Source organism: Alloalcanivorax balearicus MACL04, from assembly GCF_025532145.1.
Classification (GTDB): domain Bacteria; phylum Pseudomonadota; class Gammaproteobacteria; order Pseudomonadales; family Alcanivoracaceae; genus Alloalcanivorax; species Alloalcanivorax balearicus.
On the sequence record NZ_ARXS01000004.1, the window covers coordinates 113,964 to 228,454 of the forward strand.

Sequence of the window (114,491 nt, forward strand, 5' to 3'; positions counted from 1 at the left end):
GGAAATCGTGCAGGTGGTGGAGGAGATCACCGATATCCCCACGCATCCTCGTCATCCGTACGCCGGCGACCTGGTGTTCACCGCCTTTTCCGGCAGCCACCAGGACGCCATCCGTAAGTGTCTCGGCCTGTACAAGCCCGGTGACATCTGGCGTGTGGCTTATCTGCCCATCGATCCGGCGGATCTGGGCCGGCGCTACGAGGAAGTGGTGCGGATCAACTCCCAGTCCGGCAAAGGCGGGGTGACGCATGTGCTGGAAAGGGACTATGGCATCAGCCTGCCACGCTGGTTACAGCAGGAAATGGCGAAACGGGTACAGACCGATGCCGAGCAAGACGGTGGCGAGATCGATAGCCACCGGGTACATCAGCGCTTCAACAGTGACTATCTGGAAGTGCCGAATGGCTGGACGCTGCGTTCCTATGACCTGCATCGTGGCGAAGAAGGTGTGCAGGCGCAGATCAGCATTGGCGATGAGCGTTCACCGGTGACGGTGCTGTCCGGCCGTGGCGAAGGCGCTGTCGGCGCTCTGGTGGAGTCGCTCAACCGTCGGCACGGCTGGCAGTTGCAAGTGGAAGCGTTCGATGAGTATTCCCTCGGCGACAACACAGAAGCCAATGCCATGGCCTGTGTCCGGGTGCAAGTCGGCGGTCACACGCAAAGCGCCGTGGCGCTGGCCGCGGACACCACCGCCGCCGCCCTGCAGGCGATCCTCTCCGCCGCCGGCCGCATGGCCGAAGCTCAGGCGCGCAAGAGCGCCTGAGCGGCGCGCCTACACGCTGATTCGCTGCCAAGGCAGCTCCCACAGCGGCTTCGTAGCATGAGCTGTGGGAGCCAGCCTGCTGGCGAATCCCGGTTTGGCGTTGGCACATTCGCTTGCAGGCAAGTTTCCCACGGAGGGACGTCGAAGCCACTGTCCTATCCGAGGATCCGCGGCGGTTACTCCACCGGCATTCCGAAGAAACGCCCCAGCAACACCGACAACAAACGCTGATTGGCGGTGAAGATCTGCGGCATGCTGAGGATTTCCGTGATGCTCTGGGTCCAGGGGCCGGGGCTGAGGTCGGCGGCGCATTCCTGGCACAAGGTGCGGACGTTGTCCTCGCCCATCTCCAGGTGGAATTGCAGGGCCAGGACGTTGTCGCCGTAACTGAATGCCTGGTGCTCACATCCCCAGCTGTGGGCCAGATGCAGGGCGCCGTTGGGGATTTCGAAGGTGTCACCGTGCCAGTGAAAGACCGCCGGTGCGTCGTTGAACAGACTGCCCAGCGGGTGTTGGCGGCCCAGCTCGGTGCTCTGCACCGGGAAAAAACCGATCTCCTTATCTGGATTCTTGTGCACCCGGGCCCCGAGCGCGCGAGCGATCAATTGGGCACCCAGGCAGATACCAAGTACTTTGTGGCCGCCGTCGATACAGGCGCGGATAAAACGCTTTTCGTCCGCCAGCCAAGGGTAGCGGTGCTCATCGTCCGCGCTCATGGGCCCGCCCATGACGATCAGCGCGTCCAGGTCATCCGGGTCGGGCAGCTCTTCACCGTGATAAAGGCGGGTGGCGGTGATGCGCGCGCCATTGGCGGCCAGCCAGGGCTCTATGGCCCCCAGTTTCTCGAAGGGCACATGGGTCAGATAATGGATGCGCATGACCAGCCTCTCAGGTTTCGGTTACAGATACTCCGCGGTGAACACCGCCAGTAGATGGCTCTCCTGGTCGTAGAGACTAAGCCGCTCGCCATCGATTCGGAAGCCCCGGGTTTGCTCCAGACTGGCCAGAAAAGCGGCGGAGACGTTATCTCCGGTGCAGGCGCGCCGGGTAGTGGCCAGTTCACCGAAACGGAGAAGCTCCCCGTCCAGGGTGAAGCCGCCGGTGAGCCGGTTACAACCAGTGTCGCCTTTGACGGTCTTGTCACTGGCGAGGATCAAATGGACCTGGTTCTGGCCTTCACCGGGGGACGGGGCGGATTGGCCGTTCACGTCAATCAGCTTCCAGTAAGTGTTGGTGAGCTGAGCGGAGGGTTGCTCGCACTGCTCGGGCTCTCTCACATTGCGGTAATCGCGTACCACCAGCGCGTCCACCTGTGTGCCGGCTTCCTGGCCGCGCCGTTTTTCCAGGGTTCCGTCCAGTTCCATGAACATGGGGGCCATGGGTTCCAGCCCGGCCTGCTGGTAAGCTTTGGCCAGGGCGTCGGCCATGGCGCCGGCCACCGTCAATCGCCGGTCGCTGTCACAGGGCATGAAGATGGCCTGCTCGTCGTGATAGAGGTAGCGGCCGACGAAGCTGACCGGTGCCGGGCCGCTGTCATGAGCGGTCAGGGTCAAGGTGTCGAGATTCCCTTCGCCGTCCCGCCGCAAAGGCGCGTCTCCGGTGTTCATGACGACGCCGCCATCGACAATGACCCGGGCATTAACCGCATAGTCGGTGCCGGCCTTGAGGCGTCCCTTGGCCAGGTACAAATGGAACGGTTGCGGGGTGTCCCGCAGATGGACCAGGCGTTGCAGCAAAGGTGTCCGGTTAGCGTCCATCAAGGTCACGGCCAGTATCGCTTGCGGGGGCAGCTTGCTATCGCCTGCGAACGTGATTTCGCCGGTTACCTCTTCCACCGCTTCGTTGTCCCGTTGGTAAACGCCGGAGTAAGGGGCGTTTTCATCCTGTTCCCCGTCCTGACCTTCCAGGGCCAGTGTGTCCTGCTCCAGGACCGCGCTCAGGGCGGCCTCGTTGACGTTATCCTGCCCATTCAGGTAGCGCAGGATCAGTTGATCGTCGCGGCGTTCCCAGCTCAACCCCTGATGCTTGGTGTCGCCAACCAGAAATAATTCACCGTCCTCGGCCAGTACCAGGATGCGCGCCGCTTTGTCACCGTCGGGGCGCCAGGCGCCGCTGATGCTGTCCCGTTCCACGGCGGCCGGCTCGGGGGCTGGGCTGGCTTGCTCACTCTGCGGTTGTGGCGCAGCGGGGGCATCGGGGGAGGAGCTGTCGTCACAGGCAGCCAATAGCGCTACCAGGGGCAGCACGAGCCCGATTGCTTTCATAGGAAGCTCTCCAAATTCTGTCTTGAATCTCTAGTCGAATCGAACGCCGGGTTCGAACCCGTGGGTACGTGATGGTGAGATACCATCCGCCCCGTTTTGTTCAGCCCCGGTCTGGTAAGGCCACCAGTGGGAGCTGATTTTGTATCCACTGGGTGCGTTGGTGAACGTAATCGGTGACACCACGCACGTCGTAGTAGCTGGGGCGCGGCAGCATCGCCGCCAGTTGCGCCGCCTGCGCCGGCCCCAAGGACGCGGCGCTGATGCCGAAGTAATGCCGGGCAGCGGCTTCGGCACCGAAAATCCGGTTGCCCCATTGGGCGGTATTCAAATACAACTCCAGAATCCGCTGTTTGGACATGGTGGCTTCCAGCATCAACGCGATCATTGCCTCCTGCCCTTTGCGCCAGTAGCTGCGGTCGCTGTTCAGGAACAGGTTCTTGGCCAACTGCTGGGTGATGGTGGAGCCCCCGGCCACCGGGCGTCCCGCCTTGCGGTTGCGCTCGATGGCGTGGCGGATCCCGCGCCAGTCAAAGCCGATATGCTCAACGAAGCGGGCATCCTCGGAGACCAGTACCGCCCGTTTCAGGTCCGTGGCGATCTGATCGTAATCACGCCACAGATACTGCACCGTGCCGTGCTGGCGGGACCGTTCCATGAAGGCGGTATTTTGCGGGTTGTAGGCACGTAAATACAGTACCTGGCCGAGGAACCACAGTTGTGTTCCCAGCACCACGATGACGGCCAAACCCAGCAGCGAAAGAAAAAAGCGTTTCATGGCGTACCCGTTCCGTCCGGCGATGCCGGCGGCGTCCCTTCTCATGATCCCGGTCTATGTTGTCCAAAAGCGGCGGGTTTGTCAGGTTGAAAACGCCGGGAACGTGACCGGAGCCTGCTCCTGGTCAGCGTCCCGGCACCGGCAGATCGAGCTTGGGCGGCTCATGCCGCTTCGGTGAGGAAAACGGCTTGGCGGTATTTCGTGGCGGACTCTGGCCCTCCGTACCGGTCATATCCTTGATTTCCAGCTTGTGTTTTTCCATGGGGTTCTTCTCAAGAGAGCCGGAATCATTGTTTTGCAGGCGGGAACGCGGGGTACTGCTCAGGCCTTCGTAGTCGAGGCCGTAGTTGTAGTCTTCCTCGTAGACATCATCACCGCGGATGTAGTCGTAGCCGTCGGCATGAACCGTGCTGGTGGCCAGCAGGCCGGCCGCCAGGAGGGCGATAAGCAGGCGCATGAGGCTTCTCCCTGTGGCTCCACGGAAGATTGGACGCCAGCGGGCCGGAGGGGTTCCCGGCCCGGGTCAGTCTTGCTCGGGCGCCTTTGCCTTCAGAGCCACGATCGCCTCGCGATTGTTGACGAACAGATTGTCGTCACCGAGCCGTTGCAGCAAGCCGATGTGGGCCAGGCGATCGCGCACCTGCTTTTTCACCCCGGACAGAGCCAGCCGGATGCCGCGCCGCTGCAGGTCCTGATGCAATTGGGACAGGGTGTCGGCACCGGTGGCGTCCATGTCATTGACCGCAGAGGCGCAAATCAAGATAACCCGGAGATCGGTTTCTTTTTGCAGGCGTTCGCGGATGAAGCGGTCCATTAACGGTGCGGTGATGTAGGTCAGGGAGGCGTCCAGCCGCAGAGACAATACCCCCGGCGCGATCGGTGGCAGGCCGTTGAGGGTGCGGTCGCGCAAGGTGCCGGCGGGATCCAGTCCCAGTTCAATCAGGCGCGGGTGGGCGCGCCGGTAAAGAAAGAACACCATCGCTAGCAGAAAGCCAGTGAGGACGCCCCAATGCAGGTACGGCACCGCGATCAGTGTGGCGATGAAGGTGGCCACGGCCACCACGCCGTCGTCCCGCGAGGTACGGAACAGATGCAGAAAGGCCTTCGGCTGGATCAGATTGAGCACCGGCACAATGATGATCGCCGCCAGCACCGCGCGGGGCAGATGTTGCAGATAGCCGGTAAAAAACAGCAGACAGACCAGCGTACACAGGGCGGCGAACAGCGCCGACCAGCCACTGGTGGCTCCAACGTAGAGATTCAGGGCGCTGCGGGAGAAGGAGCCGCTTACCGGAAAGGCGCCGCTCAGGCCGCTGGTGATCTTGGCCAGGCCCTGGCCCACCAGTTCCTGATTCTGATTCCAAAGTCGGCCGTCCGGATTGGGCAGGGTGCGGGCACTGGCCATGGCTTCGGTAAAGCTGATCAGGGCGATGATCACCGCCGCCGGCAGCAAGGCGCGGTGTTGTTCAAGGGTCAGCGAGGGCGGCCATTGGGGGGCGGGCAGGCCGGCGGGAATCAGTCCCACCACATTCCCTCCCAGTGCCTGATAGCTAAACAGGGCACTGACCGCGATGCCCACCACACACACCACCAGAACACCGGGCAGGCGTGGCGCGAAGCGTTTTTGCAGCCACAGCAGTGCGATCGACCCCAGGCCGAAAGCCAGGGTCCATAGCCAGGCGGCGTCGGCATCGGCCAGATGACGCTGGAGGCCGGCCAGGGCAGCGCTGAAGTTCTGACCCTCCAGGCCGATCAGGGCCGGCACTTGAGACAGTAAAATGATCAGTGCCGCCGCGTTGATGAATCCCGTTATCACGGCGTTGGAGATGAAGTTAGCGATCACTCCAAGGCGAAAGGCGCCAAGCAGGAACTGGATCAGACCGGCATACAACGCCAGCCAGATGGCCAGCACCACCCATTGCCCACTTTCCGGTTCGGCCAGAGGGTGCAGCGCGGCGTAGGTCAGCAGGCTGGTTAGGGCCACCGGGCCCACCGCGAGCAGCGCCGAGGAGCCCCACAGAATCCCCACGACACTGGGCAGCAGCGCGGCATAGAGCCCGGTGACCGGCGGCATGCCCGCCAGGGTGGCGTAGGCGATGGCTTGAGGAATCAGTACCAGTCCCACGGTAATGCCGGCAAAGGCGTCCTTGCGCAGTGACTGGGCGCGGGGACGGGGCCACTGCGTGAACGGCAGCAGGCGGCGGATCCAGGACTTCATTGAAACTCCATGAGCGACACTACGGCGCGGCTCACGGTAAGGCCGGAGCGCCGGTGCAAGCTTATTTGAGGTAATGTGAGGCAATTATAAATGAGGAGAGGTGGGTATTGAAATTGGTTCTCCAGCCTATTTTTTGATGGCTGGTTATTAACAGGGGTGATTTCGGCAAGGGCTGAAAGCGGCCGATGGCCGCTTTCGCCGGGACGGGTCACTCCACGCTGATGAAAATAGGGTTGGAGTAGAACCACAGATCGTTGTAATTACGAGCGTTGATGGCATCAAAGCGGGCGGCGTCATTGACCACCTCTACTTTGGCGTCCGGCAGCGGCTCGCCGTCTTCCATTTGACCGGGCACATTGACCGCCAGATTGGTGCCGCGTAAGCGCAGGTACTGATCGCCGGTCACGGTGAGAGTGTGGGTGATGACAGTGTAGCCGTCTTCGTCCACGGTCCAGTCGTTGGCGGTGAAGCGCGCCAGAACCCGGGTGCTCGGATTGCTGGCGGACTGGTAATCGGCGGAATCGGGTTGCGCGGGCGCCTGCACATCGCCGACGATCAGGTCCACATGATCCACCGTCGGTTTCATGTAGGCGGACTGGCCGCTTTCCAGCGGATACTCGTAGTGATTGGTTTGCGGGCTGCGGAAGCGGATGGTCACCGTCACTTGCTCGCCCTGGGCCGCCGTCAGAGTACCCCCCATCGGCGTGCTGGTCTCAGTGCCCTCGGCCTGAAACTCCAGAGCGTCGATCAGATCACCGAAAACGCCGAACAGACGGCCGCCGCGCAGACCGTCCAGCAGGGCGGAAGCATCCTCGCCATCCTTCCAGACATAGGTTTTGGCGTACTCGCCAGGGGCGTAGCCGCTGCTGTATCGGCCTTGCGCCGTGGTGAAATGGTAGTCGGAGTTGGCCACGTTCCAGATCCGCCGGCCTTCACCCAGCAGCGCGTCCCAGGTGCCACCCAGTTTCGCCACCAGATAGTCGACACCGCCATAGGTACGCGAGCTCAGGTTCTCTTCGGTATAGGCCTCGGCATAGCCGCCACGATCCGGCTCCATCTGATTGCCGACCATGCCTTCGATGGTGAAGAACTGATCGGGCGCCAGATCGTGCATCTGGCGGATCTGGGCAATGGTGTATTTGCCCCTGTAGCGGGAAGGGTGGTTCAACAGCATATAGCTGTCGGGGTGATTATCGCGCAGCCAGCCTAACGCGCTGAGGGCGTCCTCGTGGGTAGCGTTGGCACGCGGCTGGTCGCCCAGACTTTCCACCAGGGCAGGATCGAAAAGGCTGGCATCGCGGGTGGTGAACAGATACTCGAATTCCGCCACCGCCTGCAGATTGGCCTCGGACATCGGGTCGTCCATGCCGATGCCGACATTGACGTGATCGTGGGTCGGCATGTCCCACTCGAAAGAGGAATAGATCAAGGCGCCGGGATAGCGATCCTGCTCCAGGGCCTGCTTCAGATAAGGCACTTCGTAGTCGATGAGCGCCTGATAAAAGGGTATGGATTCTCCCAGCTCGGCGCCGTCATGATCCCGATAGGACGTGCGCAGATGATTGGAAATGGTGAGCCAGTCCAGGTCGTAGCGGGTGAAGGCGTCGTCCAGCACGCTTTCCAGGGACACCTGGGCATCGTCGGATTGATAGGTATGCACATGCAGATCGCCGGCGCTCCAGGCCCCGCTGGGTTGCGGTTCCGGAGTCGGCTCCGGGGTGGGTTCAGGGGTGGGTTCCGGAGAGGGTGAGGAACTGCCCCCTGAGCCGCCGCAGGCGCTCAGGAAAGTGGCGAGGGTGATGGCCGACAATAAAGAAATGCGAGAGTTGTGGGAAAAAAGAAATGACATTAAAAGTACTCTCCAGATCAGGGCACCAGGTTTGGTGCCGTGAAAAAGAAGAGCACTGTGGACCAGTCAGGTGACGATATAATGACGCGGAGATACATACTGGTCAGTCTTTCTTTTCTTTCCAAAAGCGCAGGTGAAGAGCGGCGGCTTCCTGTTCCAGTAGTGGTCCGATCACCTGAACGGAGCGCTGCCCGGCGGCGAAAACGGTCCGGCAGGGCAGGTCCAGGGTTGGATTCTCGGGGTGGTTGCCGGTAATCACTTTGAGTTGCTTTTCGGAAAGACCGTAGACCACACGTCCGACGCCGGCCCAATAGGCCGCCCCGGCGCACATGACACAGGGCTCGGCGGAGGTATAGAGCGTGCATCGGGAAAGAAAGTCTGGCGAGTAGGTCCGGGAAGCACGCGTAAGGATCACCCGTTCGGCGTGGCCGGTCATGTCATGATCAGGCAGGAAGGCGTTCTCCTGTTCCATCAGAATTTCTCCATCGGCGCTGACAAGTAGCGCACCGAACGGATGGCAACCGCCTTTCAGCGCCCGTTCGGCGACCAGGAAGCTTTGCCGTATATAGTGCTCGTGATCCAGTTTCGGCAGTGCTTTATCGGCGTTCATGGTTGACTTGTTCATCTCTTAATCGCTGTGACTGTATTCGGGGAGCGGGCCTGGAACGAGGAACAAAGTGCGCTCAGGATTTCGGCAGGCTCCAGGGAAACCACCATTTTTGGATCATCGCCACCAGCCGGAACAGGATCAGGCTGATGGTGACCAGAATGGCCAGTGCGGCAAACGCCTGGGGCACTTTGAAAAAAGAGGTGGAGAAGGCGATGAAGAATCCCAACCCGTTCTCGGCGGCGACAAATTCCGCGACCACCGCGCCGATAATGGCCAGCGTGATGGAAATGCGCAGTGCGGAAAAAATATGCGGCACCGCGAAAGGCAGTTGAATGTTGCGAATCTCGCGCCAACGGCTGGCTCCGAGGGAGCGGGAAAGCTCCAGCAGTTCAGGCGGCGTCGACATCAGCCCGGTGACGGTGGACACAACAATGGGGAAAAAGGTGATCAGAAACGTAATGACGATGCGCGGCGCGTCGCCGGCACCCAGCACCACCACGATAATCGGCGCCACGGCGACGACGGGTGTGGACTGTACCACCACCAGCATTGGGTAGAGTGTTCGGGATAGCAGCCGGCTGTTGGCCAGCGCCACCGCCAACGGAATGCCGATAATTACCGCCAGCGCGTAGCCCAGCAGGCTGACCCGGAGCGTTGCCCAGATATGGCCACCCCAACTGCTCGGGCTCACCGCCAGTGCGCCTTCAACGATGGCGCTGGGAGGCGGTAGCAGATACACCGGCACGTCCAGCAGGCGACAGCCAAGCTCCCAGATCAGCAGCAACAGCAGCGCGGCAAGGACCGGTGCTCCGCGGTCCAGCAGTCTCAGAAGCACGCGCCCGGCGGATTCAGGCGAGGACCGCATGGCTGAAGACCTGGCCGCGGATATGGTTGGCGATTTCATGGAAGCGGGGCTCCGACAGGGTTTTCAGAGTGCGCGGGCGTGGCAGGCCCACGTCGATGATTTCGCGAATGCGTCCGGGGCGGGCGGACATCACCAGGATGCGGTCCGCCAGCAGCAGGGCTTCGGGAATGGAGTGGGTGATGAACAGCACTGTTTTGGGGCGCTCGGTCCAGATGCGTAGCAGCTCGAAACTCATCTCGTCACGGGTCAGGGCGTCGAGGGCGGAAAACGGCTCGTCCATCAACAGGATATCCGGATCGTGCAGCAGGGCACGGGCGATACCCACCCGCTGTTGCATGCCGCCGGACAGTTCGGAGGGGCGTTTATGGGCGAAGTCCCGCAGCCCCACGGTGTCCAATAATTCCTGTGCCCGCTGTTTTTCCTCAAGGGTGACGCGGCCATACTTGTGCTTCATCGGAAAGGTTATGTTGTCCACCACATTGAGCCAGGGCAGCAGGGTGGGCTGTTGGAACACGATGCCGATTTCCTCGCGGGGCTCGGTTACCGGCAAACCATAGATTTGCGCTTGCCCGGAAGTGGGCTGCACCAGCCCGGCGATCACTCGAAGCAGCGTGGATTTGCCGCAGCCGGAAGGGCCGATAACGGCAATGAACTCGTGCTTATGAATGTCGAAGCTGACGCCGTCCAGCGCGTTGATGACGCTGCCATCGGAGGAAGTGAACACCTGGCCCACATTATTGAAGCGAATGCTTGGTCGCGGGCTGTCGTTATCGTCGTGGGGCACCATGAAAACCTCGAATCGGGTTTGAATCTTCGAAGCCACCTGAAATGGCCGTCATAGTGCGAGCGTTGCAACATGCGCGCCAAAAGCAGAGATTTCCGCGCGAGCCGTTGCCGGACGGTCGCTGGCACGGAAGGGGCTACGAAGCTACTGTAGGAGCTTGCCTGCAAGCGAATGAGTTTCCTGGCCCAAGATTCGCCTGCAGGCAAGCTCCCACAGCGGCTCCAATGGAGATGCGTGCCTTCTCTCAACCCCGATAGATCCAAAAAAACGCGGGCCGGAAAACCCGGACCCGCGTGCAATGAAAACGTTTTCTTGATGTGGTGCTCGCCTACTTGCTGATGAAATCAGCACTGACGGCGTCGGCGGGATTCAGAGTGTCCTCCGGCAGATCCTGTGCCTTGGCGACCCACTTCCAGGTGGTGGCCAGGAGAATGGGATTGAAAACGCCGGCGCCATCGCGCTCGCTGATTTCGTTTTGCATCAGGGGAATGGAGGCGGAAAATTCCTCGGCGACCACCTCCGCGTCCACTTCCGCCACCTTCGCTTTCAGCGCTGCTCCCGCTTGTTGGGGATCTTCAATGGCCATTTTTTGCGCCTGGCGATAAATGGCCAGTACCTTTCTGACCAGCTCCGGCTTTTCCTTGATCAGACGGTCGGATGCGAACACCGAGAGGCCATAGCCATCAAATCCATAATCAGACCAGGGTAAAACCCGGATCTCCTTGCCGGCCTGTTCCATCAAGGCGTTGAAGGCCGGCAGCTTGGTGATCCAGTTGATGGTGCCGTCCACCCGGCCGGTACTCATCATCGGGCCCATGGCACCGGGGTCCACTTTGGTGACACGCACATCGTTCGGCGACATGCCGTTGGCCTCCAGGACCAGCGGCCATGTGACATTGGAGGCGGAGAAGGTGGCGGTGGCGAGATTCTTTCCTTTCAGATCGTCCAGGGTTTCGATGCCGGAATCGGCACTGACGAAAACCGCATCCGGCTGTTTGGTATAAACGGAAAGCACGGCGGTCACTGGCACGGTGGCCCCTGCCTTCGCTTGCAGTAGCGCGGACAGGCCACCGGTGCCCATGTCGGCAGCGCCGGTGGCCAGTTTGGTGACCACATCGCTGGAGCCGCGCCCGGACATGATTTCCACGTCGATGTCCTCGGCCGCGAACAAGCCTTTTTCCACGGCGAGGTAAATGATTGCCTTGTCACCAGCGGGCAACCAGTCGTTGAGCCAGCGGATTTTATCCGCCGCCTGGGCGCTCGCCGCCATACTGACAAGTGAGGCCGTCAAAAGGTAACGTCTGAAACGCTTGATCATGGGTAACTCCTTTTTAGTCCGGGGTCGCGTGCGGCGACACGCCGTTGTCTCGCTATAGTGGTCCATGCAAGGGGCATGCCTTGTCATGTGTGCTAACGCGGCGAAAGAAACTCCCCAGTATCTCTCCAAGCTCGGCGGGAGAAGCCAATTGCGGGGCATGCCCTGTATCGAGAGTGGCGACTTCGGCCCCGGGAACCTGTTGTTGCATCCAGCGCTGCGCCGCTAGGATCACCGAGCGGTCATGCAACGCTTCCACGTAGAGGCGTGGTAGTGTGCCAAAGCGTTCTGCTGTCCAGTGTGCGACGCCGGCGCGAACACCTTCCGGTTGCGGCGTGAGCTGCCGGGCGGCGGCCCAGGCGGGCGCATCGTCGACGTCCTGAAAGAAGATGTCGCGGGCCGAGGCGGGTGGCACTTCGCTGTAGCGGCGTGCTTCGTCCCAGATCAAGTGTGGGCCTATGCCGGCGGCGGCGGGATTCCGCTGGACCAGATGCCGGGTCAGGTCGGCGAACCCGGTGCCCGTGGGCAACATCATTCCGGCCACGTAGGCGACGCCGGCAATGCGGTCAGGGCGATTCTCCGCCGCCTGGGTGGCGATCACGCCACCGCCCGAGTGCGCCACCAGAAAGGTCGGGCCGTCGAGTTGATCGAGGGCCGTTTCCACACAAGCGACACAGTCCGCGAAATCGGCCTGCTCCGCGGTGCCGGTACCGTGGCCATTGCCGGGCAGATTCAGCGCGTGGGGGCGGAATCCTTGCCGGCGCAACAGTGGTGCCAGGGCGTCCCAAACCCAGGCACCGGCCCAGGCGCCGTGAATCAGAATGACATCGTTCATCGAGTTACTTGAGTTACTTATAGGTGCGTTGATACATGTCGATCATGTGTTGCTCGACAGTGACCGGCGGATACTTCGGCGAGGCGCCGGGGGCCAGACAGCTGGGCAGGCACCGCACCTGATGATCCGGATTTCCGGAATGGAAGAACGGCACGGAGAAACGTTCCCGGCCGGACAGGTTGACCACGCGATGCAGGGTCGAGCGATAACGGTCATTGGTCCAGCGGGCGATCATGTCGCCCAGGTTCACCACATAGGTGCCGGGAACGGGATCGGCGTGAATCCAGCCCTGACTGGCCTGGTCCCAGACCTGCAGACCGGGATTGTCATCCTGCAGCAGCAAGGTGATGCCGCCAAAATCGGTGTGGGCGCCGCAGCCTTTTTCGCCGGGCTCGGGATTGCCCGGTTGCGGCGGGTAGTGCAACAAACGCAGGACCGCCATCGGCTCACGGCAAAAATCAGCGAAATAGTCTTCCGGCAAGGACAGTGATAGCGCCAACCCTTGCATGATTCGCGCACTCAGCACGTTCATAGCTTCGAAGTAGGCTTCCATTGCTTCACGAAAGCCGGCCTGTGGTGGCCACTGGTTGGCGCCGTGGTTGAACTTACCGGCGCGTACCGCCGGATGGTCGTCCGGCAGGTCACGGCCAATGTAGTAGCCTTCCTTAAGATCGGGTGGGGCATCCGCTTCCAGGGTCTGGCCGCGCAGTGGTTCATAACCCCGGTTAGCGGGCGACAGCGCTTTGTCGACTTGCTTTTTCATCTCCAGTGGCTGTTCGAAGAACGCCTTGGCGGCAGCAAACACCCGGGCCTGCAGGCGCGCTTCGATACCGTGGTTGCGAATGTAGAAGAAGCCCTTGTCGCGGCAGGCGGCGCTGAGTTGTTCGGCAACCGCCCGGCGTTGTTTCTCGTCGCCGTCGATCAAGGCCCCGATATCGATGATCGGCAGCGACTGTTGATTGACCTTTTGCGCTTGCAGGGTGCTCGTCATGGAACCTCTCTCGCTGGCGGACGATCCTCACCAACCAGTGTGCGCGGAGCCGCGGCGGTGCCAAAGAAGAGAATATCGACCGTGCCGATGCCGATCCGGCAGCGGTGCCGGTGATCAATCGGTCAATGGCTCGCCGATGTCGTTGGCCTCGCGGCGTTCCCGTTCCGCCAGTTCATCGGCCAGCAATCTTGCCACCGCGTCGGCCGCCACCGGCAGGGAGCGGCCGGTACGGGTGTAGATGCCGAGGTCGCTGAAAACCGGGCCGTTGTCGTTGAGAGGGATATGCCTGAGTGTGCCAGCACTTAATTCCGCTTCCAGACCGATACGGGTCTGAAAGGTGACGCCAACACCGCGTCGTGCCAGCTCCTTGCCCAGCTCCACCGAGTTGGATTGCACCACGCCCTTGTCGCCGACGCCGGCGCGTTCGATGGCCGGTTTGAGCAGGTGGTATACCGATAGATCGGCCTTCGCCAGGATCAGAGGGTATTCGGCACAGGTGGCGAAGCTGACTTCGTGCCGTTGCGCCAGGGGGTGCTCCGCCGGCACCAGAGCACCGAGCCGGAACCGCCCCACCATGATCTGTCGCAGGCCGGTGCTGCGTTGCAGGGCGAAGGCCATGCCCAGGTCGGCGGCGCCGCTGGTTACCGCTTCGGGAATGTCGCGGGAGCCGAGGGTGACCACGCCCAGGGTCACTTTCGGAAAGTGCTCCCGGGCCCGTTCAATGATGGTGGGCATGAAGTCCGAGGTGACCCCTTCCACGGTGGCGATTTCCACGTGACCGGTGCGCAGCCCTTTGAGCGCGTCCAGCTCCGAGCGGGCCCGTTCCGCGTCCTGCAATACCACCAGGGCATGCCGGGCGAAGATCTCACCGGCGGTGGTCAGTCTGAGTCCACCGGGCAGCCGCTCGAACAGCGGCGTACCCACTTCGTCCTCGAGTTTCAGGATCTGCCGGTTGACCGCGGAGGACGCCACGAACAGGCGTCGTGCCGCTTCCCGTATGGAGCCGGCGCGGCGTACCGCGTCGAAGTACACCACCGCCGGAGAATGAACGCGCAACCGTGTGCTCATCGGGAGCCTCTCTAACCGTGGATCAATCACCGTCGATCAATATCCGCGACAATTGATTGTGCCGTTCCACCAGACGTGGCAGTTCCACGGTGGTGAGTTGTCCGTCGCGCACCACCGTCTTGCCATTGACGATACTCAGCGAAACTCGTCGGGGCGCACAGAACAACAGGGCCGCCAGCGGATCGGACAAGCCGCCGGCGAAGGCGATGTCGTCCAGTTTCCAGGCCACCAGATCAGCGCAGTAGCCAGCCTGAATACGCCCCAGATGATCACCGCGCCCCAGTACTTCGGCGCCGCCGCGGGTAGCCAGCCGCAGGGCTTCGCGGGCCGAAAGGGCTGCTGGATCTTCGTCACGGACCCGCGCCACCAGCATGGCCTGGCGGGCCTCTCCCAACAGATCGTTGCCGTCGTTGGAAGCGGAGCCGTCCACGCCCAGGCCGACACGGACACCGTTATCCAGCATGCGACGGATCGGGGCGTGGCCCGATGCCAGGCGCATATTGGAACAGGGGCAGTGGGCCACGCCGGTGCCGGTGCGGCCGAACAGCTGAATGCCGTGATCGTCCAGGTGCACACAGTGAGCGTGCCAGACGTCATCGCCGACCCAGTTCATTTCCTCAGCGAACTGTGCCGGTGTCATGCCATACCGCTGCTGGCTGAACGCCAGATCCTTGCCGTTTTCGGCGGTATGGGTATGCAGTCGCACGCCGAGATTGCGCGCCAGAACCGCGCTCTGGCGCATCAGATCCGGTGTTACCGTGAACGGCGACGATGGTCCCAGCGCTACCTGCAGCATGGCGTCGCTACTGGCGTCGTGGTGCGCTTCCACCACTCGCTGCATTTCCTTGAGCACCGCGTCCTCGTCCTTCTCCACCACCAGATCCGGCGGCAGCCCGCCCTGGCTTTTGCCCAGCGTAATGGCGCCACGGACACCGTGATACCGCAGGCCCATGATCGAAGCCGCCTCGATGTTGTCCTCCAGGCGGCCGCCATTGACATAGAAGTAAGCGTGGTCGGCGGCGGTGGTGCACCCGGAAAGCATCAATTCCGCCATGGCGGTTTGCGCCGACACCGTCATCATTTCCGGAGTGATATTGGCCCAGACCGGAAACAGGGCATCGAGCCAGTCGAACAGCTCGGCGTTCTGCGCCGCCGGTAAGGCCCGGGTCAGGCTCTGGAACATATGGTGATGGGTGTTGACCAGACCGGGTATCAGCACATGGCCACTGAGGTCGATGGTTTCGTCCGCCTCCCGGGACAGGGTGTGGCTCGGGCCCACCGCGCGAATGCGGTTGCCTTCGATCAGAACGGCGCCGTCACGGATCTCGGTACCGTGATCGTCCATGGTCGCCACTACAGTGGCGTTTTTCAGTAGCAAAGTGCGGCTCATCACCCGGGCTCCCTTTTTTTAAAAAGCAGAAAAGCAAAAACGCGAATCAGCGCGACCCGAGGACCGCGCGGAAGAACGTACACTGACCTGTATACCGCCACCGGTGGCGCACACTCAAACCCGGCCGAGAGGGCCGTCGCCAGGACCAGCGGTCCGTTTTACCTCAGGTGTAACGCAAGATGCTTGCCAGATCGATGTCGCCGGAGGGCTCATCCAGATCCAACAGGCCTTCAAGGGTGTCCAGGTGTTCCCGCGCCAGTTGCGCGGCCTGGTCCGCCTCGCCCTTGATAATCAGGTCGGCCAGGCGACCGTGATCATTACCAAGAAAGCAGGCGGTGATGCCCGGGGCTTTGTATAGCGCGATGACAATGGAGGTGCGCAATACCAGTTCCAGCATCATCTTGCCGAGCACCTGATTGGGGCACTGGCGAGCCAGATATTGGTGAATTGCCATGGAGCAGTGCACGCGGTGTTGGTCCTGGCCGCGCTCGTGGGCGCTCTTTTCTTCCTTGATCAGTTTGCGCAGGGCTTGTGCCTCGGATTTGCCCAGGGTGCCGGCCACCAGGCGGGTGACCTCCCCTTCCACCAGGCGGCGGGCGGCGAAAATTTGTCGGGTTTCCTCAATGCCGGGTCTGGCCACCACCGCCATTTGATTGGGGCTTTGTTCGGTGACGTGATCGGATGCCAGCCGGGTCAGTGCCTTGCGCACGATGGACCGGCTCACTCCGAACAGTTCGCTTAACGCCACTTCCGGCAGTTTCGAGCCGGGAGGCAGCCGCTGGGTGAGCACCGCCTGATAGATGGAATCGTAGATGGTCTGGTCGCTGGCCTTGCGCGAGCCCCGGCCACCAGTGGTGTGCATGGCGCCTAGCGACGCGGCGGCCTGTTTGTCCGTACGGGGATCGACAGCCATGGGTACCGTTGTTCCTTCTTTTTTGGACTAGCGGAATGTATACAGACCTTTATACGGGTGCAACCGGAAGGCGGATACCCTCCAGAAGATGTTCCTCGCAGTTGTGGCCCGGGCCTTCCCGGTCCACTACCAGGAAGTCGCCGTCAGGCGAAAGGGCCAGCAGGGGATGATGCCAGGTGCCCGCGTGATAGTTGACGCCGGTGCCGTCGGTGATCAAAAAAGCGCGCAGGTCCGCCACCGCCGGCGGTGGTCCGGGAGGGGCGACCACCACTATGTAAGGCTGGCCGGCCAGCGGCACGAACGCCTGGCTGCCGAGGGGGTGGCGTTCCATCAGCACCAAAGTGTGCGGTAGTGAGATCGGTTGTGGCCGGAACAGACTGAGAATGGCGCTGCCGTCCGTGCCGGTTTCCACTTTGGCCAGCCGGTGGTAACGCCGGCATTGGCCATCGTTGATCAGGAAGTAGTCCCGCTCATGGCTGTGGATGAGGTCGCCGAAGGGGGTGAACGCCTCCGCCGTCAACGGCTCCAGTGTCAGCTCTTGAGTGGTCATTGTATTTGGCCGAACACGCGGAAGCGGCTGATGCCGCCGTCCGGATGCATATTGAGACGAACATGGGTCACCGCATCCAGGGTCTCCAACTGGTCCTGGAAGTGGTGTATGGCATCCGGGCCCAACGGTTGCGGTGTCAGCAGCGTTGGCCAGAACATACTGGAGGCACGCAGCAGGGCGGTGTCCGCATGGTCTTCCAGACTGGCCGCTTGCACCGATACCTGAGCTGGAAAGTTGCCTTTGAAAAAGGCGGTGTCCACTTCCAGCCCGGTGACACGGCCACGGTGGCCCAGACCGATCACGCACCAGTCGAAACCCGGTTCGCGGCGGCGCCGGGTTTCCCAGCCGTCCCCCATGTTCAGGCCCCGGCCCGGATAGAGCAGGGCGTGCGGCCAGCCGTAGTGGGCGTCGCTCAGAGCCAGGACCTGGCCGCCAAGCCGGGCCGCCGACAGTTCCACTTCCTGGTCCGCGTCAACGCCGGCCCAGTCCACTCGTGGGCAGCCCAGCACACGAAAGCGCGCGACGCCGCCGTCGGGATAGAGGTTCAGACGAACGTGGGTGGCATGGCGTGGGGCAGGCAAGGTGAAGCGGTGCGGATGGTCGCCTTGCAGAGCGGTCATGGTCAGCAGGGGCTGCCAGCGAGCGGAAGCCGGATCCTCGCCATCGTCGAGGACGCAGGCGTCCACGGAGGCGGCCATGGGGTAGTTGCCGGTGAAGTGAGCGGTATCGATTTCCAGCTGGTGGACGTCACCGGGGGCGCCCAGACGCACGATTGCACTGTCGTGTCCGGGGCCGCGGCGGCGGCGGGTTTCCCAGCCATCCATCCATTTGCCGTGATCATCGAATTTGTCGGCGATGAATCGGGGGGGTGTCTCCGCCAACATGCGTTCGGCGCTGGCGAAGAACTGGTCGGTAACCGATACGATCTCGGTGCCCAGCCGGGCGGCGGCGAGATTAGGGTAGGCGATGATGGTGTCCGTCATTGGAGGCTCCATGGTTCCGGTCACTGCCGGTTTATTCCGTCTGACTGTTTTCCGAATTGTGTTCCGCGCCTTGTTGCAACCAGCGGGCCAGCAACGCGCGTTCGTCGTCGGTGATGCGGGTGATGTTGCCTGGCGGCATCACCGAAGTGGTCACGGCCAACTGGCCGATCTGGGTTTTGTGGGCGCGGATTTGCGCCGGCGTATCCAGCCGCACGCCCTTGGGTGGCGTGGCGAAGCCGGCGAAATCAGGGCGCGCCGCATGGCAGCCGGCACAGCGTTCCTGCACGATGCTTTGCACCTGGGAGAAGGGCACCGGTGGCAGGTTCGCTTCCACCGGTGCTGGTCCGGATGGTTTGGTCAGTACGATCAACACGACCAGTCCGGCCGCGCCGGCCAACGGTAATGCGATCTTGGCGGGCCGGGGCAGATGACGGATGTTGAAGTAGTGACGGATCACCATGCTGGCCGCCATCAGGGTGGCCAGAATCAACCAGTTCCAGTGGCTGCCGTAGGTACCGGGGAAATGGTTGCTGATCATGATGAACAGCACCGGCAGAGTCAGATAATTGTTGTGCCGGGAGCGTTGCGCTCCGGCCAGGCCCCTGGCGGCATCCGGTTCGCGACCGGCGGTCATGGCGTCCACCATGGCGCGCTGGCCGGGAATGATCACGAAAAAGACGTTGGCGACCATGCAGGTGCCAATGGCGGCGCCGACATGAATATAGGCGCCACGGCCGCTGAAAATCTGGCTCAGTCCCCAGGCCAGAGCCACCAGCAAGATAAAGCCCACTGCCGCCAGCAGCGCTGGACGCCGGCCCAGTGGTGAGCGGCACAATCCGTCGTACACCAGCCAGGAGAGAATCAGAACGCTAATGCCGATCAGACTGGCGGCAAGCGGGGATAACTCCGCCACCGAGGGATCGATCAGATTGGTTCCGGCATTCAGGTAATAGACCACGAACAACAGCAAGAAGCCGCTCATCCAGGTGTAATAGGCTTCCCATTTGAACCAGTGCAGACGTTCGGGCAGTTGTTCCGGCGCCACCTGATATTTCTGCAGGTAGTAAAAGCCGCCACCGTGGATGGCCCAGAGAGTACCAGCGACGCCCGGTGGCTTTTGGCCCTCTCGCTGCAGATGGTTCTCCAGCCAATTGAAATAGAAAGAAGCCCCTATCCAGGCTATGCCGACGGTGATGTGCAGCCAGCGGATCAGCAGGTTGGCCCATTCGTACAGATGCGCTTCCATCGTTTCTCCCCTGTTAACTGCCGCGGTAGGTGCTGTAACCGTAGGGAGAGACCAGCAGTGGAACGTGGTAATGCTGGTCGGGGGAGCTGATGCCGAACTGGACCACTACGTCATCTAGAAACGCCGGGGTTGATGAGGAAATGCCTTGGGCAAGGAAGTAGTCCCCCACCGCGAAGTTTAGTTGGTATACCCCGCTTATCATCGTGACGCCTTCAAGCAGCGGCGCGTCGCAACGTCCATCGGCATTGGTTTTGCATTCGGTCAACAGACGGGCCTGGTTTCCCTCCATTCGCCACAACTGGAGATCGAGGCCGGCGGCGGGACAGCCACTGCTGGTGTCCAGAACGTGGGTGGTCAATCGGCCCATGTGCGCTCCTGTGTTCATATTTAATGTCGACAATATTTATCAGTAAATGTATACATGCATGATTGATGCCAGAGTGGAGGCAAGCATGAGCAACCCGTCTTATCCCCGTGACCTGATCGGCTATGGGGCCAGTCCGCCGAATCCACGCTGGCCTGATGGTGCCCGTGTGGCGGTGCAGTTCGTGCTTAATTACGAAGAAGGAGGGGAGAATTGCATCCTGCACGGTGATCCGGCTTCGGAGTCCTTCTTATCTGAAATGGTCGGGGCCGACGCGCGCGAAGGCGTACGTCACATGAGCATGGAATCGCTCTATGAATACGGCAGCCGGGTCGGGGTGTGGCGCCTGTTGAAGCTGTTTCAACGCTATCGGATTCCGCTCACCGTGTTTGCCGTGGGCATGGCGGCGGAGCGGCATCCGGAAGTCATTCGCACCATGGTGGAGCAGGGCCACGAAATCTGCAGTCACGGCTATCGCTGGATTGACTATCAATATGTGCCGGAGTCGCTGGAGGCGGAACATATCGGTCGCGCGGTGGAGGCGCTGACACGCGCCGCCGGCACGCCGCCGCTGGGCTGGTACACCGGCCGCACCAGTCCGAATACCCGGCGGCTGGTGGTGGAGCACGGCGGCTTTCTCTATGACGCCGACGACTACAGTGATGAGCTGCCGTTCTGGACGACCGTGTCCGGGCGAAAACATTTGGTGGTGCCCTACACGCTGGATGCCAACGACATGCGTTTCGCCAGCCCTGGTGGTTTCAACAGCGGCGATCAGTTTTTCACATACCTGCGTGATGCTTTCGACACGCTGTATCAGGAGGGGGCGGAGCAGCCGCGCATGTTGTCGGTGGGTTTGCATTGCCGGCTGGCGGGGCGTCCGGGCCGGGCCGCGGCACTGGAACGGTTCCTTAAATACCTGTGCGCCCATAACGGGGTGTGGTTCGCCCGGCGTATCGATATTGCCCGACACTGGATGGAGCACCATGGCTGAAACCATCGTCCGTCTGACACCACGCCCGAGCCGGCTCAGCGAGGCCGATTTCGTCGACCGGTTCGGCGATGTTTATGAACATTCTCCATGGATTGCCAGAGAGACTTACCAGCTGGGGCTCGGCGAGCCGCAGGACACGCCGCAAGGGTTGGCGGAGGTGATGGGGCGGGTATTCCGCACGGCGGATCCGGAGCGCCAACGGGACGTGTTACGAGCGCATCCGGATCTGGCCGGCAAGGCCGCGCTGGCCGGTGAACTGACTCGGGACTCCAGCGCGGAGCAGGCTTCCGCCGGTCTTGACCAATGCACCCCGGAAGAATTCGCCCGGTTTCAAACGTTTAACGACGCTTATCAAAAGCGTTTCGGTTTCCCTTTCATTATCGCGGTAAAAGGGTTGCATCGTGGAGACATTCTGGAGGCCTTTGCCGCCCGTTTGGAGCACGACCTGGAACAGGAACGGAGGATCGCGGTGGAGCAAGTGAATCGTATCGCGTTACTGCGTTTATGTGACCGGGTCGGGTGAGACCGGAGTGCCGCCGAGCCAGGTTTGTAATGGGCGCCGCTCCAGATCGGCGGTATTTCCGCGCAGTAATTCCTCGAACCAGTCCTCGATACCGGCTTTGCCGGCCGGGCGTGGCAGCAGAACGAAGTCCGCCCTTTTCCCGGCGGTCAAACTGCCGGCTTCGCCGCCTCTCCCAAGGCAATCCGCGCCGGCCTGGGTGGCCCGGTAGAGCGCTTCTTCTGGTGTTACCGGCACACCGGCGGCACGATGCTGGTCCACAAAGCGCTGCATGACGTGCAGCATGCTGTGGCTAGGCCCTGCTCCCACATCCGAAGCCAGAGCAAACCTCAGCCGGTGCCGCCGTACCGCTTCCAGATCCATCCGGCCGCTGTCCAGGGCTTCGTTGCTTGACGGGCAATGGGCGATCCAGCTGTGCCGCTGGGCGAGGGTGTGGTACTCGCGCTGGGAAAGATGAATGCAGTGGCCAAGCACGGTGCGTGGGGTCAACAACCCGGCCCGATCATAAACGTCGGTGTAGTCCAGCGCTTCGGGGAAGGCCTCCCGGACTTCCCGGATCTCCTGCGGGGACTCAGACAAATGCGTCTGTACAAAGGCACCGGTGCGTTGTGCCAGCTCTCCCAGCTCCTTCATCAGCCGGGCGCTGCAATTGAGAGCAAAGCGTGGAGTAATGGCGTAGTGCGCGGTGCCCAGTTCCTCCAATAACGGCGCCACGGCCTCGGCGTTATCCGGACTGGCTCTGCGCAGCGGCTCCGGGGCGGATTTTTCCATGATGGCGTTGCCCAGGATCCAGTCGCCTCTGGCGTGTCCGGCGGCGATGCGCAGGGCGCCATCGTGCGGGCTGGAATAGGCCATGCCCAGGGTGGTACCGGCGCGGAGCGTATCGCTGAAGAAAGCACGGGCATGACCATGGGCCAGCCCGGCGTGCTCGAAGCCGGCTTCTTCCGGCCAGATGTGTTCGCGCAACCATTCCATCAGATCGGTCTGGAAGCGCCCGCGAACATGATGTTGCACCCAATGAATATGAACATCCGCGAAACCGGGTACCAGCAAGCCGTCCAGCTCCAGGGTGTTGCGGTCCCGGCCGTCGGCGAATTGTTCAATCCGGTCCACGTCGACGATGCGGCCGGCCTTGATCAAAAGGCCGCCGTCACTGATGTACTGCCAGCGGTTCGTGTCCAGTGGTGTCAGCAGGCTGGCTCGGATCAGCAAAGTCTTGGACATGGTCGGGCATCCCTAATGTATACATCAGGAGAGAACCATATCGCTTGATGCGAAGCGAGGGAAGCGCTTCCGTGAAGTGGACGAAAAGACTTAAAACAGTGATCAAAAAAGGGGCGAGCGCACAAATATAACGCATAAATTCGGCAAGGCTGTATCAGTATTCGGGGTGTTATCACCATGGCACGGGAGTTGCCTGTATACATTTTTTATTCAGGAATGTGCCATGACATCGATTGATTCGGACGGCGCCACTGTGTGTGTGATCTGCGACTCCCGCTACGGCAGTACCCTGGCTCTGGCGCGGGAAATCGCCGAGGGAGCGGACAGCGGCGGTGCCCGGGTCCGGCTCTGCCGGGTGGAATTGAGTGAGCCGGAATTCAGTGTCGATAGTGAGCGAGCCGACTACCGGGAGGCACAACGAATCTATCGTGAACTGCCCCGGGCCACGGCGGACGATCTGCGCTGGGCCAAGGGGATCGTCTGGGGATCGCCTACCCGCTACGGCCTGATGAGTACACCGTTACGCGCCTTTATCGACGAAGTGGCCCCGTTGTGGCGGGAAGGGGCGCTGATCGGCAAGGTTGGCGCCGCCTTTACTTCCACCGGTGGCATGCATTCCGGTAACGAGATGACATTGTTGTCTCTGCTGCTCCCATTCATGCAGCACGGGATGATCATTGCCGGTGTACCGCACAGTGTTCCCGCGCTGGTGCGCACCCGTAAGGGCGGCTCTCCCTATGGCGCCTCGGCGGTCACCGGGTTCGATGGCACCTTGTCCGTGGACGATAACGAGAAGGCGATTGCCCGCGCGCTGGGGGCGCGGGTGGCGCGACTGGCCGCGCAGGTACGACCAGAACCGGCATCGGTGGAACTGGCCGCCGCTAACCGGGAGCCCTGAAACGGGGCATGCCTCATGCTCTTTTTTATTGCAGCAAAAGGCGGCACGAAGGTTGCTTGCATACAAAACCGAGGGCCGACCAACACTTTTTTGTGGAGTCTGAAATCATGTCATTCGGTTTTTTAAAGCATCTGTTCGGATATCGTCGCACTGGCCTGGGGGTGGTCATGGCGGCGATTGTGGGGAGCGTCGCGGGTGGTGTTCAAGCCGACGACAAGGTGACCATAGGCACCAGCTGGTACGCGCAGGCGGAGCACGGCGGATTTTATCAGGCCAAGGCCGCGGGGATTTACAAGAAGTACGGTCTCGACGTGAACATCAAAATGGGTGGGCCCCAAGTGAACGGCCTGCAATTGCTGGTGGCTGGGCAGTACGACTTCACCATGGGGTATCCGATCCGCAATATCAATGCGGTGAAGGAGGGGCTCCCGGTGGTGACCGTGGCGGCGACCTTCCAAAAAGACCCCCAGGGGCTGATCGCCCATCCGCAGGTGATATCGCTGGAAGACGTCAAGGGGCGCACCGTGCTGATATCCACTTCGGCGCGCACCACCTACTGGCCCTGGCTGAAAGCCGAATACGGTTTCACCGACGATCAGGCCAAGCCCTATACCTTCAGTCTGGGTCCCTTCCTGGCCGACAAAGAGCTGGTGCAGCAGGCGTATATCAGTTCCGAGCCTTTCGCCGCGGAAAAGGGCGGCGTCAAGCCGAACATCTTCCTGTTCGCGGACCATGGTTATCCGCCCTACGCGGCGACACTGGAAACGCGTAGGGATCTGGTCGAGGGAAAACCGGATGTGGTGCGCCGATTTGTCCAGGCCACTCTGGAAGGGTGGAAGAGTTACCTGCAAGACCCGCAACGCGGTAATGCCCTGATCAAGAAAGACAATCCGCAAATGACCGATGAACAGCTGGCTTTCGGTATCGAGAAGCTGAAGGAATTCGGCATCGTCACCGGCGGGGACGCAGGGGAAAAGGGCATTGGCTACATGAGCGATGAACGCTGGGAGAAGACGTTCGACTTCATGGTGGCAGCGGGTCTGGTCGATGCCGACGTGGATTACCACAAGGCTTACACCCTGGAATTCCTGCCGCAAACGCCAGTGCTTCCCTAGGACGCCGGCCCCAGTTGGTGAAAAGGAGAACGATGATGAGATTTTCTCTTAAGGCCTGGACGGGTTTTCCGGGTGAACGTTTGCGCGGGTTGCTGCTGTGTTGTGCTTTATCGATCCCTGCTCTGGCGACGGCGCAGCAGCCACTGACCAAGATCACTTTTGGCACTAACTGGTTCGCCCAGGCGGAACATGGTGGTTTCTACCAGGCGAAGGCCACCGGTATCTATGAGAAGTACGGACTCGATGTGACCATCACAATGGGTGGGCCGCAGGTGAACAATCTGCAGCTTCTTCTTGCCGGGCGGCAGGATTTCACCATGGGTTATCCGATCCGCAACCTCAATTCGGTGAATCAGAACATGCCCGTGGTGACCGTGGCGGCGCCATTCCAAAGCGATCCACAGGCTTTGTTGGCGCACCCTCACGTCAAGTCGCTGGAGGAGATAAAAGGGCAGCCGGTGTACGTCTTTTCCGGCGCGCAACAGACATTCTGGCCCTGGTTGAAGCAACGTTTCGGATTTTCCGACGATATGATTCGCCCCTATACCTTCAGTGTCGCGCCGTTCCTGGCGGATAAGAGCGTGGTGCAACAGGGCTATGTCACCTCCGAGCCATTCGCCATGGAGCAGGGTGGCGTCAAGCCATCCATCTTCCTGTTCGCCGACTACGGCTATCCCCCCTACGCTCAGACCATCGAAACCACTCGGGAAATGATCGAGGACAACCCGGAAGTGGTGCGTAAGTTCGTGCAGGCGTCCATGGAGGGGTGGAAAAGTTACTTTGAAAATCCGGCGCCGGCCAATGCCCTGATCAAGAAGGATAACCCGGAGATGACCGATGCCCAGATCGCCTTTGGCATCGGCAAGATCAAGGAGTATGGCCTGGTGGCCGGTGGTGATGCCGCCACCAACGGGCTGGGAGTGATGACGGATGACCGCTGGAAAGCCACCTTCGACTTCATGGCGAAGGCCGGGCTGGTGCCGGAGGATATGGACTATAAGCAGGCTTATAGCCTGGAATTCCTGCCCAGCCCGCCGGTGATGCCATAACCGATTATTCTGATGGCACGGTAACTGCATACATTCTGCTCAATAATGGTATACCGCTTTGTGTCCATGGTGGCGAGGCGCAAAGCGGTGCACGACTCTCGCCACCCTGATCTGAGGACAAGCCGGCCCTAGGGTAACGACCCAAAGGCGGGGGCTGCCTCGCCTGGGCCCGCTGCCGTTACGGCAGTGCTACCGGACGTGGAGCGGGCCCCAACTGGAGAGACTGGCCATGCTTGCAACTCAACAACCTGTACTGCGTCGTTTCTGGTATCCGGTGATGCCACTGGAACAACTTGATGATGGTCCCAAGCCCTTCCGGCTGATGAACGAAGAGCTGGTGCTGTGGCTTGATTCCGAAGGCAAGCCGCACGCTGCCGAGGACCGCTGTGCTCACCGTACCGCGCGTTTGTCCCTGGGCTGGGTGGAGGGCGACAATATTGTTTGCCCCTATCACGGTTGGACCTATGACGGCGGTGGCGGCTGTGTCCGTATCCCGCAGACGCCTGATCGCCCGGCGGGCCGTGCCAAGGTCCGTGCCTTCAATGCCGAGGCTCGTTACGGCTACGTGTGGGTGTGCCTCGGTGATCCTCTAACCGATATTCCTCACATGCCGGAGGCGGACGAACCCGGTTACCGGGTGATCCATCAGTTTTATGAAGTCTGGCGCACGGCCGGCCTGCGTCTGATGGAGAATTCCTTCGACAATGCTCACTTCAGCTTCGTGCATCGGGAGAGCTTCGGCCAGTTCGACAAGCCGATCCCGGCCAAGCTCAACATCGTCGAGGAGGACTTTGGTTTTCGCTTTGAAACCGTGGCGCCGGTGAACAACCCTCCGTTGCAGAAAAAGCTGTTGAAGATGGACAGCGATACCACCGAGCGGCACATGACCAGCAACTGGTTCATGCCGTTCGGTCGCAAGCTCAACATCCGTTACCCCAATGGGCTGGTACACGCGATCATCACTTACGCCACACCGATCGACGATGAGCACTCCATGATTTGTCAGTGGGCTTATCGCAGCGACTCCGAGGAGGACGCACCGGCGGAGCAGATCATCGCTTTCGATCGTCAGGTGACCGAAGAGGACAAAAGGGTTCTGGAAAGCACCGATTACGATGCGCCTCTGGATACCGCCAGCGGCGAGGAACGTCATATGCCCTCCGATCAGCCGGGCATGGTGATGCGCAAGATGCTGTTGGCGTTGCTGGCCCGCTTTGGCGAGGAAGAAGCGCGCGTCTCCGGCGCCCGCATTCCGATGAAGGAAAAGGCCTCATGAGCGACTTGCTGATTCGTGGCGCCGAAGCGGTGATGACTGGTCTGCCCGGGGCCCAGGCCCGGGCCGGAGCGGTGGATCTGCGTATCCGTGACGGCGTGATTCACGAGATGGCGGCGGGGTTGATCCCCGCCGCTGATGAACGGGTCATCGAAGCGCGCGGCTGCGTGGTTTACCCCGGTTGGGTCAACACCCATCACCACCTGTTCCAGAGTCTGCTGAAAGCGGTGCCGGAAGGTATCAACGAACCGCTGTTCGGCTGGCTCGGCGCGGTGCCTTACCCGCGCCTCACCCGCATCCGTGACCGTCATCTGGAAACCGCGGCGATGGTGGGGTTGGCCGAACTGTTGCTCTCCGGCACCTCCACCTGTGCCGACCATCATTACATCTACTACGCCGGCCTCGACAGTGAGATGGGGGACGTGCTGTTCGAGGTGGCGGACCGTTTGGGGTTGCGATTCGTATTGTGCCGTGGCGGCGCCACGGAGAAAGGACGGCACCCGGGCTATCCCAATAATCTGGAATCGGAGAGTGTCGACGACATCATCAACGATGTGCAGCGGCTGCGCGAACGCTATCACCAGGTAGGGACCAACCCCATGCGGCAGGTGGTGATGGCACCGACCACGCCGACCTTTTCGGTGAATCCCGCGGTGCTCAGGGAGTTGGCCCGGGCCGCCCGATCCATGGGGGTTCGGCTGCACAGTCATCTGTCGGAGACCCGGGACTACGTTACCTACTGCCGGGAAGTGCACGGCATGACGCCGGTGCAATTCTGCGCCGAGAACGAATGGCTCGGGGACGACGTCTGGTTTGCCCACATGGTTCATGTGGCGGACGAGGAACTGCCTTTGCTGCTGCAAACCGGCACCGGGATCGCCCATTGTCCGCAAAGCAACTGCCGGCTGGGCAGCGGGATTGCCCGTGCTCCGGAGATGTCGCGCCTGGGCATTCCGGTATCGCTGGCGGTGGATGGCGCCGCCTCCAATGAGGCCGCCGACATGATCCAGGAAGCGCATCTGGCCTGGATGGTGCACCGTGCCCATGGCGGCGCCGACGCTGTCACCGCCGAAGAAGTGATCGAATGGGGCACGCGAGGCGGGGCCCGGGTGCTGGGGCTGGACGGCATCGGCACTTTGAGTGTCGGCAGTGCCGCGGATCTGGCGATTTACGATCTGGACCAGCCCCGCTACTTCGGCGCGCACGATGTGGCGGTGGCTCCGGTGTGCGCCGGGGGAACCGCATCGTTGCGCTACCTGTTGGTGAACGGCAAACCGGTGGTGGAGAACGGGGCCATTCCGGGCCTGGATATGGAAGCGTTGCGAGAGCAGGCCGCCAGGGCCACGGCGGAGTTGCATTGATGAAGCGGACGCCGGACGCGCCCTTGGTCGAGGCCCCGGCGCTGTGGTGGCTGGTGCTGATGGTGCTGCTGGCGGGCCTCAATTTGCGCCCGTTGCTGACCACGCTCGGTACCAATCTGGAATTGATCCGCGTGGACCTGGGACTGTCCAGCACTCTGGTAGGTGCCCTGGCGGCGATCCCCACCCTTTGCATGGGAATGGTCTCCCTGGCCGGTGGCTGGGTGATCGCCCGGCTCGGTGTCGGCGCCGGTATGCGCTTGGCGTTGTTGTTGATCGCGGTGGGCTGTGCCCTGCGCTGGGCCGGTGACTGGTTGCCGATGATGGCTTTGGCGACGGCACTGGCCGGATTGGGGATTGCCTGTGGTCAGGTACTGATTCCGGTGGTGATCAAGCGGTATTTTCCTTCCCGGGCGGCGCTGATGATGGGGGGCTATACCACCGCCATGAATCTGGGTGCGGCTCTCGGGGCCGTCGCCGCGCCACTGGCAATCAGCGCCCTGGGGTCCTGGCAGGCGTCGCTGGCGATCTGGGCATTGCCTGCCTTGCTGGTGGCGCTGCTGTGGCCTGGTCGCCTGCGGGTATTCACTGATGACGGGCCGATGGGGGTGCCTTGGCGCAGTGCCCTTGGTTGGCGGATGGCGTTGTTTCTGGGAACCGGTTCGCTGGCCTACATGACGTTACTGGCGTGGCTGGTGCCGTTCTACATGGCTCTTGGCCTGACTCAGGAGCAGGGCGGAGCCATGCTTGTTGCCTATACCGCGGCGCAGATCGCCGGCGCTTTGCTGGTGCCTCCGGTGGCGCAATTGCAACCGGACCGGAGGCCGGCCTTGGCACTGACTTTGGCACTGCTGTCACTGGGACTGGCCGGTTTGTGTTGGGCGCCAACCTGGGGCGGCGCCTGTTGGGTGGTGTTGGCCGGGTTCGGACTGGGCGGCTCCTTTCCTTTGGCCCTGACTCTGCCGTTGGATTACGCCCATACACCGACGGAAGCCGGCCGGCTTTCCGCCATGGTGTTGGGATTCGGCATGCTGATGGGATCGTGTGGACCTTTGTTGTTCGGCGTGTTGCGGGATGGCTTCGGCTTTTCCGCGGCGCTGATCTTTTTACTGCTGGCCACGGTGGCTTCGTTCCTGCTCGGCCTGACGTTCCGCCCGCCGAACAGGGACCGGAGCGGAACCGGCCCACTAACCGCTGATATAAAGGAGATATCTCCGTGAATGTTATGGAACACGCGGTATTTCGCCGGTTCTGGTACCCCGTTATGCCGATGTCGAAACTGAAACAGGGGCCGCAACGGTTCGAGTTGCTCGGCCAGGCGTTAGCGTTGTTTCTGGATGACGGCGGCGTTCCGGCGGCGCTGGAGGACCGCTGCTGTCATCGCACCGCCCGTTTATCCCTCGGCGAAGTTTGTGACAATGCCATTGCCTGTCCTTATCACGGCTGGCGCTACAACCGGGAAGGGCAATGTGTGCTGGTGCCACAAATGCCGGATCGTGATCCGGGACCGAAACGTCGGGTCAAAGCGTTCTCCTGCCGGGAAAAGTACGGCTATGCCTGGGTGGCGTTGGAGCAGCCGTTGTTCGATATTCCGGACTTCCCCGAGGCGGCGGACGATAGTTTTGTCCTGATCCAGGAGTTCTATGAGGAGTGGCGGGTTTCCGGCCTTCGGGTGATGGAAAACGAGCTGGATATGGCCCATCCCAGCTACGTGCATCTGGGCACCTTTGGCAGCCCCGAACATCTGGTGGCCGAGGACGCGAAGATCGAAGAGTTTCCTGGTGGCTTTCACTATACCGGCAGGCTGGGGGTCAAGCAGGCCCATCACGCTCAGGATCGCAACAATGAGCGCTTCCTGGATTGCAGTTGGTATGCCCCCTTTATTTGCCGGCTGCGTATCAACTACGCGGACGGCCCTGCTCACGTGATTATCAATTGCCAGGTGCCTCTGGCCAATAATCGTTCCCAGGTGGTGCAGTTTTGCTTCCAGGAAGACGATGGCAATGGCATCGATGAAGCCGCGATCCTGGCGTTTGACCGCAAGGTGACCCTGGAGGATAAGCACGTGCTTGAAAGCACCGACGCGAATGTGCCTCTGGATCCCCGTGACGAACGGCACATGGTGTCGGATAAGCCGGGGTTGGTGATGCGACGCATGATTCAGGCCTTAATAGAGAATCACGAAACCCAGGCGGTTACGGTTCAGTAGTCTCTTCTCCGCTTTATCTCTTTTAACCGGGGTATACCCCGGTTTTTTTTGGCCTGCGAAAATATCTGAAAAGTTCATGTCGGGGTGCTGGTGATTAGCGGAAATAATGATGCCTTTTTGTATGCACGGCGAACTAAAAAAGGTATCGGTTGTGGACGCGAGTGGAAAAGAAAAAGCCCTATGGTGGGGCGAAATAATCGATGCTTTGCCCTTTTAAAGCGCGTCTTTGGTTTTTCCCGTCAAGTTAACAAAAAAAGAAAAAATAGAAAGTGAATAACTTGTTGTTTTTCCTCGTTAAATCCTTGTGGCATGCATTTTGAAAGGTTTCCGGTGTTCTGTATGCAAGACCGATTCGGTTGCGCATGCGAACGGGGTTCGGCGCCGTTGTGTTGAGGGGCCGGCACATTGCTCTAGGGGAACGAAGAGCATTTTAGGTATCGGACACCGGCCATAGGGAGGCAGGTGCGGTTACGGGAACGGTGAAGCCTTCGGGATCACCGGATGCCCACCGGCCTCATGAGTGGCGGGTATGTCCTGGCTGATTTGACGAGGAATAGACGTGAAACTGAAGAAGCAAGCAGCAATCGTTCTGGGTGCCGCCGCGCTGATGTCCGCGGCCGGGCCAGTGTCCGCCGAGGCGAAAGTCTCGTTCTACGGTCTGCTCGATCTCTGGGCGGGTAGCGCGGGTAACAAAACCACGGGGGATGACACTCTCAAGATGGACGCGGGTGGTATGGCTACCTCGTTCCTGGGTTTCAAAGCCAACATGGATTTGACACCGGGGATTACCGGTATTGCCGCCGCCGAGATGTTCTTCCGTCCGGATAACGCGGAAGACGGGCGCTATGGTGGTGACGAGTTCTTCGCTCGCAGTGCCTACATAGGAGCGACCGGCGATTTCGGTACTCTCAAGGCCGGGCGCAACACCGCACCGTATTACCTGCCGGTGGTGTTCAGCAACTCGCTGGGGGGCTCCTTCACCTTTTCACCCTCCATCCTGCATTCCTTCCAGGGCGGTAACTACGGACCGATCTTGGGGGACTCCGGTTGGAGTAACTCCCTGGCCTACACCACTCCGGAGATGGGCGGTCTGACCGCCACTCTGATGTACGCCTTCGGTGAAGAAGAAGACGAGCACGGCGAGAACAAGGTTGGTGGTAACGCGGTTTACCGTAACGGCAAGTTCATGGCCACCGTCGCCGCTCACAGTGTCAAGCAAGGCGCTCTGAATGTCGGCGATGTCAGCGCTGGCGAGTACGGCGCCATTCCGGATGCTACCGATCAGGACGCGGTGATGGTCGGGGTCGCCTATGACTTCGACATCGTCAAACTGTTTGCCCAGTACCAGAACCTGGCCACCGATACCCTCAATGGTGATGTGGACACCGATACCTATGTCTTCAGTTTCGCGGTACCGGCAGGCGGTGGTTCGGTGCTGGGTTCCTACGGTTACTCCGATTTCACCGGAGCTTGGGAGACGGAGCGTGACACCTGGTCCATGGCTTACAGCTATCCGCTGGCCAAGCAGTTGGACCTGTATGCCGTCTTCATGCACGACGACATCGAGATCATTGGCGATGCCGATAGCTACGGCGTGGGGGCCCAGTTCCGCTTCTGATCGCCTTGAGCGTCTCGCCGCGGGGCTCGGTGCCCCTCTGCACCGTGGCCCCAAGGCGAGCTCTTTTTCAACAGCGAATGCGAGGTCGTGTCATGACTCAATCGGATGCCCTTCATCCTCTGCCGGCAGGGCGCAAGCCCTGGAACCGCTGGAGGGTGGGTGATGATCACGCGGATCTGAGCCGCGCGGGTCATCGTGTACGTCCGCTGACGATAGCGGCGCGGCCCAAGAACCTTACTCTGGATGTGTCCCGGACCGCGTTGCTGGTGGTGGACATGCAGAACGATTTTTGTAGCGCTGGTGGCTGGCTGGATCACATCGGTGTGGACTACCGGCCGGCGCGGGCGCCGATCGAACCGTTGCGAGCGGCATTGCCTTGTCTCCGGCGGGTCGGTATGCCGGTGATCTGGGTTAACTGGGGCAATCGCCCTGATCTCGGCAACATAAGCCCGGCTTTATTGCACGTTTACAACGGCTCCGGTAGCGGCGTCGGGCTGGGCGATCCGGTTCCGGCCACGGGTGCCGCGGTGTTGCAATCCGGAAGCTGGGGTGCTGCCGTCGTCGATGAACTGGCCGTGGACCAGGCCGACATTCAGGTAGCCAAGTTCCGCATGAGCGGATTCTGGGATACGCCTCTTGACTCAATCCTGCGCAACCTCGGCATCAATACCTGTCTGTTTGCCGGCGTCAACGCTGACCAATGTGTATTGCACACCCTGGCGGACGCCAACTTTCTCGGTTACGACACGCTTTTCCTGGAAGACTGCTGCGCCACTACCTCGCCGGCGTTCTGTTGGGACGCCACCTTGTACAACGTGCGGCAGATATTTGGATTTACCGCCCTGGCCAGCGACGTCTGCCGGGCTTTGGAGGAAACACAACCATGATGCCGCTGTTCAAGCATCCCGAGCAGTTTGAAGCCTTTCGTATCAAGGAAGGGGAGAGCAACCGGCTGGTGGTGATCTGCGATGGGCCCGGTGACGATCTGGGCTTCATTGCCTGCGTGGAAATTTTTGACGAGGGCGGCACCACACCGGCAAACACCCATAAGGAAGCGGATGAATTCTTTTTCGTACTGGAAGGTGAAGGGCGCGCCCGTTGCGACGAGCAATGGGTGACATTGAAAAAAGGGGACGCTCTGGTGGTGCGCGCCGGCTCCGAGCACGTGGTGGAAAATACCGGCAAGGGCCGTTTTTATACACTTACCGTGATGGTGCCGGACGAGCGGTTTTCCACACTGATTCGCTCAGGTGTCCCCGACGTGCTCGATGACGACGACATGCGTGTGCTCAAGGGGACGCCATCATGACCGCCGTGCTGCCCACGGTGATGAGTATGCGCACCCGTGACGGGGTTCGCCTGGACGCGGATGTCTACAGCCCGGACGGGCCGGGCCCGTTCCCGGTGCTGCTGATGCGCCAACCGTACGGCCGCCGCATCGCCTCCACGGTGACCTATGCCCACCCGAGTTGGTACGCCGCCCGGGGCTATCTGGTGGTGATTCAGGATGTGCGTGGCAGGGGCACATCCGAAGGGGAGTTCGAGCCGTTCATCCATGAGCGGGACGATGGCGAGGACACCCTGGAATGGGTATCGCAACTACCCGGTGGTAATGGGCGCGTGGGCATGTACGGGTTTTCCTACCAGGGCGCCACTCAACTGTTCGCCGCCGCCAGCCGGCACCCGGCATTGAAAGTGGTGGCGCCGGCCATGTGTGCTTTTCATCTGGACCGGGACTGGGCCTATGAAGGCGGTGCGTTGCGACTGTACAACACCCTGAGCTGGGCGGCGCAACTGGGCGCCGAGAGCGCCCGGCGGCGGGGTGATGCCGAAGGCTTCAGCGTCTGTTATGGGATTGGGCATGCTCCTTCCCCGGTACAACTGGTCGATCCGGCGGCGCCGGCCTTGCGCGAAGCGCTTGCCGATACGTTCTACGGTGATTGGCTGGATCAAGCTCCGGGCGGTGATTACTGGCGGCAACGTTCACCGGGCACCATGCTCGATGACGTTGATATTCCAGCCCTGCATGTGGGGGGCTGGTATGACAGCTTCCTCACCGGCACCCTCGCCGCCTATCGGCATTTCCAGAAAGGCGGGCAGCCGCAGCGGCTGCTGGTGGGCCCTTGGGGGCATCTGCCCTGGATCCCCCAGGTGGGGCAGCGTTGGTTGGGCGACAGCGCCTGCTCGCCAGTGGACGATCTGCAATTGCGCTGGTTCGACTTTTTCCTCAAAGGCGAGAACAACGGGGTGACGGCGGAGCCGCCGATTTCCCTGTATGACCTGGGCGAAAGCGACTGGAAGGATTTTTCGGCCTGGCCATGCCGGCAAGCGGAAAAATGGTATCTGGTCAGCAATGGCCGGGCGGGTATTGATCCGCACGGCGGCTTGCTCCGCGCCAGGCCCGGTGAGGGGGAACCGGTGGAAGACGTTTGGGTGCACGATCCCTGGCGACCGGTGCCGACACAGGGAGGGCACTTGCCCCCGTCTCCGGGCATTCAGGAGCGTACCGCGCTGGATGCCCGCCCGGATGTACTTACCTACACCACCGCTGCCTTTGCCGAACCTCTGGCTCTGGCCGGTGAGGTGAACGTGGTGCTGTCGTGCGCCGCCGATGTGGACAGCTTTGACCTGTGCGTGGTGCTGGGAGTGGTGGACCCCGAAGGTCGCAGCCACAACCTGACCCAGGGGTATGCACGCGTTGCTGGCGGGGTGGTGACCGTATCCTTGCGCGCGATATGCGCCACCGTCGCCGCCGGCCAGTGTTTGCGCCTGAGCATCAGCGGCGCCAGTTATCCCGGTTATGCGCTCAATGACGGCTCCGGCCGGGTTCAGGGCGATATCCGTTCCAGTGATTACCCGATCATGACTTTGCGGCTCGATGTCAGCGAAAGCTGGCTGGAGCTACCCGTGGTATCCGCCACGGACAATGGCTGACGAATCCGGAGGGAAACTCATGGTGAAACAACTCAAGGCGATTCGTGATGAGGTGGTGGTGTCAATGACGGCATCGACGAAGACGGACGATCAGACGCGAGCGTTTGGTGGCCGCCCGGTGGTGGAGGTCGCCGGCGTGGACAAGGTCTACGGCAACGGCACCGTGGCATTGAAGGAAGTGGATCTGACCGTCGGGGAAGGGGAATTCGTCAGCCTGCTGGGGCCCAGTGGTTGTGGTAAATCCACGTTGTTGCGGGTGATGGCCGGCCTCGGCGAGGCCTCTTCCGGCACGGTGAAGTGGTGGGAACAGGATTACCAGGTGGTGGGAGGCAAGGGGCGCAAACTGGCGTTTGTATTCCAGAACGCCACGCTGATGCCGTGGGCGCGGGTACGCAAGAACGTGCGCCTGCCGCTGGATCTGGCCCATGAACATGGTGCGGACGCGGAAGCCCGCATTGATCAGGCTCTGGAAATGGTGGGGTTGAGCAAGTTCGGCAACGCTTACCCGAGGGAGCTGTCCGGGGGGATGCAGATGCGGGCTTCCATCGCCCGCGCCATGGTCACCGAGCCGAACCTGCTGCTGATGGATGAGCCGTTCGGCGCCCTCGATGAGATGACCCGCAACCGGCTCAACGATGATGTTCTGCGCCTGTGGAAAGAGAAAGGCTGGACCGTGGTGTTCGTGACGCACAGCGTTTACGAGGCGGTGTATCTCTCCAACCGGGTGGTGGTAATGGCGGCGCGTCCGGGCCGGGTGGTGGAGGACGTCAGGATCGACGCACCTTATCCCCGTGGCGCCGAGTTCCGCGTGTCCACCGAGTTCGCCGATTACTGCCGGCGGGTGTCCCTGGCGTTGGAAAAAGCCAGTGCTCAAGGTGAGGAGGACCACTGATGAAACAGCCCCTATTGCAGAATGAACGGTTCGTCCAGATTGCCGCGCCTTTATTCGTGGGTGTGGTGTTCCTGTGTTTTTGGGAGCTGGCGGTGCGCGCCGCTGAGTTGCCGGTGTACATCCTGCCCGGACCGGTGGCCATCGCCAAATCCTTCGTCACGGACTGGGCGGTGTTGTTCCACAGTCTGATGATGACGTTGAAGGTGACGTTGCTGGCATTCGTCATCGCCGTGGTGCTTGGCACCGCCGCTTCCCTGCTGTTCGTGCAGAGCCGCTGGATCGAGGTGAGTCTGTTCCCCTATGCGGTGCTGATGCAGGTGACACCGATCGTCGCCATCGCGCCGCTGATCATTATCTGGGTCAAGGACACCACTTGGGCACTCACCGTGTGCGCGGTGATCATCGCGATCTTTCCGATCATTTCCAATACCACGCTGGGGCTGCGCAGCGTGGATCCCAATCTGATGAGTATGTTTCGCATGTATCGGACCGGACGCTGGCAGCAACTGATCCGACTGCGCATACCCAGCGCCCTGCCGTACTTTTTTGGCGGCATGCGTATCAGTACCGGTCTGGCGTTGATCGGCGCGGTGGTGGCGGAGTTCGTGGCCGGCACCGGTGGCAGCCAGGCCGGGCTTGCCTATTTGATTCTGCAGGCCGGCTACAACCTGAACATTCCTCGCATGTTCGCCGCTCTGGGCCTGATCACCGTCACCGGCATTCTGTTGTTTGCGCTGATGGTGTGGCTGTCCGACCGGGTACTGCGCAACTGGCATGAAAGCGCTCTCAAGGTAGAGCAATGACCGATTCCACAGGGAGCCATGCAATGGACCAAAACACGATGCAGCGGCTGGCGGCGGATCTCGGTGATCTGGAACTGATTACCGACAGTACCGCCTTGCAGCGCTACTCCAAAGACTTCTCCTGGTTCAGCCCGGTGCTGACCGAGGCGTTGGAGGGTAAACGGGCGGACGCCATTGTGCGCCCCACCAGTGAGGAGCAAGTGCGCCGCGTGGCCGCGGCCTGCTACCGCCACCGGGTGCCACTGACACTACGCGGCAGCGGCACCGGTAACTACGGTCAGTGCACGCCGTTACGTGGCGGTGTGCTGATGGACATGAGCGGCCTGAACAAAGTGCTGTGGATCGCCGACGGCGTGGCCCGGGTCCAGGCCGGAGCCCGGTTGGTGGATATCGACAACGCGGCCAGGGAAAAAGGCTGGGAGCTGCGGCTATTGCCATCCACCTATCGGCTGGCCACCGCCGGCGGCTTCTTTTGCGGTGGCTTTGGCGGCATCGGCTCGATCACCTACGGCTCCATCGGCGATCCGGGAAATGTACTGGGGGTGCGAGCCATGAGTCTGGCCGAGCAACCGGAGGTCAGCGAATTCCGGTCCGCCAAGGCCCGCGACCTGTACCACGCTTATGGTGTCAACGGGGTGATCACCGAGCTGGAGTTCGCGCTGACACCGGCAATGAATTGGCAGGAGGCCGTGCTCAGCTTCCCCTCCTTCATGGAGGGCGTACGTTTTTGTCAGACACTGGGGCGGGCCACCGGCGTCATTAAAAAGCTGTTGACCCTGCTGGCGGATCCGCTGCCGCAAATGTGCGGTCTGGGCAAGGACGTGGGTGAAGGGCGCGCCGCCGTATTGTGTCTGGTGAACCGCGCCGCCATGGAGGCGGTGGAGGAAATCGCCGCGAAATTCAATGGCCGCGTCGAGCGTCAGCAGGATAACGCCGAGGTCTACGGCACCGCCAAAAGTCTGGTGGAGCACACCTGGAATCACACCACGCTGCACATCCTGCGCAAGCACAAGGATATCACCTACCTGCAGAGCGGCTTCCGGCCCTGGGAGAATGTGGAAAAAGTGGAGCAGATGTACCGGCACTTCGGTGACGAAGTAATGATGCATCTGGAATTCCTCAAGGCGGATGGCGCGGTCACCTGTAGTGGCTTGCAGGTGATCCGCTACACCACCGAGGAGCGGCTGAACGAGATCATTCAGTATCACCGGGATAACGGTGTCCATGTCAGCAACCCGCACACCTATATTCTCGAGGATGGCGGCAAGCTCAGCGTGGACCCGGGACAGCTGGCGATGAAACAGCGGCTGGATCCCGCCGGACTGCTTAACCCCGGCAAGATGCGCAGCTGGGATGAAAAAGGAGCAGCGGCATGAGTCAGTTGAACGGCTGCGTGCCGCCCCATCGTTTTTTGCCGTACCTGACCGCGCCGGAGATCGAAGCGCTGCCGGACAAGGCCAACACCGTGATCGTATTGCCGATTGGCGCCATCGAGCAGCACGGTCCGCATCTGCCTATTTGCACCGACACCGCCATTGCCACCGAGGTAAGCGGCAAGGCGCTGGCGGCGTTGCCGGCGTCGGTGCCGGCGTTCGCGTTACCGCCGGTATGGTGCGGTAAATCCAATGAGCACATTCAATTCTCGGGAACGGTAATTCTCAAGGCCGACACCTTGCTGCGAGTGCTTTGGGATATCGGTGAGAGTGTGTACCGCATGGGGTTCCGCAAGCTGGTTCTGGTCAACGGACACGGCGGTCAGCCTCAGGTGGTGGAAATAGTAGCCCGTGATCTGCGCGCTGAATATCCGGATTTTTGTTTGTTTCCCGTGTTCACCTGGGGCGTGCCTAATCGAGCCGGGGAGTTTCTTTCCGAGCGTGAAAAAGCCGAAGGCATTCACGCCGGCCGCGCGGAAACCAGTTTGATGCTGGCGTTGACGCCGGATCATGTGCATCTGGAGCGGGCGGTGGGGGAGTATCCCTGCCCGCATCATGGCCTGCTCACTCCGGAAGGGCGTTTTCGTTTCGCCTGGTTGACCCACGATCTCAGTGCCAGTGGCGTGGTCGGGGACCCGCAGGGCTCCAGTCGTGAAGAGGGGGAGACGGTCCTGGCCTCTCTGGTGGAAGGCTGGGTTGCCGCGCTGGAGGAGATTCACCGATTCCGCATGCCTGTACCGGGCTCAAACGATTAAATGGGGAAATAGCATGGCGGCGTTGAAACGACGGACCCTGAAACAGCTGATATTGAAACGACGATGGTGGCTCGATGGCGCTCTGGCACTGGCGGGGTTGTGCCTGTCCGTGACGGCGCTGGCGGAGGAACTGACACCGGTGACGGTTTCCACCACCTGGTATGCCCAGGCTGAGCACGGCGGCCTCTACGCCGCCAAGGCCATGGGGCTGTACCAAAAGCACGGCCTGGATGTGACCATAAAAATGGGCGGTCCACAGGTCAACAATGTGCAACTGCTGGTCGGAGGCGCCACCGATTTCAGCATGGGCTACAGTCTGCAATCCTTCAATGCGGTGAAGCAGGGACTGCCGCTGGTGACGGTGGCGGCGTTTTTCCAGAAGGATCCGCAATCCCTGATGGTGCATGAAGGGCAGGGTTACCTCACTATCGCCGATCTGAAAGGCGCGGGGCTCCGCATTCCCACCGCCGGCCGGGTGGCGTACTGGCCCTGGCTCAAGGCCAAATACGGTTTTACCGATGATCAACTGCGGCCCTACGACTACACCATCGGGCCCTTCATTACGGATCCGAAGGTCGCGCAGCAGGGCTACATCACCAACGACGGCTACTTTCTGCGGAAAGAAAACGTGGCGGCAAAAAGTTTGTTGCTGGCGGACGCCGGTTGGGAGGCCTACTCGGCGACACTCGACACCACCCGCGAGATGATCGAGAAGCACCCTGAGGTGGTTCAGGCGATGGTGGCGGCCACCGCGGAAGGCTGGAAAGCCTACTTTGAGGATCCGCGGCCGGCGAATAGCTTGATCAAGGCGGATAACCCGCAGATGGAAGACGCGTTGATCGCTTACAGCATCGATAAAATGCAAAGCGAGGGGATCCTGCTTTCCGGTGATGCCAAGGGCGGCCGGTACGGCATCATGAGCGACCGGCGCTGGCGGGAGTTTTATCGGCAGATGGTCGATGCCGGTACTTTGCCGGATGACCTGGACTATCAAAAAGCCTATGACCTGCGTTTCGTGCAGGCGCTTTATCCGGAGGATTGATTCTCCGGAGGGCTGGCCGGGGCGGTCTCGGTGCCGCCGCGGGTCTCCAGATAATCCTGTGAAGTACGGTGGGCGTGCAAAACGTGATCCCGGATCAACTGCGCGGCCCGCTCGCTTTCACCGCGAACGATGGCCATGACGATGTCGCTGTGTTCGGTGAAGGACGCGGCCAGACGTTCCCCCACTCTGAATTGCGCACGGCGGTAAGCCAGCACCCGGGAACGGGCGGCCATGGCGGTTTCATATAAGTAGCTGTTATGGCAGCCACGAAACAGCTTCTCATGGAAGCTCAGGTTGGCCGCGTCGTAGGCATCCACGTTGCCGTCGGCCACATGGGTATGGCTGTCCAGGTGGCTGGCGAGCAGGTCTTCCCGTTCCGAGCGGGTCATATTGAGCGCCGCCATGCGCGCGCAGGCCGCTTCCATTTCCGCCGCGTATTCGAACATTTCACTGAGCCGCTGCTCCGGCACTTCGATGACGAACACGCCGCGCCGGTGCTGGTGTTCGACCAGCCCGGCGGAGGCCATTTCCCGCAAGGCCTCGCGTACTGGAGTACGTGAAACGTTGAAGCGGCGGGCCAGGGCGATCTCGTCCAGACGCGTGCCCGGCGGCAGCAGGCCGCCGAGAATCTCATCGGACAGCGCACGCCGAACCTGCTCCGCCAGCGGACGGTCGTCCTCGCCGGCGGCACTGAGCACAGTCTGTTGTGTCATGACGCTTACTCCTCCATGAACGACACATGGGCGGCCACTACCTGCCATCCCTCCGGGCGGCGGGCCCAGACCTGACTCTGGCGGCCGATACGCGGGTTCCCCGGGCGGCGGAACTCGGTCCAGGCGGTGGCCAGATCGTCGCCATGGGCGGTGATCACGGTGTTATGTAATTCCCGTTGCAGTCCCTTGGACGGCCGTTGCGCGCGGAAGGCGGCAATCTGCCGGTAGCCGTAGAGATTCTCGCCGGCACCGTAGCGCACCACACGTTCGTCGTTCCAGAACAATTCGTCCAGCACGGTCACATCATTTTCGACCAGGGCTTTCTCATAGCGCAGGAACGCGGCTTTGACTTCCGCCACCACGTCCGGTCGGTCCAATTCCAGGGCCATTATTAGTACTCCACATTATTACTCTTCAGGGCCGGGGCGTCAGGTATTGATGAATTCAGGCAGGCGGGCCGCCAGATCCAGCAGCTGCTGATCGCTGCCCGCCGGGCCGATCAATGACAGGCCCACCGGGCCATCACGGTCATGCAACAGCGGCAAACTCAGTTGCGGCAGCCCGGTGGTGCCGGCCAGGGCCGTCATCCGCAGGGTGCGGCCGCGGATGTCTTCCACCTTGGCCTCGTCGGCTTGCAAAGGCAGGGCCGAGGTCGGCGTGGTGGGCAGGCAAAGCAGGGTATCCTCACCGAGCAGGGCGCGGATCCGGGTCCGCAAAGCCTGGCATTGTTCACGAGCGTCCTCGGCTTCGGTGGTAGTGATGCGGGACGCTGCCTCGAAGCGCTCCTTCACGCCGGGGCCGAATACCGGTTGCTCGGCTTCGATCCAGGAGCCGAAGCGGGCCCAGGCCTCGTAAGCTTGCAGTGGCCGGAACGCGTTGAAGTAGGTGTCCAGGTTGCCAACACTGACGCTGCCGCCAAAGGTCACGCCGGGCAGGCCGTTGCCGACCCGCGCTTCCAGTTGCGACACCACGTCGGCATCGGATTGCGCCAGTGCCTCCTCCACCAGCAGCAAACGGCGCGGTACCGGCCGGTCGCTGGCGGGCAGCAAAATCTGGCCAATGCGGGCCATGAGCCGGGCGTCCCGGGCGAACCAGCCAAGGGTATCGAAACTCTCCGCCAGATGGGCGCAGTGGCGGTAATCCACCACGCCATGGGTGGGACGCAGGCCATGGATGCCGCAGTAGCTGGCGGGCACCCGCACCGAACCGCCGGTGTCGCTGCCCAGCGCGAAGTCCACCAGCGCGGCGGCCACCACCGAGGCGGAGCCGCTGGAGGAGCCGCCCGGCACCGCGCCTGGCACCGCCGGATTGGGTGGCGTGCCATAGTGCGCGTTCTGGCCCGCCAGGCTGTAAGTCAGCTCGTCGGTGTGGGTCTTGCCGACCAGTTCCGCGCCCGCCGCCAGCAGGGTTTCGATCATCGGAGAGGTGTATCGCGCTGGCGGCTGGCTGGCGCGCCAGCTCGGCTGGCCGACGCCGGTAACGGTGCCGGCTATGTCGAACACGTCCTTGATGGCGAAGGTCAGGCCTTGCAGCGGGCCCTCTCCGGTGGCGTCGAGGTGCACCGGGTCGAAATCGAGAAAACCGTTTTCCAGTATCACCGCCGGCCCCTCAGGTGTTGGCGGCTGGGAAGGTTTTGCATTGGTGTGCTCCTTGAGAACCTTGAGACGTCCAAGGCAGACGGAGCAGTGTTCGTGCCAACCTTCGGTGCCGGAAAAATGCGGATTTGCGAGGCAGTGGGGAGAAGTGGGGCCCCGTAAAGGGGCAGAGGGGCGTGGATGTATACAGAAATGGGGCAAGCGGGCCTGGTGTGGGCCTTTTGCTTCCATCGTGGACAGCGAAGCAGCGTTACGCTTTTGCGGGAACGCCGTGAATACATCCCCGTACAGATCCGCGTCTCTGATGGAGGCACCCCAAACCGTGATGATCAAAAAAGGGCGCCTGGCGGCGCCCGAGAGGGTTACAAAAAGGGATGGCGTTCAGAGCGTCGCGACGATGCCGTCGCTGCGCGGGTCGGCGGCGCCTTCAAGCAGGCCGTTGGGATGACGCACCACGGCACCGGCGTGGCCCATGGTATCGCTGAAGTCCTCGCCCAACACTTCCACCTGATGGCCGGCGTCGCGCAGTTGTTGCACCAGGGCGGGGTCAAAACGCGCTTCCAGTTTCAGGCTGGTGCTTTGTTCCCCCCAGGTTCGACCGAGCAGCCAGCGTGGCGCGGTCACGGCTTGTTGCAAGGGCTGATTGAACAGGGCGTAACGGCTGAATACCGCCGCCTGGGTCTGGGGTTGGCCCTCGCCCCCCATGGTGCCGTACACCATGGTGCGGCCGTCGTCGAAGCGGGCCATGGCCGGGTTCAGGGTATGGAACGGTTTACGCCCTGGTTTCAGGGTATGCAGAGCGGCTTCATCCAGGGAGAAACTGATGCCCCGGTTTTGCCACAGTACTCCGGTGCCGGGCAGCACGATGCCGGCACCAAATTCCCAGTAAATGCTCTGGATGAAACTGGCGCAGCGGCCTTCACGGTCGATACAGCCCATCCAGATGGTGTCGCCGGGTTGCGCCGGGTATGGCCAGGGCAGCGCGCTCCGGCGGTTGATGCGTTGCACCCGCTCGGCCAGATCCGATTGACTGAGGAAGCGGGCCGGATCCTCGCTCATATAGGCCGGGTCGGTGCAATACTGGTCGCGTACCAGGAACGCCTGTTTGGTGGCCTCCACCAGCCCGTGCAGGTGATCGAAACCTTCGCCGTCCGTTACCCCGAGCCGGTCGAACAGGCCGAGAATCATCAACGAGGCCATGCCCTGGGTGGGCGGCGGCTGGTTATACAGCGTGCTGCCCCGCAGGCGCACCGACAGCGGCGGTAACGTCCGCGCCTGATAGCCGGCCAGATCCTCGCGGGTGAGCGGGCTGCCGGTCCGGGCCAGGTCCTCGGCCATGGCGGTGGCCAACTCGCCCCGGTAGAAATCCTCGGGGCCGGCCCGCCCGATACGTTCCAGGGTGGCGGCCAGTTGCGGCTGCCGCAGAATGGCACCTTCCATCGGCACCTGGCCCTGATCCAGAAAGGTGTCGGCGAAGCCGGAAACGGAGGCCAGCTCCGGCAGCTTCTGCCGGGTCAGTTGTTCCTGACTGCGGGTCACCGCCACGCCGTCCCGGGCATGACGTTGGCCGTCTTCCAGCAAGCGCGAGAGTGGCAGCTTGCCCCCCCATTGGCGTGCCACATTCATGGCCTGACCCCAGCCGCCGACGGTGCCGGCCACGGTGAGCGCCGCCAACGGGCCGCGGGTGGGGATGCTGTCGTGGCCGCGTTCCCGGTAGTAGTCGACATCCGCGGCGGCAGCGGCGGTTCCGCAGGCTTCGATCGCCACCGGCTCCTCGCCGGGAGCGCCCAGGACCCAGAAACCGTCGCCGCCGATGGCGTTCATATGCGGGTACACCACGGCAATGGCCGCCGCCGCCGCCACCATGGCTTCGGCGGCGTTACCGCCTTCGCGGAGCACGTCCCGGCCGGCTTGGGCGGCCAGATGATGGGGTGCCACCATGACACCGCCGAGCGCGCGTTTGGTCGTCAACATGTCGTGTTCTCCAAGCCGTGGCGGTTACAGCAAACCGTACAGCATGCGTAGTGAAGTCAGGAAAAGGAAAAAGGCGAAAACCTGCCGTAACCGATTGGCGTTCACCGCGTGGGCAATGCGCGCGCCGATTGGCGCCATCATCATGGTCATTGGCACGATCAGCGCCAGACCGGCCAGGTTGATGTAGCCGAGGCTCAGCGGCGGGCGATTGGGCACGCCAAGACCATTGATCAGAAAACCAATGGCGCCGGGCAGGCTGATCACCATGCCGATGGCGGCGGCGGTGCCCACCGCGCGGTGGATCGGATAACCGAAGGCGGTCAGCAGCGGTACGCTCAGCGTGCCGCCGCCAATCCCCATGAGAGTGGAGAAACCGCCCACCAGGGTGCCGATGATCTGCTTGAACGGGGTCGGCGGCAGGTCGTCGGTCAGCGCCAGGCCCTTGCCGCGGAACGCCATGTTGGCGGCCACCAGCAGAGCGACCACGGCGAAGATCGCGGTCAGAGTGGTGCCACGCAGATAGCCACTGATGGCGATGCCGATCAGTACGCCCACCAACAAGGCAGGTCCCCAGGTACGTAGCAAGGAGACGTCCAGATTTCCCTTCTTGGCGTGGGCCCGGGACGACATGATCGAGGCCGGGATAATGGTGGCCAGGGAGGTGCCCACCGCCACGTGCATTTTCACCGACTCGTCCACGCCCAGCAGCGTGAAAAGGTGGTACAGCACCGGCACCACCACGATGCCGCCGCCCACTCCCAACAGACCGGCCAGCAGGCCGGCGATGATGCCGGTGGCCAGCAGGGCCACCACCAGCCCGGCCAGCCATCCGACACTGTGACCACTCAAAAGCTCCACGATCATCCCCAGACGATTTGATCTGCGCCGGCCGGGTCGCTTCCCTGGCGCGGCTCCGGATTTCCCCTAGAGGAAATTTTGGCTAGGATGCCATTTTTGTATACAAGAATAAAGCGCTGATTTATAGGGATTTTTAGGACTTTTATGGGCTATTTTGGGGCGCTTTCATGTGAGTGCACCAATATTGTGCATTGCTGTTCAGGGTTTGGCACGGCGTGGTGGTTGCGATGTGTTTTGTTGTGGCAAGAGAAGCGGGGGTAGATTTCAGATCGAGGTTTGTAACTTGTTGACTTTTATGGTTTTGTTTTGTCTTTCGAAGCCGGTGAGTTGATTGGATGCTCGGTCCGGCATTCCAATACTGGTTATTGAGTATTCACTCTTTTGAACGGGGTCATCCGTGTTTGCAGTAAAAGCCACCCAGCATGTTTTGGCGGTCAAGGATCTTGAGAAGACTGAAAGCTACTTTCTCGACAAACTCGGGTTTTCCGTCCGCTTCCGAGTGGACGGTTGGTCGTTCGTGAGTCTTGGTGGTTTTCACGTGATGTTGGGGCACTGCCCGGACGAGCTTCCAGCCAGTGATACGCATGAGCACTCGTACTTCGCCTATGTAAACTGTGAGGGCATAAACGAGATTTACTGTGACTATCAGCTGCGTGGCGCCGAAATTTTCCAGGCAATATCCGACAAGCCCTGGGGTCTGCGTGAGTTCGGCGTGGCGACGCCCGAGGGGCATCGAATCATGTTCGGTGAAGACATTGATCCATCAGGGAACTGATAACCCGTCGCTCAAGTACGTTCCCTGCCTTGCGGCCGTCCGGCGGAACGCCCTTTCAGGGCGCTGCTTTAGCTTTTTTCGCTAGGCAACTTGATGAAATCTGAAGCCAGAATCAAACAATGGATAGCAAACGATCCCGTGCGGATGAGAGCGCTTTCCGCCGCTGCGAGTCTGGGCCTTTCGGATTGGTGTCTTGCCGCGGGATTCGTACGGAATCTTGTATGGGACAAAGTTCATGGATTTTCACAGCCCACGGACCTGAACGATATTGATCTGATTTATTTCGATCCAATAGAGGCATCCGAGAGCAGAGATCGAAAGCTTGAGCGGGAGCTTGCCAGCGTTCTGGATGCTCCTTGGTCGGTGAAGAATCAGGCGCGGATGCACAAGCGGAACCGCGACAGACCCTACACGTCAACTTCAGATGCAATGAGTTACTGGGTTGAGGTCGAAACAGCGGTTGGCGCTGCTTTGAGCAATACCGGAGACATTCTGTTGGTGTCCCCTTTTGGCTTTGATGCCTTGTTCGATTTTACAGTAACGATTAATACAAAAAGACCAAAACCTCAGGACTTCAATGATCGCATAGTCACCAAACGGTGGCTGGAAATCTGGCCAAGGTTGGTGGTAAATGCCTAATCCCAGTCAGGCGCATCAATTCGTGCCTTCGGTGCCCGGGCGCGCCATTGCGAAAGGAGTGAGATAATTGAGCGAGTCCGGGATCATATTAATTGGGCCTATTGGCTCGGGTAAAAGCACTATTGCTGCACTGGTTTCAAAGAAACTCAATATGCCGCGATGTTCAATGGACGATCATAGGTGGGGGTACTATGAGGAAATAGGGTACGACTACAGGGTTGCTGAACGGTTAGAGAGAAAAGACGGCATTAATGGCGTATACAGATATTGGAAAGAGTTTGAAATACATGCGGTGGAGCGTCTTTTATCGGAGCATAAGAATAGTGTGATTGACTTTGGTGCTGGACATTCAGTCTATGAAGATGAGGCGTATCTGAAAAGAGCTAAAATAGCAATGGGGGGATTTAAGAATGTGGTTTTGTTGCTGCCGTCTTCTGATTTGAAGTGTTCATTAAAGATTCTAAACGAGAGGAATAATTTTGAGTCAGAGAATGAGATTAATTTGAATAGACACTTTTTGGAGCACAAGTCGAACTTTGAACTAGCAAAGCACATTGTTTACACAAATGGTTGCAAGCCTGAAGATTCGGCCTTCGAAGTTATAAGGAAGATAAGTGTTTAATAGGATATATGAGGAAATGGTGGCGAAAAACTATCCATCACCATTTGTACGTGCTGCTTCGTGTTTCCATTGTGGTTGAAGTTGCGAACAAGGCGCGGCATGACGACATGACAGACGAGGGGGCTGAAGGGCCCAAAAGCCACGTCCAAGAGGCCTTTCTGCAGTTTTCATCAGGCGAATCGAGATGTCCAAATGTTACGCCAGACTATCAACCCATCCAGTCGCACCTTAAGAAAGTGCCGGCGCAACTTCGAGAGTGCCTAGGAAGTCACAGCCAAGCGCCGGACGTCGACTTGGTTGGTGAGGTCGCCGCTATGTTGCAGGACGATACGTAAGCATAGCGCTAACGCTTAAAAGCTCTTCTGGCGTTGCAGCGCCAGTTGGGAGCTATGCGTATGAACTTACTAATGGTTAATGATTGGCCTGGCGCGGTTCGGCGCGGAAGTCGTAGGTGGCGTTGAGTCGTTGCGCCAGATAGTCGCTACAGCTGACCGGCGGGTAGTGTGGCTCCTGGTCGGGGAACAGATCGCGAGGATCGACCATGGCGTCCGGATCCGCTTCCATGAAAAACGCCACGGAGTAGCGCTCCGCTTTCGGGGTGCGTACCCGATGAGGCGTGGACTGGTAAAGGTCGTTGCTCCAGCGCATCAGGCAGTCGCCGATGTTGCAGACAAAAGCGCCGGGAAAACTGGGGGCATCAATCCACTGGCCATCCTTGGTGCGCACCTCCAGACCGGGGACGCCATCGGTTTTCAATAGCGTGACGTTGCCGTAGTCGGTGTGAGTGCCTGCGGCGCCGTCCGCCCTTCGCGGGTCACCCTGGGCGGCCGGGTAGCGCAGCATGCGCAGGGTGGCGATGGGCTCGATCAGGCGGGACTCGAAGAAATCCTCCGCGGCGCCCATATCCAGGGCGAAGCCCCGGTGCAGGGTGCGGGCCACGTTCAGGCAGCGGTGGTAATAGTCCAGGGTCCGCTCACGCCAGCCGGGTAGATCCGGCCAGTAATTCACTCCGCAGAAGGGCTTGTTATTGAGCACGTCGGGGTGGTCCGCCGGCAGGTCATGGCCGATGTTGAACGCTTCCTTGCTGTCGGCGCCGGAAACCGGGTTGAGTTTTTCGTCCTGGATCGCCACGTAGCCGCGATTATGCGGGGAGCGTTTGATGGAGAGCGCCTCCTTGCGGTCGGACGGCAGTGAGAAGAAAGCCGCGGCGTCCTCGAACAATGCCTCGAACACGGAGTCCGGAATCCCATGATCCACCAGGTAGAAAAAACCGATATCCCGGCAGGCGCGACCCAGTTCGTTGGCCGTGGCCTGACGCTCCGCCGGTTGCTCGCTCGACAACCCCGCCATGGAAATGATCGGTAAGGATTCCATCGTTGTGTCCTTGATTCACCACTCGCCCGAAACCGGATTCTCGATCATGGTGGCCCGGCTTGCGTGGGGTCAACGGTTGCACCGGCAATTGACGATGCCGATTTTCGCGCGGGGTGAGCGCCTATTTAGCGCGGCTGCTCTGGGGATGGGCATGCAGATACTGTTTGAGGAAGTCCAGGAACAGGGTAACCCGTGGGGCCAGGTGGCGGCCGTGCAGATAGAGGGCATTCAAGGGGGCGGCGGCCGGAGCGTGGCGGGGCAGTACCTGGACCAGACGGCCGCAGTGCAGGTCCTCGCCCACGTCCCAGATGGACTTCAATACGATGCCGGCGCCTTGCAGGGCCAGGGCATGGGCGGCCTCGCCGTCGTTGCAGCAGAAGGCGCCGGTGATGCGCACGGCGCTTTCACGTTGCCCGCGACCGAAATACCAGTCCGCTTGCGGCTGCTGTCCAATCAGGATGCAGTCGTGATCGGTCAGGTCCGCCAGTTTGCGCGGGGCGCCCTTGCGTTGCAGGTAATCCGGGCTGGCACACAGCACCCGGCGGTTGGGGGCCAGACGGCGTGCCACCATGCGCGAGTCCAATGGCTCGCCATAGCGGATCGCCAGATCGAACCCGCCTTTGGCCAGGTCTTCCACCGTGTCGGTCAGGGCCAGTTGTACCCGCAGTTCCGGGTATTCGCGGGTGAAACGTGACAGTGCCGGCACCAAGTGGCGGCGCCCGAACCCGGTGGGGGCGGTCAGGTGCAGGGTGCCGGTGACGCTGTCATGGTGATGCAGCAGGGCCGCTTCCGCCTCGTCCACCTGGGACAGCAGGCGCAGGCAATGCTGATGAAGAATGTCGCCTTCCTCGGTGAGTGACAGCCGGCGGGTGGTCCGGTGCAGCAGCCGCGCATCCAGCTGCCGTTCCAGTTCTCCCAGACGTTTGCTTACTACCGCCAGGGACAGGCCCAGTTCGCGTGCGGCGGCGGAGAGGCTGCCCCGTGCCACGATGCGTTCGAAGATGCGCAGGTCGTTGATGTCCTTAAGCATGATTATTCTCAACGATTTGGAAACAATCCTTATCCGATTACGGTGATTGTGCAACGCCTTTTGAATGCGCACATTATCTGTTCATGACGGTTTGCAGGTTTGAACCCGAAATCGGAAGGCTGAGTATGAATATTGATTTATCCGGTAAGACCGCGCTGGTCACCGCTTCCACTGGCGGTATTGGTTATGCCATTGCCGTGGGGTTGGCGGCCTCCGGCGCGGAGGTGATTCTCAATGGCCGCGGTGATGAGTCGGTGGCCCGGGCCAGGGACAGGCTGGCCGCGGACGTGCCGGGCGTGAATTCACGCGGTGTGGCCGCGGATCTCGCTAATCTTTCTGGTTGCAAGGCGCTGCTGGCGGAAATTCCGGCGGTGGATATTCTGGTCAACAATGTCGGCATCTATGGTCCAAGGGATTTTTACGATACTGACGACGACACCTGGGATGATTACTGGGAAACCAATGTCATGTCCGGTGTACGGCTTTCCCGGGCCTATCTGCCGGGAATGGTGGAGAAGAGCTGGGGCCGGGTGGTGTTCATTTCATCGGAGTCGGCCCGCAATATTCCCGCCGACATGATTCATTATGGCGTCTCCAAAACCGCGCAACTGGCCTTGTCGCGCGGCCTTGCCAAACATGTGGCCGGCAGCGGCGTCACCGTTAATGCGGTCTTGCCCGGGCCCACGCTTTCGGATGGCTTCCGCGCCATGATGCAGGATGAGATGGAACGCACCGGCAAGTCGGTGGAAACGCTGGGCCGGGAATTTGTTATGGCGGAGCGTCCGAGCTCGGTGATCCAGCGCCCCGCCAGTGTCGAGGAAGTGGCGAACATGGTGGTCTATGTCTGCTCCACCCAGGCTTCCGCCACCAGTGGTGCCGCGCTGCGCGTGGATGGCGGCGTGGTGGACGACATCTGCTGACCCGGTCTTCGATACGAAGCGGTCGATATAAGGATAAGGAGGTGTGCCGATGCTGTCCCGACGTACTCTGTTGAAGGCCGGCGCGGCCTCCGCCGCCGGCCTGGCGCTGTCGCCGCTTTGGGCGGCCAGCGAAAAGGGCGCCGCCATGGCGATGCGGACCATTCCTTCCAGTGGTGAAGCGATTCCGGTTATTGGCATGGGATCGTCCGGCAGTTTCGAGGTGGGCACCTCCGATCAGGAACGCGATCCCCTGCGCGAAGTGCTTCGGCGTTTTTTCGCCGGTGGCGGGCGCTTGATTGATACCGCGCCCAGCTATGGTTCGGCGGAAACGGTGATCGGTGACCTGTTGAGCGAGCTGGGACTGCGGGAAAAAACGTTTCTGGCCACGAAAATTTCCAGCACTGGCAGAGAGGCCGGCAAGGCCCAGTTTGAAAACTCGCTGCGCCGCCTGAAAACCGACAAGGTGGAACTGCTGCAGGTGCACAACATGCAGGACTGGCAAACCCAGATGGCGCTGATCAACGACCTCAAGAAAGAAGGCAAGGTGCGTTACAGCGGCGTGACGCACTGGCTTGATAGTGGTCAGGATCAGTTGGCCGAGGTGGTGGAAGCCAGCAAGCCGGATTTCCTGCAGATCAACTATTCGGTGATTTCCACCAAGGCGGAAGAGCGACTGTTTCCGCTGGCCCGGGATTTGGGCGTGGCGGTGTTAATCAATCGGGCCTTTGATGATGGCCGCCTGTTCCGCCAGGTGGCGGATCGGCCGCTGCCGGAATGGGCGCCGGAAGCCGGGATCGATTCCTGGGCCCAAGCGTTCCTGAAGTTTTCCATCAGCCATCCGGCGGTGACCGCGGTCATTCCCGCCACCGGGAAGCCCCATCGCCAGAGCGATAATCTGCAGGCGGGCTATGGGCCGATGTTGACCGAACAACAGCGCCGCGATTTGCGGGCCCTATTCTCCTGACCATGGCGCCCACCCACCCGGTGTCGCGGCTGGTGGTCCGGCTGTTCAATGTTCGCCCTATTGAGGCCCCGGCCGTGGTGGCGGGGCTGTTGATGTTTTTCTGCCTGTTCACTGGCTATTTCATGCTGCGGCCGGTACGCGAAACCATGGGCGTGGCCGGCGGTGTGGACAACTTGCAATGGCTGTTCACCGCCACCTTCGTGGCTACCCTGGTGGCGCTGCCGGCGTTCGGCTGGATCGCGTCGCGGGTATCCCGGCGTCATATTCTGCCCTGGGTGTACGGTTTCTTCGTTATCAATCTGCTTGGTTTCGCCGCTGCCATGGTCTGGCTGCCCGGAGAGGTCTGGGCCGGGCGGGTGTTCTATGTCTGGCTTTCGGTGTTCAACCTGTTGGCTATTTCTCTTGCCTGGAGTGTGCTGGCGGATGTGTTCGTCAGTGCTGAAGCCAAGCGCCTGTTCGCCTTGATTGCTGGTGGCGCCAGCCTGGGGGGACTGACCGGGCCGGTGCTGGGCACGGTGCTGGTGGGACCTGTTGGCCACGCCGGGTTGCTGGTGCTGGCGGCCGGACTGCTTGCCGCCAGCGCGGTCGCGGCGGGCTGGTTGCATCGCTGGCGGGACCGCCACCGGGAGCCGGATCGCGAGCGGGCCGGTGACGGGCACCGCGAACGCGCTTTGGGCGGCAATCCCCTGGCCGGTATCGGTGAGGTGTTCGGCTCTCCTTATCTGATCGCCATCGCGGTTTTCGTGCTGTTGCTGGCCAGTGTCAGCACCTTTCTCTATTTCGAGCAGGCCAGGCTGGTGGCCGAGACGTTCCCTGACCGCACCCGGCAAACCCAGGTGTTTGGGTTGATCGACACAGTGGTGCAGGCGCTGGCGATTCTGACCCAGGTGTTCCTGACCGGCCGCATTGCCCAGCGCCTTGGTGTGGGGGTTCTGCTCACGGCGGTGCCTTTGGTGATCACCGCGGGCTTTCTCTGGCTCGCTCTGGCGCCCACGTTCGCGGTCTTCGTTGTCGTCATGATTGCCCGGCGTGCCGGCGAGTACGCGCTGGTTCGTCCCGGCCGCGAGATGCTCTACACCGTGGTCCCCGCCGAACAGAAATACAAAGCCAAGAACGCCATCGACACGGTGGTCTACCGGGGTGGCGATGCGCTGAGTGGCTGGGTGAAAAGCGGGCTGGATCTGATGGCCTCCGTCCCCGCGCTGCCGATGGTGATCGGCGCGGGGATCGCTGTGGCCTGGGCCGGCGTGGGGGCCGGCCTGGGCAGGGCGCAGAAGCGAAAGGAAACCGGGGCGGACGGTGGGCGTTAGTCCAGATTCAAGTAGTAGGTTTGTCCCCAGGCTTCATCGACCTCACCCGGTTTGGCGGAAAAGCGCACCTGTCGATACGTAGCGGAAGACAATAACTTCGCCAGCGTCTCGCTGGGAACGCTGTAATTTCGGGAGGTCAGGTTCAATTGGCGTGCCCGCCGGTTTGGGCTCAATGCCGGTTCGGACAGCCCCTGGCGGAAGGCATCCATGGAAGGCCGCAGTCGTTGCATGGTGAAGCCTCTCAGCTCGCACTGCAGTATGCCGGCGACCGAGCTTTCGACACAGGCGTCGTCCACGAACCAGTTGTTGGGCGGTTTGGCGAAAACACCGTCGATCATCACTACCTCGCCCGCGCTCAGGTCAAAGGCGGCGAAGTCGCGATCCAATACCGTTGCCACGTCGACGGCGGGCTTGGCCACCTCCTTCACCGTGGTGTGATAGCCGGCTTCCCGCATCACCCGTTTGCGGGATTCCATTACGTTATGGGGGATGCAATGGCCGCCCATCGTAGGGGTGCAATAGGTCTTGAGGCGAGGGCGATCATTCCAGGAGATCTCGTCTTGCCACTCCTGGGTCCATTCATGGCCTTTGTAGGAGCCGCTGCTCAGATAGGTTACTCCGAGGCCTCGTGAAACGACCGGTTTGTCGGCCCGTTTCATGCCGTCGAGGTTGGCGTCCCTGGCCTGATAATTGACCACTTTGAGGCTGTAGCGGCCCGGCTCTTCCACTGAGACCAGATAATCCCGGCCGTCGACCCGGATCTGGGTGGCTCGCAGCCAGGTAAGAGAATAACTGCCGCCGGCCTGATTGGGGTTCTCCCAAAGCACATCCAGGCCGTCCTCGCCACGGAAGCCCTGGTGGTAGGCGTCCTTGGTGAAAATGGGAGAAATCACCACGGACTTGCCGGCGGCAAGAGCGGTTTCGAGCTGCCTTGCCAGATCGTCCATCCGTGCCTTTTCTTTTTCCGGATCGACCCCGGCCAGTTCGGGCGGGATGGGGAGCAGATCCGGCGCATTGTGGGACTTATAGGCGTTGTAGACGCCGCAGCCGGAGCTCAATGCCATGCTCATCAGCAGCATCAATAGCAAACCGATTCTGATCATGATGTTATTCCTGTCCCTTTCCCGGGGTGTCTCCGAGGCTGCTGGTTCGGTGAGAACGGTAACCGGAGCGCCACGGATCTGGCGGTGCGCGTCTGATGGATCAAGAGAATATCGCGACCCATGGGCCGCTCCTACCCTACGGTGGTTGGGTCTGTCGGGGGGGGGGGCGTCCTCACCGGATCAACGGCCAGAACGAAAAAGGGGCGCCCCGAATGGAGCGCCCCTTTTCTTTTATCGGTCTTTCATCGGTGGAGCTTTAAATTGGTGGAGCCGGCGGGAATCGAACCCGCGTCCGTCAGCAATCCGCCTGCAGATCTACATGCTTAGCCGTGTCTATTGATTTAGGCCCTTTCAGCCCGACGGGCAGGACGAAAGAGCCGAGCCCCTTTAAGTTTTAACAGCGCGGCCCGGGGCGGACTTTGCTGCGAGCCTGTGTAGCGATGCCGGTCGCGCTTCCCCACAGGCTGGGTCGCTTGACCGTAGGCAGGCCTTAGGCCGCCAGTGCGTAAGTATCGTCGTTTGCGATTACTTTAAAGATGCCACAAATGTTTTACGAGACTCGTGACCTTCTCGGCATGCACCACAGAGTTCAATACCGGCGTCGAAACCTTGTCGGCCCCAGGGTGGCGTAGTGTACGAGATGGGGGCAAAGAAGTCGAAAACAAGTGGCGGGAAGGCGTGTTACAGAGCTTTACATAAATTGTCGAACAATCGTACATATTGTCATGGTTGTGTCGTCGGACGGGCGCATTATGGGCTCGTCGCACGGGGTGCGGCTGGGTGTGCCGACGGGCCAGGCGCCAAAAGCGAAGGGCTGCGGGGACACCCATGTGATCCACACGATGACTTACAGCGAGCCCCCAATCAGACTGAGAAAGTGGCCGTTGATCAAGGCATCGTCGTTCATTGAGGAGAAAACGATGAAGACGATCTTTCGGTCAGCTAGAGCAGCTAAAGAGGGTGCCACCTATTTGCTGGCTCCAGTAATCGCGCGGCCCTTGCTGGCCCGCAGCCTGCAGTTGCTGCTGGTGCTCTGTGCCTATGGCGCGGGTGTGCTGCTGGTGGAACGGGTTTCCGGAGACGCCCGGGTGCCGGTGATTCTGTTCGCGGTGTACTTCCTGCCGGCGGTGCTGCGTTCCTGGTTGCTGTTCTACTGGTGTGTCCGTGACGAGGTAAAGGCGCTGGTGGCTAACCATCGCCACACTGCCTCCTGACCGTTCCGCACTGCCTGATCAACGCGCCTCAGCGTCGCGACTATCGATGTACGATGATAGGCGCTAGTTGCGGCGCAAGAGGCGTTGTTTCTGGCGGTTCCAGTCGCGTTCCCGCTCGGTGGCGCGCTTGTCGAACTTCTGCTTCCCTTTGGCCAGGGCGATGTCCAGCTTGGCCAGCCCGCGCTTCCAGTACAGACTCACCGGAACGCAGGTGTAGCCGTCCTTTTGCACACCACTGAAGATGCGGGCCAGCTCGCGTCGGTGCAGGAGCAGCTTGCGGTTGCGCAGCGGGTCCGGGGTGATGTGGGTGCTGGCGGTGGGGAGTGGTTCGATGCGGGCGCCGAACAGGTAGGCTTCCCCGTCACGGAGCAGGATGTAGGCCTCCGACAGGTTGGCTTTCCCTTCACGCAGGGATTTCACTTCCCACCCTTCCAGCGCCAGTCCGGCCTCGAAGTGTTCTTCCAGGTGATAGTCGAAGCGCGCCTTGCGGTTCTGCGCCACGGTGCTGGATGGTGTTTTCGCTTTTTTCGCTTTGCCCATGGGGGCGCGATTATAGAGACAGCCCGGTGCTTTAGCGAGCGTCATTGGCAGGCCGGCATGGACGGCCGGCGGTTTTGCGGCTTGAGCGCCTGTCGCAAAATCAACACAATGATCGCATTTCACCAAGGGGTAAGGTTTGCATGAAGCAAGGTGACAAGCCGGTCCACGGCATGTGGACCAGCCGGTGGGCGTTTATTCTCGCGGCCACCGGATCCGCCGTTGGGCTCGGTAACATCTGGAAATTCCCGTATTTCGCCGGGGAGTATGGCGGTGGCGCCTTCGTGCTGGTCTACCTGCTGTGTATCGCTCTGGTTGGCGTGCCGATCATGGTGGCGGAGGTGATGCTCGGCCGCAAAGGTGGCATGAGTCCGGTGCATACGATGATAAAGCTGGCGGCGGAGAGCAAGGTGAGCCGCCGCTGGGCCGGGATCGGTTACATGGGGGCTCTGGCCGGGTTCCTGATTTTGTCGTTCTATTCGGTGATTGCCGGCTGGACGCTCTATTACATCTGGGACATGGCCCAGGGCGGGTTCCAGGGCATTTCCGCCGCCGGCTCTCTGGCCCACTTCGAGGGAATGCAGGCCAACGCCTGGTTGATGCTGGGCTGCCATACCGCCTTTATGATCCTGACCATGTGGGTGGTGGCTCGTGGCGTCAGCAGGGGATTGGAAAAAGCGGTGCAGGTGCTGATGCCGCTGCTGTTCGTGCTGCTGATCGGCCTGGTGGTTTACGCCAGCACCACGCCGGGGTTCGCCCAAGGCGTGAATTTCATGTTCCACACCGATTTCTCAAAGCTGTCCGGCAAGGCGGTAATGGCCGCTCTGGGGCAGGCGTTTTTCACCCTGAGTCTGGGGATGGGCGCGATCATGGTGTACGGCGCCTATATGCCTCGTGAGGTCAAGGATCGCCGTACCGGTCAGACCCGGCGAGTGTCGATCGTCTCCACCGTGGGGATCATCGCGTTACTGGACACGCTGGTGGCCCTGGGGGCCGGTCTGGTGATTTTTCCGGTGGTGTTCAGCAATGGCCTGGAGCCTTCCCAGGGGCCGGGGCTGCTGTTCGTGACCCTGCCGTTGGCGTTCGGCCAGATGCCCGCCGGCGTCATTGTCGGGACGGTGTTCTTCGTGCTGGTGATGTGCTCGGCGTTGAGCTCCTCGATTTCCCTGGGTGAGCCGATGGTGGCCTGGCTGGTGGAACGGGGGCTGGGACGGCCACTGGCGGCCCTGGTCGTGGGGTTGACGGCCTGGGTGATCGGTATTGGCACGGTGCTGTCCTTCAATTACTGGAAGGACGTGACCTTCCTGGTGGGCACCTTCTTCCAGAACATCGATTTCCTCGCTTCCAGCCTGATGTTGCCCCTGGGTGGCATGTTGATTGCCATTTTCGCCGGCTGGGTCATGAAGGAAACACAGGCCCGCAAGGAGTTGGCGATGAAAAGCTTCGGCTTGTACATGATATGGCGGGCGGTGGTGCGTATCGTGGCGCCACTGGCGGTGGCGGCGGTGTTCCTCAATGCCCTGATCGGCGCCCTGGGAGGTTAGGCCCATGGCCGGGACTATTCGCGTCGAGGTGGTTTATGCCTTGCCGGAGAAGCAGAAACTGATTGCGGTGGAGGTGCCGGAGGGCGTTTCCATGCTGGAGGCCGTGATCGCTTCGGGGATCGCCGACCATTTCGAAGGGCTGGACCCGGCCAGGGTCAGCATGGGGGTGTTTGGCAAGGTCGAGCCGAATCCGGCGGGGCGGAAGCTGGCGGAAGGGGAACGGGTGGAAATCTACCGGCCACTCAAGGCGGATCCGAAATCAGCACGCCGGGCCAGGGCCCGGCGTGCCAGCCAAGACTGAGATTGGATCAGTTGGCGGCTTCCTGGCGCCGGTCCTCGGCGCGCCGCAGCAGCTCCTGATCCTGGTAACCGGAGGTGCGCTCGCGCAGATCACTGGTGGCCTGGCCGTCGTAATGACTGTAGTGCCCCTGGTCGAAATGCACCACGATCTGTTGTTCCACCATCTCCCCGTTACCGGGTTGGTACTGCAGCAGGTAGTACCAGGTGTTGGGGGTGAACGGGTCGGTCAGCGTGGGCGGACCGAGCACGAAGCGAACCTGCTCGGGAGTCATGCCCGGTTGCAGGCCGGACAGCATATCCTCGGTGACCACATTCCCCTGGGGAATGTCGATGCGGTACACCCCCGGAAAGCGCAGGGAGCTGCAACCGGCCAGCAGGGTGGTCAATATGGCAAAAAGGGCGATGATCCTTGGCATGGGTTTTCGACTTGGCATAATGTTCGGGCGATAATACAGACTTGAACGGGGGGAACAAGGTTCCCTGAAAGTCAGGCGATCCCCAAAAGGCGGCTACGGAGCAAGTACATTGGATAATCAGGATCTTAGAAAAGCTGGGCTCAAGGTGACCTTGCCGAGGGTGAAAATCCTTCAGCAACTGGAATCCTCCGATTCCCGGCATCTCAGCGCGGAAGACATCTACAAGGCGCTGATGGAGGCCGGCGAGGATGTGGGGCTGGCCACCGTCTATCGGGTGCTCACTCAATTCGAGCAGGCGGGCATCGTATTGCGCCACAACTTCGAAGGTGGTTCCGCTGTATTCGAGCTGGCCGATGAGGGCCACCACGATCATATGGTCTGCACCGAGACCGGTGAAGTGATTGAGTTCGTCGATGAGGAAATCGAGAAGCGTCAGAAGATGATCGCCGACAAGCACGGCTACGACATCGTCGACCACGCCCTGGTGTTGTACGTTAAGCCGAAACGCAAGTAACCGACCGGCCCAGGCCCGGTTCACCGCCAGCCAGCCCAACGCCGCATAGCGGCGTCACGCCCGCAAGCCCCGCTCCCCGACCCAATCCCCGTGCCCCAGGGCCCGGGCGGTGGGGTTTTGTCAGGCCACTTCCTGGCCCTTCTCGAGCATTTCCCGGGCGTGGGCCAGGGTGGAGTCGGTGATTTCCACGCCACCCAGCATCCGCGCCAGTTCTTCCACCCGGGCATCCGGGGCGAGGGGCTGGATGCGGGTACGGGTGGTGTTCTTGCTCTGAATCTTGTGCACTTGCCAGTGCTGGTGTCCCTGGCTGGCCACTTGCGCCTGGTGGGTGATGCACAGTACCTGGGCGTGTTCGCCCAGCTCCCGCAGCAAACGGCCGACGATTTCGGCCACCCCGCCACCGACCCCCACATCCACTTCATCGAACACCAGGCTGGGCACCGTCAGGTTGCGCGCGCAGATCACCTGGATCGCCAGGCTGACCCGGGACAGCTCGCCACCGGAAGCGACCTTGGCCAGCGGCCGCAGCGGCTGCCCGGGATTGGCGGAAAAACGGAATTCCACCAGATCCAGACCTTCGGCGCCGGCGCTGTCGTCTTCCACCACGGTTTCCAGCCTGGCGGCTTTCATGCCCAGGGCCTTGAGCTGGGTGGCGATCTGGCGGGTGAGTGTGGTGGCAGCGGTCTTGCGGGCCTTGCTGAGCTTGCGGGCTTCGCTCATGTAATGCTCCCGGGCGTCTTCCTCCGCTTTGGCCAGGGCCTCCAGGTGCTCATCGAAGTGCTCCAGGGTGTCCACTTCCCGGGCCAGTTGCTGGTGATGCTCCACCAGTTCTTCCGGGCGCACCCGGTGTTTGCGGGCCAGGCTGTAGGCCTGCCCCAGGCGCTCTTCCACTTGCGCCAGCCGCTCCGGATCCAGGTCCAGGCGGTCCAGGTAGTGGCGCAGGGCTTCGGCGGCCGCTTCCACTTGCAGGCGGGCGGATTCCACCGTGTCCAAAGCTTCCGACAAAGCGTTGTCGTGGTCGCGGGCTTCTTCCAGCCAATGGCGGATCTGGCCCAGTTGATCGTTACAGGTGCCTTCTTCGCCGTCGTACAGGGCCGCCACCGATTGCTGGCACAGGCGGATCAGGGCGTCGGCGTGGCCCAGGCGTTGCTGTTCCTGATCCAGTTCCGCTAATTCGCCTTCGGCCAGAGACAGGGCGTTCAGCTCGTCCAGTTGGAAGCGCAGCAGTTCCTGGCGTTCGTTCTGTTCGCGGGCGCCGGTGAGGGCCTGATCGTGCTCCTGGCGGGCCTGTTGCCACTGCCGCCAGGCGCTCCGCACGGAAGCCGCCAGGTCGCCGGTACCGGCAAAGTTGTCGAGCAGCTGGCGGTGAGTGTCCCGATGCAGCAAGGCCTGATGCTCATGCTGGCTGTGAATGCTGATCAGCAACTCGCCGAGCTGACGCACGTCGGCCAGGGGGGCCGGCGTGCCGTTGATATAGGCCCGGGAACGGCCATCGGCACGAACCGTGCGGCGCAGCAGGCAGTCATCGCCGTTGTCCAGTTCCCGCTCTTCCAGCCAGGCCCGGGCCTGGGCGTGGTTGGCCACGGTGAAGCTGGCCAGCACTTCAGCCCGCTCGCAGCCTGGCCGAACCACGGCGGAATCCGCCCGCTCCCCCAGGGTCAGGGAAAGGGCGTCGATCAATACGGATTTGCCGGCGCCGGTCTCGCCACTGATGACGGTTAGGCCGGATTCCGGTTCCAGCTCGAGTTGATCGACGGTGGCGAAATGGCGAACGCTCAAGTGAGTGAGCATGTACGGAACCCCCGTGTTTCCTGGTTTGGGCGTTTGCATCGGGTGGCGCGGCGGTGTGCGCCGCGCTGCTCGGACAACTGTTATTCTGGCCAGTGCCCCGTTGATGTTAGGCGATTCCGGCCGTCAGCGTAAGAGCCTGCCGTTTGCAAGGTGAAGAGGAGTAACACTGGACGGCGACCGTTTCGCTGGCAACAATCGGCAGTGGGTGGGCGCTCCGCCCATCCCGATTGGCAGTAGTGGGTGACAAAAGGCAGCTGTGGAACTCAACGAACGCAAGCAACGGTTACTCATGGCCCTGGTGGAGCGTCACATCCGTGACGGTCAGCCAGTGGGCTCGAAAACCCTGGCCCAGGGGGGCGGCCTGGCAGTAAGTCCGGCGACCATCCGCAATATCATGGCGGAACTGGAGGATCTGGGGTTATTGATCAGCCCTCATACTTCGGCGGGCCGGGTGCCCACCGAGCGGGGTTATCGCCTTTATGTGGATACGCTGCTGGCGTCCAGCGCCATGCGCAGCCCGGATCACCAGCAGTTGCGTGACGAATTGCGCCAGTTGCTGGCACCGGATCAATCGCCGCAGGAGTTGGTGTCCCAGGCATCCCGCACTCTGGCGGAACTGACCCGCATGGCCGGTCTGGTGGCGGCGCCAAGGCGTCAGGTCAGCACACTGCGGCAGGTGGAGTTCCTGCCGCTGTCCGGTCAGCGCGTGCTGGTGATTCTGGTGGTGAACCGTTCCGAGGTGCAGAACCGTATCATCCATACCGCCCGCGAGTACGATGAGAGTGAATTGCGCCAGGCCGCCAACTACATCAATTACACCTACGGTGGTTGTGACCTGGACGCCATCTGCGACGGCCTGTTGAGCACCATGGCCGCGGACCGGGCGCAGATGGACGCGCTGATGCGGACCACCCTCGACGTGGCCGGTCAGGCCTTGAGGCAGTCCGGGGACGAAGAATCCGATTACGTGGTGTCCGGGGAATCCAATCTGCTGGATTCCGCCGAGGCTGACAGCATCGACAAGCTGCGCGATCTGTTCAATGCCTTCAACCACAAGCGCGATATCCTGCACTTGCTGGAACGCAGCATGAAAGCCGATGGCGTGCAGATCTTCATCGGCCGGGAGTCCGGCTACCAGCCGTTCGAGGAGTATTCGCTGGTGTCGGCGCCGTATCGGCTGGAAAACGGCCCGGTGGGCGTGCTGGCCGTGGTCGGCCCCACCCGCATGGACTATGAAAAAGTCATCCCCACCGTGGATATCACCGCCCGTATCCTGTCCGCCGCCCTCAATCAACTGTGAAAAGCAGTGAACAGTGAATAATGAACAGTGAATAGCGGCCCGGCTCCGCGAAAAGGGAGGGCGCGGGCACGGCATTGGTACTCGGAGGTGTCCTCGCGCGCACTGTTAACTCTTCAATATTAACTGTTACCTGCTTTCTCGCTTGCCCTTGAATCCGCTCAACCTGTTCCCATATCTTTGCCCGCTTTCCCGAGATGGATCCCGCATTCGGGTATTTTGGAGTGGATATGAGCGATCAGGACAAACAGAAACCCCAAGATGAGGCGGTGACCCAGGATTCCGAACTGGAGAACCCCCAACCTGCCGCCGAGGTGGCTGGCGAAGAGGCCGGCGCGGAGCCGGATGCGGCCCGGCAGCTGGCTGAAGCGCAGGAGCAGATGCAGCGTCTGGAGAAAGCGTTGGCCGAAGCCGACCTGCGCGCCCAGGCGGAAGTCCAGAACGTGCGCCGCCGTGCCGAGCGCGAGGTGGAGAACGCCCATAAGTTCGCCCTGGAGAAATTCGCCGGTGATCTGCTGTCCGTGGCGGACAGCCTGGAGCGTGGCCTGTCCACCCTGGATGCCGAGGATGAGGCGCTCAAACCCGCCCGCGAGGGGCTGGAGCTGACGCTGAAAGTGCTGATGGACGCCTTCGGCCGGCACAACCTGGAGCAGGTGGATCCCCACGGCGAGCCCTTCAATCCGGAGCGTCACGAAGCAATGACGATGATTCCGGCCCCCGGGGCGGAGCCCAACACCGTGATTGACGTACTGGAGAAAGGCTACCTGCTCAACGGCCGCCTGATCCGTCCGGCACGGGTGGTGGTCAGTAAGGCGGAAGGTTGATCCGGCTCCCTTGAAAAGACTCGGGGCGCCGCCATATAGCTGGCAAGTTCATTGAGGTTCAACTGTCCGGGTGGCCTTTGGCATTCGGATCGTGTGAAGGAGAAACAGACGTTATGGGTAAGATTATTGGTATCGACCTTGGCACCACCAACAGCTGTGTGGCTGTGATGGAAGGTGACAAGACCAAGGTGATCGAAAACGCCGAGGGCGCGCGCACCACGCCGTCCATCATCGCCTACACCGAGGACAACGAGGTGCTGGTGGGTCAGGCCGCCAAACGGCAGGCGGTGACCAACCCGCAAAACACCGTGTACGCGGTGAAGCGCCTGATTGGTCGCCGTTTTGAAGACGAGGTGGTGCAGAAGGACATCAAGATGGTGCCCTACAAAATCACCAAGGCCGACAATGGCGACGCCTGGGTCGACGTGAAGGGTGAGAAAATGGCGCCCCCGCAGATTTCCGCCCAGGTGCTGAAGAAAATGAAGAAGACCGCGGAGGACTATCTGGGTGAGCCGGTGACCGAGGCCGTCATCACCGTGCCCGCGTACTTCAACGATTCTCAGCGTCAGGCCACCAAGGATGCCGGCCGCATCGCCGGTCTGGACGTGAAGCGGATCATTAACGAGCCCACCGCCGCGGCCCTGGCCTATGGCCTGGACAAGAAGGGCGGTGATCGCACCATCGCGGTGTATGACCTGGGTGGTGGTACCTTCGACCTGTCCATCATCGAGATCGCCGAAGTGGACGGCGAGCACCAATTCGAGGTGCTGGCCACCAATGGTGATACCTTCCTGGGTGGTGAGGATTTCGACCTGGCGCTGATCAACTTCCTGGCGGATCAGTTCAAGGCGGACTCCGGCATCGATCTGGGCGGCGACCCGCTGGCCATGCAGCGCCTCAAGGAAGCCGCCGAGAAGGCCAAGATCGAGCTGTCCTCCGCCGAGCAGACGGAAGTGAATCTGCCCTACATCACCGCGGATTCCACCGGTCCCAAGCACCTGGTGGTGAAAGTGACCCGGGCCAAACTGGAATCCCTGGTGGAGGGGCTGGTGAGCCGCTCCCTGGAGCCCTGCAAGATCGCGCTCAACGATGCCGGCGTGAAAGCGTCCGACATCACCGACGTGATCCTGGTGGGTGGTCAGACCCGGATGCCGCTGGTACAGAAAAAAGTGGCCGAGTTCTTCGGTAAGGAAGCGCGCAAGGACGTCAATCCGGATGAGGCCGTGGCCATTGGTGCCGCCATTCAGGGTGCGGTGCTCAGCGGTGACGTTAAAGACGTGCTGCTGCTGGACGTCACCCCGCTGACCCTGGGTATCGAGACCATGGGCGGCGTGATGACGCCGATCATCGAGAAGAACACCACTATCCCGACCAACGCGTCGCAGGTGTTCTCCACGGCGGACGATAACCAGACCGCGGTGACCGTGCACGTGCTGCAGGGCGAGCGTAAGCAGGCGGCGCAGAACAAGTCTCTGGGGCAGTTCAACCTGGAAGACATTCCGCCGGCGCCGCGCGGCGTGCCGCAGATCGAGGTGACCTTCGATATCGACGCCAACGGTATTCTGCACGTGGGCGCCAAGGACAAGGCCACCGGCAAGGAGCAGACGATCCAGATCAAGGCGTCTTCCGGCCTGTCCGATGACGAGGTCGACAAGATGGTGCGCGACGCCGAGGCCCACGCCGACGAGGATCGCAAGTTCGAGGAACTGGTGCAGACCCGCAATCAGGCGGATCACCTGGTCCACGCGACTCGCAAGACCCTGGAGGAAGCCGGCGACAAGGCCACTGAGGAAGAGAAAGAGGCGATCAACAAAGCCATCTCTGATCTGGAAGCCGCGCTCAAGGGCAACGACAAGGACGATATCGAGGCCAAGACCAAGGCGCTTACCGAGGCGTCCGGTTCCCTGGCACAGAAACTGTATGCGGAGGCGCAGCAGGCCCAGGGCGGCAACGCCGGTGATGAACAAGGCAAGCAGGCCGGAGATGATGTGGTCGATGCCGAGTTCGAAGAAGTGGATGACGACAAGAAGAAGTAAGTCGAAATCCGTCGGACGTTGACGCCGGGCGCGGGGCGCTGCCGAGAGCAGTGCCAAGCGTCCGGCGTTCGGCGTCTGGCGCCATATAAAGGCTCACTATGTCCAAACGCGATTATTACGAAGTGCTGGGGGTGTCCAAGGACGCCAGTCAGCAGGATCTGAAAAAGGCCTATCGACGCCTGGCGATGAAATACCATCCGGACCGTAATCCGGATGACGCCGAGGCAGTGGCCAAATTCAAGGAAGCCAAGGAGGCCTACGAGGTCCTGTCCGACGAGGACAAACGAGCCGCCTACGACCGCTTCGGCCATGCCGGAGTGGAAGGGCAGGGCGGCTTCGGCGGAGCTGGTGCCGGAGGTTTCGCTGGTGGTGGCTTCGGCGACATCTTCGGCGATATTTTTGGCGACATCTTCGGTGGCGGCGGCCGCGGTGGCCGCGGGCCGGCCCGTGGCGCGGATCTGCGCTATACCCTGGAACTCAGCCTGGAACAGGCGGTGCGCGGCTGCGAGGAGAAGATCCGTATTCCCTCCTGGGACAGCTGTGAGGTGTGCCACGGCACCGGCGCCGAAGCCGGCGAGGAGCCGGTGACCTGTCCCACCTGTAACGGTATGGGGCAGGTGCGCATGCAGCAGGGCTTCTTCACCGTGCAGCAGACCTGTCCGGCTTGTCACGGCGAAGGCCGGATCGTCAAGAATCCGTGCCGCAACTGTGGCGGGCAGGGTCGGGTGCAGAATACCAAGACGCTGTCCGTGAAGATCCCGCCGGGAGTGGATACCGGTGACCGTATCCGTCTGGCCGGTGAGGGTGAAGCGGGCATGCACGGGGCGCCTGCCGGCGACCTGTATGTGCAGGTGGCGGTGCGCGAGCACGAGATCTTCAAGCGTGACGGCAGCGATCTGCACTGCGAGGTGCCGGTGAGCTTCGTGGACGCCGCCCTGGGCGGTGAACAGGATGTGCCGACTTTGAACGGCAAGGTCAAACTCAAGGTGCCGCCGGAGACGCAGACCGGTAAGCTGTTCCGGTTGCGCGGCAAAGGGGTGACCCCGGTGCGAGGTGGCCCGCCGGGCGACCTGATCTGCAAGGTGGTGGTGGAAACCCCGGTGAAGCTGAGTAGCGAGCAGAAAGATCTGCTGCGCAAACTGCAGTCCTCCCTGGACAAGGGCGGTGACCGGCACAATCCTCGCCGAACCAGCTGGTTCGAAGGCGTGAAACGCTTTTTCGACGGGCTTTAAGGGCAACCTTCTGATCCAACGGATGAATACCATGAAAGTAGGCATCATCGGCGCCGCCGGGCGCATGGGGCGTATGCTCATCGAAGCGACGCTGGCCAATCCGGAAACCGAACTGGCGGTGGCGGTGGACGTGCCGGGTTCTTCCCTGATCGGGGTTGACGCCGGTGAACTGGTGGGCGCCGGCAAGCTGGGCGTCACCGTGGGCGATGACCTTGCCGCGCTGGCGGGTCAGGCCGATGTGTTCATCGATTTCACCGTCCCGGAAGCGACGGCGCGCAACATCGAGACCTGCCGCCAGGCCGGCAGCCGCCTGGTCATTGGCACCACCGGTCTGAACGATGAACAGAAGGCGCGGTTGCGCGCCGCCAGCGAGGAGGTGGCGATCTGCTTCGCGCCGAACTACTCGGTGGGGGTGAATCTGTGCTTCAAGCTGCTGGAAACCGCCGCTGCCGTGCTCGGCGATGACGTCGACATAGAAATTATCGAGGCGCATCACCGCCATAAGATCGATGCGCCGTCCGGTACGGCTTTGCGCATGGGTGAAGTGGTGGCCCAGACTCTGGGGCGGGACCTCAAGGAGTGCGCGGTGTACGGCCGCGAGGGCCGCACCGGTGAGCGTGACCGTCAGACCATCGGTTTCGAAACCATCCGTGGCGGTGACATTGTCGGCGATCACACCGTCCTGTTCGCCGCCGAGGGCGAAAGGGTGGAGATTACCCATAAGGCATCCAGCCGCATGGCCTTTGCTCGCGGAGCAGTACGCGCCGCTCTGTGGCTGGGCGCTCAGCCCAAGGGGTTGTTCGATATGCAGGATGTGCTTGGGCTGGCGGGAGAGAGTGCCGGCTGGGGCGCCCGCTGAGATTGGCCGCCACGGTGCCGCTGGCGGGTTTCCGCCCGTGACACTGGCGGCCGAAAGCACTAGAATAGGCCAAGCCTGAGGGCGCGTGGGGCGCATGAATCGCTGAATAACATGAAAAAGCGAGGTGGAGGAATCCACCTCGCTTTTTTGCGACCGGCCCCCGCCCCGAATCTTCCAAGGGTTTGTCCGCTGTAAACGGTGTCTCGCCCGCCCGCCACGGCGTCCACGCGGACAACCCGGAACCCTATCAGCCTTGGAGGTTGCGTTGACGGTACCCGCCATACTCGCATTAGAAGACGGCAGTCTCTTTCGGGGTGTTGCCATTGGCGCCACGGGTGAGACCGTGGGTGAGGTGGTGTTCAACACCGCGATGACCGGATATCAGGAAATCCTCACGGACCCGTCCTATGCCAAGCAGATCGTCACGCTGACGTATCCGCATATTGGCAACACCGGCGTCAATGAGGAGGACGAAGAGTCCTCCCGGGTGTGGGCCGCCGGCCTGATAATCCGGGATCTGACCCTGACGGTAAGCAGCTGGCGTGCCGAGCAGTCCCTGCCGGAGTACCTGGAACAGCGAAACATCGTGGCCATCGCCGATATCGACACCCGCCGCCTGACCCGCATCCTGCGGGAAAAAGGGGCTCAGAACGGCTGTATCGTCGCCGGTGACGATATCGACGAGGAAAAAGCCCTGGCCGCCGCGCGCGCCTTCCCCGGTCTCAAGGGGATGGATCTGGCCAAGGAGGTCAGCGTCAGCGAGTCCTATACCTGGACCGAGGGCACCTGGGTTCGCGGCGAAGGCCACCGGGCTCAGGCGGAGGCCCTGTTTAACGTGGTCGCCTACGATTTCGGCTGCAAGCGCAATATCTTCCGGATGCTGGCGGACCGCGGCTGCAAGCTGACCGTGGTGCCGGCCCAGACCCCGGCGTCCGAGGTGCTGGCGATGAACCCGGACGGCGTCTTCCTGGCCAACGGCCCCGGTGATCCGGAGCCTTGTGATTACGCGATCCAGGCAATCCGCGAGATTCTGGAGCGTAAGCTGCCGCTGTTCGGCATCTGTCTGGGGCATCAGCTGCTCGGTCTGGCCAGCGGCGCCCGCACCATGAAGATGAAGAACGGCCACCACGGCGCCAACCACCCGGTGAAAAACGTGGAAGACGGCACGGTGATGATCACCAGCCAGAACCACGGTTTCGCGGTGGACGCGGAGACCCTGCCGGACAATCTCAAAGTGACTCATGTGTCGCTGTTCGACGGTACGCTGCAGGGCGTGCATCGCACTGATGTGCCGGCGTTCAGCTTCCAGGGGCACCCGGAGGCCAGTCCCGGCCCCCACGACTGTGCTCCCCTGTTTGATCACTTCATCGAGTTGATGGAGGCGCACCGCGCCTGAGACGCGCCGGACGCCACGCACCCCGACGTCCGGCCCGGCAATGAATTAACCCGGTAACGAATTAACCAGAGTCCGACGGTCAGCAAAAATGCCCAAGAGAACAGACATCAAAAGCATCCTCATCATCGGCGCCGGTCCCATTGTGATCGGCCAGGCCTGTGAGTTCGATTACTCCGGTGCCCAGGCCTGCAAGGCGCTGCGAGAGGAAGGCTACCGGGTGATCCTGGTGAACTCGAACCCGGCCACCATCATGACCGATCCGGCCATGGCCGACGCCACCTATATCGAGCCCATTACCTGGGAGACGGTGGCCAAGATCATCGAGAAGGAGCGCCCGGACGCGCTGCTGCCCACCATGGGTGGCCAGACCGCGTTGAATTGCGCCCTGGATCTGGAACGCCACGGCGTGCTTGAGAAGTTCGCCGTGGAAATGATCGGCGCCAATGCCGACACCATCGACAAGGCGGAGAACCGCGATCGCTTCGACAAGGCGATGAAGAACATCGGCCTGGAATGTCCGCGCGCGCGGGTTGCCCACACCATGGACGAAGCCTGGGAGATTCAGGCGGAACTGGGCTTCCCCTCGATCATCCGTCCTTCCTTCACCATGGGCGGCTCCGGCGGCGGGGTGGCCTATAACAAGGAAGAATTCGAGGAAATCTGTACCCGGGGTTTCGAGTTGTCTCCCACCCACGAACTGCTCATCGATGAGTCGCTGCTGGGGTGGAAGGAATACGAGATGGAGGTCGTGCGTGACCGCAACGACAACTGCATCATCGTCTGTGCCATCGAGAACTTCGACCCGATGGGCGTGCACACCGGCGACTCCATCACCGTGGCGCCGGCGCAGACCCTGACCGACAAGGAATACCAGATCATGCGCGATGCCTCCCTGGCGGTACTGCGTGAGATCGGCGTGGAAACCGGTGGGTCCAACGTGCAGTTCGGCATGTGCCCGGATACCGGCCGCATGGTGGTGATCGAGATGAACCCGCGGGTGTCGCGATCCTCCGCGCTCGCTTCCAAGGCCACCGGCTTCCCGATCGCCAAGGTGGCGGCCAAGCTGGCGGTGGGCTACACCCTGGACGAGCTGCAAAACGATATCACCGGTGGCGCGACCCCGGCCTCCTTCGAGCCGTCCATTGATTATGTCGTCACCAAGATTCCGCGTTTCAACTTCGAGAAGTTCGCCGACGCGGATCCGGTGCTGACCACGCAAATGAAGTCGGTGGGCGAAGTCATGGCCATCGGCCGTAATTTCCAGGAGTCCTTGCACAAGGCCCTGCGCGGACTGGAAGTGGACTCCGTGGGTTTCGATCCGAAAGTGGATCTGGATGCGCCGGACGCCGCCGAGCGTATCGCCCAGCAGCTGTCGACGCCGGGGCCGGAGCGCATCTGGGTGATTGGGGATGCGTTCCGTAGCGGTCTTGGTGTGGACGACGTGTACGCGCTGACCAAGATCGACCGCTGGTTCCTGGTGCAGGTGGCCGACCTGATCGCCGAGGAAAGCCGGTTGGTGGATTTCACGTTCACTGATCTGAGCCGTGACACGCTGTACCGTCTCAAGCGTAAGGGGTTCTCTGATGCCCGCCTGGCCCAACTGCTGGGCGTGCGGGAGGCGGATGTACGCAGCAAGCGCCAGGACCTGGGCGTGCGGCCGGTGTTCAAACGGGTGGATACCTGCGCCGCTGAGTTCCCCACCAGTACCGCTTACATGTACTCCAGCTATGACGAGGAATGCGAATCGAACCCCTCCGACCGTGACAAGATCATGGTGATCGGCGGTGGTCCGAACCGGATCGGTCAGGGCATCGAGTTCGACTACTGCTGCGTGCATGCCGCCTTCGCCATGAAGGACGACGGTTACGAGACCATCATGGTCAACTGTAACCCGGAGACCGTGTCCACCGATTACGACACCTCCGACCGTCTCTACTTCGAGCCGGTGACGCTGGAAGACGTGCTGGCCATTGCCGACGTCGAGCGGCCCAAGGGCGTGATTGTGCAGTATGGCGGGCAGACGCCGCTGAAACTGGCGCGGGCTCTGCAGGCGGCGGGCGTGCCGATTATCGGCACCAGCCCGGACGCCATCGATGAAGCGGAAGATCGCGAGCGCTTCCAGCAGATGGTCAACAAGCTTGGCCTCAAGCAGCCGCCGAACCGCACCGCCCGTTCCCTGGAAGAAGGCCTGAAGCTGGCGGAAGAAATCGGTTATCCGCTGGTGGTGCGGCCTTCCTACGTTCTGGGTGGCCGGGCCATGGAAATCGTTTACAACGAGGCGGAACTGCGCAGCTACATGAACAACGCGGTGAGTGTCTCCAACGACTCTCCGGTGCTGCTGGACCGATTCCTGGACGACGCCATTGAGGTCGACGTGGACGCTATTTGCGATGGATCCGATGTGGTTATCGGCGGGATCATGCAGCATATCGAGCAGGCCGGCGTGCATTCCGGCGACTCCGCCTGCTCGCTGCCACCGTATTCCCTGGACGATAGCGTGCAGGACGTGATGCGTCAGCAGACCGCCGCCATGGCCCTCGAACTGGGCGTGGTCGGCTTGATGAACGTGCAGTTCGCGGTGAAGGGCGAGGATGTCTACGTGCTCGAAGTGAACCCGCGGGCATCCCGGACCGTGCCTTATGTGTCCAAATGCATCGGCGTTTCACTGGCCAAGGTGGCCGCCCGTTGCATGGTGGGGATCAGTCTGAAGGATCAGGACTTTACCTCGGAGGTCGCGCCGCGCCACTATTTCGTCAAGGAAGCGGTTTTCCCGTTCGCCAAATTCCCGAAAGTGGACCCCATTCTCGGTCCGGAGATGAAATCCACCGGCGAAGTGATGGGTATTGGCAGCAGTTTCGCCGAAGCCTTCGGCAAGGCATCCCTGGGGGCCGGCGAACGTTTGCCGCAGGAAGGTACGGCGTTCATTTCCGTGCGCGAGGTGGACAAGCCCGCGGCGGTGGACGTGGCCCGCACCCTGAGTGAGCTGGGCTTCGAGCTGGTCGCTACCCGCGGTACCGCGGCGGTCATCGCCGAAGCGGGACTGCCGGTGACACCGATCAATAAAGTGCTCGAGGGGCGGCCGCATATTGTCGACATGATTAAAAACGACGGCGTGGCGCTGATCGTGAATACCACTGAAGGCAAGCAGGCGATCCGCGATTCCTTTGCGATTCGCCGCTCCGCCCTGCAGCACAAGGTGTTTTACACCACCACGATCACCGCCGCGCAGGCGGTGTGCCAGGCCATGGCCCTGCGTGATGAGCCGCAGGTGCGTCGGCTGCAGGACTTGCACGCCGAAATCTAATTGTACGGGGTACCCGGGGCCGGGTGCCCCGCGCTACCCACGGATGATTATTTGAGGTTGAACCTATGCAACGCATTCCGATGACGGTCAGTGGTGCCGAAGCATTGCGCAAGGAGCTGGACCATCTGAAAAAGGTGGAACGGCCCCGTATCAGCGCGGCCATCGCCGACGCCCGTGAGCACGGTGATCTGAAGGAAAACGCGGAATATCACGCCGCCCGCGAACAGCAGAGCTTCTGCGAAGGGCGTATCAACGAGATCGAGGGCAAGCTGTCCGCCGCTCAGATCATTGATATTACCCAACTGGATAACACCGGTAAGGTCATTTTCGGCGCGACCGTGACCATCATCGACGTGGACACCGATGAAGAGAAGGTCTACCAGATCGTGGGTGACGACGAAGCCGATATCAAGCAAGGCAAGATCAGTGTCAATTCACCCATCGCCCGTGGCCTGATCGGTCGGGAGGAAGGCGATGTGGTGCAAATCGACACCCCGGGAGGCACCCGGGAGTACGAGGTGGACAAGGTCGAGCACCTGTAAGGCGCTCGCGCGGGGCCGCGGTCCGGACCGGGAGCCCCCGCTTCAGTCCTGGGCTCTCAGGATATTGGACAGCTTGGGGTTGGGCTTGGCGGCCGCCCGGTAAAGCAGGGCGATGTTGCCGATACGCTGGATCAGCTCGGCACCGCTGGCCTCGCACAGCGCGTTCACCAGATCGGTGCGCTGGTCGCGGGTGGGCGCGTTGACGCGCACCTTGACCAACTCGTGGTCTTCCAGGCGCCGGTTCAATTCCTCGGTGAAGGATTCGGTCAGGCCCTTGTCGCCGGTCTGCAGCACCGCTTTCAGGTGGTGGCCGATGGTGCGCAAGCGCTTTCTGTCCTGTGGGCTCAAAGGCATGGTGTTCTCCAAATCGGGGGCGCTATTCTAGGTACGCGGCTGCTGCCCTGCAATCATCACCGGGGCCTCAGGCACTATTCCCTCGGGTGGGCATCCGGACCGGGTAACAGGATGAACCTTTATGGCCAGATCAAAAAGCAGCCAGCGCTGGTTGCGAGAGCATTTTGACGACCACTGGGTGGCCTGCGCCCAGGCCGAGGGCTACCGCTCCCGGGCCAGTTTCAAGCTGCTGGAGATCCACGAAAAAGACAAGTTGTTCCGGCCCGGCATGCGTGTGCTGGATCTGGGGGCCGCCCCCGGCGGCTGGGCCCAGGTGGCTGGCCGGCTGGTCGGTTCCCGGGGAACGGTGGTGGCCAGCGATATTCTGGCCATGGACCCGATTCCCGATGTCGCCTTCATCCAGGGGGATTTCCGTGAGGAGGCGGTCTACCAGCAAATCCTGGACAGCCTGGGGGGGCACAAAGTGGACCTTGTAATGTCCGATATGGCCCCCAATATGAGTGGTAACCGTGCCGTGGACCTGCCGCGGGCCATGTATCTGGCCGAGCTGGCTCTGGATATGGCGGAGAGCGTCCTTGAACCGGACGGCGTTTTCCTGGTCAAGGTGTTTCAGGGAGAGGGCTTCGATGAGTATCGGCGGAGTCTTCAGAGCCGGTTTCGGCGGGTGGTGAGCCGCAAGCCGGCGGCCAGCCGCCCTCGCTCCAATGAAGTGTATCAATTGGGGTGGCACCTGAAATAGTGTAAGGTTTAGAAGTCAGTATGCGCACTTGCGCCCGAACGAATCGAGGTCTCCCTTGAACGACATGACCAAGAACATCGTACTGTGGCTGGTGATTGCCGGGGTCCTTTATGTGGTGGCCTCCAGCATCAACCCCCAGCCCAGTCAGCAGATGCTGAACTACTCCTCCTTCATTGAGAGCGTGGAGAGTGGCAAGGTGGCCCGGGTAACCATCGGGGATACCCGGATTTCCGGTGAAATGAAGAATGGCGGCAAGTTCGAAACGGTCAAACCGCCGGCGCTGGACACCAATCTGATTCCCACCCTGATCCAGAATAAAGTGGATGTGGTCGGCAAGGAGCCGGAACGTCAGGGCTTCCTGACCCAGTTGTTCCTGTCGGTGCTGCCGATCCTGTTGATCCTGGCCATTTTCATCTTCTTCATGCGGCAGATGCAGGGCGGTGGCAAAGGTGGCGGCGGGCCGATGACCTTTGGTAAGTCGAAGGCGCGGCTGATGAGCGAAGATCAGATCAAAACCACCTTCGCGGATGTGGCCGGTGTCGAGGAAGCCAAGGAAGAGGTGCAGGAACTGGTGGAGTTCCTGCGCGATCCCGCCAAGTTCCAGCGGCTTGGCGGCAAGATCCCTCGCGGTGTGTTGATGGTGGGGTCTCCGGGGACCGGTAAGACCCTGCTCGCCAAGGCCATCGCCGGCGAGGCCAAGGTGCCGTTCTTTAGTATCTCCGGTTCCGATTTCGTGGAAATGTTCGTTGGTGTCGGTGCCTCCCGGGTGCGCGACATGTTCGATCAGGCCAAGAAGCACGCGCCCTGCATTATCTTCATTGACGAGATCGATGCCGTGGGCCGTTCCCGTGGCGCGGGTCTTGGCGGTGGCCACGATGAGCGCGAGCAGACCCTGAACCAGTTGCTGGTGGAGATGGACGGTTTTGACGCCAACGACGGCATCATCGTCATCGCCGCCACCAACCGTCCCGATGTGCTTGATCCGGCGCTGCTGCGTCCGGGCCGGTTCGACCGTCAGGTGACCGTGCCGCTGCCCGATATCCGTGGCCGCGAACATGTATTGAAAGTGCATATGCGTCCCGTGCCGGTGGCCGAGGACGTGGACGCCAGTGTGATCGCCCGTGGTACCCCGGGCTTCTCCGGCGCCGATCTGGCCAACCTGGTCAACGAGGCCGCTCTGTTCGCCGCCCGCGCCAACAAGCGGGTGGTGACCATGGAGGAGTTCGAGAAGGCCAAGGACAAGATCCTGATGGGCGCCGAGCGCCGCTCCATGGTGATGAGTGAGAAAGAGAAGCTGAACACCGCCTATCACGAATCCGGCCACGCGATTGTCGGCCGGCTGGTGCCGGACCACGATCCGGTCTACAAGGTGAGCATCATTCCTCGTGGCCGTGCCCTGGGTGTGACCATGTATCTGCCCGAAGAGGACAAGTATTCCCAGTCCAAGAGAGGGTTGGAATCGTCCATTTGTTCTCTGTTTGGCGGCCGTATCGCCGAGGAAATCACGCTTGGGTTTGACGGTGTGACCACCGGCGCCTCCAACGACATTGAGCGGGCCACGAAGCTGGCCCGGGCTATGGTGACCAAGTGGGGCCTGAGCGAGAAAATGGGACCGCTGGCCTATGAGGAAGACGAAGGCGAGGTGTTCCTGGGTAAGCAGGTGGGCCAGCGCAAGCATATGTCCGAGCAGACCACCGAGGAAATTGACCGGGAAGTGCGTTCCATCGTTGATCGCTGTTACGCAAGAGCGAAGGAAATTCTGGAGAATAACCGGGACAAGCTGGATCTGATGGCCGAAGCGCTGATGCAGTACGAGACCATCGATGCCGAGCAGATCAACGATATTATGTCCGGACACAAGCCCCGTCCGCCGAAGGACTGGCGCGACCAAGGGCCCGGAAGTGGTGCTTCCTCTTCTGGCGAGAACGCCTCCGACGACGCCAAGCCCGGCGACGACCCCATCGGTGGACCCGCCAATACTCACTGATGCGCCAGATCACTAAACTGACCTGTGGGGCGCGGACACTGGACCTGTCCGCGCCCGTCGTTATGGGTATCCTTAATGTCACCCCGGACTCGTTCTCGGACGGTGGCCAATTCACTTCCCTGGACTCGGCTCTGCGTCGGGCGGAGCAGATGCTCGCCGACGGCGCCGCCATCATCGATGTTGGTGGAGAGTCCACCCGCCCCGGCGCCGATCCGGTATCCGAACAGCAGGAACTGGACCGCGTGGTGCCGGTGGTGGAAGCCCTGACCCGCGAACTGGATGCTCTGGTGTCGGTGGATACCAGTACCGCGAGTGTGATCCGTGAAACCGCCCGCGCCGGCGCGGGTCTGATCAATGATGTGCGCTCATTGCGCCGTGCGGGCGCCTGTCAGGCGGCGGCGGAAGCTGGCTTGCCCGTATGCCTGATGCATATGCGCGGCGAGCCCGGGGACATGCAGGATGATCCCCGATACCAGGACGTCACCGCCGAGGTGATCCAGTTCCTGGAGGAGCGGGTGGCGGTGTGTGTGTCCGCGGGGATTGCCCGTGACAGGCTGCTGGTGGACCCGGGCTTTGGTTTCGCCAAGACCGTGTACCACAATCTGAAGCTGCTGGCGGAAATGGACCAGCTCCAACGTTTGCGGCTGCCGATACTGGTGGGGTTGTCGCGCAAATCCATGGTCGGAAAAGTACTGGACCGGCCGGTGGACGAGCGCTTGCCCGGTTCGCTGGCGGCGGCGGTGATGTGTGTTGAACGGGGTGCGTTGATCGTGCGTGCCCATGATGTCAAAGAGACCGTGGACAGCGTGCGCTTTGCCCGCGCTGTAATGGAGACAGTGGATGAGTCGTAAATATTTCGGTACGGACGGGATCCGTGGCACCGTGGGTGAAGCGCCCATTACCCCGGATTTTGTGCTCAAGCTGGGTTGGGCCGCCGGCCGTGTGCTGGCCGCGCGTGGCGGCAGCAAGATCCTGATCGGCAAGGACACCCGGATTTCCGGCTACATGTTCGAGTCGGCGCTGGAGGCGGGCATTTCCGCCGCCGGGGTGGATGTGCGGCTGCTGGGGCCGATACCGACGCCGGGAATCGCGTATCTGACCCGCACCCTGCATGCCCAGGCCGGGATCGTCATCTCGGCGTCCCACAACCCCTACACCGACAACGGCATCAAGTTCTTTGGCGCGGATGGCCGTAAGCTGAACGATCAGATCGAACAGGACATCGAGCATATGCTGGATGAGCCGATCTCGGTGGTCGGCTCGGATCGCATCGGCAAGGTGCGGCGTATCGATGACGCCCGTGGCCGCTATATCGAGTTTGTCAAAAGCACGGCGCCGGGGCTGAGTCTGGCCGGGTTGACCATCGTCGTCGATACCGCCAACGGTGCCGCTTACCACATCGCTCCGGATGTTCTGGAAGAGCTGGGCGCCAATGTGCTGCCGATGGCCAACACCCCGGACGGCTTCAATATTAACCGGGGTTGCGGCTCCACCAGCCCCGAGGCTCTGCAGCGCAAGGTGCTGGAGAGTGGCGCCGATCTCGGTCTTGCCCTGGATGGCGATGCCGACCGCCTGATCATGGTGGACGATCAGGGTGAGGTGGTGGATGGCGATCAACTGTTGTACGTGATCGCCCGTGATCGTCAGCGCAATGGTGCCCTGCACGGTGGTGTGGTGGGAACCTTGATGTCCAACTATGGCCTCGAGCTGGCGTTGGAGCAGCAGGGGATCCCGTTCGTCCGTGCCAACGTTGGCGATCGCTATGTCATGGAGCAGTTGGACAGTCGCGGCTGGCTGCTCGGCGGTGAGTCTTCCGGGCACCTGGTGTGTCTGGATCGTACCTCCACCGGTGATGGCATGGTGGCGGCGTTGCAGGTGCTGGCGGCACTGAGCCGGGAAGGTCGGGGGCTGCGCGATGCGGTGGCGGAAGCGCCGCTGGTGCCGCAGACTCTGATTAATGTGCGCGGCGATAATCGCGATGGTTTCATGGAGCGCCCCGAGCTGCGGCAGGCGGTGAGTGACGTGGAGGCGGAGCTGGCCGGCAAGGGCCGGGTGCTGTTGCGTCCTTCCGGTACCGAGCCGCTGGTGCGGGTCATGGTGGAAGGGTTGGATGGCGCGCAGGTGGAGCGCCTTTGCCAGCGTCTGGCGGAACAGGTGCAGGCGATTATCGCCTGACCGCTGAATACGGGAACAAGTGAATGACAAGAACGCCGCTGGTAGCCGGTAACTGGAAGATGAATGGCCGGTTGGACATGGTGGAGGCTCTGGGCGCTTCCCTGAGTGGATTGCGGAACAGTCGGGCAGAAGTGGCCGTGTGTCCGCCGTTTCCCTATCTGGCGGCTCTGGCCCGCACTCTGGGCGACAGCGGGGTGCAAATTGGCGCGCAAAACGTGAGTAGCCACGAGGATGGCGCCTTCACCGGCGAAGTCTCCGCGGAAATGCTCGCCGATCTGGGCTGCCGGTACGTAATAGTAGGGCATTCCGAGCGCCGTGCCCTGTACGGTGAAGATGATGAACTGGTGGGTGAGAAGTTTCTTCGTGCCCAGCAGGGAGGGCTGATACCGATCCTGTGCGTCGGTGAAACGCTGCGCGAAAGGGAGGCGGGCGAGACCGAGCAGGTAGTGGTACGGCAAGTCTCATCGGTGCTGGACGTGGCTGGCATCGGCGCTTTCGACCAGGCAGTGGTGGCTTACGAGCCGGTCTGGGCGATCGGTACCGGTGAAACCGCCACCCCTGAGCAAGCCCAGGAAGTGCACGCCCGTTTACGCGCGGCGCTGGCCGCGGAGGACGCAAGTGTGGCTTCCCGCATCCGGCTGCTTTACGGCGGCAGTGTAAAGTCGGATAATGCCGCCCTTCTGTTCGCCCAGCCGGATATTGACGGTGGTCTTATCGGCGGGGCCTCACTGAGCGCGGATGAATTCAGCGCAATTTGTCTCGCGGCGGAATAAACGGTTACTTATGGATATTGTGCTTCATGTGGTCCACGTGTTGACGGCTCTGGGTCTGATCGGCCTGGTCCTGATTCAACACGGCAAAGGTGCCGATGCCGGCGCCTCTTTTGGCGGCGGCGGTTCGCAGACGGTGTTTGGCAGCGCGGGCTCCGCGAACTTCCTGACCCGGTCCACGGCGGTGCTGGCTGCGGTGTTCTTCATCACCAGTCTGGCCCTGGCTTGGATGGCTCGTAACGAGGTCGCCCAGAACTCCAGTATTTTGCCGATGGTGGAAACCGTTGATGAACTGGATGTGCCGGAAAGTGATGCACCGGCGGTGCCGCAATCCTCCGATGTGCCTTCCAATAGCCAAAGCGATGTTCCGGCCGCGGGCACCGATGTGCCTGCCAGCGGTAAGGGCGATGCTCCGACTATGGAAAGTTCTGAAAAAGGCACTTCAGATGTGCCGGCGAGTGATGTAGAATCCCCGCCCCTGGATGAGAGTCAGGCTGGTTCTCAATCCGAGTGATACCAGGTTCTTTGCCGAAGTGGTGGAATTGGTAGACACGCTATCTTGAGGGGGTAGTGGGCTTACGCTCGTGCCGGTTCAAGTCCGGCCTTCGGCACCAATTTGGAATGGGCTTTTTGCAACCGCCATTCTCACGGTTGGTCACCCTTTCCGGGTCAGGAAAGGGGTGCATTGGTAGTAACATCGAAGGCGCTTTTCGAGGCCCTTCGAATTCCCTGGCCAGGGTTAATGGCTCCGCGATGATGCCGCGGTTAAGACTCGGAAAAATAAATACTTTTTTTGAGTTTGCATTGACAACGGCGGCACGAATACATACTATGTGCGCCGCGATTTAGTGCGGGGTGGAGCAGTCTGGTAGCTCGTCGGGCTCATAACCCGAAGGTCGTAGGTTCAAATCCTGCCCCCGCTACCACTTAACGGAACCGCATCCCGGTTCTGTGGTAAGAAAGCCCCTCATCGTAGGGGCTTTTTGTTATTCAAAGCCGGGATGGCGAGTGGGAATGGGCGTTACGCCCATTTTTTGTTTCTGGCGCCGGAATCAAGGCAATGTCAAAACGCACGGAACAGATCAGGGAGCTGCTGGCTCCGGTAGTCAACGACATGGGCTACGAGCTCTGGGGTATCGAATACCTGCAGGGGCGTGGCGCGGTATTGCGTCTGTACATTGATCATGAAGCCGGCATCACCGTGGACGATTGTGTCGCGGTGAGCCATGAAGTCAGTGGCGTGCTCGACGTGGAAGACCCTATCCCCGGCGAGTTCAACCTTGAAGTGTCCTCTCCGGGCATGGATCGGCCGCTGTTCGAACTTTCCCAGTTTGAACGTTACCTCGGCGAGCAGGTGCAACTGAAACTGTTGGCCCCGGTAGCGGGCAAGCGCAAGATGATGGCGACTCTGGTGGCTGTCGATGGTGATACGCTGGTGGTGATGCTCAATGGCGACACTCTGCGTATTCCTTACAGTCAGGTGGACCGCGCTCGTCTGGAGCCACGCTTCGACTGAGCGTGACCTGAAAAAACCTTTGTAAAGGCCTGGCCATGAACAAAGAGATCCTGCTGGTAGCGGAAACCGTTTCCAACGAGAAAGGCGTCAGTCGTGACGTCATTTTCGAGGCCATCGAACTGGCCCTGGCGGCGGCAACCAAAAAACGTTTCAAGGAAGAAGACGTGGAGATCCGCGTGCACATCGACCGGGTTACCGGTGATTCCCGCACCTTCCGCGTCTGGCATGTGGTGCCCGATGAAGACCTCTATGAGTTCGGCAGACAGCTGACTCTCGACGAGGCCCACGAGCACGACGAGAACCTGCGGATTGGCGACGTTTACGAGGAAGAAGTGGAATCCGAGGCCTTCGGCCGTATCGGTGCCCAGACCGCCAAGCAGGTGATCGTGCAGAAAGTGCGTGAGGCCGAGCGTCATCAGGTGATCGAGGAATATCGCGACCGCATCGGTGAGCTGATCAGTGGCACGGTGAAGAAGGCCACGCGTGACGCCATCATTCTGGATCTGGGTGGTAATGCCGAAGCGCTGATCACCCGTGAGCACATGATCTCGCGTGAGAGCGTGCGCCAGAACGACCGTGTACGCGCTTATCTGTTGGGCGTGAACGAAGAAAATCGCGGCCCGCAATTGTTCGCCAGCCGGGCTTGCCCGGAGATGCTGATCGAATTGTTCAAGATCGAAGTGCCGGAGATCGGCGAGGAACTGATCGAGATCAAAGGTGCCGCCCGCGATCCGGGCTCCCGCGCCAAGATCGCGGTGAAGACCAACGATCAGCGCATCGATCCGGTGGGGGCTTGTGTCGGTATGCGCGGTGCTCGCGTGCAGGCGGTGTCCAATGAACTCGCCGGCGAGCGCATCGACATCGTGCTGTGGGACGATAACCCGGCACAGTTGGTAATCAATGCGATGCAGCCGGCGGAAGTAGCGTCCATCGTGATGGACGAAGAAAGTCATTCCATGGACATCGCCGTGGAAGACGAATCCGCCCTGGCCCAGGCCATCGGACGCAGCGGTCAGAACATCCGCCTCGCCTCCGAGCTGACCGGCTGGGAGCTGAATGTGATGACGCTCGATGATGCGCAGAACAAACAGCAGGAAGAAGCCCAGGTGGCCATGGAAACCTTCATGAGCCTGCTGGATGTGGATGAAGATGTGGCGGCGATTCTGGTGGAAGAAGGCTTCACCTCCCTGGAGGAAGTGGCTTATGTGCCCACCGAGGAAATGCTCGCCATTGAAGGCTTCGACGAAGATGTCGTCGAAGCGTTGCGCCAGCGCGCCAAGGACGCTTTGTTGACCCGCGCGCTGGTGTCCGAAGAGAAATTTGAATCGGCCGAACCCGCCGACGACTTGCTGGGTATGGACGGCATGACCCGCGATCTGGCGGTGGAATTGGCCTCCCGTGGCATTGTCACCATGGAAGACCTTGCCGAACAAGCGGTGGATGACTTGCTGGATATTGAAGGGATCAACGAAGAGCAAGCGGCTCAGTTGATCATGACCGCCCGCGCTCCCTGGTTTGAAGATGAGAACGCCGGTGAGTAAGTAGAGCGGTGGGGCAGGGCGCCACCATAAGCGGACAGGAGAGTGTTGCTGACATGGCAGAAACGACCGTAAAAAGTCTGGCAGAGGTTGTGAAGATTCCGGTGGATACGCTGCTTTCGCAGATGAAAGACGCCGGACTTCGTCACACCGACGCAGGTGATGTGGTCTCCGATGAACAGAAGCAGCAGCTGCTCGCGCATCTGCGTAAGTCCCATGGCGCCCAGGACGCGGAGCCCAAGAAGATCACCCTCAAACGTCGCTCCACCAGCACCATCAAGACGACGGGTACCGCCGGTAAAGCGAAAACCGTGAACGTGGAAGTGCGCAAGAAGCGTACCTACGTGAAGCGTGAGTCCATCGAAGAGCAAGAGCGTTTGGAAGCGGAGCGTCAGGCGGAGGAAGAAGCCCGTCTGAAGGCCGAGGAAGAGGCCCGCCGCGCCGAGGAAGAAGCCCGCCGCAAGGCGGAGGAAGAGGCTCGTCGCAAGCAGGAAGAAGAGGACGCTCGCCGCGCTGAGGAAGATGCGCGCCGTAAAGCTCTGGAAGCTGATAGTGCGGCTCAGGGTGGTACGGAGAAAGAGGCCGAGGACAAGAGCAAGCGCGTTTCCGTGCCGAAGACCGCCAAAAAAGCCGACAAGGTGGAGACGGCGGAAGAGCGTGCCAAGCGCGAAGAGGAAGAGCGTAAGCAGCGCGAGGCCGAGGAAGCACGGCGCAAGCAGGAAGCCGAAGCCCGCCGCAAGGCGGAGGAAGAAGCTGCCCGACGTACCGCCGAGGAAGCCCAACGTATCGCCGAGGAGCTGGAGAAGCGCGGCGGTGAACAGTCCCAGGAGAAGAAGGAAGAGGAAGACGACAAGGCCTCCTCCATCGTCCGGGATGCCGTGGAAGCCGGGTACCGTACCGAGGAACGGCAATCGCGCCGGCGTCGTCGCAAACCCAAGAGTGGCGGCGTGGTCCACGGCCAGATGAAGAGCTCCATGAACCGGGAGCACGGGTTTAAAAGCCCCACGGAGAAAATGGTGTACGACGTAGAAATTCCGGAAACCATCACCGTGGCGGAACTGGCTCAGCGCATGAACATCAAGGCCAAGGAACTGATCAAGGCCATGATGAAAATGGGCGAGATGGCCACCGTCAATCAGTTTATCGACCAGGAAACCGCTGTCCTTCTCACCGAGGAAATGGGCCACACTCCAAAACTGGTGAAAGGCGAGGAAGAGGCTCTGGAGGACGATCTGGCGTCTCTGGTGGACCGTTCTGGAGAGCAGGAAGTCTCCCGTGCACCGGTAGTGACCATCATGGGGCACGTCGACCATGGTAAAACCTCCCTGCTGGACTATATCCGCCGCGCCAAAGTGGCCGCCGGTGAAGCCGGGGGGATTACCCAGCACATCGGTGCCTACCATGTGAACACCGAACACGGCATGATCACCTTCCTGGATACCCCGGGCCACGCCGCCTTCACCGCCATGCGTGCCCGCGGTGCCAAGGCCACCGATATCGTGATTATCGTGGTGGCCGCGGATGACGGTGTGATGCCGCAGACGGAAGAAGCGATCAATCACGCCAAGGCCGCCGGCGTGCCGATCATCATCGCGGTGAACAAGATCGACAAGGAACAGGCCGACCCTGATCGGGTCAAGAACGAACTGGCCGCCAAGGACGTGATCCCCGAGGAGTGGGGGGGCGACATTCAGTTCGTCAACGTCTCCGCGCACAGTGGTGAGGGCGTTGATTCCCTGCTGGAATCAGTGTTGCTGCAGTCCGAACTGCTGGAACTGAAAGCCGCCGCCGTGGGCCCCGCCAGTGGCGTGGTGATTGAATCCCGGGTGGAAAAAGGCCGGGGCAACGTGGCCTCCATCCTGGTCCAGGCCGGTGAGCTGGAAGTGGGCGATATGCTGCTGGCCGGCGCATGCTTCGGCCGTGTTCGCGCCCTGGTGGATGAGAATGGCCAGCAAGTGAATAAAGTGGGGCCGTCCATTCCGGTGGAAGTGCTTGGTCTGAACGGTGCGCCGGAGGCCGGCGAGCAGGTTCAGGTGGTGCCGGACGAGAAGAAAGCCCGTGAAGTGGCTGAATTCCGTCAGGACCGTGACCGTGACGTCAAACTCAAGCGCCAGCAGGCGTCCAAACTGGAAAACCTGTTCCAGAACATGGGCTCCGAGGAAACCAAGCACGTCAATATCGTGCTCAAGGCCGATGTTCGCGGTTCCCTGGAGGCGTTGATCGGCGCGCTGACCGACCTGTCCACGGATGAGGTGAAAGTGGGGCTGGTCTCCACTGGTGTCGGCGCGATCAACGAGTCCGACGTCAATCTGGCGATGACCAGTGAGGCGGTACTGCTCGGCTTTAACGTGCGGGCGGACGCCAAGGCCAAGCGCCTGTGCGAAGCGGAAGGCATAGACCTGCGTTATTACAGCGTGATCTATGAACTGATCGACGACGTGAAACAGGCCATGAGCGGTCTGCTGGCACCGGAGAAACGCGAGGAGATCCTTGGCGTGGCCCAGGTGCGGGATGTCTTCCGCTCCTCCAAGTTTGGTGCCGTGGCCGGCTGTATGGTGGTGGAAGGTACCCTCCATCGAAACCGTCCGATCCGTGTACTGCGTGACGATGTGGTGGTCTTCGAGGGTGAGCTGGAATCCCTGCGCCGCTTCAAGGACGACGTCCAGGAAGTTCGTAATGGCATGGAGTGTGGTATCGCCGTGAAGAGCTACAACGACGTCAAGGAAGGCGACAAGATCGAAGTCTTCGAAGTGAAGGAGGTGGCGCGCTTCCTGTAAGCGCGCCCGCACTATGAGTCGTCATCGCCGTCCCCAAGGTTTTCAGCGTACTGACCGTATTGCTGATCAGATTCAACGCGAACTGGCCCGGGTCCTGCGGTTTGAAATGAAGGATCCGCGTGTGGACATGGTGACGATTCAGGACGTCCGGGTTTCCCGGGACCTGTCCTTCGCCGATGTGTATTTCACATTGCTGGGGCGGGACGCGGACGCCGGAACCGAGGCCGAAGCCGTACTGGGCGGTGCCGCCGGCTTCCTGCGCAGCACCCTGGCCCAGACTCTGAATACCCGCACCACGCCCCGGCTACGTTTCCATTACGACCTGACCCCCGAAAATGCCTCTCGGCTGTCACAGCTGATTGACGAGGCGCGGGCGGAGGACCGGGCACAAAGCCCGGATCAGGAAGACCAAGACCACGATTGATCTCGGAGCATAAGACGGTGGGAAAACGACGCCGCGGAGGCCGTCCTCTGAATGGCATTTTGTTGTTGGACAAAACCGATGGTGTGACCAGCAACGGGGCTTTGCAAATGGCCAAGCGTATGTTCGCCGCGGCCAAGGCCGGGCACACTGGTAGCCTGGATCCGCTCGCTACTGGCATGTTGCCAGTGTGTTTCGGCGAGGCGACCAAATTCAGTCAGTTTCTGCTCGACGCGGATAAACGCTACCGGGTCACCGCGCGTCTTGGCGTGACCACGGAAACCGGCGATGCCGACGGTGAGGTGGTGGAAACCCGCCCGGTATCGGTCACCGAGGCCCAGGTTCTGACCGCGCTGGACCGTTTCCTGGGGGAAATCGAGCAGGTGCCGAGTATGTATTCGGCGATCAAGCACAATGGCACACCGCTGTATAAGCTGGCGCGGGAAGGCATTACCGTTGAGCGCGAGCCGCGCCAGGTGACCATTCACGAAATTCGCGAGGCGCGCCTGGAAGGCGAGGACCTGACGTTTGAGGTGGCCTGTTCCAAGGGCACTTATGTGCGTTCCCTGGTGGAAGACCTGGGCGCGGCGCTTGGCTGTGGCGGTCACGTGATCGCCCTGCGGCGCCTGTCCGCCGGTCCTTATCCGGAGGAGCGGATGATTACCCTGGAGCAGTTGGGGCTGCTCAAGGAGCAGGGTGGATTCGAGGCAATTGATGATTTGCTCTTGCCTTTATCCACCAGCGTGGCAGACTGGCCGCGCGTCAATCTGGGTGACAACGCGGCGTATTATCTGCGCCAGGGTCAGCCGGTGATGGCCAGTGACCGCCCGGCCGAGGGCTGGGTCAGTCTTTATCAGGCTTCCACGGAACAGTTCCTGGGGGTCGGAGAAGTACTGGAGGATGGGCGAATAGCGCCTCGTCGTCTGGTATCGGAGTGACCCGGTCGGGTCGCGCAAGCAGGACGGCAGCTATAAATATGCATGGCTGACCGTGACTAATGTTGCATATTGGAGTGTATACAATGGCTTTGAGCGTCGAAAAGAAAGCGGAAATCCTGAAGGAATTCGGTCGTAAGGAAGGGGACTCCGGTTCCCCGGAAGTGCAGGTTGCCCTGCTGACCGAGAACATTAACCAGCTGCAGGGTCACTTCAAGGCCCACAACAAGGACCACCACAGCCGTCGTGGTCTGATCCGCATGGTTAACCAGCGCCGTAAGCTGCTGGACTACCTGGCTGGCAAGGATCGTAGCCGCTACCTGCAGTTGATCGAGCGTCTGGGGCTGCGTCGCTAAGCCCTGGTCATGTTCGATTCACGACGGAAGCTCGGCCATGCCGGGCTTCTGTTGTTTTTGGCGTACCGAAAAAGCAGTGACGAATGCCGGGACGATCCATGGTGAATGAAGGCTATGGCGCCCACGGAGCCAGGGTTATGATGCCCTGGCAAAGACTGATGGAAGAGTGAAGAGAAGAGACGAGAGATATGTTCAATATAGTGCGCAAAGAGATTCAATACGGCGCGGATACCGTGGTGCTGGAAACCGGGCAAATCGCCCGTCAGGCCACCGCCGCCGTTATGGTCACCATCGGTGACACCCAGGTCCTGGTGACCGTGGTGGGCAAGAAAGAAGCGGATCCCGGTAAAGGCTTTTTCCCGTTGACCGTGAACTACCAGGAAAAAACCTATTCCACTGGCCGCATTCCCGGTGGCTTCCTCAAGCGTGAAGGTCGTCCCAGCGAGAAGGAGACCCTCACCTGCCGCCTGATCGATCGCCCGATCCGGCCGCTGTTCCCCAACGGCTTCATGAACGAAGTGCAGATCGTTGCCACCGTGATGTCCTCCGACAAGAACCGCGATCCGGACATCGCCGCCATGATCGGCACTTCCGCCGCCCTGGCGATTTCCGGGATTCCGTTCAATGGCCCGATCGGCGCCGCCCGGGTGGGCTTCAAGGACGGTATGTACCTGCTCAACCCCAGCTACTCCGAGCTGGAAGAATCCCTGCTCAACCTGGTGGTGGCGGGTACCGAGCCGGCCGTGCTGATGGTGGAATCCGAAGCCCAGGAGCTGAGCGAGGACCAGATGCTGGGCGCCGTACTTTACGGCCATCAGGAAATGCAAACCGTTATTCAGGGCATCAAGGCTTTCGCCCAGGAAGTGGGCACCCCGGCTTGGGAGTGGCAGGCGCCGGCGGAAAACGCCGAGCTGAAAGCCGCGATCAAAGCCAAATACGAAGGCGCCCTGGCCGAGGCTTACACCATCACCGAAAAACAGGCGCGCTACACCAAAGTGGGTGAGCTGCGTGACGCTTGCGTGGCCGAGTTCGTCACTGAAGATGAGAACAGCCCGGAAGCCGGCGAAGTAAAAAGCCTGTTCGGCAAGATCGAGAAGAACGTGGTGCGTGAGGGTGTATTGTCCGGCAAAGCACGTATCGACGGTCGTGCCCTGGATCAGGTTCGCGCGATTGACTGTAAAGTCGGGATGCTCAAGAAAACCCACGGTTCCGCCCTGTTTACCCGGGGTGAAACCCAGGCCATCGTTACCGCTACCCTCGGCGGCATGCGTGATGCCCAGTTTATCGACGCCCTGGAAGGCTCCCGTCAGGACCACTTCATGCTGCAGTACAACTTCCCCCCGTACTGCGTGGGTGAAACCGGCATGATCGGCTCTCCCAAGCGCCGTGAAATCGGGCACGGCCGTCTCGCCCGCCGCGGCGTGGAAGCGGTGGTGCCGAACGAGAAGGATTTCCCTTATACCATCCGTGTGGTCTCCGAGATCACCGAATCCAACGGCTCCTCCTCCATGGCCAGTGTGTGCGGCACCTCCATGGCGCTGATGGACGCCGGTGTGCCCCTGAGCGCTCCGGTGGCCGGTATCGCCATGGGTCTGGTGAAGGAAGAGGACGGCCGTTTCGCGGTGCTGTCCGACATCCTGGGTGACGAGGACCACCTGGGCGACATGGACTTCAAAGTGGCCGGCACCGAGCGTGGCGTGACCGCGCTGCAGATGGATATCAAGATCGAGGGCATCACCGAAGAGATCATGGAGAAAGCGCTGGAACAGGCTCAGCGCGGCCGCCTGCATATCCTCGGCGAAATGGCCAAGGCGATCTCCGTGTCCCGTGACCAGGTTTCCGACAATGCGCCGACCCTGCTCACCATGAAGATCAATTCGGAGAAAATCCGCGATGTGATTGGTAAAGGTGGCGCGGTGATCCGGGCTCTGACCGAGGAAACCAGCTGTACCATCGACATCGAGGACGACGGCAGCATCAAGATCTACGGCGAGACCCGTGAAGCGGCCCAGGAAGCGCAACGCCGCATCGAGGAAATCACCGCCGAGGCCGAAGTGGACAAAATCTACGAAGGCGAAGTGACCCGCGTGGTGGATTTCGGTGCTTTCGTACGCATCATGCCCGGTACCGAAGGGCTTCTGCACATTTCCCAGATCGCCGAAGAACGTGTGGAGAAGGTCTCCGATTACGTCAAGGAAGGTGATGTGATCCGGGTGAAAGTGCTGGATGTGGACCAGCGTGGCCGCATCAAGCTGTCCATGAAGGAAGCGAAAGAAGGCTGATTGCGCTTAATTGCACCCTTTCGGGAGTCAGCCAAAATAAAAAGGCCCGCGGATGCGGGCCTTTTTAATGGTTCATCGCGGAATGACGGGAATGGGCGTCTCCATCGGGGACACGGGTCTGTGCGGAGGCCTTCCGGGATCGCTGTAAATACATCCCTGTAAGCTCCCGGTTTGACGTCCCTGTCAAACAGGGTCCCGGAAGGCCTCCGGGCAGACCCGCTTCGAGTGAACCGCCGCGTTCCGGACTCCAACGACGACGGACCTTTCCGGAGAGGGGAGAGGATGCCCTCTCCATCCCGGTGTGCTGGTTTGCTCGCGGTGGACAGGACATCCTTTCCCTTTCCAGAAACGGCCGTCGGTCATCTCGAAGCGGAGCCGTGTTACGCCTTTGCGGAACCTGCTTCACGACGTTCCCGCAACGGCGTAACACGGCTCCGCTGTCCCTGATGGAGGGCAATTCCAAATCCCGTCAAACCGCGATGAACTTTTTAATGCCTGATCAAATGGTGCAGGGCTGATCCGTCGGTTACAACACCATGGCGGCGGTCCAGCCCGCCACCAGTAATGGCAGGTTATAGAACACAAAAGTCGGAATCACGGTGTCCCGGATATGGTCATGCTGGCCGTCGGCGTTGAGCCCCGCTGAGGGGCCCAGCGTTGAATCCGAGGCCGGTGAGCCGGCGTCTCCAAGTGCCGCCGCGCTGCCTACCAGGGCCGCGGTGGCCAGGGGCGAAAAGCCCAGCGCCAGACACAGCGGCACATACAAGGTGGCGATAATCGGGATGGTGGAGAATGAGGAACCGATGCCGAGGGTGATGAATAACCCCAGCAGCAACAAGCCCGCCGCCGCCACACCGGGGCTGTTCAATTGGCCGGTGACGGCTTCCACCAGCAACGGCACCTGTCCGCCCCCTTTCACCACCGCCGCGTAGCCGTTGGCGGCGATCATGATGAAGCCGATCAAAGACATCATCTTCACGCCTTGAGTGAAGGCGTCCTGGGATTCCCGCCAGGGCACCACACCGCCGGCTGTGAACAGCAGAAAGCCGACCAGCGCGCCCAACACAATGGAGTCGGTGAGCAGTTGCAGGCTCACCGCGCTGCCCAGAGCGAGCGCCGCCACTACAAGCGTGCGTGGGGATAACCGTACCTGGTGGTCTTCGCCGGGTAAGGTTACTGGCCGATAATCCCGGGGGTTACGAAACCACCACAGCGCCAGCAGCAGACCCGCCACCATGCCACCGGCTGGCAGCAGCATGGCCCGGGGAATCTGCTCCTTTGCCAGATCGAGGCCGGCCTGGGCCAGGCTGGGTTCCAGCTGTTTGTAGAGAAACAAGCTGCCAAAGCCTACCGGTAGCACCATGTAGGGCGTGATCAGCCCGAACGTCAGTACGCAGGCGGCCAGCCGCCGGTCCAGCCTGAGCCGGGCCATGACTCCAAGCAGGGGTGGCACCAGGATGGGGATGAAGGCGATATGCACCGGGATCAGATTCTGACTGATTACCGCGGCACCCAGCAGGACCAGAATGATCAGGTTGCGCAGCCGCCGCAGCTGTCCGGGGTCGGGTGTGCCGCCGAGGCGGCGGATCAGCCGTGCCGCCAGCCATTCGGTGACGCCGGAGCGGGCGATGCCCACCGCGAAAGCGCCCAGTAAGGCGTAGCTGAGAGCAATCGGAGCGCCGCCGCCCAGCCCTTCGGTGAACAGGGTCAGGGTGTCATGCAGGGACAGGCCACTGAACAGGCCGGCGGTGAGGGCGGCGCACACCAGCGCCAGAACCACATTCAGGCGCGCCAGGCTCAGGCCCATCAGAACCAGAACGGATATCACGACCGCATTGGTCAGCATTGCATTGTCCTCGACGCTGGTGCTCGCGAGGGGCGCAGTCTACCGGGGTTGACTATGGCTGTCTCCGGTGAGGGCGCGGATATGGGTCAAACTATTTGACCCTATTGCCAAATTCATAAGCATGCTTACAATAGAAATCTTAAACCGGCTCTAAAGTTGTTATCCGAGGAGCGAGCATGGGCGGAAGGGACACCACGGTTGGGATGAGCCTGAACGATGTGGCGCGCATGATGCGGCGGGACTTCGATCGTCGGGCCCGGGAGCAGGGCCTGAGCCGGGCCCGCTGGCAGGTGCTCTGGCAGCTTTCCCGGCGGCAGGGCGTGCATCAGGCAGCCCTTGCCGAGGTGATGGATCTGGCCCCCATCTCGCTGACCCGCCAACTGGACCAGCTGGAGGCGGAAGGATTGGTGGAGCGGCGCCCGGATCCGTCCGATCGACGGCGCCGGTTGTTGTTTCTGGCCGACCAGGCCCGGCCGGCGCTGGAACGATTGAAGGCGTTGGCCGAACAAACCCGTGCGCGGGCTTTTGCGGGATTGGAGCCTGCGGATATCGACACGCTTATTCGGATTCTGGCCGCCATGCGCGCCAACTTGTGTGATCGCCCGGACCAGGGAGACTAGAGTGACCTCGATACAACGAACCCGCCGTCTGGGCATGGGCTTGGGCTTGCTGGTGGCGGTGGTGCTGATCCTGTGGCTGATTTTTGGCGGCCAGCGCTACGTCAGCACGGATAACGCCTACATCAAGATCGACATGTTGTCCCTGGCCGCCAACGTCAGCGGGCAGTTGGTGGCGGTGAACGTGGAACGCAATCAGGTGGTGGAGAAGGGGCAGGTGCTGGCGGAAGTGGACCCCCGGCCGTTTCGCATCGCCGTTGCCGAAGCGCGGGCGGATCAGCAGGCGGTGCGCAACCGCATCCTGTCGTTGCGGGGAGACTATGCCCAGGCGATGGCGGAGCGGGATCAGGCCAACCGTGATGTGTCCTATTACCGGCGTGAGCTGCAACGTCTGCAGCGAATGAGGCGCAGTTCGGTGTCCGAGGCACAACTGGACGGCGCCCGACAGAAACTGGACCAGGCTCGCGCCAACGGCTCCGTGGCGGAACAGCGTCTGGTCAGCCTGCGGGCGCAGCTGGCGGGCGGGCCTGATGTGGCGGTGGAGGACCATCCGGATTATCAGGCCGCCACCGCCAAGCTGGAGCAGGCGGAATACGATCTGTCCCAATGCCAGGTCATCGCTCCGGCCTCCGGCATCGTGGGCGGCGAAGTGCCGATGATTGGGGAACGGGTGAACGCCGCGGTGCCGATCATTTCCTTGTCGAAGACCGATACGTTGTGGGTGGAAGCGAACCTCAAGGAAACCCAACTGACCCGGATCGTGCCGGGGCAGACCGCGGAAGTGGAAGTGGACACTTTCCCGGGGGTGAAGTGGGAAGCGGAAGTCATCAGTCTGAGTCCGGCCACCGGTTCCGAGTTCGCGCTGATTCCTCCGCAGAATGCCAGCGGTAACTGGGTGAAAGTGGTTCAGCGGCTACCCGTGCGGCTGCGTTTGCTGCCCAAGGACGGCCAGCCGATCCTGCGCTCCGGAATGAGCGCCGAGGTGAGCATCGACACCGGTGACGAGCCGGAGCAACAAACCGCACAGGCGCAGTAATATGACGCGTATCGAGGACCAGCGTCTGGTCACCGCCAGTATCATGCTGGCGACGGTGATGCAGGTGCTCGATACCACCATCGCCAATGTGGCCCTGCCGCATATGCAGGGCAGTCTCTCCGCCAGTACCGACCAGATTACCTGGGTCCTGACCTCCTACATCGTGGCTTGCGCCATCATGACCCCGACGGTGGGCTTCGTGACGTCGCGTATCGGCCGGCGCCAGGTGTTTCTGTGGTCGGTGGCCGGGTTTACCGTGGCTTCCGGCTTGTGCGGCCTGTCCACCTCGCTGGAACAGATGGTGGCGTTCCGTATTTTGCAGGGTATCTTCGGCGCTGCCCTTGTGCCGCTGTCCCAGGCTGTGTTGCTGGATTCCTATCCGGTGGAAAAACACGGCCAGGCCATGGCGGTCTGGGGGGTGGGTGTGATGGTGGGGCCAATCCTCGGCCCGACACTGGGAGGCTGGCTGACCGAATGGTACAGCTGGCGCTGGGTGTTCTACATCAACTTGCCGTTCGGCCTGCTGGCCTATCTGGGGATCTGGCTCAGTGTGCCGGACACGGAAATCCGGAAAACCCGATTTGACCTTACCGGTTTTGCCCTGCTTGCTCTGGCAATCGGCGCCTTCCAGTTGATGCTGGACCGGGGCGAACACCTGAAATGGTTTGGCAGTCTTGAGATCCAGATCGAGGCGGTGTTGGCGCTGGCGGGTCTGTATCTGTTCGTGGTGCACTCGCTGACCCATAAAGCGCCTTTTATCAATATGGCGTTGTTTCGGGATCGCAATTTCGTCACCGGCGTGATGTTCATTTTCGTAGTGGGGATCATCCTGCTCGCCACCATGGCGTTGCTGCCGCCGTTTCTGCAGCAATGGAAGGATTACCCCGCCGCCACCACTGGCATCGTATTGGCCCCCAGAGGACTCGGATCGATGGTGTCGATGATGCTGGTGGGGCGCTTGATGCGTACCCGCCTCGATCCCCGGGCCCTGGTGATCACGGGACTATGTCTGACCAGTCTGTCGTTGTACCAGATGGCGGGCTTTACCCTGCAGGTTTCGCAGAGTGACCTGATCTGGACGGGCGTGCTGCAAGGATTGGGGCTTGGGTTGGTGTTCGTGCCGGCCTCCGCTCTGACCTACGCCACCCTGGCGCCGTCGTTGCGGACCGAGGGTACGTCGCTGTTTTCCCTTTCCCGTAACCTCGGTTCCAGCGTCGGCATCTCGATCATGACCGCCATGCTGACCCGCAATTTGTGGATCAACGAACAACAACTGGGCGAGCAACTGCAACTGAAGGCCTGGATTGCCCAGGGACTACCGATGAAGGATCTGGTGTCCGGGGTGCCGGCCCAGGTGTATCACACTCTGTTGAGTCAGGCGGCGGAGATCAGCTACATGAACGATTTCCGCTTGCTTATGTGGATCAACATGGCGGCCATTCCGCTGGTGCTGTTATTACGGCGCCAACTCCCTTCGACGGCCTGACCGTTTCCCCATCAGGATGTTTTCCCGTGGTCGCTCCGAGCCCGCTGGCGAGGCGGGTGAACCGCTGTTTCATGTCGGCCAGAAAAACATTATCGGCTGTGCAAATCAAAACTTTAGCTTTTTCTCTGTGGGCATAAAGGCATTAGTTATTAATGCTATTTTGGTTTAAAGATAAGAAAAAAAGCCTTTTTTAAGGTCAGGATTTTCTATTAGAGTCGGAAATGTGAATAAATGAAAATGAAAAAATACCGGAAAAGGGCTGATGAAAGGGGAAGGACATGGACGCGATGGAGCGAGGGAATCGGCGGCTGTTTCGGAAGGGGACGGGTATTGGTGGCGGGCAATGGTGGCGATGGAGTGCGGGGATCGCCTGCGCGTTGCTGATGTCACAAGTCCTGGCCAGTGACGGGCAGGTGCGTTTTCGTGGCAAGATCGCGGTGGCGACGTGCGAAGTGGGAGTGCCTGCCGCCTCCGGGGATGCGGTCCCGGTATCCAGCTGCGAACGGATCAGGCAGGAAGTGGCGGATCCGATGGTGTTGATGAACACTCCCAGCCCCCACATGAGCTGGCACCGGCTCGATGGCAGCGTCATCACGGGGAAAGCGGAAACCATCGTCAGTCAGGCCGCCGATACGCCGACCATCCTGTATCTGAATTATCCGTGACAAGATTAAAAAGCCCGGCCCCTTACTGTATCGGGGCCGGGAGACAGGCTAACGGTGATACCGGTCCGCTTTAGCGGTTGCGGCGGGTATCGATTAATTGGTCGACCACGCCGGGATCCGCCAGGGTGGAGGTGTCGCCCAGGCTGTCCAGTTCATCGGCGGCGATTTTGCGCAGGATGCGGCGCATGATTTTGCCGGAGCGGGTCTTGGGCAGCCCCGGAGCGAAGTGGATCAGATCCGGCTTGGCGATCGGGCCGATTTCCTCGGTGACCAGTTTGCGCAGTTCCTCGATCAACTCCTCGCTGCCGGTGGCACCGGCCATCAAGGACACATAGGCGTAGATGCCCTGGCCTTTGACGTCGTGCTGATAACCCACCACGGCGGCCTCGGCGATGCTCTTGTGCAGCACCAGAGCGGACTCGATCTCGGCGGTGCCGAGGCGGTGGCCGGACACATTCAGGACGTCGTCGACCCGACCGGTGATCCAGTAATAGCCGTCTTCGTCGCGGCGGGCGCCGTCACCGGTGAAGTAGTAACCCGGATAAGCACTGAAGTAAGTGTCGATCATGCGCTGATGATCGCCGTAAACGGTGCGGATCTGGCTCGGCCAGCTCGCCTTGATCACCAGGTTGCCGGAAGTGGCGCCGTTCAGCTCCTTGCCGTCCGGGTCCATCAGGGCCGGCTGTACGCCGAACATGGGCAAGGTGGCGGAGCCCGGTTTCAGATCCACGGCACCGGGCAGCGGGGCGATCATGATGGCGCCGGTCTCGGTCTGCCACCAGGTGTCCACGATCGGGCAGCGCTCCTCGCCCACCACTTTGTAGTACCACTCCCAGGCTTCCGGGTTGATCGGCTCGCCCACCGTTCCCAACAACTTCAGACTCTGCCGCGATGTCTTGGTGACGGGCTCATCGCCGAGCCCCATCAGCGCGCGAATAGCGGTGGGGGCCGTGTAGAAGATGTTTACTTTGTGCTTGTCCACCACTTGCCAGCAACGGGAGGCGTCCGGGTAGGTGGGCACGCCTTCGAACATCAGGGTGGTGGCGCCATTGGCCAGTGGACCATAAACGATGTAGCTGTGGCCGGTGACCCAGCCCACATCGGCGGTGCACCAGTAGATATCGCCGTCGTGATAGTCGAATACGTATTTGTGGGTCAGCGCGCTTTGCAGTAAATAGCCGGCGGTGCTGTGTACCACGCCTTTGGGTTTGCCGGTGGAACCAGAAGTGTAAAGGGTGAACAACGGATCCTCGGAGTCCATCCATTCCGGTTCGCACCGCGGGTCGGCCTGCGCCATGGCTTCGTGGTACCAGAGGTCGCGGCTGTCGTTCCAGTCCACGTCGCCGCCGGTGCGTTGTACCACCACGCAGCTGTGAACGCTGGATTGGCCATTCATTGCTTTGTCGGCGTTCAGTTTCAGCGGTACCGTGCGGCCGCCGCGGACGCCTTCATCGGCGGTGATGACGGCACAGGCGTCAGCATCGTTGATACGGTCCTTGAGGGCCTCCGGTGAGAAGCCGCCGAAAACCACCGAGTGGATGGCGCCGATACGGGCGCAGGCGAGCATGGCGTAGGCGGCTTCCGGAATCATGGGCATGTAGATCACGACCCGATCGCCCTTTTTGACGCCGCGGCCGCGCAGTACGTTGGCCAGCTTGCTGACCTGTTCGAACAGTTCCTGGTAGCTGATGTGCTTATCCTGGTCCGGTTCGTCGCCTTCCCAGATGATGGCGGTTTGCTTGGCGCGTTGCGGCAGATGACGATCGACGCAGTTGTAACAGGCGTTCAGTTTGCCACCGGCGAACCAGGCCGCGCGACCTTCCTTGAAATCCCAGTCGCTGACGGTATCCCAGCGGGTATGCCAGTGCAGCAGCTCTTCGGCGCGGGCCGCCCAGAAGGTTTCCGGATCATCGACGGATTGTGCGTACCAGCGCTCATAGGTGTCGCGGTCCATGAGGGTCTGACGCTTGAATGACTCCGGAACCGGGTGGATTTTATGCTCGGACATTGCGGCCTCCTTCCATACTGCTCGCCGGTGGCTTGTTGTTAGACATTGTCCGCACCCGCCCTGGGCCGGGACTCGCCCTTGGGCGATGATGATGACAAGGGTCGGGTGAGGTGAAAGTGCGGCCGCATTATGGCGCGGCAAAGGAACGCACAGGAATTAAACTATGGTCTAACTCCCTTTGGCGCAAGGGTGGGGGATACTTTGGAGCTAGGTCGATGAGAGAATCGCGGTTCGCGGGCCGTTTCCGCACAATGGCCGTGAACATGACAAACAAAAACGCCGGCCTCGGGGGCCGGCGTAGGCGAATCAGGGTACGGGCGCGAGCGTGGCGCGCGACAATCAGGCGACTTGTACCGGGATCGCGTTGCTGGAGCCTTTGACTTCGTTGCCTTCGCCGACGTAAATCAGCCGCGGCTTGAAGTTAATCAGCTCTGAGCTGCCGTAGCTGGCGTAAGCGCAAATAATCACGCGATGACCAGGTTGGGCTTTATGGGCGGCGGCACCATTGACGGAGATGATCTTGGATCCTTCTTCCGCACGAATGGCGTAAGTTTCAAAACGCTCGCCGTTATCCAGGTTATAGATCTGGATTTGCTCATACTCGAGAATGCCGGCCATATCCAGCAGATTGCCATCGATGGCGCAGGAGCCTTCATACTCCAGTTCCGCGTGGGTAATGCGGGCCTGGTGCAGCTTGGCTTTCAGCATGGTGCACTGCATATCGGGTACCTCTCTGAACAAGCCACGGACGGCCTGGGCAGGCTGTCTGCGGGGCGGCAGTATGCATGAATCACCGGTCACATACAAGGCGCCGCGGAACCGCCAAATCCGTGCTTTTTTATGTGTTAAGTAACGAAATCGTCACGTTGTCGATCAGTCGCGGTTGCCCCAGGCGGGCGGCGGCGGCAACCACCAGATCCCGGTGTCGCGGGCCCGCCGGGACCAGCGTGTGGGCATCGGCCACGGTGAAATAATCCACCTGGAAACCCTGCTCGCCGAGGGCGTGGGCCAGACGCGCTTCCAGGGCCCGGTAATCCCTTTCCCCGGCGGCGATGGCATTGCGCGCCTGCTCCAGATGCTGGTGCAGCAACGCCGCCCTGGGCCGTTCCGCGGCGGTCAGGAAACCATTGCGGGAACTGCGCGCCAGGCCATCCTCCTCGCGGTCGGTGGGGGCACCGACAATGCGGATCGGCATCATCAATTCCGCGGTCATGCGGCGGATCACCGCCAATTGCTGAAAGTCCTTTTCACCAAAGACGGCGATATCCGGCTGCACAATATTAAATAATTTGCTCACAACGGTGGTGACGCCGCGGAAGTGCCCCGGCCGGTTGGCGCCGCACAAATGGTCCCCCAGGTCGTCCACGGACACCCAGGTTTTGTTACTGTCCAAGGGATACATCTCGTCTACGCTGGGCATGAACAGCAGGTCAGTCTTTTCTTCCCGCAGTAGTGTGCTGTCCTGATCCAGGGTGCGCGGGTAGGCGTCATAGTCCTCGCCAGGACCGAACTGGGTCGGATTGACGAAGATCGAAACCACCACGCGAGCAGCCTGCCGACGCGCCTCACGAACCAGACTGAGGTGGCCGTTATGTAAATTGCCCATGGTGGGGACCAGGGCCACGGTTTCACCCGCCCGTTTCCAGGCGGCGATGGCGTCGCGGGTGGCGCTCACGGTTTCCGCGATGTGCATTGGGATGCCTCCACGATGAAAAGATGCCCCGGCACGGTCGTCCCGGGAGGCGCATTTAGAAACAGTGTTCCTCGGCGGGGAAGCTGCCGTCCTTGACGGCCTGATCATAGGCGCGGATAGCGGCGGCGATGTCGCCGGCGTCGGCCATGAAATCCTTGACGAAGCGCGCCGGCCGCGGGTTCAGGCCGAGCATGTCGTGCAACACCAGCACCTGGCCGTCGCACTCCGGCGCGGCACCGATGCCGATGACCGGCGCCTGCACGTTGGCGGTGATCTCGGCGCTGAGGCCGCGCGGTACGCACTCCAGCACGAACAGGGCGGTTCCGGCCCGGTCCAGGGTGATGGCGGCTTCCAGCAACTCCTTGGCGCCGGCTTCATCCTTGCCCTGTACCCGGTAGCCGCCGAAGGCATTCACCGATTGCGGGGTCAGCCCCATATGGACGCAGACCGGAATGCCGTTGCGCTTGAGCACCGTGACGGCTTCTTCAAGCCAGGCGCCGCCTTCCAGTTTGATCACGTTGGCGCCGGCGCGCATCAATTGGGCGGCGGCGTCCAGGGTACGTTCCAGGGTGGCGGCCCCCATGAACGGCACGTCGGCGATGATCAGGCTGTTCTGATTGCCGCGGGTCACGCATTCCGTGTGATACACCATCTGTTCCAGCGTGACCGGCACGGTGCTCTGCTGTCCCTGGACCACATTGCCAAGGGAATCGCCGATCAGCATGGCTTCCACGCCGGCATCGCTGATCAGCCGGGAAAAGGTCGCGTCATAGGCGGTCAGTACCGAAAACTTGCGGTGTTCTTGTTTGTACTTCTGCAGGGTGCGGATGGTTACGGGCATGGGGCTCTCCCCTGACAAATAGACGGAGGCGCCTGGAAGGTAAGGGCAGGCGCCCGGGGGCGGGCTTGGGGACTCGGAGGCAAGGCGGTTCAGAGGTTCCCCAGCGGCCGGGGGTTAAAATAGTGGCGCCCCGAGCGGATGTCCAGCAACTCGGCCACCAGTTGCTGGTAGTCCCGGTCGCCCTCCACCAGATCGATGTCGGCGGTGTTGACGATCAGTAGCGGCGCGCCGTCGTAGAAATGGAAAAAACGGGTATAGGCGTCGTTGAGCCGTTCCAGGTAGCCAGGATCCATGCGCTGTTCGAAGTCGGTGCCACGTTTGAGCACCCGTTGCCGCAGGGTGGCGGTGGGGGCCTGCAGGTAGATCACCAGGTCCGGTGTCGGGGCGTCGATCAGCATGTGCCTGTAGACGTTGTCGTAGAGCGGGAACTCTTCGTCGCTCAGCGTCACCTCGGCGAACAGCCGGGTCTTGTCCACCAGGAAATCCGCCACCCAGGGGCCGCTGAATAACTCCTGCTGGTGCAGGTTGCGCAACTGTTCCGCTCGCTGAAACAGGAAAAACAGCTCGGTTTGCAGGGCGTAGCGGGCCGGGTCCTGATAGAAGCGGGACAGAAAGGGGTTGGCTTCCGCCTGCTCAAGCAGGGTATCGAAACCAAAAGTGTCCGCCAGGCGCCGGGTCAGGGTGGTCTTGCCGACACCGATGGGGCCTTCCACGGCAATCAGACGAGGCAGATTGCCGGCTTCACGACGCTGTTGAATGCGCTGGCTCAACAAAGTGGTTCTCCTCCAGGCTGGGCAGACGGCGCAGCGGCTGATCCGCCACTCCAGGCCAATAGTCGGACAGCGGACGGCCGTCCGGCAAGCGCGCTTCGGGGGCAATGTCCAACAAGGGGCGCAAAACAAAGGCGCGTTTGTGCATTTCCGGATGCGGGACAGTGAGACGGGGCAGGCGGATGATTTGGTCCCGCCACAGCAGAAGGTCCAGATCCAGGGTACGTTCACCCCAGCGCCGGTGCCGTACTCGCCCGGCCGCCTTTTCCAGGTCTTGTAACGCGCTGAGCAGGGACAAAGGAGGCAGGCGGGTTTCCAGCAAGGCCACGGCGTTGACGAAATCGGGCTGATCCTGCGGACCCACCGGCGCGGTATCGTAGAGCGCGGAATGCGCCAGAAGGCGGGTCATCGGCAATACCGCGATGGCTTCCAAGGCACGGCTGACGCGCTCGACAGGGCCATCCAGATTGCTACCCAGACCGACGGCGATCATGCTTCGCTGTCGCCTCCGCCCCCGCTGCGACGGCGCCGCCGACGCCGTCGGCCGCTTTGGCGGCCGGGCTGGCCCAGATCCTGAACCATAGCGCGTTGCTGGGGCTCGTCGGCGGCTTGATACCGGGTCCACCATTCTCCCAGGCCGGGTTTGATTTCACCGGCCTGTTCGCGCAGCAGGAGAAAGTCGTAAGCGGCACGGAAGCGGGGGTGCTCCATCAAGGTATCCGCCCGCTTGCCATTGCGTTTGTCCAGGCGCGGTTGCAGATCCCACATCTCGCGCATCACCGAGGAAAAGCGGCGAGGTACCGAGGTGTGATGGCTTTGCTCGTTAAGCGCCCAGGTGGCGGCTTTGTGCAAGGCCGGCGCCGGTGGAATGCCATCCTCGCGGTAGCGATTCAATTGTGTAACCAGCACCGGCCACAGAAACACCGCATAAAGGAAGGCCGGGGTAACCGGCTTGTTCTCGGACAGGCGCCGGTCGGTGTTGTCCATGGCGGCCAGGATCAGCCGTTCCCAGACTTCCCCCTGCTCACTTTCCAGGGCTTCATGGGTGTTGGGGAACAAAAAGGCGAACAGGCCCAGCTTCCGTAGCTGTTCAAAGGATTCCCGGGCATGACCGCTGAGGAACAGCTTGAGCACCTCGTCGAACAGGCGGGCGGGCGGAACCTGCAGTAACAGCGGAGCCATTTCAGGAATTGGCGCCCGGGTGGCGCGATCCAGCTGAAAGCCCAGTTTGGCGGCGAAGCGGGCGGCACGCAGCATGCGTACCGGATCCTCGCGATAGCGTTGCTGAGGATCTCCGATCAACCGGATGATGCCGCGCTCGATGTCCTGCCGGCTGTTGACGAAATCGTACAGGGCGAAATCGGCGATATTGTAGTAGAGGGCGTTGATGGTGAAGTCGCGGCGCAGCGCGTCTTCCTCGATGCTGCCCCAGGTGTTGTCTCGCAGCACCAGGCCGGTTTCCTCATGGGCCCGGTGCTGATCGTCATCCAGATCGTCATCCCTCTGGAACGCGCGGAAGGTGGACACCTCGATGACCTCGCCACCGAAACGCACGTGCACGATCTGGAAGCGGCGGCCGATGATGCGGCTGCGCTTGAACAGCCGGTAGACCTGCTCAGGAGTGGCGTCGGTGACCACGTCGAAATCCTTGGGTTGCCGCCCGCACAGCAGATCTCGCAGGCATCCTCCGACCAGATAGGCTTCGAACCCGGCCTTATGCAATCCGTAGAGTACATTGAGTGCGGCCCGGGACACCTGTTTACGGGAAATAGGGTGGGCGTCGCGGGGAATCACCTTGGCCTTGGGAAGGCGGGGCGTGCGTGGGGAACCAAACTGAATAAGGCGGGTCAGTTTCTCCAGAAGCTTTGACGCCATTGAGCGATTATCGTCCTAGCTGAATGAAAGGCGGCATGGTAGCACCTTTTTCGCGCCACAGGTTATTGATCGGCGCCTTGCAACGGAAAGAGATCGAAGGCAAGCTGGGCGTTTAAAAGTAAAAAGGCACCACAACCTTGGTTGTGATGCCCTATGCGCTGATTCTGTTGTTGTTATTGTTTGTGTTGTTTTCTGCCTTGCGCCGTACGCACATGGTGTTACGGCATTTCTCTCGTTTGGCTCATCCACTTTTTGTTCTTCTTTTCTTGTTCTTATTTGAGCCTTGCCGCCTTGGTTGTTTTGTTTATCTGGCGTGGGATTCATAGTGCATGGATGGATTTTTCTTTGCAATAGCATGTTAAATCCTTATAAATCAGAAACTTACAAAAAACATGGAAAAGCGGTCCCAAAGGTGGGGGTGTGGGGTAACGTTCTTGTTACCTGTCCCGTGTAGTAAGGTAACACTTGGTCGTTGAATGCGATTGAGGACGTAACAAGAAGGTCATCCACAAGCTGTTCCTGGCAAAAAAACGCTGGGAATCATCTTCGACGCTGCTTCAGCGGCGCCTTGGCAAAGGCCGCGAAGCCGCTGTGGGAAGCTTGCTTGCAAGCGAATGGCCAACGGCCCGGGGGCATATTCGCGGCCAAGCGGAGCGCCGCCCGGGCTCTTCCCACAGCAATGGACGACTAAGCCGCTCTGTTGGAGCCTGCCTGGCTCCGGGCTTCAGCGCCGGCCGCCCTTGCGACGGGGAATGCCCAGGCGCTGGCGGCGCTCCCACAGGCTTTTGCGGCTGATGCCGAGCTTATTGGCCAGCTCGGTCTCGGTCATGCTGTCCTGGTTTTCCAGGACAAAGCGGGTGAAGTAGTCCTCCAGCGACAGATCCTCGGAGGGATCCAGGCTGGCGCGGCTGGCACGGGTGGTGCGTTGTGGCGCGCGATCCGGATTCAGGCCCAACTGACCGGGGCCTATGGCTTCCTCCTCGGAGAGAATCACGGCCCGCTCGATGACGTTTTCCAACTCCCGCACATTGCCCGGCCAGCTGTAACCGCGCATTGCCTCCAGGGCTTCCTGAGTGAAAAACAGGTTCTGCCGCCGCAGTTTCTCGCTGCCACGAGCCAGAAGAGCGCTGGCCAGGTCCTCGATATCCTGCTCGCGGGCCCGCAATGGCGGTACTTCCAGCTCCATCACATTAAGCCGGTAATAAAGGTCACGGCGGAATCCCCCTTCGGTGACCCGGGTGGGCAGATCGGTCTGACTGCTGGCCAGGATGCGTACGTCCACCCGGCGTGTGGCCAGGGAGTCCTGGCGATGGATCTCGCCCTGCTCCAGCAGCGTCAGCAGCCGGCTCTGCGCTTCTCCGGACAGTTCGCCCACTTCGTCCAGAAACAAGGTGCCGCCTTCCGCTTCTTCAATGCGGCCGGGCTGTTCATCGTTGCCGAACAGATCATCCAGTTGCAGGGTTTTCGGCAAGGAGGCGCAGTGCACCGTAATCAGTGGGCCACTCGCCCGATCACTGTGTTCATGGATGGAGCGGGCGGTCAGTTCCTTGCCGGTGCCGGCTTCCCCAAGGATCAGCACCGGGGTGTCAGTGGGCGCTACCCGGGCGATGCGGTGTTTGAGCTCGCGCATGGCCTGACACTCACCGACCATGGCGTTAACCGGATAGCTGCGTTCCATATCACGGCGCAGCGCCTGGTTGCCGCGATTGAGCCGGCCTTCCTTCAGCACCCGCTCCACGGCCAGCAGCATTTCCTCGTGATCGAACGGTTTGGGAATGTAGTCCACCGCGCCCTGGCGCATGGCGTCCACCGCCGAGCGCAGACTGGCGTAACTGGTCATGATCAGCACTGGCGTCGGGTTGGACTGTTCGATCAGAGCCGTGCCCGGCTCCCCCGGTAATCGCAGATCGCTGATGATCAGGTCGTACTGGTGCAGGCTTTTCTCCAGGGCCTGCTCCACGGATTCCGCTTCCGTTACGGAGTGATCATGCCGCTCCAGCAATTTTCGTAGCGCGCCGCGAATCACGGGCTCGTCTTCCACGATCAGTATGTGACTCATACTGCCTTCCTTCTAATTCTGATAAGCGGGCAGGTCGATGATAAAGCGGGTGCCTTGGTCGCCCTCCACCGGGCTCTCCACGCGCACCGTCCCCTGATGGTCTTCGATGATACTGTAAACCAACGCCAGTCCCAGACCCGTACCGCGGCCCGGCGGTTTGCTGGTGACGAAAGGTTCGAACAGGGCATCGCGCAGTTCCGTCGGTATGCCATGGCCGCGATCCTCGACTTCGATACGCACCTTCTCGCCTTCGGGGCGGCTGCGGACAGTGATCGGGGCGTCGTCCTCGCTGGCGTCCGAGGCGTTGCTGAGCAGGTTGACGAACACCTGCAGCAAACGTTGCGGGTCACCCATCACTTCATGGGTCGGGTCGCAGAGATTGCGGAAGTGTTGCTGGCGGCGGTCCGGGTCCAACTGCAGCAGGGCGATGGCTTCGGCGGCGGTGTCGAAGACCCGCACCGGGCCATGAATCACGTCGCGCATGCCGCCGGAGTGGCTGAACGTTACCAGCGATTCGACGATGCGGGTGATGCGGCGGGTCTGCTCCATGATCTGGCGCCCGCTGAGGCGTTGCTCCTCATCGATGCTGTCGCCTTCCAGATTTTGTGCGAGACAGGCGATGGCGGTAACCGGATTTCCGATCTCATGGGCCACCCCGGCGGCCAGGCGGCCGATGGAGGCCAGCCGCTCGTTGTGCGCCAGATGCGCTTCCATATGGCGTAGATCGGTAATGTCCTCAAGCACCAGCACCAGGCCGCCGGCCTGCTCGGACGGGCCGGCGCCACGGATCAGCGATTTGTGCAGACTCAGCCAGCGAGCCTGGCCGTTGACCTCGATGCTGCGTTTGGGGTCGTGGGCGTCCTCGCCGCGGCTGAATTCGGTGAGCAGCTCCCCCCAGGGGGAGGGCAGATGGTCCAGGCGCGAGCCTATGGTGTCTTCCGCCTCGATACCGGTCAGGGTTTCCACCGCCCGGTTCCAGCCGATGATCTCGCCGTCGGCGCCCAGGGAAATAACACCCATCGGCAATTCCAGCAGGGTTTGCCGGTGGAAACGGCGCAGACTGTCCAGTTCCGCCGCCAGCCCGGAAAGGCGATCCCGGTACTTCTCCAGACGGGTCTCGATAAAGCGAATATCCTCGCTGGACTCCTCGCCCTCGCGCGGCCTATAGGGCACGTTTTCATCCATCAGTTGATGGGCTACGGAGGGGCCGAGCAGGCCGGACAGGTTGGTCTCCAACTGATCGCGCAGCCGCCGCAGGGCGTAGGGGCGGGTCTCGGTATACTTCAGGCGCAGGTCCCGCAGCGCCATCTCCACTTCACGGGCGGCGGTTACCGGCCCCAGCGGGCCGCTCAGGGAGGCGATGAAATCGTCCACGGACTGAGCGCTCAATTCCCAGCGGTACGGGCGTCGCAGGCTGTCCACCGCGCAGGCCTCGGCGGCGGACCGTTCCGCCCGGGACATGGGAGTGACGATCGACACCACCGCGTAGATCAGGCCATTGAGACTCACCGACGCCAGCGCCACCCGGTGCCATTGGGTAGCGCCTTCCGGATACTGCCAGCCGAGCCACTGCAGGACTTCCTGGGCGTGCCAGTGCGGCGTGATCAATGGGAACAACAGAGCTACCGCCCAGATCACGAACCCGGCCAACATGCCGGCGAACAGGCCGCTGCGATTGCCCGATGGCCAGAACAGCGCCCCGATCAGGCCGGGCACGAATTGCAGCGTCGCGACGAACGACAACACCCCCAGTTCCACCAGGGAATGGTTGGGGCCAGTGAGCCGGTAGAATAAAAAGGCCAACGCCAGAATGGCGGCGATCAGTACCCGCCGGGTCCAGAGCAGATTGCGGTACAAATCCTGGGCGGAACTGAGGGGGCTGGCCGGCAGCACCAGGTGATTCAAGCACATGCCGGAAAGCGCCAGCGTGGCGACGATCAACATGCCACTGGCGCCGGCCAGCCCGGCCAGATAGGCGAGCACCGCGCCATGGCCATTCTCCCGGCCGACGCCGAGAGCGAAATAATCCGGAATGGTCGGCGCGTCGATGGCGAGCGCGGACCACAGGATCAGCGGCACACACAGCGCCATGATCAGAAACAGCAGCGGCAGTCCCCAACTGGCGGTGATCAGAGCTCGAGGATTGAGGTTCTCGGTGAAGGCCATGTAGAACATATGAGGCATCACCACCGCGGAGACGAAAAACGCCATGATCAGGCTGTGCCAGGTGCCGTCCTGTAAAGGCTGGTAAAGACGAGTGAGCATCTCCGGATTGGCGTCCAGCCACTGGTTCAAGCCGCCGAGACCACCGAAGACGCCGAACAGCCCGAGCAGAGCCACCCCTACGAACGCCACCAGTTTGATCAACGATTCGGTGGCGATGGCGACGACCAGCCCCTCATGCCGTTCCCGGGCGGTGGCATGGCGTGCACCGAACAAAATGGCGAACAGGGTGATCAGCAGACAGAACCAGAACGCCAGCCAGGCGGGATCGGGATCCCCTGTCAGGATTTGGATCGACTCCGCCACGGCCTTCAATTGCAGTGACAGCAACGGCAGCATGCCGATCACCATCATCACCGTGGTCAGCGCCCCGGCCAGGCGGCTGCGATAGCGGAAAGCGAACAGATCCGCCAGGGAGCCCAGTTGGTAGGTCGTGGTCAGACGCAGGATCGGCGCCAACAGGATCGGCGCCAACAGAAACACCCCGGAGATACCGAGAAAATAGGCGAGAAAGTTGTAGCCGTAACGATAGGCATAGCCCACCGAGCCATAGATCGCCCAGGCGCTGGCGTAAACCCCGAGGGACAGAACATAGACCAGCGGATGCCGTACCCAGCGCGAAGGGATCCAGCCTCGCTCGGTGATCCAGGCCACCAGGAACAGAAACAGCAGGTAGCCACAGGCGATCAGAATCAGTTCGCTGACACTATACGTCATTCGCGTCCCGGCTCTTGGCGATCCAGTAGCTGAGAGCGATCAGGGCCAGCCAGATCAGGTAGGGGCGATACCAGCCGCGCCCACCCTCGCTCCACCAGCCAATGATGGCCGGGGAGAGCAGATAGGTGCCTAAAATGAAAATAATCAGTAGTCGGTCGGTATACATGCACTCTAATCCGGCGGCGAGGGCGCCTCGACCGATTCAGGCTCGGTTCGGCCCAGTATGATTGAGCATACGGCTGGCATTGAGCATACGTCAGACCTTCCCGCCTTGTAAAAGCGCGGGAGCGGGTAACTCGGTGCCGCGCGGTAGTAGTGCCGGTGTCCAGTTTTCCCGCGCCCATTGCAGCAGATCGGTGACCGTTGCCTGTTGCAACCCGGCCGGCGGGGACAGCCCCAGGCAGGCCAGTGCCGCATGCGTGAGTGGTCCCTTGTGGTCCGGGTCCAGCGCGGCGCTACCCACGGATTTGCTGATCTTCCCGCGACCATCCGGTTGCAGGATCACGGGCAGATGAGCATAGCGGGGCGCGGTGGCGCCGAGACAATCCAGAACGCGGATTTGCCGTAGTGTGGAGGTCAAAAGATCGGCCCCGCGCACCACATCGGTGATGCCCTGATCGCGGTCATCCAGCGCGCAGGCCAGTTGATAACTGAACAGACCGTCGCGGCGGCGGATCACGAAAGGGCCTTCCTCCTCGGCGAGCTGAGCGCACACCCGGCCTTGTAACCGATCATCGAAACACAGTGCCGCCACGGGTACGGTCAGACGCACGGCGCGATCCGGTCCGGGCGGCTGCGCCACCGACGCTCCGGGGTGCACATTGCCCAGCGCTTTCAATTGTTGCCGTGATAGCGTGCAGTAAAAGGCCTGCCCTTGTTCCAGCAGGGAGTCGAGTGCCGCCTGATAGGCATCACCGCGCTTGCTCTGATGGAGCAGAACCCCATCCCAATGCAGTCCGAATGCTTCCAGCTGCCGCAGAATGGTGTCAGCTGCCCCCGGTTGTTCCCGTGGTGGATCCAGATCATCCATGCGTACCCGCCACTCCCCCCGGTGATAGCGGGCATCCAGCCAACTGGCCAGAGCGGTGACCAGAGAACCGAAATGCAGCGGGCCGGAAGGGGTGGGGGCGAAGCGACCGCGATAGGACATAAAGCAGCTAACAGTGAAAAGTTAATAGTTAACAGCGCAAAGAGAAGAAGCAGGACTAGGTCCTGCTTCCCGGGTTTTTAACTGTTCATTGTTCACTATTCACTTGGTGGGCCTAGCCCGCCAGTTGCTTTTCCTTGATCTCGGCGAGTTCCTTGCAGTCGATGCACAGCTCCGCGGTGGGGCGGGCTTCCAGTCGGCGAATGCCGATCTCGATGCCGCAGGCCTCGCAGTAGCCGTAGTCGTCCTTGTCGATCTGATCGAGGGCTTTCTCGATCTTTTTCAGCAGTTTGCGCTCGCGGTCGCGGGTGCGCAGTTCCAATGCGAATTCTTCCTCCTGGGTTGCCCGGTCGGCGGGGTCGGGCAGATTGGCCACCTCGTCCTGAAGGTGGTGCATGGTGCGATCCGCTTCTTCCATCAACTCCTGGCGCCAGGCCAGAAGAACCTGACGGAAATGGGCGCGCTGAGCGTCGTTCATGTACTCCTCGCCTGCTTTGGCGACATAGGGAGTGACTCCATGAATAAGATTGTCCGCTTTGTCGGCGGCTGTTGCGGGTTTTTTCACCGTCGATTTCACCTGAACTGAAGAAGAGGAACGGGACGGCCTGCGCTCCTGGCTGCCGGGAGCCTTCCTGGCGGTTCCCGATGACGTCGTCGTATTCCGGGCTGGCACTTGGGCCGGAGCCGGCTTGGCCTTGGCAGCGCGCTTGGCGGTGCCGGAAGCCTTGGATTGGGGTGCGGTTGTGGCGCTCGGTTTGCTTTTGGGCGTGCTTTTCACCTGTTTGCTGCGAGTGGAGGAAGCGGGGCCCGGGGTAGCTTTACGGGCCGGCTGAGTCTTCGGTTTGGCTTTCGTGGCCGTTGTTTTGGCAGCGGTCCTGGTGGTTTTGCTGACCGTTGCTTTTTTGCTGGCAGTCTTGCTCTTGCCGCTACGGGAAGGGGCTGCCTTGGCCGTGGTCTTTGCGCTGGCGGGTCGTTTGCTGGCGGCTTTTTTCGTGGTCGTGACTTTTTTCGCCACCTTCGCCGCGGCCTTGGCCGCCGCTTTCTTGGGGGCCGCCTTTTTGGCTACAGCCTTCTTCTTGACGGTGGCTGCCTTTTTCACCGCGGCTTTCTTGCCGGCGGCGGAAGTCCGGGCTGCACCGGCCTTGGGTTTGGCGATGGCTTTCTTTTTAGCTTTTTTCCCGGTGGCCATTTTGATCAACTCCCTTAACATAGTCACGACTCGCTATTCGGAGCCCAGTGCCCTGAGCGTTCCCTGAGCATGGCCCCGCCCAACCGGAGCCCGTCAATAGTGTAATCTTCGACCTTACCGCGTTACTGCCTGCCATGCCACTGTTGGCGATGGCAGTCAACCCGGTGGGCTTTCCCTCGCCCGGTGGCGTTTCTTGACGCCACGAAACCACGGGATTATAGCCACAACATAGCGACAGAAAAGGGGTTTTTCTTGACCGATTCGCAAAGAATTTCCCGCCTTGCCAACACCGTTCCGCCTTTTCACGTGATGGCGTTGCTGGAGCGGGCCCAACAACTGGCCGCCCAGGGCCGGGATATCATCCACCTGGAGGTGGGGGAACCCGACTTTCCTTGCCCGTCGCCGGTGATGGCGGCAGCCCGCCACGCCCTGGATCTGGGACAGACCCGGTACACTCCGGCGGCGGGGTTGCCGGCATTGCGTGAGATCATCGCCGAGGATTACCGCGACCGCTTCGGCGCGCAGGTGGATCCGGCCAGGATCGTGGTCACACCGGGGGCCTCCGGTGCCTTGCAACTGGCTCTGGGGGCATTGCTGGACTCCGGCGACGGCGTGTTGCTGTGTGATCCGGGGTACCCTTGTAACCGCCAGTTCGTCCGTATGTTCGGGGGCGTACCGCAGCCCATGCCGTTACAGGCGTCGACGGGATTTCGTCCCAGCGGCGACATACTGCGCTCCGCCTGGGACGAAACGACCCGGGCCGCCCTGGTGGCCAGCCCGGACAATCCCACCGGCAATCGCATCCCGGCCGGGGAATTGAATGACTGGGCGCGGTGGTGCCGGGAGCGTCAGGGCACTTTGATCGTCGATGAAATTTACCAGGGGCTCTGCTACGGCGCCGAAGCGGAAACCGTATTGGCGCATGGCGACGCCGCCTGGGTCATCAACAGCTTCAGCAAATACTTCGGCATGACCGGTTGGCGGCTGGGGTGGTTGGTGGCGCCGGAGGAGGCGGTGCCGGCGGTGGAGCGGCTGGCACAGAACTGGTTCCTGGCTCCGGGCACGGTGGCACAACACGCGGCCATGGCGGCGTTCAGCGAAGACACTCTGGCTATCGCGGAGCAGCGCCGGCAGTTGCTGGCCCGGCGCCGTACCCTGTTACTGGAGGCGTTGCCGGGAATGGAGCTGCCGGTGGTCGGTGACAGTGAGGGTGCCTTCTATATCTACGTGGATGTCAGCGCCCACACCCGGGACAGTTTCGAACTTTGCCGGCGCTTGCTGGAAGAAGCAGGTGTGGCGGTAACGCCCGGGCTGGATTTTGGAGAGACTCATCAACCCGAGCGGTACATTCGTCTCGCCTACACCTGCGACGAGGAGCGCTTGCATCAGGCGCTGGAGCGTCTGGCCCGCTTCCTGGAGACGCAATGAAGTTCGATCCCCCCATGCAGGCGGTGACCCTGTTGCGCCGCTACAAGCGTTTCCTGGCTGATGTGCGTCAGGCTGACGGCAGCGAAATCACCGTGCACTGCCCCAACACCGGTTCCATGAAGCATTGCGTGTTGCCGGACCGGGAACAGGCGGCTTTGATCTCCGACAGCGGCAACGACAAGCGCAAGTATCGCCACACACTGGAAGCGGTGCAGGTGGCCCACGGCCATTGGGCCGGGGTCAATACCGGCCGTCCCAATGCCCTGGTGGCGGAAGCCATCGCGGAAGGGCGGGTGCGGGAACTGGAACCGGGCGCCGGGGTGTTACGCGAGATCACCTTCGGTGACAGCCGTTTCGACCTGGCCCTGGGCGAGCGCGCCGCGCCCCATACTTTCATCGAAGTGAAGAACGTTACTCTGGGGCCTGGTCCCGATGATCCCGACGATGGCGTCATCGCCTTTCCGGACTCGATCACCGAACGCGGGCAGAAGCATTTGCGGACACTGATGTCGGTGGCGGCATCGGGCAAGCGGGCAGTGCTGTTTTTCTGCGTACAGCATTCCGGCGCGGTGGCAGTGCGCCCGGCGGACGAAATCGACGCCCGTTACGGCGAGCTGTTGCGAGAGGCGGTGGGCAAAGGCGTGGAAGTATTGGCCTGGAAAACCGCGATGACCAAGGTCGAGAATCGGCTGGAGACCCCTTTGCCTGTCAAGTTATGAGGCGCTGCCAGTCACGATGACAGCCGTTGAACCTGCTCCGCCATGGTGGTGACCCGGTCCTGCCAATAGCGGGGGCTGTCGAACCAGGGGAAGGCGGGAGGAAAGGCTGGATCGTCCCAGCGCTGAGCCAGCCAGGCGTCATGACAGATCATGCGGCGGATGCGCAGCGGTTCGATCAGCACGCTCTGATCCCAGGGGAAGGGCAGAAACAGCTCATAGCCACGGGCCACGACCCGCAGTTGATGGCGCTGCTCTTCCTGTTCACCGGAAAGCAGCATCCACAGGTCCTGCATGGCGGGCGCCCGCACGCTGTCGTCCAGGTCGACGAAGTGAGGGCCGCCTCCGGTTTCTCCGTATTCGCGCCAAAGAATGTTGCCGCTGTGGCAGTCGCCATGAACGTTGAGCAGGGGGAAGTCACGACCCGCCAGATGGGTTCGCAGCCGTGACACCAGTGTGGCGGTCAGGTCCCGGTATTGGCCCCGGTAATTCAGATCCACCACTTCCTCGGTGAGCTGGGCGGCGGCTTTTTCGATGTCGGCGATCACATCCAGGGTGGGGCGTTGCCGGTAGGGACGGTCGTTGCCGCACGCGTGCCAGCGCGCCAGGGTCCGCCCCAGTTGCTCAAGATGAGCGTCATTGGCCAATTCCGGCGCATGACCGCCAGCGCGAGGGAAGACGGCGAAGCGGAAGCCGCCATGCTCGAACAAAGTGCGGCCGTCCCGTTGCAAGGGCGCCACTACCGGCAAGTCCCGTTCCACCAGAAAGAGACTGAAGCGGTGCTCCTCCAGGATCTGTTCGTCACTCCAGCGCTGGGGGCGGTAGAACTTGACGATCACCGGCGGCCCTTCTTCCTGACCGATCTGATAGACCCGGTTCTCGAAGCTGTTGAGCGCCAGCAAGCGGCCGTCGGTGAGAAAGCCGACGCCGTCCAGGGCGTCCAGCATGAGATCCGGGGTCAGATGGTCGAAGGGATGGCTCATGCCGGTTGCGGTACCTCGCCCAGCCAGATTTGTTCCTCGCGGACTTCCAGGGGGACCGCCAGCAGGGCGTCGCCGCTGCAGGGGCCGGACAGGCAATCGCCGGATTCGATTTCGAACAGGGCGCCGTGATTGGCGCAAATGAGAAACTGATTGTCACTGTCGAGGAACTGATCCGGCATGAAATTCAGCTCGATTCCCAGGTGCGGGCACCAGTTCAGGTAGGCATGGAACTGCCCGTCCCGTTTGACGATCACCACCGGCTGGTCATCCACCTGGAATTCCCGGGCGGTGTCGTCCTCGATATCGTGAATAGTGCATACGGCCTGCATCGCGGTCTTACCCTCCTTTTGCTTGCCTACTCGCCCAGAATGCGTTGGCGGATTTCCTGATGAGCGCCGTTGGGCAGGCGCGGGCCAAATTCAACGATCAGGCGGCCCGCGGCGGCGTTGGCCAGACGGGCGGCGGTGACCGCGTCGTGGCCATGGGTGATGGCATAAAGATAGGCGCCGGCGAACATGTCCCCGGCGCCATTGGTGTCAACCGGTTTCACCGGAGCGCAGGGAATAGAGTGTGTCTGCTGACCGTCCCACAGCAAGGAGCCTTCCGCGCCCCGTGTCATTACCAGGGTGCGGCACAGCGGCTTCAGAGCTTCCAGTGCGGCTTCCGGAGTATCGGTATCGGTAAAACCCTTGGCCTCGTCTTCGTTGCAGAACAACAGATCGACACCGTCGCCAAGCATTTCCGCCAGACCATCACGGAAGAAACGCACCATGGCCGGATCGGAAAACGTCAGTGCCGTGCCGACGCCGCGTTTTTCCGCCAGTTGGCGCAGGCGGATGGCGGCGGCCCGGGCGCTGGGGGAGCTGACCAGATAGCCTTCCAGATACACGTAGCGGGAGGCCGCCACGATGTCCTCGTCAACCTCGTCTTCGGAGACCTGCTCGGAAATGCCAAGGAAGGTGTTCATGGTGCGTTCGGCATCAGGTGTGATCATCACCAGGCAGCGACCGGAAATACCCCGCGGGCGGTTGCCATTCATGTTGGTGTCGACGCCTGCGGCCAGCAACTCGCGCACGAAGATATCACCAGTGTCATCCCCGGCCACCTTGCAGGCGTAATAGCCGCTGCCGCCAAATTGACGGGCCGCCACCACGGTGTTGCAGGCGGAGCCGCCGCTGGTCAGCTTGTGGGGTTCGGCCTCGCCTTCCAGTGCCTGGAGTAATTCCGCCTGGCGTGCCTGGTCCACCAGGGTCATCAGCCCCTTGCCCACTTCCATGCGTTCGAGAAAGGCGTCGCTGACCTCGATTTCCGTATCCACGAGGGCATTGCCGAGGGCGTAGACGTCGTATTTCTTTTCCATGGTGGCTCCGTTGGGGCTGTTCCCACCTCTGATCATCCCGGTTCCGTGCGGGACGGAAGGCGGCCCGGGTGGGGGGCGGGCCTGGCGGGGCCTATTATGGGGATGGTCGGAGCGGTTGCAAAATTTCCTCAAAGATGACCGTCGGCGCATCAATCCTTCCGGGGCCCTCATAAAATCCCCACACTTTTCCGTATACTCCCGGCCATGGCAAAAAAAGCGAAGAGAGCGGCTCCGCGCCGCCGTAAGAAGAAAGCGTCGGCGCGGCGCTGGATCAGCGGGCGTTTCCTCGCCAAGGTCCTGGCGGTGGGGCTGGTGGCGATGGCCGCCGGCCTGATCTATCTGGACGCCCTGGTGCAGGAACGGTTCGACAGCCATGTCTGGCAGTTGCCGGCGCGGGTCTATGCCCGGCCGGTGGAGCTGTATCCCGGACGGGTTTTGTCACGGGCGGACATGCTCAAAATGCTGGAGCTGATGCGCTACCGGCAGGCGCCGGGTGCGCCCACTCCGGGCAGTTATTCGGTGAACGGCAATCAGCTGATCATTCACACCCGGGGTTTCCGCGACAGCGATGGCGGCGAACCTTCCCAGCGCCTCAATCTGCGTCTGGGCGGCGGTGAGATTACAGCATTGCAGGCCGGGCAGGGGGGCTCTCTGGCACGGCTGGAGCCGATGCAGATCGGCAGCATCCATCCGGGGCACAGCGAAGATCGGGTCTATGTGCCGCTGGACCGGGTACCGCCGCTGATGGTCAAGATGTTGCTGGCCACCGAGGATCAGGATTTCTACGAGCACCACGGGGTGTCCCTGCGCGGTCTGGCGCGGGCCATGGTGGCCAACATCAAAGCCGGTCGCCTGGTGCAGGGCGGCAGTACGCTGACCCAGCAGTTGGTGAAGAATTTCTGGCTCACTCAGGATCGCACCCTGCTGCGCAAACTGGTGGAACTGCCGATGGCGGTGCTGCTGGAACTGCATTACAGCAAGGATCAGATCCTCGAAGCCTATATCAACGAAGTGTATCTCGGCCAGGACGGATCCCGTTCCATCCACGGCATGGGGCTGGGGGCGCAATTCTATTTCGGCCGCCCTCTGGAAGAGTTGGAACCTCATCAGTTGGCGACCCTGGTGGGGTTGCTCAAGGGGCCCAGTTGGTACGATCCCCGGCGTCGCCCGGAGCGTTCGCTGAAGCGTCGCAACACGGTGCTGCAGGTGGCTCGTCAGCAAGGCGCGCTGAGCGAGGAGGAGCTGCACCGCTTCAGCAAGCGAGGGCTTGAAGTGGTGCCGCGAGGCGAGTCGCCGCTTTATGCGTTCCCGGCTTTCATAGATCTGGTGCGGCGGCAACTTGCCCGTGACTATCCGCCGGAGGTGCTGGGTGTCGACGGTCTGCGCATCCACTCCACACTGGATGTGCTGGCTCAGTTGGCGGCGGAAAAGGCGCTGCGCGATCATCTGGAAAGCAAGGACCCCGGCGGCAAGAACCATCTCAATGGGGCGGTGGTGGTGGTGGCGCCGACCCAGGGCGATGTGCTGGCGGTGGTCAGCAATCGCCGCTCCCGGGAGCACGGGTTCAACCGGGCGCTGGACGCGGTGCGGCCGATCGGCTCGCTGGTGAAGCCGGCGGTGGTGCTGGCGGCGCTGGAGCAACCGAAAAAATACAGCCTGGCGACCATCGTCAACGATGAACCGTTGTCGGTGCCGTTGCGTAATAATGAACCCTGGCAGCCGAAGAACTTCGACAACAAATCCCTGGGCCCGATGCCGATCCACGACGTCCTGGTGCGTTCGCGCAACCAGGCGCTTGCGCGACTCGGCATGGATGTGGGCTTGAACAAGGTGGCGGAGACGCTGAAAACATTGGGCGTACAGCGGGACATTTCACTCTATCCGAGTATTTTGCTGGGCAGTCTGGGACTGACGCCGTTCGAGGTGGCGATGATGTATCAGCCGCTGGCCACCGGCGGTTTCTCCACGCCGTTGCGATCGATCACCGATGTGCTTGACAAGGATGGCCAGCCGATCGCCCGTTATCCCATCACCACCGAGGAGGTGCTGCCGCAGGAACCGGTGTTCGTGTTGCAACAGGCGATGCAGGACGTGGTCGATCAGGGCACCGGTCGTGGGGTGCGTGCCAAGTTGCCGGCTTCGGTGAAGGTGGCCGGCAAGACCGGCACCAGCGATAATTTCCGCGATGCCTGGTTCGCCGGTTTCTCCGCCAATCATCTGGCGGTGGTGTGGGTAGGCCGGGACGACAACAGCCCGGCCGGAGTCAGCGGTTCTTCCGGCGCGGTGCCGGTGTGGGCGCAATTGATGGCTTCATTGCCGCAACGCAGCCTGTCGCAGAAACCGCCGGCCGGCGTGGAGTGGGTTTGGATGGATCCGTCCGGTACCCTGGTCAGTGGCGA

At 61.5% G+C, this 114,491-nt stretch carries 105 protein-coding genes, 2 tRNA genes and 1 other RNA gene (2 of these 108 cut by a window edge); 59 read left to right on the top strand and 49 right to left on the bottom strand.

All coding sequences use genetic code 11. The features are described from left to right. Window positions 1-763, top strand: partial view of a 2-isopropylmalate synthase gene (locus tag MA04_RS05080; protein ID WP_163121779.1) — the end only. It extends 911 nt beyond the left edge of the window; only the last 763 of its 1,674 coding nucleotides appear in the window; the start codon falls outside the window, past its left edge; its stop codon occupies window positions 761-763. A 176-nt stretch (window positions 764-939) separates the two neighbouring features. Here the strand turns inward: MA04_RS05080 and MA04_RS05085 are convergent, their stop codons facing one another. The 19 genes from MA04_RS05085 to uraH all read right to left on the bottom strand — a co-directional run bounded on the left by MA04_RS05085 (window position 940) and on the right by uraH (window position 19,786). Further along, window positions 940-1,641: a type 1 glutamine amidotransferase gene (locus tag MA04_RS05085; RefSeq protein WP_262459665.1), complete on the bottom strand. Its 702-nt coding sequence runs from the start codon at window positions 1,639-1,641 to the stop codon at window positions 940-942. A 21-nt stretch (window positions 1,642-1,662) separates the two neighbouring features. Then, window positions 1,663-3,027, bottom strand: a complete 1,365-nt coding sequence (locus MA04_RS05090; RefSeq protein ID WP_262459666.1) for an META domain-containing protein — start codon at window positions 3,025-3,027, stop codon at window positions 1,663-1,665. 100 nt (window positions 3,028-3,127) lie between these two features. After that, window positions 3,128-3,847, bottom strand: coding sequence for a monofunctional biosynthetic peptidoglycan transglycosylase (gene mtgA / locus MA04_RS05095; RefSeq protein ID WP_262459667.1), 720 nt, complete (start codon window positions 3,845-3,847; stop codon window positions 3,128-3,130). 79 nt (window positions 3,848-3,926) lie between these two features. After that, window positions 3,927-4,259 (bottom strand): hypothetical protein, encoded by a 333-nt coding sequence (locus tag MA04_RS05100; protein ID WP_262459668.1) that lies wholly within the window; start codon window positions 4,257-4,259, stop codon window positions 3,927-3,929. A 66-nt stretch (window positions 4,260-4,325) separates the two neighbouring features. After that, window positions 4,326-6,020, bottom strand: coding sequence for a SulP family inorganic anion transporter (locus MA04_RS05105; RefSeq protein WP_262459669.1), 1,695 nt, complete (start codon window positions 6,018-6,020; stop codon window positions 4,326-4,328). 208 nt (window positions 6,021-6,228) lie between these two features. Next, entirely contained in the window at window positions 6,229-7,869 is a 1,641-nt protein-coding gene (locus MA04_RS05110; protein ID WP_262459671.1) for an S-layer protein, read from the bottom strand. A gap of 103 nt (window positions 7,870-7,972) precedes the next feature. Next, a complete protein-coding gene (locus MA04_RS05115; protein WP_262459672.1) occupies window positions 7,973-8,494 on the bottom strand; it encodes a nucleoside deaminase in 522 nt (173 codons plus the stop codon). 58 nt (window positions 8,495-8,552) lie between these two features. Further along, on the bottom strand, window positions 8,553-9,344 hold the full coding sequence (locus tag MA04_RS05120; protein ID WP_262459673.1) for an ABC transporter permease: 792 nt from the start codon (window positions 9,342-9,344) through the stop codon (window positions 8,553-8,555). Next, on the bottom strand, window positions 9,328-10,167 hold the full coding sequence (locus MA04_RS05125; RefSeq protein WP_316252579.1) for an ABC transporter ATP-binding protein: 840 nt from the start codon (window positions 10,165-10,167) through the stop codon (window positions 9,328-9,330). The genes MA04_RS05120 and MA04_RS05125 overlap by 17 nt, the downstream gene beginning before the upstream one ends. Window positions 10,168-10,456: 289 nt before the next feature. Beyond that, entirely contained in the window at window positions 10,457-11,446 is a 990-nt protein-coding gene (locus tag MA04_RS05130) for an ABC transporter substrate-binding protein (protein WP_262459674.1), read from the bottom strand. Between the two features lie 52 nt (window positions 11,447-11,498). After that, the gene (locus MA04_RS05135) at window positions 11,499-12,278 is read right to left on the bottom strand and encodes an alpha/beta fold hydrolase (protein ID WP_163121757.1); all 780 of its coding nucleotides are present in this window, start codon (window positions 12,276-12,278) and stop codon (window positions 11,499-11,501) included. 13 nt (window positions 12,279-12,291) lie between these two features. Then, window positions 12,292-13,269, bottom strand: coding sequence for an isopenicillin N synthase family dioxygenase (locus tag MA04_RS05140; protein WP_262459675.1), 978 nt, complete (start codon window positions 13,267-13,269; stop codon window positions 12,292-12,294). A gap of 114 nt (window positions 13,270-13,383) precedes the next feature. Beyond that, the gene (locus tag MA04_RS05145) at window positions 13,384-14,337 is read right to left on the bottom strand and encodes a LysR family transcriptional regulator (protein ID WP_163121753.1); all 954 of its coding nucleotides are present in this window, start codon (window positions 14,335-14,337) and stop codon (window positions 13,384-13,386) included. A 22-nt stretch (window positions 14,338-14,359) separates the two neighbouring features. Then, window positions 14,360-15,727, bottom strand: a complete 1,368-nt coding sequence (locus MA04_RS05150; RefSeq protein WP_163121751.1) for an 8-oxoguanine deaminase — start codon at window positions 15,725-15,727, stop codon at window positions 14,360-14,362. Window positions 15,728-15,890: 163 nt separating this feature from the next. Further along, on the bottom strand, window positions 15,891-16,640 hold the full coding sequence (locus MA04_RS05155) for a GntR family transcriptional regulator (RefSeq protein ID WP_262459676.1): 750 nt from the start codon (window positions 16,638-16,640) through the stop codon (window positions 15,891-15,893). Between the two features lie 49 nt (window positions 16,641-16,689). Then, window positions 16,690-17,190: an ureidoglycolate lyase gene (locus MA04_RS05160; protein ID WP_262459677.1), complete on the bottom strand. Its 501-nt coding sequence runs from the start codon at window positions 17,188-17,190 to the stop codon at window positions 16,690-16,692. After that, a complete protein-coding gene (gene alc / locus MA04_RS05165; protein ID WP_262459678.1) occupies window positions 17,187-18,173 on the bottom strand; it encodes an allantoicase in 987 nt (328 codons plus the stop codon). The genes MA04_RS05160 and alc overlap by 4 nt, the downstream gene beginning before the upstream one ends. A 31-nt stretch (window positions 18,174-18,204) precedes the next feature. After that, window positions 18,205-19,419 (bottom strand): urate hydroxylase PuuD, encoded by a 1,215-nt coding sequence (locus MA04_RS05170; RefSeq protein WP_262459679.1) that lies wholly within the window; start codon window positions 19,417-19,419, stop codon window positions 18,205-18,207. Window positions 19,420-19,432: 13 nt separating this feature from the next. After that, on the bottom strand, window positions 19,433-19,786 hold the full coding sequence (uraH, locus tag MA04_RS05175; RefSeq protein WP_262459680.1) for a hydroxyisourate hydrolase: 354 nt from the start codon (window positions 19,784-19,786) through the stop codon (window positions 19,433-19,435). 85 nt (window positions 19,787-19,871) lie between these two features. Here uraH and puuE point away from each other — a divergent pair, with 85 nt between their 5' ends. Together puuE and uraD are read left to right on the top strand one after the other, a co-directional pair. Further along, window positions 19,872-20,777: an allantoinase PuuE gene (puuE, locus tag MA04_RS05180; protein ID WP_262459681.1), complete on the top strand. Its 906-nt coding sequence runs from the start codon at window positions 19,872-19,874 to the stop codon at window positions 20,775-20,777. Further along, complete coding sequence (uraD, locus tag MA04_RS05185) at window positions 20,770-21,300, top strand: 2-oxo-4-hydroxy-4-carboxy-5-ureidoimidazoline decarboxylase (RefSeq protein WP_262459682.1); 531 nt, start codon at window positions 20,770-20,772, stop codon at window positions 21,298-21,300. The genes puuE and uraD overlap by 8 nt, the downstream gene beginning before the upstream one ends. Here the strand turns inward: uraD and MA04_RS05190 are convergent. Next, on the bottom strand, window positions 21,280-22,521 hold the full coding sequence (locus MA04_RS05190; protein ID WP_262459683.1) for an amidohydrolase family protein: 1,242 nt from the start codon (window positions 22,519-22,521) through the stop codon (window positions 21,280-21,282). The genes uraD and MA04_RS05190 overlap by 21 nt on opposite strands. 223 nt (window positions 22,522-22,744) lie before the next feature. Here MA04_RS05190 and wrbA point away from each other — a divergent pair, with 223 nt between their 5' ends. From wrbA to MA04_RS05270, 16 genes are all read left to right on the top strand, one after another. Further along, the gene (wrbA, locus tag MA04_RS05195; protein WP_080531607.1) at window positions 22,745-23,419 is read left to right on the top strand and encodes an NAD(P)H:quinone oxidoreductase; all 675 of its coding nucleotides are present in this window, start codon (window positions 22,745-22,747) and stop codon (window positions 23,417-23,419) included. 107 nt (window positions 23,420-23,526) lie between these two features. Next, entirely contained in the window at window positions 23,527-24,534 is a 1,008-nt protein-coding gene (locus MA04_RS05200; protein WP_080531606.1) for an ABC transporter substrate-binding protein, read from the top strand. Between the two features lie 32 nt (window positions 24,535-24,566). Beyond that, window positions 24,567-25,583: an ABC transporter substrate-binding protein gene (locus tag MA04_RS05205; RefSeq protein WP_080531605.1), complete on the top strand. Its 1,017-nt coding sequence runs from the start codon at window positions 24,567-24,569 to the stop codon at window positions 25,581-25,583. 229 nt (window positions 25,584-25,812) lie between these two features. Next, a complete protein-coding gene (locus tag MA04_RS05210) occupies window positions 25,813-26,859 on the top strand; it encodes an aromatic ring-hydroxylating dioxygenase subunit alpha (RefSeq protein ID WP_080531604.1) in 1,047 nt (348 codons plus the stop codon). Further along, window positions 26,856-28,217, top strand: coding sequence for an amidohydrolase family protein (locus MA04_RS05215; protein ID WP_262459684.1), 1,362 nt, complete (start codon window positions 26,856-26,858; stop codon window positions 28,215-28,217). The genes MA04_RS05210 and MA04_RS05215 overlap by 4 nt, the downstream gene beginning before the upstream one ends. Beyond that, window positions 28,217-29,434: an MFS transporter gene (locus MA04_RS05220; RefSeq protein ID WP_262459685.1), complete on the top strand. Its 1,218-nt coding sequence runs from the start codon at window positions 28,217-28,219 to the stop codon at window positions 29,432-29,434. The genes MA04_RS05215 and MA04_RS05220 overlap by 1 nt, the downstream gene beginning before the upstream one ends. A 5-nt stretch (window positions 29,435-29,439) precedes the next feature. Then, complete coding sequence (locus tag MA04_RS05225) at window positions 29,440-30,423, top strand: Rieske 2Fe-2S domain-containing protein (protein ID WP_262459740.1); 984 nt, start codon at window positions 29,440-29,442, stop codon at window positions 30,421-30,423. 559 nt (window positions 30,424-30,982) lie between these two features. Further along, window positions 30,983-32,041 (top strand): porin, encoded by a 1,059-nt coding sequence (locus MA04_RS05230; protein ID WP_262459686.1) that lies wholly within the window; start codon window positions 30,983-30,985, stop codon window positions 32,039-32,041. A gap of 92 nt (window positions 32,042-32,133) precedes the next feature. Beyond that, a complete protein-coding gene (locus tag MA04_RS05235) occupies window positions 32,134-32,928 on the top strand; it encodes a cysteine hydrolase family protein (RefSeq protein ID WP_262459687.1) in 795 nt (264 codons plus the stop codon). After that, complete coding sequence (locus MA04_RS05240) at window positions 32,925-33,350, top strand: cupin domain-containing protein (protein WP_262459689.1); 426 nt, start codon at window positions 32,925-32,927, stop codon at window positions 33,348-33,350. Before MA04_RS05235 ends, MA04_RS05240 begins: the two co-directional genes overlap by 4 nt. Further along, window positions 33,347-34,975 carry a CocE/NonD family hydrolase gene (locus MA04_RS05245; protein ID WP_262459690.1) on the top strand — a complete coding sequence of 543 codons (1,629 nt, stop codon included), beginning with the start codon at window positions 33,347-33,349 and terminating at the stop codon, window positions 34,973-34,975. The genes MA04_RS05240 and MA04_RS05245 overlap by 4 nt, the downstream gene beginning before the upstream one ends. A gap of 19 nt (window positions 34,976-34,994) precedes the next feature. Beyond that, window positions 34,995-35,867: an ABC transporter ATP-binding protein gene (locus tag MA04_RS05250; protein WP_080531596.1), complete on the top strand. Its 873-nt coding sequence runs from the start codon at window positions 34,995-34,997 to the stop codon at window positions 35,865-35,867. Continuing rightward, the gene (locus MA04_RS05255) at window positions 35,867-36,670 is read left to right on the top strand and encodes an ABC transporter permease (RefSeq protein WP_022993592.1); all 804 of its coding nucleotides are present in this window, start codon (window positions 35,867-35,869) and stop codon (window positions 36,668-36,670) included. Before MA04_RS05250 ends, MA04_RS05255 begins: the two co-directional genes overlap by 1 nt. A gap of 23 nt (window positions 36,671-36,693) precedes the next feature. Next, window positions 36,694-38,046 (top strand): FAD-binding oxidoreductase, encoded by a 1,353-nt coding sequence (locus MA04_RS05260; protein ID WP_262459691.1) that lies wholly within the window; start codon window positions 36,694-36,696, stop codon window positions 38,044-38,046. Continuing rightward, a complete protein-coding gene (locus MA04_RS05265; RefSeq protein WP_262459692.1) occupies window positions 38,043-38,858 on the top strand; it encodes a creatininase family protein in 816 nt (271 codons plus the stop codon). Before MA04_RS05260 ends, MA04_RS05265 begins: the two co-directional genes overlap by 4 nt. 13 nt (window positions 38,859-38,871) lie before the next feature. Next, a complete protein-coding gene (locus MA04_RS05270) occupies window positions 38,872-39,900 on the top strand; it encodes an ABC transporter substrate-binding protein (RefSeq protein WP_262459693.1) in 1,029 nt (342 codons plus the stop codon). Here MA04_RS05270 and MA04_RS05275 read toward each other — a convergent pair. From MA04_RS05275 to MA04_RS05295, 5 genes are all read right to left on the bottom strand, one after another. Beyond that, window positions 39,885-40,613 carry a GntR family transcriptional regulator gene (locus tag MA04_RS05275; protein WP_262459694.1) on the bottom strand — a complete coding sequence of 243 codons (729 nt, stop codon included), beginning with the start codon at window positions 40,611-40,613 and terminating at the stop codon, window positions 39,885-39,887. The two genes, MA04_RS05270 and MA04_RS05275, sit on opposite strands and share 16 nt — an antisense overlap. Window positions 40,614-40,618: 5 nt before the next feature. Beyond that, a complete protein-coding gene (gene hpxZ, locus MA04_RS05280; protein ID WP_262459695.1) occupies window positions 40,619-41,002 on the bottom strand; it encodes an oxalurate catabolism protein HpxZ in 384 nt (127 codons plus the stop codon). A gap of 39 nt (window positions 41,003-41,041) precedes the next feature. Then, the gene (locus tag MA04_RS05285) at window positions 41,042-42,211 is read right to left on the bottom strand and encodes an amidase (protein ID WP_262459696.1); all 1,170 of its coding nucleotides are present in this window, start codon (window positions 42,209-42,211) and stop codon (window positions 41,042-41,044) included. A 378-nt stretch (window positions 42,212-42,589) separates the two neighbouring features. Next, a complete protein-coding gene (locus MA04_RS05290; protein WP_262459697.1) occupies window positions 42,590-44,182 on the bottom strand; it encodes a gamma-glutamyltransferase family protein in 1,593 nt (530 codons plus the stop codon). Window positions 44,183-44,206: 24 nt separating this feature from the next. Then, on the bottom strand, window positions 44,207-45,046 hold the full coding sequence (locus MA04_RS05295) for a sulfite exporter TauE/SafE family protein (RefSeq protein ID WP_394356142.1): 840 nt from the start codon (window positions 45,044-45,046) through the stop codon (window positions 44,207-44,209). A gap of 391 nt (window positions 45,047-45,437) precedes the next feature. Here MA04_RS05295 and MA04_RS05300 point away from each other — a divergent pair, with 391 nt between their 5' ends. The 3 genes from MA04_RS05300 (at window position 45,438) to MA04_RS05310 (ending at window position 47,076) form a co-directional block, all read left to right on the top strand. Next, window positions 45,438-45,815, top strand: coding sequence for a VOC family protein (locus MA04_RS05300; RefSeq protein ID WP_262459699.1), 378 nt, complete (start codon window positions 45,438-45,440; stop codon window positions 45,813-45,815). A gap of 93 nt (window positions 45,816-45,908) precedes the next feature. Next, entirely contained in the window at window positions 45,909-46,454 is a 546-nt protein-coding gene (locus tag MA04_RS05305) for a nucleotidyltransferase family protein (protein ID WP_262459700.1), read from the top strand. A gap of 67 nt (window positions 46,455-46,521) precedes the next feature. After that, the gene (locus MA04_RS05310; RefSeq protein WP_262459701.1) at window positions 46,522-47,076 is read left to right on the top strand and encodes a shikimate kinase; all 555 of its coding nucleotides are present in this window, start codon (window positions 46,522-46,524) and stop codon (window positions 47,074-47,076) included. A gap of 411 nt (window positions 47,077-47,487) precedes the next feature. Here the strand turns inward: MA04_RS05310 and MA04_RS05315 are convergent, their stop codons facing one another. Both MA04_RS05315 and MA04_RS05320 read right to left on the bottom strand, forming a co-directional pair. After that, complete coding sequence (locus MA04_RS05315) at window positions 47,488-48,450, bottom strand: isopenicillin N synthase family dioxygenase (protein WP_262459702.1); 963 nt, start codon at window positions 48,448-48,450, stop codon at window positions 47,488-47,490. Between the two features lie 121 nt (window positions 48,451-48,571). Continuing rightward, window positions 48,572-49,480 carry a LysR family transcriptional regulator gene (locus MA04_RS05320; RefSeq protein ID WP_022993581.1) on the bottom strand — a complete coding sequence of 303 codons (909 nt, stop codon included), beginning with the start codon at window positions 49,478-49,480 and terminating at the stop codon, window positions 48,572-48,574. 125 nt (window positions 49,481-49,605) lie between these two features. Between MA04_RS05320 and MA04_RS05325 the strand changes: the two genes are divergently transcribed. From MA04_RS05325 to MA04_RS05335, 3 genes are read left to right on the top strand one after another with little or no spacing between them, the layout of a single operon-like run. Further along, window positions 49,606-50,400 (top strand): SDR family NAD(P)-dependent oxidoreductase, encoded by a 795-nt coding sequence (locus MA04_RS05325; RefSeq protein ID WP_026948202.1) that lies wholly within the window; start codon window positions 49,606-49,608, stop codon window positions 50,398-50,400. A 49-nt stretch (window positions 50,401-50,449) separates the two neighbouring features. Next, window positions 50,450-51,364 carry an aldo/keto reductase gene (locus MA04_RS05330; RefSeq protein ID WP_262459703.1) on the top strand — a complete coding sequence of 305 codons (915 nt, stop codon included), beginning with the start codon at window positions 50,450-50,452 and terminating at the stop codon, window positions 51,362-51,364. A gap of 2 nt (window positions 51,365-51,366) precedes the next feature. Further along, window positions 51,367-52,674, top strand: a complete 1,308-nt coding sequence (locus tag MA04_RS05335; protein WP_262459704.1) for an NTP/NDP exchange transporter — start codon at window positions 51,367-51,369, stop codon at window positions 52,672-52,674. Here the strand turns inward: MA04_RS05335 and MA04_RS05340 are convergent. Continuing rightward, window positions 52,671-53,777: a hypothetical protein gene (locus tag MA04_RS05340; RefSeq protein WP_262459705.1), complete on the bottom strand. Its 1,107-nt coding sequence runs from the start codon at window positions 53,775-53,777 to the stop codon at window positions 52,671-52,673. The genes MA04_RS05335 and MA04_RS05340 overlap by 4 nt on opposite strands. Before the next feature lie 262 nt (window positions 53,778-54,039). Then, window positions 54,040-54,397, bottom strand: a transfer-messenger RNA (tmRNA) gene (ssrA, locus tag MA04_RS05345). A 300-nt stretch (window positions 54,398-54,697) separates the two neighbouring features. Here ssrA and MA04_RS05350 point away from each other — a divergent pair. After that, the gene (locus tag MA04_RS05350) at window positions 54,698-54,991 is read left to right on the top strand and encodes a hypothetical protein (protein WP_262459706.1); all 294 of its coding nucleotides are present in this window, start codon (window positions 54,698-54,700) and stop codon (window positions 54,989-54,991) included. A gap of 63 nt (window positions 54,992-55,054) precedes the next feature. Here MA04_RS05350 and smpB read toward each other — a convergent pair whose 3' ends face one another. Beyond that, a complete protein-coding gene (gene smpB / locus MA04_RS05355) occupies window positions 55,055-55,531 on the bottom strand; it encodes an SsrA-binding protein SmpB (RefSeq protein WP_022993562.1) in 477 nt (158 codons plus the stop codon). 140 nt (window positions 55,532-55,671) lie between these two features. Here smpB and MA04_RS05360 point away from each other — a divergent pair, with 140 nt between their 5' ends. Next, window positions 55,672-57,072 (top strand): sodium-dependent transporter, encoded by a 1,401-nt coding sequence (locus MA04_RS05360; RefSeq protein WP_163126954.1) that lies wholly within the window; start codon window positions 55,672-55,674, stop codon window positions 57,070-57,072. 4 nt (window positions 57,073-57,076) lie between these two features. Continuing rightward, complete coding sequence (locus MA04_RS05365; protein ID WP_163126953.1) at window positions 57,077-57,373, top strand: RnfH family protein; 297 nt, start codon at window positions 57,077-57,079, stop codon at window positions 57,371-57,373. Between the two features lie 7 nt (window positions 57,374-57,380). Here the strand turns inward: MA04_RS05365 and MA04_RS05370 are convergent, their stop codons facing one another. Beyond that, on the bottom strand, window positions 57,381-57,788 hold the full coding sequence (locus MA04_RS05370) for an outer membrane protein assembly factor BamE (RefSeq protein WP_163126952.1): 408 nt from the start codon (window positions 57,786-57,788) through the stop codon (window positions 57,381-57,383). A gap of 109 nt (window positions 57,789-57,897) precedes the next feature. On the opposite strand from MA04_RS05370, the gene fur reads away from it, so the two are divergent. Continuing rightward, on the top strand, window positions 57,898-58,302 hold the full coding sequence (gene fur / locus MA04_RS05375) for a ferric iron uptake transcriptional regulator (RefSeq protein WP_014996190.1): 405 nt from the start codon (window positions 57,898-57,900) through the stop codon (window positions 58,300-58,302). A 120-nt stretch (window positions 58,303-58,422) separates the two neighbouring features. Here the strand turns inward: fur and recN are convergent, their stop codons facing one another. After that, complete coding sequence (gene recN, locus MA04_RS05380) at window positions 58,423-60,093, bottom strand: DNA repair protein RecN (protein ID WP_262459707.1); 1,671 nt, start codon at window positions 60,091-60,093, stop codon at window positions 58,423-58,425. Window positions 60,094-60,349: 256 nt separating this feature from the next. Here recN and hrcA point away from each other — a divergent pair, with 256 nt between their 5' ends. From hrcA to greA, 8 genes are all read left to right on the top strand, one after another. Continuing rightward, a complete protein-coding gene (hrcA, locus tag MA04_RS05385; protein ID WP_163126950.1) occupies window positions 60,350-61,393 on the top strand; it encodes a heat-inducible transcriptional repressor HrcA in 1,044 nt (347 codons plus the stop codon). 227 nt (window positions 61,394-61,620) lie between these two features. Further along, complete coding sequence (gene grpE, locus MA04_RS05390; RefSeq protein ID WP_163126949.1) at window positions 61,621-62,214, top strand: nucleotide exchange factor GrpE; 594 nt, start codon at window positions 61,621-61,623, stop codon at window positions 62,212-62,214. Window positions 62,215-62,327: 113 nt separating this feature from the next. After that, a complete protein-coding gene (gene dnaK / locus MA04_RS05395; protein ID WP_163126948.1) occupies window positions 62,328-64,250 on the top strand; it encodes a molecular chaperone DnaK in 1,923 nt (640 codons plus the stop codon). A gap of 98 nt (window positions 64,251-64,348) precedes the next feature. Continuing rightward, window positions 64,349-65,482 carry a molecular chaperone DnaJ gene (gene dnaJ / locus MA04_RS05400; protein WP_262459708.1) on the top strand — a complete coding sequence of 378 codons (1,134 nt, stop codon included), beginning with the start codon at window positions 64,349-64,351 and terminating at the stop codon, window positions 65,480-65,482. A gap of 31 nt (window positions 65,483-65,513) precedes the next feature. Further along, window positions 65,514-66,341 carry a 4-hydroxy-tetrahydrodipicolinate reductase gene (gene dapB / locus MA04_RS05405; protein WP_163126946.1) on the top strand — a complete coding sequence of 276 codons (828 nt, stop codon included), beginning with the start codon at window positions 65,514-65,516 and terminating at the stop codon, window positions 66,339-66,341. 265 nt (window positions 66,342-66,606) lie between these two features. Next, on the top strand, window positions 66,607-67,737 hold the full coding sequence (carA, locus tag MA04_RS05410) for a glutamine-hydrolyzing carbamoyl-phosphate synthase small subunit (protein ID WP_163126945.1): 1,131 nt from the start codon (window positions 66,607-66,609) through the stop codon (window positions 67,735-67,737). Window positions 67,738-67,825: 88 nt separating this feature from the next. Beyond that, the gene (gene carB / locus MA04_RS05415; RefSeq protein ID WP_262459709.1) at window positions 67,826-71,041 is read left to right on the top strand and encodes a carbamoyl-phosphate synthase large subunit; all 3,216 of its coding nucleotides are present in this window, start codon (window positions 67,826-67,828) and stop codon (window positions 71,039-71,041) included. A gap of 65 nt (window positions 71,042-71,106) precedes the next feature. Further along, window positions 71,107-71,583, top strand: coding sequence for a transcription elongation factor GreA (gene greA / locus MA04_RS05420; RefSeq protein WP_022993549.1), 477 nt, complete (start codon window positions 71,107-71,109; stop codon window positions 71,581-71,583). Window positions 71,584-71,625: 42 nt separating this feature from the next. Here the strand turns inward: greA and MA04_RS05425 are convergent, their stop codons facing one another. Continuing rightward, window positions 71,626-71,937: a YhbY family RNA-binding protein gene (locus tag MA04_RS05425; protein ID WP_022993548.1), complete on the bottom strand. Its 312-nt coding sequence runs from the start codon at window positions 71,935-71,937 to the stop codon at window positions 71,626-71,628. Between the two features lie 121 nt (window positions 71,938-72,058). Between MA04_RS05425 and rlmE the strand changes: the two genes are divergently transcribed. The 15 genes from rlmE (at window position 72,059) to pnp (ending at window position 87,433) form a co-directional block, all read left to right on the top strand. Beyond that, window positions 72,059-72,676, top strand: a complete 618-nt coding sequence (rlmE, locus tag MA04_RS05430; RefSeq protein ID WP_262459710.1) for a 23S rRNA (uridine(2552)-2'-O)-methyltransferase RlmE — start codon at window positions 72,059-72,061, stop codon at window positions 72,674-72,676. A 64-nt stretch (window positions 72,677-72,740) separates the two neighbouring features. Continuing rightward, window positions 72,741-74,663: an ATP-dependent zinc metalloprotease FtsH gene (ftsH, locus tag MA04_RS05435; protein WP_205475452.1), complete on the top strand. Its 1,923-nt coding sequence runs from the start codon at window positions 72,741-72,743 to the stop codon at window positions 74,661-74,663. Beyond that, a complete protein-coding gene (folP, locus tag MA04_RS05440; protein ID WP_163126942.1) occupies window positions 74,663-75,514 on the top strand; it encodes a dihydropteroate synthase in 852 nt (283 codons plus the stop codon). The genes ftsH and folP overlap by 1 nt, the downstream gene beginning before the upstream one ends. Continuing rightward, on the top strand, window positions 75,504-76,838 hold the full coding sequence (gene glmM, locus MA04_RS05445) for a phosphoglucosamine mutase (protein WP_163126941.1): 1,335 nt from the start codon (window positions 75,504-75,506) through the stop codon (window positions 76,836-76,838). The genes folP and glmM overlap by 11 nt, the downstream gene beginning before the upstream one ends. Before the next feature lie 23 nt (window positions 76,839-76,861). After that, window positions 76,862-77,611 (top strand): triose-phosphate isomerase, encoded by a 750-nt coding sequence (gene tpiA, locus MA04_RS05450; RefSeq protein WP_262459712.1) that lies wholly within the window; start codon window positions 76,862-76,864, stop codon window positions 77,609-77,611. A 10-nt stretch (window positions 77,612-77,621) separates the two neighbouring features. Continuing rightward, window positions 77,622-78,122, top strand: a complete 501-nt coding sequence (gene secG / locus MA04_RS05455; protein WP_262459713.1) for a preprotein translocase subunit SecG — start codon at window positions 77,622-77,624, stop codon at window positions 78,120-78,122. A 13-nt stretch (window positions 78,123-78,135) separates the two neighbouring features. Continuing rightward, window positions 78,136-78,222 (top strand) — tRNA-Leu (locus MA04_RS05460). Between the two features lie 235 nt (window positions 78,223-78,457). Further along, window positions 78,458-78,534 (top strand) — tRNA-Met (locus tag MA04_RS05465). Between the two features lie 134 nt (window positions 78,535-78,668). Then, window positions 78,669-79,124, top strand: a complete 456-nt coding sequence (gene rimP / locus MA04_RS05470) for a ribosome maturation factor RimP (RefSeq protein WP_163126938.1) — start codon at window positions 78,669-78,671, stop codon at window positions 79,122-79,124. 35 nt (window positions 79,125-79,159) lie between these two features. Continuing rightward, a complete protein-coding gene (gene nusA, locus MA04_RS05475) occupies window positions 79,160-80,665 on the top strand; it encodes a transcription termination factor NusA (RefSeq protein ID WP_163126937.1) in 1,506 nt (501 codons plus the stop codon). A 53-nt stretch (window positions 80,666-80,718) separates the two neighbouring features. Beyond that, complete coding sequence (infB, locus tag MA04_RS05480; protein WP_262459714.1) at window positions 80,719-83,439, top strand: translation initiation factor IF-2; 2,721 nt, start codon at window positions 80,719-80,721, stop codon at window positions 83,437-83,439. Window positions 83,440-83,452: 13 nt separating this feature from the next. Further along, entirely contained in the window at window positions 83,453-83,863 is a 411-nt protein-coding gene (rbfA, locus tag MA04_RS05485; protein ID WP_262459715.1) for a 30S ribosome-binding factor RbfA, read from the top strand. Window positions 83,864-83,880: 17 nt separating this feature from the next. Further along, window positions 83,881-84,798 (top strand): tRNA pseudouridine(55) synthase TruB, encoded by a 918-nt coding sequence (truB, locus tag MA04_RS05490; protein ID WP_163126934.1) that lies wholly within the window; start codon window positions 83,881-83,883, stop codon window positions 84,796-84,798. An 83-nt stretch (window positions 84,799-84,881) separates the two neighbouring features. After that, entirely contained in the window at window positions 84,882-85,151 is a 270-nt protein-coding gene (gene rpsO, locus MA04_RS05495) for a 30S ribosomal protein S15 (protein ID WP_014996168.1), read from the top strand. Between the two features lie 188 nt (window positions 85,152-85,339). Further along, complete coding sequence (pnp, locus tag MA04_RS05500) at window positions 85,340-87,433, top strand: polyribonucleotide nucleotidyltransferase (protein ID WP_262459716.1); 2,094 nt, start codon at window positions 85,340-85,342, stop codon at window positions 87,431-87,433. Between the two features lie 526 nt (window positions 87,434-87,959). Here the strand turns inward: pnp and MA04_RS05505 are convergent. Continuing rightward, window positions 87,960-89,279: a Na+/H+ antiporter family protein gene (locus MA04_RS05505; protein WP_262459717.1), complete on the bottom strand. Its 1,320-nt coding sequence runs from the start codon at window positions 89,277-89,279 to the stop codon at window positions 87,960-87,962. A 176-nt stretch (window positions 89,280-89,455) separates the two neighbouring features. Here MA04_RS05505 and MA04_RS05510 point away from each other — a divergent pair, with 176 nt between their 5' ends. The 4 genes from MA04_RS05510 to MA04_RS05525 all read left to right on the top strand — a co-directional run bounded on the left by MA04_RS05510 (window position 89,456) and on the right by MA04_RS05525 (window position 93,083). Next, window positions 89,456-89,899, top strand: a complete 444-nt coding sequence (locus tag MA04_RS05510) for a MarR family winged helix-turn-helix transcriptional regulator (RefSeq protein WP_262459718.1) — start codon at window positions 89,456-89,458, stop codon at window positions 89,897-89,899. 1 nt (window position 89,900) lies between these two features. Then, complete coding sequence (locus MA04_RS05515) at window positions 89,901-90,932, top strand: HlyD family secretion protein (protein WP_262459719.1); 1,032 nt, start codon at window positions 89,901-89,903, stop codon at window positions 90,930-90,932. Window position 90,933: 1 nt separating this feature from the next. After that, the gene (locus tag MA04_RS05520) at window positions 90,934-92,418 is read left to right on the top strand and encodes a DHA2 family efflux MFS transporter permease subunit (RefSeq protein WP_262459720.1); all 1,485 of its coding nucleotides are present in this window, start codon (window positions 90,934-90,936) and stop codon (window positions 92,416-92,418) included. A gap of 278 nt (window positions 92,419-92,696) precedes the next feature. Continuing rightward, window positions 92,697-93,083, top strand: a complete 387-nt coding sequence (locus MA04_RS05525; protein ID WP_262459721.1) for a hypothetical protein — start codon at window positions 92,697-92,699, stop codon at window positions 93,081-93,083. A gap of 70 nt (window positions 93,084-93,153) precedes the next feature. On the opposite strand, the gene acs is transcribed toward MA04_RS05525, so the two are convergent. From acs to dksA, 12 genes are all read right to left on the bottom strand, one after another. Beyond that, a complete protein-coding gene (acs, locus tag MA04_RS05530; RefSeq protein ID WP_262459722.1) occupies window positions 93,154-95,091 on the bottom strand; it encodes an acetate--CoA ligase in 1,938 nt (645 codons plus the stop codon). A 339-nt stretch (window positions 95,092-95,430) separates the two neighbouring features. Then, window positions 95,431-95,811, bottom strand: coding sequence for an aspartate 1-decarboxylase (gene panD, locus MA04_RS05535; protein WP_014996160.1), 381 nt, complete (start codon window positions 95,809-95,811; stop codon window positions 95,431-95,433). Window positions 95,812-95,929: 118 nt separating this feature from the next. Next, entirely contained in the window at window positions 95,930-96,784 is an 855-nt protein-coding gene (gene panC / locus MA04_RS05540; protein WP_262459724.1) for a pantoate--beta-alanine ligase, read from the bottom strand. 55 nt (window positions 96,785-96,839) lie between these two features. Beyond that, on the bottom strand, window positions 96,840-97,625 hold the full coding sequence (gene panB / locus MA04_RS05545; protein ID WP_262459725.1) for a 3-methyl-2-oxobutanoate hydroxymethyltransferase: 786 nt from the start codon (window positions 97,623-97,625) through the stop codon (window positions 96,840-96,842). A gap of 89 nt (window positions 97,626-97,714) precedes the next feature. Beyond that, the gene (locus MA04_RS05550) at window positions 97,715-98,395 is read right to left on the bottom strand and encodes a deoxynucleoside kinase (RefSeq protein ID WP_163126917.1); all 681 of its coding nucleotides are present in this window, start codon (window positions 98,393-98,395) and stop codon (window positions 97,715-97,717) included. Beyond that, window positions 98,367-98,888, bottom strand: coding sequence for a 2-amino-4-hydroxy-6-hydroxymethyldihydropteridine diphosphokinase (folK, locus tag MA04_RS05555; protein ID WP_163126916.1), 522 nt, complete (start codon window positions 98,886-98,888; stop codon window positions 98,367-98,369). Before folK ends, MA04_RS05550 begins: the two co-directional genes overlap by 29 nt. Next, on the bottom strand, window positions 98,885-100,270 hold the full coding sequence (pcnB, locus tag MA04_RS05560; protein ID WP_163126915.1) for a polynucleotide adenylyltransferase PcnB: 1,386 nt from the start codon (window positions 100,268-100,270) through the stop codon (window positions 98,885-98,887). The genes folK and pcnB overlap by 4 nt, the downstream gene beginning before the upstream one ends. Before the next feature lie 724 nt (window positions 100,271-100,994). Next, on the bottom strand, window positions 100,995-102,329 hold the full coding sequence (locus MA04_RS05565) for a sigma-54-dependent transcriptional regulator (protein WP_262459726.1): 1,335 nt from the start codon (window positions 102,327-102,329) through the stop codon (window positions 100,995-100,997). 12 nt (window positions 102,330-102,341) lie between these two features. Then, entirely contained in the window at window positions 102,342-105,269 is a 2,928-nt protein-coding gene (locus MA04_RS05570; protein WP_262459727.1) for a sensor histidine kinase, read from the bottom strand. Next, on the bottom strand, window positions 105,259-105,435 hold the full coding sequence (locus tag MA04_RS05575; protein ID WP_014996152.1) for a hypothetical protein: 177 nt from the start codon (window positions 105,433-105,435) through the stop codon (window positions 105,259-105,261). The genes MA04_RS05570 and MA04_RS05575 overlap by 11 nt, the downstream gene beginning before the upstream one ends. 90 nt (window positions 105,436-105,525) lie before the next feature. Continuing rightward, window positions 105,526-106,419: a tRNA glutamyl-Q(34) synthetase GluQRS gene (gluQRS, locus tag MA04_RS05580; RefSeq protein ID WP_262459728.1), complete on the bottom strand. Its 894-nt coding sequence runs from the start codon at window positions 106,417-106,419 to the stop codon at window positions 105,526-105,528. A gap of 112 nt (window positions 106,420-106,531) precedes the next feature. Beyond that, window positions 106,532-106,894 (bottom strand): RNA polymerase-binding protein DksA, encoded by a 363-nt coding sequence (gene dksA, locus MA04_RS05585; RefSeq protein ID WP_240342800.1) that lies wholly within the window; start codon window positions 106,892-106,894, stop codon window positions 106,532-106,534. Window positions 106,895-107,857: 963 nt separating this feature from the next. Here dksA and MA04_RS05590 point away from each other — a divergent pair. Continuing rightward, window positions 107,858-109,033, top strand: a complete 1,176-nt coding sequence (locus tag MA04_RS05590) for an aminotransferase class I/II-fold pyridoxal phosphate-dependent enzyme (protein WP_240342795.1) — start codon at window positions 107,858-107,860, stop codon at window positions 109,031-109,033. Next, entirely contained in the window at window positions 109,030-109,752 is a 723-nt protein-coding gene (gene sfsA, locus MA04_RS05595; protein ID WP_163126910.1) for a DNA/RNA nuclease SfsA, read from the top strand. The genes MA04_RS05590 and sfsA overlap by 4 nt, the downstream gene beginning before the upstream one ends. Before the next feature lie 11 nt (window positions 109,753-109,763). Here sfsA and MA04_RS05600 read toward each other — a convergent pair whose 3' ends face one another. The 3 genes from MA04_RS05600 to MA04_RS05610 are packed head-to-tail and all read right to left on the bottom strand — an operon-like array spanning window position 109,764 to window position 112,092. Then, window positions 109,764-110,732 carry a serine/threonine protein kinase gene (locus MA04_RS05600; RefSeq protein ID WP_163126909.1) on the bottom strand — a complete coding sequence of 323 codons (969 nt, stop codon included), beginning with the start codon at window positions 110,730-110,732 and terminating at the stop codon, window positions 109,764-109,766. Then, entirely contained in the window at window positions 110,729-111,061 is a 333-nt protein-coding gene (locus MA04_RS05605; protein ID WP_163126908.1) for a Rieske (2Fe-2S) protein, read from the bottom strand. Before MA04_RS05605 ends, MA04_RS05600 begins: the two co-directional genes overlap by 4 nt. A gap of 26 nt (window positions 111,062-111,087) precedes the next feature. Next, window positions 111,088-112,092 (bottom strand): adenosine kinase, encoded by a 1,005-nt coding sequence (locus MA04_RS05610; protein WP_163126907.1) that lies wholly within the window; start codon window positions 112,090-112,092, stop codon window positions 111,088-111,090. A 204-nt stretch (window positions 112,093-112,296) separates the two neighbouring features. Here MA04_RS05610 and mrcB point away from each other — a divergent pair, with 204 nt between their 5' ends. Beyond that, a protein-coding gene (gene mrcB / locus MA04_RS05615; RefSeq protein ID WP_262459729.1) for a penicillin-binding protein 1B crosses the window boundary here: on the top strand, window positions 112,297-114,491 show its 5' portion. 130 nt of this gene lie beyond the right edge of the window; the window shows 2,195 of its 2,325 coding nt (coding positions 1-2,195); its start codon is at window positions 112,297-112,299; its stop codon lies off the right edge, out of view.

Excerpts from the sequence above, each read along its gene's own strand:
- dapB (WP_163126946.1), top strand. The coding sequence starts at position 65,514 with ATGAAAGTAGGCATCATCGGCGCCGCCGGGCGCATGGGGCGTATGCTC.
- panD (WP_014996160.1), bottom strand. The coding sequence starts at position 95,811 with ATGCAGTGCACCATGCTGAAAGCCAAGCTGCACCAGGCCCGCATTACC.
- rimP (WP_163126938.1), top strand. The coding sequence starts at position 78,669 with ATGTCAAAACGCACGGAACAGATCAGGGAGCTGCTGGCTCCGGTAGTC.
- MA04_RS05140 (WP_262459675.1), bottom strand. The coding sequence starts at position 13,269 with ATGACGAGCACCCTGCAAGCGCAAAAGGTCAATCAACAGTCGCTGCCG.
- MA04_RS05245 (WP_262459690.1), top strand. The coding sequence starts at position 33,347 with ATGACCGCCGTGCTGCCCACGGTGATGAGTATGCGCACCCGTGACGGG.
- MA04_RS05150 (WP_163121751.1), bottom strand. The coding sequence starts at position 15,727 with ATGAGCCGCACTTTGCTACTGAAAAACGCCACTGTAGTGGCGACCATG.
- MA04_RS05190 (WP_262459683.1), bottom strand. The coding sequence starts at position 22,521 with ATGTCCAAGACTTTGCTGATCCGAGCCAGCCTGCTGACACCACTGGAC.
- MA04_RS05205 (WP_080531605.1), top strand. The coding sequence starts at position 24,567 with ATGATGAGATTTTCTCTTAAGGCCTGGACGGGTTTTCCGGGTGAACGT.
- greA (WP_022993549.1), top strand. The coding sequence starts at position 71,107 with ATGCAACGCATTCCGATGACGGTCAGTGGTGCCGAAGCATTGCGCAAG.
- MA04_RS05110 (WP_262459671.1), bottom strand. The coding sequence starts at position 7,869 with ATGTCATTTCTTTTTTCCCACAACTCTCGCATTTCTTTATTGTCGGCC.
- glmM (WP_163126941.1), top strand. The coding sequence starts at position 75,504 with ATGAGTCGTAAATATTTCGGTACGGACGGGATCCGTGGCACCGTGGGT.
- MA04_RS05610 (WP_163126907.1), bottom strand. The coding sequence starts at position 112,092 with ATGGAAAAGAAATACGACGTCTACGCCCTCGGCAATGCCCTCGTGGAT.
- uraD (WP_262459682.1), top strand. The coding sequence starts at position 20,770 with ATGGCTGAAACCATCGTCCGTCTGACACCACGCCCGAGCCGGCTCAGC.
- MA04_RS05315 (WP_262459702.1), bottom strand. The coding sequence starts at position 48,450 with ATGGAATCCTTACCGATCATTTCCATGGCGGGGTTGTCGAGCGAGCAA.
- MA04_RS05260 (WP_262459691.1), top strand. The coding sequence starts at position 36,694 with ATGGACCAAAACACGATGCAGCGGCTGGCGGCGGATCTCGGTGATCTG.
- smpB (WP_022993562.1), bottom strand. The coding sequence starts at position 55,531 with ATGGGCAAAGCGAAAAAAGCGAAAACACCATCCAGCACCGTGGCGCAG.
- MA04_RS05365 (WP_163126953.1), top strand. The coding sequence starts at position 57,077 with ATGGCCGGGACTATTCGCGTCGAGGTGGTTTATGCCTTGCCGGAGAAG.
- MA04_RS05085 (WP_262459665.1), bottom strand. The coding sequence starts at position 1,641 with ATGCGCATCCATTATCTGACCCATGTGCCCTTCGAGAAACTGGGGGCC.
- dksA (WP_240342800.1), bottom strand. The coding sequence starts at position 106,894 with ATGAACGACGCTCAGCGCGCCCATTTCCGTCAGGTTCTTCTGGCCTGG.
- MA04_RS05295 (WP_394356142.1), bottom strand. The coding sequence starts at position 45,046 with ATGATCGTGGAGCTTTTGAGTGGTCACAGTGTCGGATGGCTGGCCGGG.
- MA04_RS05210 (WP_080531604.1), top strand. The coding sequence starts at position 25,813 with ATGCTTGCAACTCAACAACCTGTACTGCGTCGTTTCTGGTATCCGGTG.
- MA04_RS05605 (WP_163126908.1), bottom strand. The coding sequence starts at position 111,061 with ATGCAGGCCGTATGCACTATTCACGATATCGAGGACGACACCGCCCGG.
- MA04_RS05360 (WP_163126954.1), top strand. The coding sequence starts at position 55,672 with ATGAAGCAAGGTGACAAGCCGGTCCACGGCATGTGGACCAGCCGGTGG.
- MA04_RS05200 (WP_080531606.1), top strand. The coding sequence starts at position 23,527 with ATGTCATTCGGTTTTTTAAAGCATCTGTTCGGATATCGTCGCACTGGC.
- MA04_RS05115 (WP_262459672.1), bottom strand. The coding sequence starts at position 8,494 with ATGAACAAGTCAACCATGAACGCCGATAAAGCACTGCCGAAACTGGAT.
- mtgA (WP_262459667.1), bottom strand. The coding sequence starts at position 3,847 with ATGAGAAGGGACGCCGCCGGCATCGCCGGACGGAACGGGTACGCCATG.
- MA04_RS05100 (WP_262459668.1), bottom strand. The coding sequence starts at position 4,259 with ATGCGCCTGCTTATCGCCCTCCTGGCGGCCGGCCTGCTGGCCACCAGC.
- MA04_RS05340 (WP_262459705.1), bottom strand. The coding sequence starts at position 53,777 with ATGATCAGAATCGGTTTGCTATTGATGCTGCTGATGAGCATGGCATTG.
- folK (WP_163126916.1), bottom strand. The coding sequence starts at position 98,888 with ATGATCGCCGTCGGTCTGGGTAGCAATCTGGATGGCCCTGTCGAGCGC.
- MA04_RS05370 (WP_163126952.1), bottom strand. The coding sequence starts at position 57,788 with ATGCCAAGGATCATCGCCCTTTTTGCCATATTGACCACCCTGCTGGCC.
- recN (WP_262459707.1), bottom strand. The coding sequence starts at position 60,093 with ATGCTCACTCACTTGAGCGTTCGCCATTTCGCCACCGTCGATCAACTC.
- MA04_RS05240 (WP_262459689.1), top strand. The coding sequence starts at position 32,925 with ATGATGCCGCTGTTCAAGCATCCCGAGCAGTTTGAAGCCTTTCGTATC.
- MA04_RS05575 (WP_014996152.1), bottom strand. The coding sequence starts at position 105,435 with ATGTATACCGACCGACTACTGATTATTTTCATTTTAGGCACCTATCTG.
- dnaJ (WP_262459708.1), top strand. The coding sequence starts at position 64,349 with ATGTCCAAACGCGATTATTACGAAGTGCTGGGGGTGTCCAAGGACGCC.
- MA04_RS05235 (WP_262459687.1), top strand. The coding sequence starts at position 32,134 with ATGACTCAATCGGATGCCCTTCATCCTCTGCCGGCAGGGCGCAAGCCC.
- MA04_RS05570 (WP_262459727.1), bottom strand. The coding sequence starts at position 105,269 with ATGACGTATAGTGTCAGCGAACTGATTCTGATCGCCTGTGGCTACCTG.
- uraH (WP_262459680.1), bottom strand. The coding sequence starts at position 19,786 with ATGGGCCGATTGACCACCCACGTTCTGGACACCAGCAGTGGCTGTCCC.
- panC (WP_262459724.1), bottom strand. The coding sequence starts at position 96,784 with ATGCACATCGCGGAAACCGTGAGCGCCACCCGCGACGCCATCGCCGCC.
- hpxZ (WP_262459695.1), bottom strand. The coding sequence starts at position 41,002 with ATGGCCCTGGAATTGGACCGACCGGACGTGGTGGCGGAAGTCAAAGCC.
- pnp (WP_262459716.1), top strand. The coding sequence starts at position 85,340 with ATGTTCAATATAGTGCGCAAAGAGATTCAATACGGCGCGGATACCGTG.
- rbfA (WP_262459715.1), top strand. The coding sequence starts at position 83,453 with ATGAGTCGTCATCGCCGTCCCCAAGGTTTTCAGCGTACTGACCGTATT.
- MA04_RS05275 (WP_262459694.1), bottom strand. The coding sequence starts at position 40,613 with ATGACACAACAGACTGTGCTCAGTGCCGCCGGCGAGGACGACCGTCCG.
- MA04_RS05305 (WP_262459700.1), top strand. The coding sequence starts at position 45,909 with ATGAAATCTGAAGCCAGAATCAAACAATGGATAGCAAACGATCCCGTG.
- MA04_RS05155 (WP_262459676.1), bottom strand. The coding sequence starts at position 16,640 with ATGGCTGTCGATCCCCGTACGGACAAACAGGCCGCCGCGTCGCTAGGC.
- MA04_RS05525 (WP_262459721.1), top strand. The coding sequence starts at position 92,697 with ATGGACGCGATGGAGCGAGGGAATCGGCGGCTGTTTCGGAAGGGGACG.
- MA04_RS05120 (WP_262459673.1), bottom strand. The coding sequence starts at position 9,344 with ATGCGGTCCTCGCCTGAATCCGCCGGGCGCGTGCTTCTGAGACTGCTG.
- MA04_RS05270 (WP_262459693.1), top strand. The coding sequence starts at position 38,872 with ATGGCGGCGTTGAAACGACGGACCCTGAAACAGCTGATATTGAAACGA.
- ftsH (WP_205475452.1), top strand. The coding sequence starts at position 72,741 with ATGACCAAGAACATCGTACTGTGGCTGGTGATTGCCGGGGTCCTTTAT.
- MA04_RS05600 (WP_163126909.1), bottom strand. The coding sequence starts at position 110,732 with ATGAGCCATCCCTTCGACCATCTGACCCCGGATCTCATGCTGGACGCC.
- wrbA (WP_080531607.1), top strand. The coding sequence starts at position 22,745 with ATGACATCGATTGATTCGGACGGCGCCACTGTGTGTGTGATCTGCGAC.
- infB (WP_262459714.1), top strand. The coding sequence starts at position 80,719 with ATGGCAGAAACGACCGTAAAAAGTCTGGCAGAGGTTGTGAAGATTCCG.
- MA04_RS05265 (WP_262459692.1), top strand. The coding sequence starts at position 38,043 with ATGAGTCAGTTGAACGGCTGCGTGCCGCCCCATCGTTTTTTGCCGTAC.
- MA04_RS05130 (WP_262459674.1), bottom strand. The coding sequence starts at position 11,446 with ATGATCAAGCGTTTCAGACGTTACCTTTTGACGGCCTCACTTGTCAGT.
- MA04_RS05105 (WP_262459669.1), bottom strand. The coding sequence starts at position 6,020 with ATGAAGTCCTGGATCCGCCGCCTGCTGCCGTTCACGCAGTGGCCCCGT.
- MA04_RS05135 (WP_163121757.1), bottom strand. The coding sequence starts at position 12,278 with ATGAACGATGTCATTCTGATTCACGGCGCCTGGGCCGGTGCCTGGGTT.
- MA04_RS05255 (WP_022993592.1), top strand. The coding sequence starts at position 35,867 with ATGAAACAGCCCCTATTGCAGAATGAACGGTTCGTCCAGATTGCCGCG.
- puuE (WP_262459681.1), top strand. The coding sequence starts at position 19,872 with ATGAGCAACCCGTCTTATCCCCGTGACCTGATCGGCTATGGGGCCAGT.
- MA04_RS05510 (WP_262459718.1), top strand. The coding sequence starts at position 89,456 with ATGGGCGGAAGGGACACCACGGTTGGGATGAGCCTGAACGATGTGGCG.
- nusA (WP_163126937.1), top strand. The coding sequence starts at position 79,160 with ATGAACAAAGAGATCCTGCTGGTAGCGGAAACCGTTTCCAACGAGAAA.
- MA04_RS05145 (WP_163121753.1), bottom strand. The coding sequence starts at position 14,337 with ATGAGCACACGGTTGCGCGTTCATTCTCCGGCGGTGGTGTACTTCGAC.
- tpiA (WP_262459712.1), top strand. The coding sequence starts at position 76,862 with ATGACAAGAACGCCGCTGGTAGCCGGTAACTGGAAGATGAATGGCCGG.
- rpsO (WP_014996168.1), top strand. The coding sequence starts at position 84,882 with ATGGCTTTGAGCGTCGAAAAGAAAGCGGAAATCCTGAAGGAATTCGGT.
- grpE (WP_163126949.1), top strand. The coding sequence starts at position 61,621 with ATGAGCGATCAGGACAAACAGAAACCCCAAGATGAGGCGGTGACCCAG.
- pcnB (WP_163126915.1), bottom strand. The coding sequence starts at position 100,270 with ATGGCGTCAAAGCTTCTGGAGAAACTGACCCGCCTTATTCAGTTTGGT.
- MA04_RS05335 (WP_262459704.1), top strand. The coding sequence starts at position 51,367 with ATGGCGCCCACCCACCCGGTGTCGCGGCTGGTGGTCCGGCTGTTCAAT.
- MA04_RS05320 (WP_022993581.1), bottom strand. The coding sequence starts at position 49,480 with ATGCTTAAGGACATCAACGACCTGCGCATCTTCGAACGCATCGTGGCA.
- carB (WP_262459709.1), top strand. The coding sequence starts at position 67,826 with ATGCCCAAGAGAACAGACATCAAAAGCATCCTCATCATCGGCGCCGGT.
- panB (WP_262459725.1), bottom strand. The coding sequence starts at position 97,625 with ATGCCCGTAACCATCCGCACCCTGCAGAAGTACAAACAAGAACACCGC.
- gluQRS (WP_262459728.1), bottom strand. The coding sequence starts at position 106,419 with ATGTCCTATCGCGGTCGCTTCGCCCCCACCCCTTCCGGCCCGCTGCAT.
- MA04_RS05565 (WP_262459726.1), bottom strand. The coding sequence starts at position 102,329 with ATGAGTCACATACTGATCGTGGAAGACGAGCCCGTGATTCGCGGCGCG.
- sfsA (WP_163126910.1), top strand. The coding sequence starts at position 109,030 with ATGAAGTTCGATCCCCCCATGCAGGCGGTGACCCTGTTGCGCCGCTAC.
- MA04_RS05330 (WP_262459703.1), top strand. The coding sequence starts at position 50,450 with ATGCTGTCCCGACGTACTCTGTTGAAGGCCGGCGCGGCCTCCGCCGCC.
- MA04_RS05350 (WP_262459706.1), top strand. The coding sequence starts at position 54,698 with ATGAAGACGATCTTTCGGTCAGCTAGAGCAGCTAAAGAGGGTGCCACC.
- MA04_RS05225 (WP_262459740.1), top strand. The coding sequence starts at position 29,440 with ATGGAACACGCGGTATTTCGCCGGTTCTGGTACCCCGTTATGCCGATG.
- MA04_RS05290 (WP_262459697.1), bottom strand. The coding sequence starts at position 44,182 with ATGTTGACGACCAAACGCGCGCTCGGCGGTGTCATGGTGGCACCCCAT.
- secG (WP_262459713.1), top strand. The coding sequence starts at position 77,622 with ATGGATATTGTGCTTCATGTGGTCCACGTGTTGACGGCTCTGGGTCTG.
- acs (WP_262459722.1), bottom strand. The coding sequence starts at position 95,091 with ATGTCCGAGCATAAAATCCACCCGGTTCCGGAGTCATTCAAGCGTCAG.
- dnaK (WP_163126948.1), top strand. The coding sequence starts at position 62,328 with ATGGGTAAGATTATTGGTATCGACCTTGGCACCACCAACAGCTGTGTG.
- MA04_RS05250 (WP_080531596.1), top strand. The coding sequence starts at position 34,995 with ATGGTGAAACAACTCAAGGCGATTCGTGATGAGGTGGTGGTGTCAATG.
- folP (WP_163126942.1), top strand. The coding sequence starts at position 74,663 with ATGCGCCAGATCACTAAACTGACCTGTGGGGCGCGGACACTGGACCTG.
- alc (WP_262459678.1), bottom strand. The coding sequence starts at position 18,173 with ATGACGGACACCATCATCGCCTACCCTAATCTCGCCGCCGCCCGGCTG.
- MA04_RS05215 (WP_262459684.1), top strand. The coding sequence starts at position 26,856 with ATGAGCGACTTGCTGATTCGTGGCGCCGAAGCGGTGATGACTGGTCTG.
- MA04_RS05425 (WP_022993548.1), bottom strand. The coding sequence starts at position 71,937 with ATGCCTTTGAGCCCACAGGACAGAAAGCGCTTGCGCACCATCGGCCAC.
- MA04_RS05090 (WP_262459666.1), bottom strand. The coding sequence starts at position 3,027 with ATGAAAGCAATCGGGCTCGTGCTGCCCCTGGTAGCGCTATTGGCTGCC.
- MA04_RS05160 (WP_262459677.1), bottom strand. The coding sequence starts at position 17,190 with ATGACCACTCAAGAGCTGACACTGGAGCCGTTGACGGCGGAGGCGTTC.
- MA04_RS05170 (WP_262459679.1), bottom strand. The coding sequence starts at position 19,419 with ATGGAAGCGCATCTGTACGAATGGGCCAACCTGCTGATCCGCTGGCTG.
- rlmE (WP_262459710.1), top strand. The coding sequence starts at position 72,059 with ATGGCCAGATCAAAAAGCAGCCAGCGCTGGTTGCGAGAGCATTTTGAC.
- MA04_RS05325 (WP_026948202.1), top strand. The coding sequence starts at position 49,606 with ATGAATATTGATTTATCCGGTAAGACCGCGCTGGTCACCGCTTCCACT.
- MA04_RS05520 (WP_262459720.1), top strand. The coding sequence starts at position 90,934 with ATGACGCGTATCGAGGACCAGCGTCTGGTCACCGCCAGTATCATGCTG.
- MA04_RS05505 (WP_262459717.1), bottom strand. The coding sequence starts at position 89,279 with ATGCTGACCAATGCGGTCGTGATATCCGTTCTGGTTCTGATGGGCCTG.
- MA04_RS05220 (WP_262459685.1), top strand. The coding sequence starts at position 28,217 with ATGAAGCGGACGCCGGACGCGCCCTTGGTCGAGGCCCCGGCGCTGTGG.